We start from the raw sequence: 94,310 nt of genomic DNA, 5'->3' as shown, positions 1-94,310 counted from the left end.
CGCAACGCCCGCATGAGCGCGCTGCTGGCCGCCGCCCGCGTGCGGCGCCAGCTGCGCCTGCAGCCGCCCGTGGCACCGGCCGCCGCGCCGTCGGCCACGGTGGTGCGCATCGACGCATGGAAAGGAGGCCCGGATGCACTGGATCGCCTTGCAGTGGTCGTCTGAAACCGAGGATGCCGACGCCCCCGACATGCCCCCGCCCGAGGCCCTGGGCTGGTGGGCGCTGCAGTTCACGCCGCACGTCGCCTGGCAGGACGAGGCGCTGATGCTCGAGGTCTCGGCCTGCGAACGCCTGTGGGGCGGGCGCGCGCCGCTGATGCGCCAGCTGCTGGCCCTCAACCCCGCACCCGACGCGCGCATGCGCGGCGCGCAGGGCGCCACCAGCCTGATCGCGCTGGCGCGGCTGCGCCTGTTCGCGCGCAACGAGCACCGGCCCGCCGAGGTGCCGGCCGGCCTGCCGCTGGACACGCTGACGGCCGCGCAGGGCCACCTCGACCTGCTCGCGCGCCTGGGCTGCCGCACCTGGGGCGAGGTGGCGGCGCTGCCGCGCGGCGGCCTGGCGCGGCGCTTCGGCGCCGGGCTGCGCGAGGCGCTCGACATCGCCTGGGGCCTGCGCCCCGAAAGCCACGCCTGGCTCACGCTGCCCGACGTGTTCGAGCAGAAGCTCGAACTGCCCGCGCTGGCCGAGACCGGGCCCGAACTCATGTGGTCGGCCAACCGCCTGCTCTCGGCACTGCAGATCTGGCTGCGCGCCCGCCAGCGTGGCGCGCGTGCGCTCGAGCTGCAGTGGACGCTCGATTTGCGGCGCCTCAACGGCGTGACCCTGCCGCCGCACCAGCAGCTCACCGTGCGCACGGCAGAGCCCACGCAGGACATGGCGCACCTGCGCCGCCTGCTGTCCGAAAAACTCGCGCTCACCACGCTGGCCGCGCCCGCGAGCTGGCTGAAGCTGCGCACGCTCGAAACCGATCCGCTGGCCGGCGCCAGTACCAGCTTCCTGCCGGAAGACAACCGCAAGGGCGACAAGCTGCACGAGATGGTCGAACGGCTCAGCGTGCGGCTCGGCGCCGACCAGGTGGTGGTGCCGCTCGCGCAGGCCGACCACCGGCCCGAGCGCCAGCAGCGGTGGCGGCCCGCGCTGCAGAAAGAGAAAACCCCGGCGCCCGACAAGGCCCGCAAGGACGCCGCCTCGCAGCCCGATGCGATCTACCCGCCCTGGCTGCTGCCCGAGCCCTTGCGGCTCGAGATGGACGGCGAGCGCCCGTGCTACTGCGGGCCGCTGCGCAAGCTGGTCGGGCCGCAGCGCGTCGAGGCCGGCTGGTGGGGCGGCGAAGAAGACGGCGGCCAGCCCGCGATGCGCGACTACTACGTGGCCGAAAGCCCCGAGGCCGGCCTGGTGTGGGTCTTTCGCGAGCGGCCCGCCACGCGCTTTTCGTCGGGCGAGGTGCGCTGGTACCTGCAAGGCTTCTATGCCTGACCTGAGCGGCAAGGAAGAGCGCAAGCGCCAGCCCGCCAAGGTGCATGTGCTGCCGCAGCGGCTGCGCCCGGGGCCGGGCCTGCCCGGCTATGCCGAGCTGCACTGCCTCACGAACTTCAGCTTCCAGCGCGGCGCGTCGACGCCCGAGGAGGTGGTCGAGCGCGCCTACCACCTCGGCTATGCGGCGCTGGCCATCACCGACGAGTGCTCGGTGGCCGGCATCGTGCGCGCGCATGTCGCGTTGCGCGACCTGCCCGCCAAGCTGGACACCTACGAGCGCGAGCACCCGGACGAGCCGCCGATCCCGCGCCACCCCGAATTCCGCCTGCTGTTCGGCAGCGAGTTCCGCTTCGAGCGTTTCAAGCTCGTGGTGATCGCGAACGACACCGAGGGCTGGGGCAACCTCTGCGAGTTCATCACCGCCGCGCGCAACACCGAGCTGCCCAAGGGCGAGTACCGCGTCGATTGGGACACGAGCGACGTCGCCTCGCTGCAGCGCTGCCAGGTCCTCTTCGTGCCGCACCGCCCCCCGGGCGGCATGCCGGATGCGGCCACCGTGCAGGAGGACCTGGCGGCGGCCAGGGCGCTGTACGGCGACAACCTCTGGCTGACCGTGGAGCTGTTCAACGAACTCGACGACGACCTCTGGCTCGTCACGCTGATGCAGGCGGGCGAGCAGGCCGGCGTGCCGCTGGTCGCGGCCGGCGACGTGCACATGCACGCGCGCGGGCGCAAGCCGCTGCACGACGTGCTCACGGCCGTGCGCGAAGGCCGCACGGTGGCCGAGTGCGGCTTTGCGCTGCAGTCGAACGCCGAGCGGCACCTGCGCCAGCGGGTGCGGCTGGCCGAGCTGTACCTGCCCGCGATGCTGGCGAACACGCTGGAGGTGGCGCAGCGGTGCCGCTTCGATCCCGAGGTGATCCGCGAGACCTACAAGTACCCGCTGGAGACCGTGGGCAGCAGCGAGACGGCGGCGCAGACGCTAGTGCGCAAGACGTGGGAGGGCGCGCGGGTGCGCTACCCCGACGGCATTCCCGAGAAGGTGCGTGCACAGGTCCAGAAAGAACTCGACCTGATCACCGAGCTGGAGTACGAGATGTTCTTCCTCACGGTGGAAGACATCGTGCGCTTCGCTCGCTCTCAAGACATCCTCTGCCAGGGCCGCGGCTCGTCGGCCAACTCGGCGGTCTGTTACTGCCTCGGCATCACCGCGATCAACCCCGAAAAAGGCCACCTGCTGTTCGAGCGCTTCCTGAGCCGCCATCGCAAGGAACCGCCCGACATCGACGTCGACTTCGAGCACCAGCGGCGCGAAGAAGTCATCCAGTACATCTACGAAAAGTACGGCCGTGAGCGCGCTGCCATCGCCGCCGTCGTCATCTGCTACCGCTCGCGCAGCGCCTTGCGCGATGTCGGCAAGGCCATCGGCATCGACGAGCGGCTGGTCGACGAGTTCGCCAAGGACCACTACTGGTTCGACGACACCGCGCTCGGCGAGCAGCTCGACAAGGCCGCCGCGCGCGTCGGCGTGAAGGAAGACCGGCTCAAGCTGATGCAGTGGATTGAGCACACGCAAAAGCTCAAGGGCTTTCCGCGCCACCTGAGTCAGCACGTCGGCGGCTTCGTGCTCACGCACACCAGGCTCACGCGGCTGGTGCCGGTCGAGAAGGCGTCGATGAAAGACCGCTCCGTCATCCAGTGGGAAAAGGACGACCTCGAAGCCATGGGCATGCTCAAGGTCGACGTGCTCGCGCTGGGCATGCTCAGCGCCATCCGCCGCGGGCTCGACCACATGAACCGCTGGCGGGGCTCGATGATGGAGATGCACCACATCCCCAACGACGACCAGAACGTGTTCGACATGATCTGCGACGCTGACACCATCGGCGTGTTCCAGATCGAGAGCCGCGCGCAGATGTCGATGCTGCCGCGCCTGAAGCCGCGCACTTATGAAGACCTGGTGATCGAGGTGGCGATCGTGCGGCCGGGGCCCATCCAGGGCGGCATGGTGCATCCGTACCTCAAGCAGCGCGAGCGGGTGCGCAAGGGCTTGCCGATCCTCTACGAAAAAGAGGAACTGAAGCCGGCGCTGGAACGCACGCTGGGCATTCCGATCTTCCAGGAGCAGGTGATGCAGATCGCCATGATCGCGGCGAAGTTCAGCGCAGACGAAGCCGATCAGTTGCGTCGTGCCATGGCCGCGTGGAAGCGCAAGGGCGGCCTCGACAAGTTTCACGCGAAGCTCGTGGATGGGATGGTGGACAACAAGTACCCGAAGGAGTTCGCCGAAGCCATCTTCAAGCAGATCCTCGGCTTCGGCGACTACGGCTTCCCCGAAAGCCACGCCGCGAGCTTCGCGCTGCTGGTCACCGTGAGCAGCTGGCTCAAGAACTACGAACCCGCCTGCTTCCTCGCCGCACTGCTCGACTCGCAGCCGATGGGCTTCTACAGCCCCTCGCAGCTGGTGCAGGACGCGCGCCGCCATGGGGTCGAGGTGCGGCCGGTCGACGTCACGTGCAGCGAGATCGACACCACGCTCGAGGCCCGCGCGCCCGATGCGCCGCGCATGCCGCCAGGCACCGACACGCGCTACGCCGAGCGCCTGGGCAACGAGAACCAGCCGGCGGTGCGGCTGGGCCTGAACCGGGTCCTGGGCCTCAGCGAAGCCGGCGCCAGGCGTTTGCTCGCAGCGCGCGCACAAGCGCCTTTCACCAGCACCGAAGACCTGGCCCTGCGCGCCGAACTCGAAGGCAAGGACATGGCCGCGCTCGCCGCGGCCGATGCGCTGATGTCGCTCTCGGGCCATCGGCGCCAGCAGGTGTGGGATGCCACGGCGCAGCATCGCTCGTCGGCCCTGCTCAAGGGCGTGCCGATCCACGAACAGGCCTTGCTCCTGCCGGCCGCGCCCGAGGGCGAGGAAATCGTCGGCGACTACGCGGCGCTGGGCCTCACGCTGCGCCGCCATCCGCTCGCGCTGCTGCGCCCGCGTCTGGCGCGCATGCGGCTCCTGAGCGCGGTGGAGTTGCGCGCCGCGCGCAGTGGCCAGACCGTGCGCGCCTGCGGCATCGTCAAGGGTCGGCAGCGGCCCGGCACCGCCAACGGCACCATCTTCGTCACGCTGGAGGACGAGACCGGCAACGTCAACGTGATCGTGTGGAGCCACGTCATCGAGGCCTGGCGCGAGCCGCTGCTCAAGTCGCACCTGCTCGCGGTGCAGGGCACCTGGCAGCGCGACGACGACAGCGGCGGCAAGGTGCAGCACCTGATCGCCACCGGCTTCAAGGACCTCACGCCGCTGCTGGGCCGGCTGGCGCAGAGCAACACCAGCCGCGACTTCCACTGAGGCATTGCGAATGCAACCGATCGTTCCATGCCTCGCGCCGCCCCTCACTTTTCGCTAACCTGTTCCTCCCATGTCCGCACTCGCCGCAACCGCCGGATTTGCCCTTGCCGATGAGGTCGTCGCCACGCCGATCGGCCCGCCGCCGCCCGCGCCCGATGTGCCCATGCCGCCACCGCCGCCGCCCGTGCCGCCGCCCGAAGGCGATCCGCCGCCCACGGTGCCCCCGGTGACGGACCCCGGTTTTCCGCCGCCGGTGAGCGACCCGCCGCCCCTGCAGACGGCCGTGCCCTTCGGCAAGCCGCACGCACGGCGGCTGCGCGAGATCTACCGCTCGGCCGGCTGGCCCTGCTGCGACACCATCGAGGTCGAACTGCTCGCGGGCGGTTTTCTCGAACGCGTGCGCAGCGCGCTGGGCCACGAGACGCTGCGCGTGACCGACGCGGGCATTGCGCGCATCGCCACCACGCTCACCGTCAACCGCGCGGCGCTGTCGCCGCACGAGGCGCTGGTGGAGCGCGTGGCGCGCGAGATGACGCGTGGCGGTCGCATCGCCTGGCGCGGCCTGGGCCTGCGCGCCCGCCTGCCGCCGCTGGAAGAGGGCGGCAAGCCGCGCTGGTGCATGGCGCGGCCCGACGTCTTCTCGATCCGCAACACCAGCGTCGAGGCCTATGCGCACCCGATCGTGCACGAGGTGAAGGTCAGCCGCGCCGACCTGCTGGGCGACCTGCGCAAGCCCGACAAGCGCGCGGCTTATCTGGACCTGGGCGGCGAGTGCTGGTACGTGCTGGGCAACGACGCCAAGGGCCGCTGCATCGCGTCGCCCGACGAGATCCCGGCCGAATGCGGCGTGATGGTGCTCGAGGGCGAGCGCCTCGTGGTGGCGCGCGCCGCGGTGCACCGCGCCTTCGAGCGCATTCCTTTTTCGGTGTGGCTGGCGCTGGCCAAGGCACAGCCTGTGGCGGGCTTCGAGGACGACGCGCAAGACCTGCTGATCTGACCCGCGCCCTTCAGGTGCTTCAGGTGATGGCGTCGTAGTCGCGGTGCGCGACGGCGACCACGTTGCCCGGATCGAACTGGCTCGCCATCTGGCGCAGGCCTTCCTCGCGGTCTTCGCGGCTGGCCTGCGGGTCGAACATCTGGTCGCAGAACTCGAGCAGGTCGCGCACGATGCGTTCGTGGCGGTAGTAGGCGAGGGCGAGCGTGTCGACCGCCTCCTTCGTGCCGTAGCCCTGGAAGAACAGCGCTTCTTCGCGCGGCTGGTTCCACACGCCGCCGACCCCGCCGCCGATGAACATCAGGTCGCGCTCCTTCGGCGCGAGGATGAGCGTGTCCCAATCGACGATGCACAGGCGGTCGCCGTCGCCCAGCAGCACGTTGCCCGCGTGCAGGTCGGCATGGCACAGCACCTGCGGCAGCGACTTCTCGAGCAGGATCGAGGCGAGCTGTTCGCTGCGGTAGACGATCGAATCGATCTCTTCGTCGTGCGCGTCCCAGAAGGCGAGGAAGCGCTTGACCAGATCGTCGCCGGCCACGCCGTTGATGAAGCGGCGCTGGTAGCGGCGCACGCCTTCGCGCCAGTGGTGCGAATAGCTTTCGCGCGGCAGGCCCGCCCGCAGCGATTCGGGCAGCTCGGTGCGGTGGATGGCGTTCAGCGTGGTGCCGAGCAAGGTCCATTGCCGGTCCGTCGGCGTGCGCGTGAAGCCGTCGACGCCGTCGAAGAAGGGGTAGAGCGCCCAGTCGAACCCATGGTCCTGCACGCTGAGCCGCCGCGTGCGCGTGAGCAGCGGGGCCATCACGGCGTCGATGTCAAAGGTGTGATGCAGCACGGCCGGCACGTCGACCACGGCGGGCGTGAAGCCGCCGCGGCGCAGCTTCAGGAAGTAGGCGCGGCCGTCCGATGCCTCGATGCGGAATGCGGCCGAATCGACGTCGGCGCCCAGCGGCAGGAATTCGGTGCGTGTCGCCTGGAGGCCGTAGGTTTCGGCGAGGCGCGCTTGAACGGCGTCGGGGGCGATATCGGGTGGTGTCAGCATGCGGCGGGCGTGGCGTGGGTTCGATGGGCGCCGAAAATTGTCTCACCCGATAAGGCCACGAAAGCCGGCCGGCCGTTGTCAGACGGCGTCTTCTTTGTCTTCTTCGTCGGCCTCGTAGGTGGCCAGCACCTTGTGCTCGACGGGATGCGAAGTGAAGGAGCGCACGAGCAGGAATTTCCTCACGCGCCACGGGATCGGCGGCAGGCGCATCGGGTAGGCCGCGCCCTCGGTGCGGCGGGCGATGGTGATGTGCGGTGTGAACGTCGGCGTTTCCGTGACGATGCCCGCCTTCTGGACCGCACGGCCGATGTCCGCATGCAGGGTGCGCAAGGCGCCGTGCTCGGCGGGCTGCAGCACCGCGATGTCGTTGCGCCATGTGCGCGAGCTGTCCAGCACGAGGCTCATGGGCCGCACCCGAACCTGGGCGAGCGCTTCACGCAGGCGTTTCTCGACATCCTTGGGCTGGTCACCGAAGCAGTGGAGCGTCAGGTGCAGTCGCGGGCTGCGAGGAAAGTAGTGGCCCTTGGGCCAGATCCATTCCTTGCGGTGCGCTTCGATCGCCGCTTGCACGTCGGGCTCGGGAAACAGCGCGATGAGAAGGTGGCGTTGCCTCTCGAAAGCGGGGGAATCCCAGTCGGGTTCGGGCCCGTTCGCAAACGCATCGCCACGGTGGAAGTCGTCCATTGCAGTTCTCCGGGGGAAGAAGGATGAAAAGGCGGTTCAGGGCTCCGGAGGCCACCAATGCGCGGCCGTCGTCCGGATGACGCGCGCCGCCTGAACGCGGATGTCATCCTGTTCGTTGCTGTCGTCGTGGCCGTGCTCCCGGGTCACGCGGAAGGGCCAGTTCGAAATCCGGCCTGTCTTGCCGGTCGTGCGCGAACGCGACTGCAACGGATGCTGTCGCGAGGAGAAAAAAAGCACCTGCGCCGAGGGCGCAGGCGGGTTGGCGGTGGTCATGGCGTCGCCTCGAATGTTGTTCTTGGAGACGATCCATTCTAGAGAAAAGACTGTATTTATGTACAGTATATTTGCAGTCTATCGAAGATCGTTGCCCAGCAGGGCGTCGAGGTCGATGGCCGCCGCCATCGCCCGGTAGCCGGCGTCGCCGGGATGCAGGTGGTCGCCCGAATCCATGGCGGCTTTCAGCCGTGTCGGCCGGGCCGGGTCGCGCAGCAGCGCATCGACATCGACCACCGCGTCGAAGGCGCCGCCTTCGCGAATCCAGCGGTTGACGGCCTGGCGCACGGTGTCTTTCTCGGGCGAGTGGTGGCCGGCCAGCGGCGTGCCTTCGAGCGCGCGCTCGTTCGGCGGAATGGTGGCGCCCACGATGCGCACGTTGTGGGCGTGGGCCATCTCGATCAGCTGGCGAAAGCCCTGGATCACGGCCTCGGCGCGCACCGCGGGTTCCTGCGGCGCGAAGGGGCCGCCGGGCCAGCCGATGTCGTTGGTGCCCAGCAGCACGACCATCGCGCGCACGCCGGGCTGCGCGAACACGTCGCGGCCCGCGCGTTCGAGCGCCGCGCGGCCCATGCCGTCCTTCAGCAGCCGGCCGCCCGAGATGCCGGCGTTGAGCACGCCCACGCCGCGCGGCGCGAGCCGTTCGGCCAGCGCGTCGGGCCAGCGCGTGTGGGCGCCGGGCGTCGAGCCGTTGCCGTCGGTGATCGAGTCGCCCAGCGCGACGACGGTGACGGGCGCTTGCGGCGTCTCGACGATCAGGCCGCTCACGTAGACGCGCGTGCTCCACGGTGTGGCGGCGGCCGGCAGTCGCGCCGCGGCGCTCAGGTCGCCGTCGGCGATGTACAGCGTCTGCCGCGCGTCGAAGTGAAAGCCCGCGGGCTGGCTGGATTCCGGCAGGTAGAGCGACACGGCCACCTCGCTCAGCGCGGGCAGCGGCAGGTCGACCGGGTCGCTCACGAGGCGCGCACCGGGCGGCAGCGTCACGTCGCTGCGGCCGCCGAAGCGCAGCACGCGGTCGCTGCCTTCGACGATGGCCGAGCCGCTCGCATGGCGGGCCACGCGCGCGGCGCCGATGTGCAGCGGCGCGCTGCCGCCTTCGTTGCTGATCACCACGCGCAGCCGCGTGCCGCCGATGCTCAGGCGCGCTACCTGGCGCAGCGTCTGCCGCTCGAAGCGGGCGGGAATGCCCAGGGGCAGCACGAAGCTTTCGTCCCACAGCGGCTGGGTGGCGGCCATCCAGCTGGGGCTCCAGTGAGTGGGCGCGGCCATGGAAGCGGTGGCAGCGCCCGCGAGGGAAAGGGCGAGCGCGCCCTGGCGCAGGAGGGTGGTGAGTCGTGAAGCGGTCATGTGAATGTCCTCAGGTGAAAGAAGTGTCGATGGGCGAACTTTCTTCCATTCGAATCGCGAGGGGTAGAAGGCAGAATGGCATGCATCGCATTCCTGATTCGAATGACCCCATGGACACCCTTCGCGCACTTTCCGCCTTCGTGCACAGCGTCGAACTCGGCAGCCTCTCGGGCGCGGCCCGTGCGCTCGACACCACGCAGCCCACCGTGAGCAAGCTGGTCGCCGGGCTGGAGCGATCGCTCGGCGTGCGGCTGCTGCGGCGCGCGGCCACGGGCCTGAGCCTCACGGAGGAGGGCCAGCGCTTTCACGAACGCGCACGCCGCATGCTCGAGGACTACGGCGACGCCGTGGCCGATGCGCGCGCGCAGGTGCAGCAGCCGCGCGGCCTGCTGCGCCTGAGTGCGCCGGTCACGCTGGGGCAGCGGCACCTCAACGCGATGGCGGTCGAGTTCCTGCGGCTGTACCCCGACATCGAACTGGAGCTGGTGCTCGACGACCGCTTCGTCGATCCGCGCGAAGAACGCATCGACGTCTCGCTGCGCGTCGGCGGCGCGCTGCCGCCCGACCTCGTCGCGCGCCACCTCGGCAGCTGGCCGCGCGTGCTCGTCGCCTCGCCGGACTACATGGCCGCACGCGGCAAGCCGCGCACGCCGCACGATCTGCTGGCGCACGACTACCTGCGCTATGCGGCGGGCGACGACGGCGTGCTGCTCACGGGCCCCGACGGCGCGGTGGCCGTGCCGCTGCGCAGCCGCTACCGCGTCAACAACGCCGTGGCGCTGCTCGACAGCGTGCTGGCGGGCGCGGGCGTGTCGTTGCAACCCACGTGGATGGTCGCGGACCTGCTGGCGCAGGGGCGGCTGGTGCGCGTGCTCGCGCGGCACACGGGGCCGGCGCAGGAGCTGCACCTGCTCTATGCGCCGCGTCGGCAGTTGCCGCTGCGGGTGCAGGTGCTGGTCGACTTCCTGGCGCAGCGCGTGGCGGCGCTGCCGGGTGCGGCGAAGGCGCCGCGGCGTTAAGCCTAAGCCGCCTTGCGGGCCACGCTCTTCGCGCGTTTGGCCGCAGCAGGCTTGTGCGCGGTCTTGCGTGCAGAAGCCGTCGACTTCGCCGCACGCTTCTTCGCCGCAGGCGGCGTGCGCTTGCCGCTGCGCAGGCTGCGCGCGAGCAGCTCGGTCAGGTCGATCACCTCGGCGCCGCCCTCAGGCGCTTCTTCTTCCGGCTGCACCACCGTCTCCGTATCGCCCGCCTTGACCTTCTTCTCGACGATCTTCATCACGGCGTGCTTGAACTCGTCCTTGAACTCGTCGGGGTTCCACGGGCCCGACATGTCGCCGACCAGCTGCTCGGCCATCTTCATCTCGGCGGCTGACAGCTTCGCGCCCTTGATGCCGGCGGCCGGCAGGTCGAGCCCATCGGCATCCTTGATCTCGTCGCCCCAGCGCAGCAGGTTGAGCACCAGCACCTTGCCGAAGGGAATCAGCAGTGCCAGGTGCTGCTTGGTCGCGATCACCACCTTGGCCAGCCCGACCTTGCCGGTCTTCACCAGCACCTCGCGCAGCAGCGCGTAGACCTTCTGGCCCTTGTTGATCGGCGCGAGGTAGTAGGGGCGCTCCAGGTACACGAAGGGAATCTCGCCCACGTCGAGAAAGCGCTGGATCTCGATGGTCTGCGTGGTGCGCGGGTAGACGGCCTCGATCTCCTTGGGCGAGATCACGACGTACTTGCCGTCTTCGTACTCGAAGCCCTTCACGATCTGCTCGCGCGCGATCTCCTTGCCCGTGCGCTTGTTGATGCGCTTGTAGCCCACGGGGTCCATGCTGCGCTTGTCGAGCCAGTCGAAGTCGATGCCCTGTTCGGTGCTGGCGGTGTGCAGGCCCACGGGGATGTGGACCAGCCCGAAGGTGATGGCGCCTTTCCAGAGGGTTCTCGTGGCCATGGTGTGCTTCCTTCCTTGTGCGTGGGTTCGTGGCTATCGCTTGAAGCCGAGCCGCTTCATCGCCTCGCCCAGCGGCTGGCGCGTGGTCCAGTAGTCGGCCCAGGGGTCTTCGGACTGGAACGACAGGTGTTCGCGCGCGGTGGAAATGGTCCAGTGGGCGCCGCTCTTGAGGCCGGCGAGGTCGTCCCAGCGCACCGGCATCGACACGCCCATGCCGGGCCGCGCCCGCGCCGAGTAGGCCGCCACCGTGGTCGCGCCCACGCCGTTGCGCAGGTAGTCGGCAAAGAGCTTGCCGACGCGGTTCGAGGGCCCGCTCTTGGCCACGAACTTCGACGGGATCACCTGGGCCATGTGCTGCACGATGGCGCGCGAGAAGGCCTTCACCGTGTCGTTGTCGTAGTGCATGCGCAGCGGCACGACCACGTGCAGGCCCTTGCCACCGCTGGTCTTGAGCCATGACGCCAGTCCCAGTTCGGTGAGCAGCGTGCGCATCAGCAACGCGGCTTCCTGCACATGCGCCCACGGCGTGCCTTCGCCCGGGTCGAGGTCGAAGATCATGCGGTTGGGCCGGTCGAAGTGCGTCGAGGTCGCGTTCGAGGTGTGGAACTCGATCACGTTGAACTGCGCAGCGTTCAGCAAGGCCTCGTGGGTGCCGACTTCGAGCATCGACGGGTGGCCGGGCCACAGGGCCGGGTCGAGCTGCTTCACGCCGGCGATGTGGACCTTCTCGGCATGCTTCTGGAAGAAGATCTCGCCGCCCACGCCTTGCGGCCCACGCACCAGCGCGCAGGGGCGGCCCTTCAGGTGCGGCAGCATGTCGTCGGCCACCGATTCGTAGTAGCGCACGAGGTCGAGCTTGGTGCGGCCCGAGGCCGCATCGATCACGCGCTCGCCGTGGCTCACGGCGACGCCGCCGACGGTGGAGGCGGATTTCTTCGATGAGGTCTTCATGGCCTTCGTGCCTTTATCGCGAGGGGCGGGTGCGATGTCGCGGGGTTCTTCATGCACGATCTCCGACGCCGGCTTGTCGTCGCGCATCGCCACGAAGGACGCGTGGCGGACCTGCCCGTCCGGCGTCCATGCGGCGAAGCGCACCTCGGCCACGAGCCTGGGCTTCACCCAGTGCCGCGTGCCGCCCGGCCGTCGCCGGCCGGGCTTGGCCTCGCCGCCGGTGAACGGCGCGTGGTCGGTGTCCAGCGCGGCGAGCTGGCGGCGGATGTCGCGCGCCTCGCGGTCGTTCCAGCCGGTGCCGACGCCGCCGACCGACACCAGCTCGCCGTTCTTCGCGTGCACGCCCAGCATCAGGCTGCCGATGCGCGTCGGGCTGTCGATGCGCAGCGTGTAGCCGCACACCACGAACTCCTGGCGCCGGATGCACTTGAGCTTGAGCCAGGTGTCGCTGCGGCGCGAGACATACGGCGCGTCGGCGCGCTTGGCGATCACGCCCTCGAGGTTCATGCGGCAGGCCGATTGCAGGATCGAATCGACATCGGCCTCGAAGTCGCTGCTGAAGCGCAGGCGGCGGGTGGCGCGCGCGTCCATCAGCTGCCTGAGCAGGCGGCGGCGTTCGGCGAGCGGCGTGTGGCGCAGGTCGAAGCCCTCGAAGAAGGGCACGTCGAACAGGAACATCACGATGGGATCGGCGCGTTCGCGGTCGAGTGCGTTCTGCAGCGCGTTGAAGTCGGGCGTGCCGCCCTTGTCGGGCACGACGATCTCGCCGTCGAGCCAGGCGTTGCCGATGCCCAGGCGCTCCAGCTCGGCCACCAGCTTCGGCAGCTTCGCGCTCCAGTCGTGGCCGCCGCGCGTGAGCAGCCGTGCCTTGCCGTTGCCGATGCGCGCCATGAGGCGGTAGCCGTCGAACTTGATCTCGAAGATCCAGTCGCCGGGTGCGCCTTCGGGCACGCCGGTGGCGAGCGTCGCGAGCTGCGGCGAAAGCCTGGCGGGCAGGCGTGCCTTCACCGCGCCCGTTGCGGGCAAGGCGGGCAGGGCTTTGGCCTTGGCCTTGGCGGTCTTGCGCGCCCCGGCCACGCTGTCGGGCAGCGCGGACACCACGTCGTACTCGGCATGCGAGCGCGCGAAGGCATCGCGTTTCTTGAACAGCAGCCAGGGCTTCTGCCGCTCGCCGCCCTTGGCGATCCTGACGAGTTCCCACAGCCCTTCGAGCTTCTGGCCATACAGCCGGAACGCGAGCTTGCCCGCGGCCAGGCCCTTGCGCGGATCGCCCACGGGCTCCCAGCTGCCGTGGTCCCACACGATGACGTCGCCCGCGCCGTAGTGGCCTTCGGGAATCGTGCCCTCGAAGCCGGCGTACGACAGCGGGTGGTCTTCCACATGCACGGCCATGCGCTTGTGCGCGGGGTCGAGGCTCGGCCCCTTGGGCACGGCCCACGACACCAGCACGCCGTCGAGTTCGAGCCGGAAGTCGTAGTGCAGCCGCCGCGCCGCGTGCTTCTGGATCACGAACGCGGGCGCGTGCGGCCGGGCCTTGCCGCCTTCGGCGGGCTCGTCGGTGACGGCGAAGTCGCGCTTCGCCTGGTAGGTTGCAAGGGGCGTGTCGGAACGGGCCATGCCCTCTGGTGTGCCCGCATTCGGGCCGCGCCGCATCGGCCAGGTGTCCGGTCTTCGTGTGGGCCAAGGCCGCACGCGCGCGAGGGCGGGACAACGGCCAGGCGGGTGCCAGACGGGTCCCACGCGCAGGCGCTGTGCCCTCCGACCGGCGCGCCGCGCGATCCGCAGAACATGGAGGCACTGCAGCCGCCAACCCGGAGGAGGCAGCCATGTGAGCCCGTGTGCATCGCACCAAGGAGACCCCATGACTTCGAAGCAGACCCCCGACCCGAAGCCGGCGAGCCCGGACCAGAACCCGCCGGAGAAGTTTCCGTTTCCCACGTCCGAGAACCACGGCAAGCCACCGGCCGAGGCCGCCAAGCCGACCGAGCAGCCGTCCAGCGAAGAAGCGCTCGACAGCGGCGTGGAAGAGTCCTTTCCGGCGAGCGACCCGGTGTCGGTCACCGTCACGAAGGTCAAGCTGCCATCGGGCGATGCGGACAAGGACAAGAAGGACGAGAACAAGAAGGCCGACGCCTGAGGCCCTGATGGACCTGCGCCTGAACACCGTCATGGCCCCGGAAACCGCCACTGGCCCGGCCACGCGCCGCGTCGTCACCTGGGACGTGCGTCCGCAGGGCTACTGCAGCGAACACGAGCACGCCACGCGCGCCAACGTTGCGCAGCGCCTGGCGGCGCTCCAGGGCTGGGCGTTCGCGGGCGCCTACGACGCCAGCCAACCGGGTCCGGACCCGCTCTACTTCGTGCCGAGCGACACGCTCACCGACCCGCACCAGGCGCGCGCCATGGGCATCGCCGGCGTGGACGACCTCTTCGGTGGCGTGGTACCCCATGCCTTCGTCGCCACCAAGGCGATCAGCCATCCGCTCGTCGGCCCCGACGCCGTGCGGCCCTTGGGCTGGTCGGCGCGCATCGCGGGGGAGATCGGCGATGCCGCCTTGCCCGGCTTCACCTGCTTCAGCCTGGACGAGGCGCGCGTTGCGGGGAGGGCGCTGCTCGACATCGGCCGCGTGCGCCTGAAGCCCGTGACGGCCACCGGTGGGCGCGGGCAGCAGGTGGTCGACGGCATCGATGCGCTCGAGCGCGGTCTCGATGCGATGGACGACCGCGCGATCGCCACCGAAGGCCTCGTGCTCGAAACCAACCTGGAACAACCCCAGACCTACAGCGTCGGGCAGCTGATCGTGGCGCAGCGCATCGTCAGCTACTGCGGCGAGCAGCGCCTCACGCGCGACAACGCCGGGCAGGAGGTCTACGGCGGCTCCGACCTGCTGCTGGTGCGCGGCGACTTCGACGCGCTGCTGGCCCGCGTCGATCCGCCGCCGCCGCTGCGCCGCGCGATCGAGCAGGCGCGGCGCTACCACCGCGCGGTGATCGACTGCTACCCCGACTTCTTCGCCTCGCGCGTGAACTACGACGTGGCGCAAGGGCTCGACGGCCGGGGCGACTGGCGCTCGGGCGTGCTGGAGCAGTCGTGGCGCGTCGGTGGCGCCACGGGCGCGGAGATCGCGGCGCTCGAAGCCTTCCACCAGGACCCGGCGTGCCAGCGCGTGCACGCGTCCTGCTTCGAGGTGTACGGCGAGGCCGCCCGCGTGCCCGCCGGCGCCATCGTGGCCTACCAGGGCAACGACCCCGAGACCGGGCCGCTGTGCAAATACACGGTGATCGAGACCACCGCCACCCCGCATGCCGACACGCCATAGTTCTATCGACATTCCCGTGGACGGCCATCACATCGAGGGCACGCTGTTCGCTGCGTCCAGCATGGTGCCGGGCGTGCTGCTGGTGCACGGCTGGGACGGCAGCCAGGAGCAGTACCTCAAGCGCGCGCAGGAGATCGCCGCGCTCGGCTGCGTTTGCCTGACCTTCGACCTGCGCGGCCATGCGCGCCACGAAGGGCTGCGCCAGCAGGTGACGCGCGAGGACAACCTGCGCGACGTGCTCGCCGCCTACGACGCGCTGGTGGGCCACCCGACCGTCGACCCCGCGGCCGTCGCCATCGTCGGCAGCAGCTACGGCGGCTACCTGGCCGCGCTCGTCAGCGCGATGCGGCCCGTGCGCTGGCTCGCGCTGCGCGCGCCCGCGCTGTACCGCGACGGCGAGTGGGACACGCCCAAGGGCCTGCTGAGCCGCTCCGACCTCGTGGCCTACCGCCGCACGCTCGTCGGGCCCGACGACAACCGCGCGCTCGCGGCCTGCGCGGCCTTCACCGGCGACGTGCTCATCGTCGAATCGGAAGACGACCAGACCGTGCCGCACCCCGTCATCGAGAACTACCTCGCCGCCTTCAAGCGCGTGCGCTCGGCGACCTACCGCACCTTGTCCGGCGCGGACCACGCGCTGTCGCGCCTGGAATCGCGCCAGGCCTATGGCGCGCTGCTCGTGTCGTGGATCACCGAGATGACGCTGGGCGCCAAGGCGACGTCGACGCTCACCAGGCCGGTGTCGAGCGGCTCGGCCTGAGGCACGCGCCGAGGCTGTAGGCCGCTTCCTTCCCGAACATGCGCGCCAGTCCATCACCATGCGCCGCGTCGCGCGCGCCGAATCCTGACCCCATGGTGACGGAGACAAAGAGATGGACTTCGAAGGCATCTACTGCTTCGATACGGCCACGGTGCGTTTCGCCGTGTACCCCGACGGTCCCGACGGCGCGCGCGTGCTGGCGCAGATTTCGCAAGACGTGCTGCACGATGCGCTCGGCGCGAAGGAAATCGGCGAGCACACGCTGCATGCCTGCAAGCGGCATTTCGACGTGATCTCGGCGGCGGCGGTGGCGCGCTTCCGGGCCGATCCGCACAGGCCCATCGTGCTGGCCTGCGGCGATTTCGCACGGATGCGTGCACCGCGCTGAGACGCGGGTAGCGAGGCGCTGTCGGGCGAAAGTTCTCGCACGGCGCTCGCACCGTGCGACCTGTCGATTTGGTTACAAAGGCAACCCATCCGGGCTGCATTTTCGGGGGCGCAACGACCTAGACTGCGCCTCGTTTCCTCAGGAGCCTTCCCATGCCCATGGACTTTCTGGAGCGCATCGAAGACGCGTCGTTCCCGATGGCGGTCCGCGACGAAGCCGACATCCACTGCGCGACGATGCTGGTCGCCGCCCATCTCATCGAAGCCGTGCTGCCACCGGCCGCCAGTGGCACGGGCCCGCGCGTCGCCGTCGTCCTGCTCATCACGCCGCAAGGGCGCGCGGCGCTGCGGTTGCGAAGGGATGCGCTGCAGACCTGAGCGTGCGCCGTGTGCGAGTGAACTGACGTTAGAATCCGCGCCTGCTGCGGGTGTAGTTCAATGGTAGAACGGCAGCTTCCCAAGCTTCATACGAGGGTTCGATTCCCTTCACCCGCTCCAGCCCCCATTCCTCGGCGCCCGGCAGCCTCTCACCCGATGCCGTGCTGCCGCAGCACCTCGGCCTCATCGCCGGTGATCCAGCCGAACACCTTCGCGGTGTCGCCCTCGAGCCGCACCAGATAGACATTGGTGAAGTCGATCACCTTCTGCGCGCCGTCGACCTTGTAGATCGCTCTCCACGCCGGCGGGCGAAGCGGCAATGAAGCACGCGGCGTACAGCGCCGCCACGGCTTCGAGGTCGGCTTCACCGGTCAGCCCCGCATTGAATTCCCGCTCATAGCGGTCGAACAACGCGCGCGTCGCGGATTGGATCGGGTGGGCTTCGGCTCCGTTGAGCATGATGGCGGGCACTCCTTGTCGATGGCGTTTCCGACCGGATGCCCGTCATGTCATGCCCGCATCAAGGTCGAATTTCGGTGACCTTCGCACCCTGCACCGACGCACCCGCCTCCAGGCCCACATTGGTCATCACGAAAGCGACCACGGGCTGCCGGAAGGTGCTGCTGTCGACGACGCCGTTGGCACCGTAGCGTGCCAGCGCCACCGTCGCGTCGACGCCCACCGTCCAGCCCCGGCTCTGGCGGAACTTGTCCAGCGCCTCCCTGGAGGTGAACACGTAGAACACGGCCTTCGACTGCGCACCGGCCTGGAAGCCGATGGAGCCGGCGGTCGTGCTGTAGTAGCTCTGCGTGCGGCCGCCGCTGCGCAGGGCACCGCGGCCATAGTCGGCGCCGATGCCGAAGCTTCCGCCCACCACGGACGGGAAGACCAGCACGCCCTGTGCGCCAGCGACGAGCGCGCGCGAACCGGCGACGGTGTCATAGAGGCGGGCCAGCGATGCATCGACCTGGGCGTCGATGGCCGATGCCGACGAGGCCGGGATGTCGTTCGCCGCGCCGCTGGGGCGGGTGACCGTGCAGCCGGTCACGGCGAGGCTCGCCGCGATGGCTGCGGCTGCGAGCAGGTGGAAAGGTGCGACGTGCATGGCAAGTCCTCCAGGAAGAAAGGGAAGGGGCAGTGAATCGGGGTGAAGGACCTCGCCTGGTCAGACCTTCTCAGGCCTCGACGGGTTGCGAGATGCCGCACAGCGCCTCGGCGGCCGGTTTGACCTTGGGCTCCTTCACCGCGACATCGGCCAGCGCCAGGATGCCCACCAGCCGCTTGTCGCGGTTGACGATGGGCAGGCGCCGGATCTGGTGCTCGGCCATGAGCTGCGCCGCATGATCGACGGCGTCGTCCTCGTAGGCCCAGCGGATGCCGTCCGACATGACGTCGCGCACCTTGGCGTTGCCGTCGTGTCCCTCGGCGATGCCGCGCACGGCAATGTCGCGGTCCGAGATCGCGCCGATCATGCGGTCGTTCTCGCCCACCGGCATCATCCCGAAGTCGCCGTCGCGCATGCGCCTGGCGGCCTCCGCGAGGGTGGCGTCGGGACTGATGACCTCGACATCGCGGGTCATCACAGCGTTGACTTTTCGCATCTGGAATCCTTTGAAGAAAAAGTAAGTTGGGCGGCCGTGGTTCATGGCAGGAAAAGGGGTGCGCACGGCACTGATCCGGCGCAGCTACAGGTCTAGTCTTCTGCGCGGCCCAAGGTGTAGGACAACCGCCGAAAAGCCGGTGGTGCAAAGGAAGAACGCGCGCATGCCGCAGCCTGGGCGTGTCCCCATGTCGCGAAGGGCATAGGGCTCGCCGGGGTTGATGACCGTCGCTGATGCGTACCCGCCACAGCGCTCCCGCGGTGGCTGTGACCAATCGCGGCAATATCGTTACGGCCTGTTGAACGCGACGCCGAAGCCGCGTTCTCGACGCCGCGCGCGCAGCGGGCCGCTTCATCGGACCTTGCCCCGTGCGATGCCCGTGGACCTTCGAGACAAACGCGATCACGCGCTGTTCCGCGTGTGCCGACACGCCCGGCCCGTGTCAACCCCCACCGCCGCAACACCTATGTAGGACTTCGCCCGGTCCGCGGCCGAAAAGTAGATGTGAAGTTCGCACATCTTGTTTCTCCCGGAAGCAGGACGGGCCGCGCTTTGGGCGTACCTTTATTGCACCGCAGCACGACAAATCGAGGCGCGGACCGAGGGGTCGGGAGGTTGATTCGAGTCTCTTTCTTCACCAGACGGCATGCCGTTCGCCGGCATGCCGTCGATGTTTCCAAGAGGTGGTTATGCGAGTGTCCAGACCCATTCCTTTTCCGTCGGAACCGGGCCGACCGCGCGCCCCGGGTGCCGGACGTGCCCGGCGCCAGCGGGGCGCCTTCGTTCCCAAGCTGGCGGCCTATGCGCTGCTGGCCTTCGTGCTGTGGCTGATGGTCGCCACGCTGGTCGAGCCACTCCTCTCCTCGCAGGCCACGCGGGCCGTGTTGCAGGCCCCGGTCGGCATCGTCACCTCGCCGATCAACGGCGTGGTGACGCAGATGGCGGTGCGCACGCGCGATGCGGTGGCGCCCGGCACGCTGGTGGCCACGGTGCGCAACCCGACCGTCAGCCAGGAGATCCTCACCACGCTGACCACGCAGCGCCTGGCCCTGCAGAGCCAGCTGTCGCAGCTGGGCAACCAGTACAAGTCCGACAGCCAGGAGATGCGCTCCATCGGCCAGCAGGCGCAGGTGACCCGCCAGGCCTCGCTGGCGCAGACCTGGGACGCGTGGGAGATCGCGCAGCGCCAGCGCGACGTGGCGCACAGCGTGGTCGCCGAGCAGGAGAACAAGGTGCGCACCAACGAAGCGCTGCTCAAAGAAGGCGCCATCAGCGAACAGGTGATGAACGCGTCCGAGGCCCAGCTGAGCACCGCGCGTGCCAATGCAGCGGTGGCCGAGCAGGCCTTCGCGGGACAGGCGCAGACGGTGGCGAGCGCGGGGCAGGGCGCCTTCGTGGGCACCAGCGGCAACAGCCTGTTCCAGACGCTCGCGAGCCGGCGTGAAGCGCTGCGCAACAGCAGCGACCGCGCGCGCCAGGACGGCACCGCGATCGTCAAGCAGCTCACGCAGATCACGCAGCTCGAGGACGACGAACGCCGCCGCGTCGACAAGCTCGCCGCCTACGAGGTCAAGGCGAGCCAGCCCGGCATGGTGCACACGGTGCTGGCGCCCGAGGGCGCGTATGTCACGGCAGGCTCCTCGCTGGTGCGCGTGACCGACTGCAGCCGGATCGGCGTCGTCGCCGTGTTCCCTGCGCGGCTGGCCAAGCGGCTGAGCGTCGGCTCCAAGCTCGACGTGAAGGTGGCGCAGAACGTCGACGTGCAGGCGCGCGTCGAGCAGCTGCTGCCCGTGGCCTCGGATGCACTGCAGAGCACGTACAGCGTGCCCTTCCCCTTTGCCGAGCAGGGCTCGATCTATGCGGTGGCGCGCATCGAGGCGCCCGAACCGCCGCCCTCGGAAGACGGCAGCCGCCAGACCCTGTGCGTGCCGGGCAAGGTGGTCTCGGCCAGCCTCGCCAAGGCGTGAGAAAGCATGTCGCGCAGCCCACCGAGAACGCCATGTCGATCCCTTTTTCTTTCCGTGCCGTGGCACGGTGCGCCGCCGCATCGATGGCGCTTGCCGGCATCACTGCTGCTGCCGCGCCTCCCTCTTCACCCGGTGCCACGCAGAAGGCCCTTGCGCGCGAGAGCTGCGACGGCCTGCGCCGCGCCGTCGCGCACGACCAGGGCGGCGCCACGTCGGGGCCGTTGTTCCTGAGCAGCTACCGCCCGGCGAACGCACAGGGCGAGCCGCCGTTCGAGCCTGTGCTGGCGGGCGCCGGCTTCACCTACGACAACGCGCTGGCCGGCATCGCGCTGCTGGCGTGCGGCGAGCGCGCCGCCGCCCGGCGCATCGGCGACGCCGTGGTGCGGGCGGTGGCGCACGACCAGACCATGCCCGACGGGCGCGTGCGCAATGCCTACCGCGCGGGCCCGGTCACCGAGGAAAAGCCCGCGCTGCCCGGTCGCTGGGACGGGGGGCGCAAGCAGTGGATCGCCGATGCCTACCAGGTCAGCACCGCCACCGGCAACGTGGCCTGGGCCGCGCTGCTGCTGCTGAACCTGCACCAGGCCGAGCCCACGCCCGCCTACCTGGCGACCGCGCGCCGGCTGTTGGCCTGGACCGAGCAGAACACGCGCGCCCGGAACGGCCCCGACGGCTACAACGGCGGGCGCCACGGCTGGGACAACGCCCAGCGCGCGCAGACCTGGAAGTCGACCGAGCACAACCTGGACATCGCCGTGGCGGCGGCGTGGGCCGCACGCGCGGTGCGCGCCGACGGCCAGCCCGACGCGGCGGAGCAAAGGCAGGCGCGCACCGCGCTCGACTTCGTGGGCCGCATGTGGAACCCGTCGGAGCAGCGCTTTCACATCGGCACCAAGGAAGATGGCGCCACGATCTCCACCGAAGGCTCGGGCCTCGACGCGCAGCTGTGGCCCTTGCTCGCGGCGCCCGAGGGCTCGTGTGCGTGGGTGCGCAGCCTCGACTGGGTGGAGAAGCACCACCGCTCCGGCGCGGGCTACGGCTTCTCGCGCGAGCCCGACGGCATCTGGACCGAAGGCAGCGCGCAGGCGGCCGCCACGCTGGTGGCCCGCAAGGGCGCGGCACCCGAGGCGCTGTGGCAACTGCTGGCCTCGCAGCGCGCCGGCAACGGCCTGTACTACGCCACGCCGAGCGCGCGCATTGCCACCGGCCTGGCCATCGGCCCTGATTCGACCGGTGCCGATTTCTTCTACTACCGCTGGCCGCATCTGGGCGCGACCGCCTGGATCGCCCTGGCCGCCACGGGTTTCAACCCCTTCACCGGCAAGACCGCCGCATCGGAAGTCCCCTCATGTCCAGCCTGATCGCCACACCGGAATTCCAGCTCAACGCCCTGGTCGGGGGGCTCGCCTTGCTCCTCATGACCTGGGCCAGGGTCGAGCGCATCACCCACCGCGTGCTGTTCGGCGCGCTCACCGCGTTGCTGCTGCTGCGCTACGCCGTCTGGCGCGTGGTCGCCACGATGCCGCCCTCGGACCTGGGCTTCGAGACCCTGTTCGCCTGGGTGTTCCTGGGCTTCGAACTGACGGCCATCGTCTACACGCTGATGTCGATCCACATGCTCATGCGGCGCCGCGACAACCGCGCGCAGGCCGACCGGGGCGAGGCCGCGTTGCGCGAACGCCATGCGCGTGGCGAGGAGGTGCCGGCCGTCGATGTCTTCATCTGCACCTACAACGAAGAGCTGGCCGTGCTCGAGAAGACCATCATCGCCGCGCAGGCCATCGACTACCCGCGGCTGAACGTCTGGGTGCTCGACGACACGCGGCGCGACTGGCTGCGTGAGTACTGCGAGCGCCGCGGCGTGCACTATGCGCGGCGGCCCGACAACCGCCACGCCAAGGCCGGCAACCTCAACAACGGCCTGCGCCTGTCCGCCGGCGTGACCGACGCGCCGTTCATCCTCGTGCTCGACGCCGACTTCGCGCCGCAGCGCCAGATCGTCTACCGCATGCTCGGCCTGTTCGAGGACCGCCGCGTGGGGCTGGTGCAGACGCCGCAGTTCTATTACAACGCCGACCCCATCCAGCACAACCTGCGCGCCACCGACAGCTGGGTCGACGAGCAGCGCGTGTTCTTCGACGTGCTGCAGCCTGCCAAGGACGCGGTCGATTCGGCGTTCTGCGTGGGCACTTCGTTCATCGTGCGGCGCGACGCGATCACCGAGGCCGGCGGGTTCCCGGTGGGCAGCGTGTGCGAAGACATCCACACCACCTACCTGCTGCTGCGCCACGGCCGCATCACGCGCTGGCTGGGCGAGCGGCTGTCCAACGGGCTGTCGGCCGAAAGCATCATCGACTACATCAACCAGCGCAGCCGCTGGTGCCTGGGCACGGTGCAGCTCGCGCTGCTGCCCGACGGGCCCTTGCGCGGCCCGGGCTACAGCCTGTCGGCGCGGCTGCACTTCCTGCACGGGTTGCTGCACTGGCTGGGCAAGCCTTTCATGGTGCTGGTGCTGCTGGCGCCGGCGCTGTACTGGTATGCCGGCGTCTCGGCCTTCCATGCCACGCCGCAGGCCTTTGCGGCCTACGGCCTGCCGTCGCTCGTGATGTTCTGGGCCTACAGCTACTGGATCAGCCAGCGGCGCTGCCTGCCCGTGTTCAGCGAGGTGAGCCAGCTGGTGGCGGCGATGGCCGTGAGCGGCACGCTGGCGCGCGCGATGCTGAAGCCCTTCGGCCATCCGTTCAAGGTGACGGCCAAGGGGCTGGACCGCTCGCGCACGGTGGTGCACTGGAAGCTGGTGGCCGTCTTCGGCGGCCTGCTGGTGGCGCTGCAGGGCGCGGCCGCGATGGCGGCCCTGGGCGGCGAGGCGCTGACGCCGGGCGACCAGCTCAACCTCGTGTGGACCGGCATCGCGCTGGTGCTGTGCCTGAGCGCGCTCATGGCCTGCGTCGACCTGCCGCGTCCGCAGCAGGAAGAGCGCTTTCCCTGGCGCGCGCGGGCACGGGTGCGCACGGCCGCGGGCGAGGGCGAGTCGCGCTTCGTCAACATCGCGGCCGACGGCGCGCTGCTCGAAGGCCGGGGGCCGCTCAAGCGCCTGCGCATCGGGCAGCCGCTGGAGGTGCATGTCGAGCCGGTCGGCTGGCTGCCGGCCCACCTCGCCGCGCGCGGCAGGGCGGGTGCCGAGCTGAAGTTCGCTGCCACCGAGGCGCAGCGCGAAGACCTCGTGCGCCATGTCTTCAACGTGCCGCCGAGCCACGTGGCCGTGCAGGTGCGGCCCTGGCAGGCGGCGTCGGCGCTGTTCGCGAGTGCGGGCATGCGCGCGCCGGGCGCGGGCTTCGCGCGCCTGTCGCTGCGCCTGCTCTTCGCGGTGCTGGCGGTGTGCATCGTGCTGGTGACGACCGGGTGCAACCTCACGCCGCCGCTCAAGGACCCCGACCTGTCGGTGCCCTCGCAATGGCCCGCGGGCACGACGGCGCCGGGCGCGCAGCCCGTGGACTGGCGCAGCTTCGTGCAGGACGAGGAGCTGCGCGGCCTGATCGCCACGGCGCTCGAGCAGAACCGCGACCTGCGCGCCTATGCCGCGAAGGCCCGCGAGGCGCGCGCGAACTATGCGGGCAACCGCGCTTCGCTGTTCCCGGCGCTGGGCCTGTCGGCGCATGCCCAGCGCGCGCAGACCACGCCGCAGGGCTCGCTCAGCCCGGTCGGCAACCTGCCGTCGGACGGGCGCGTGTCCAACAGCTTCGACGTGCAGGCGGGCGTGATGTCGTACGAGCTGGACTTCTTCGGCCGGCAGCAGAGCACCGCGCAACAAAGCGGCGCGCTCGCCGAGGCCGGCGACAAGGACCACGCGGCCGCGCGCATGAACCTCGTGGGCGAGGTGTCGAACGCCTACCTCACGCTGCGCGCCGACCGTGCCCTGCTCGCGCTGGCCGAGTCCAACGAGGCCGCGCTGAACGCCAATGCCGACACGATCGGTCGCGCTCGTGCGGTCGGCGGCGCCGCGCAGCTCGACGTGTACCGGGTGCAGTCGCTGCTGCAGACCGCGCGCGTGCGGCAGGAGGAATACCGCATGCGTGTCGCGCAGGACCTGCAGTGGCTCAACGTGCTGGTCGGGCGCCCCGTGCCGCCCGAGACGGGCAGCGCGCGGCCCTGGCCCGAGCGCTCCACCGCGCAGGTCGCGGCCGGCCTGCCGTCGAGCCTGCTGCAGCGGCGGCCCGACCTGCTCGCGGCCTACGCGCGCGTCGAGGCCGCCAACGCCGGCGTGGGCGCGGCCAAGGCCGCGATGCTGCCGACCATTTCGCTCACGGCGTTGGCCGGCGGTGTCAGCAAGGAGCTGTCGACCTTGCTCAGCAGCGGCAACAGCAGCTGGGCCGGCGTGCTGGGCGTGTCGCTGCCGATCTTCGACTGGGGCCGCCGGTCGGCCAACGTGAGCGCCAGCGAAGAGCGGCTGGCCGCCGCGATGGCCGGCTACGAATCGGCGGCGCAGGTCGCCTTTCGCGAGGTGGCCCACGCGCTGATCGCCAGCGACCACCTGCAGCCGCAGCTGGAGGCGCAACAGGCGCGCGTGCAGGTGCTCGAGAAAGTGGCCGGCATTTCGCGCACGCGCTTTCGCAGCGGCATGGAAGACTACTTCTCCAGCCAGGACGCGCAGCGCGAGCTGTACACCGGTCAGCAGCAGCTGATCGAACTGCAGCTCAAGGCGGCGGTGAACACCGTGAACCTGTACAAGGCCCTGGGCGGAGGCTGGGGCAGCGCGTAGCGCGGGGCGTCGGCGAAGAGCGGCGATTCAGTTCACTGCACCTCGTCGCACCACACCCTGAACCCAACCAGTTCGTTGGGCCCGAAGGTGTTGGACAGCGCGACGTCGCTGGCGTCGCGCCCTTGCGCGATCAGCACGCGGCCGATGCGGGGCACATTGTTGCGCGCGTCGAAGGTGTACCAGCGGTCGCCCAGGAAGGCCTCGAACCAGCCCGCGAAGTCCATCGTGCCGTGCGGCGGCGGGGTGCCGACATCGCCGAGGTAGCCGCTGCAATAGCGGGCCGGGATGTTCAGGCAGCGGCACAGCGTGATGGCCAGGTGTGCGTAGTCGCGGCACACGCCTTGCCCTTCCTTGAAGGCTTCGAACGCCGAGCGGGTGCGCCGCGCATGCGGGTAGCCGAACTCGATGTGCTGGTGCACGAAGTCGCACACCGCCTGCACGCGGCCCCAGCCGGTCGGGCCGTTGCCGAAACGCTGCCAGGCGAAGTCGGACAGCAGGTCGGTTTCGCAGTACCGGCTGCCCAGCAGGTAGAGCAGGGTGGACTCGGGCAGGAACTCCACCGGCACCTGCGGCGCCGAGGGCACGACGATGTCGGGCGCGCCGCTGTCGTGGACCACGGTGTCCGTGCTCAGCACGAAGCGGCCCGCGGGGGCGACCAGGCGTGTGCACCAGTTCCCGAACAGGTCACGGTACGCGGTGGTGGGAACGGCCGGTTTCGTGAGCAGGTGGTCCGGGCGCAGCAGGTCCGAGGCGCGCGAGTAGTGAATGCTGAGGGCCAGGATCATCGGCGTCGGCCGGGGAAACTGGTAGGCGATCTCGAAACCGAGCTGGATGTTCATCGGCCCATGATGCGCCTTCATTCGCCAGCGCGCGGGAATTCGCGGTGCGATGCCAGCGCGCGGCGGCTTTCACGGGGCGTCGGCGGGCCTGGACGTGGCGTGGCGCTGCTCGGCGTAGGCCTTCAGCGACCGCATGGTCCGGGGCAGCCCATGTCGAACCTGCTTGGCGACGCCCGGCCCGAACAGGAAGGCCAGGGCGCCGGTGAACCATACGCGGTGCACCACGTCCGAGCCACTGTCTGTTGCAGACACCGTGTGCTTGAAGTGCATGCGGAACAGGGGGATGTAGCCCTGCGCGGTGAACGACTGGCCCTCGGAGCGCTCGGTGACGACCATCGGAACGCCCATGCCTTTTTGCGGAACGATCCGGCCCTTGGTGCCCACGGCGAAGGGGCCGTCGAGCCGGGCTTGCTTGGTGTCCGGGTCCCACAGATGCCATCGGTCGACCTCGCTCCAGATGCGGTCGATGACCCGGGGCGGGACGGCGATGTGGATGCGTTCTTCGATGTGCATGGGAGGAGGGGTTGAAGGGATCGTGGAGCCTAACGCATGCCTTGCGCCTCCAGTCGTCAGCGCTCCTTGCGCAGGATGGCTTCCAGCGCCTCCATCGCTTGCGATGCCGAGGGGCTGAGGTAGCCGCCGGCGCGCCGCACGATGCCCACGCGGCGGGTCGATCGCCATCCGCCGACGGGGCTGACCGGCACGAACTGCGCCGCGACCGGCGGCTCTTTCAGGACCGAACGCGGCACGGGCATCAAGGCGCCCAGCGAGCGCACCAACGCCAGCTCGCGCTGGGATGAACGCGAGGTGCCCACCGGCTCGGGCGGGTCGAGCCGGTGCGCGCGGAAGTTCGCTTCGAACTCGGTGTGCGTCGACGTGCCGGGCGCCATGACGATCCACCGCGCCTGCGCGAGCTGGTCCCAGCCCACCTCGCGCCGGGTGCGTGCCAGCGGATGGCCGATCGGCGCCATGGGCAGCAGGGGGTCGTCCCGCAGGCCTTCCCATGCCAGCGCGGCCGCCGGTTTCTTGTGCAGGCCGGTCAGGGCGAACTCCAGCTCGCCCATGGCGACGGCCCGCGTGAGCGAGTCGGAGTTGCCACCCGACAGGTCCACGCGGATCCCGCGCTCGATCAGCGCGGCCACCACCGGCAGCACCCAGCGGTCGGGAATGCCGTCGCCGACACCGCAGCGCAGCACGCCGGCGCGCGCCTGCCGCAGGTCGCGCAGTTCCGCATGCAGGTCGGCGGCGTCCAGGTCGATGCGCTGCGCCCGCTTCAGGAAGGCCTGGCCCAGCTCGGTGGGGCGCATGCCCCGGGCCAGCCGTTCGAACAGCTTGACCTTGGTGGCGCGCTCGAGCCGCGTCACGGCCTTGCTCAGGGTGCCCGGTGAAATGCCGAGGCAGGCCGAGGCATGGCTCAGCCCGCCTTCGCGCGCGATCACCACGGCCAGATGGAGGTCGTTCAAGTTCATGGTTTTCCAAAGTGGAAAAGGTCGCCACGGAATGTAGGTTGCTGCGCGCCGGGCGGCAACCTATCGTTCAGCCCGGACACCACCAGGAGACACACCCCTCATGCTTCGCAGTTCTTTCTTCCTGGGCGCCCTGTGCGCCTTCTCGGCCCTGGGGACTGCCTCGGCCTGCGCGCAGGCGGCCTATCCTTCGCGCCCCATCACGCTGGTGGTTCCGTTCGCCGCGGGCAGCGGCACCGACATCGGCGCGCGCGTGCTGGCCAAGGACCTGACGGACATCCTGAAGACGCCCGTCATCGTCGACAACAAGCAGGGCGCGAACGGCGCGCTGGGAACGGCGGCCGCAGCACGCGCGAAGCCCGACGGGTACACGCTGCTGATCGGCTCGGCCACGACCAACGCCGTCAATTTCTCGTTCTTCCCGGCCAGGCTCGGCTATGAACCCGGGTCGTTCGAGATGGTGGCGGGCCTGGGCAGCAGCCCGATCTCGCTGTACGTCGCGGCCAACGCCAAGTGGCGCAACCTGGCCGACCTGATGGCCTACGGCAAGGCCCATCCGAACGCGCTCAGGTGCGGCAGCGGCAACGCGGTGACACAGGTGGCCTGCGAGATCTTTCGCAAGTCGGCGGGCATCGACGCCGTCACGGTTCCCTACAAGTCGAACCCGCAATCGCTGGCGGACCTGGCTGGCGGGCACATCGACTTCGCGTTTTCCGACGCGTCGGTGGCCAAGGTCTTCATCGACGGGAACAAGCTGAAGCCGCTGGCCGTGGCCGCCGCGCGGCGCTATCCGGCCACGCCGGACGTCGGCACGTTCCGCGAACAAGGCATTGCCGATTTCGAGATCACCGGATGGACCGCCGTGTTCGTGCCCGCGGGCACCCCCGCGCCCATCGTCGAGACGCTGCATGCGGCCATCCGCAAGTCGTCGGCGTTGCCGGAGTCGGTGCAACTGCGCGCCAGCAGCGGAACGCAGCCGCTGGCGTTCAATCTGGAAGAGGGCCGCCGCTTCGCCAGGGAAGAGATCGCCCGCTGGGCGCGCTACGTGAAGAACAGTGGCGTCAAGCCGGAGTGACGCGATGACATCGACCCCCACACCCCTGGCCGGCTTGCGCGTCATCGACTGGACCCACGTGCTGGCTGGCCCTTTCGCCGGCTACCAGCTCGGCCTGCTCGGCGCCGAGGTGATCCGCATCGAGCGCGCCGATGGCGACGACATGATTCGCGCCAAGGGCCTGGACGCCGAACTGACCGCGCTCGGACTGGGCGAGACCTTCGTGACGCAGGGCGCGGGCAAGCGCTCGCTGGCCATCGATGCGCGCGACCCGCGGGCCAAACAGGCGCTGGCCGAACTGATCGGCAGCGCGGACGTGCTGCTGGAGAACTTCCGGCCCGGCAAGCTGGCGGCGCTCGGCTTCGATCCGCAGCAACTGATCGCGCGCCATCCGCAGCTGGTCGTCTGCTCGATCACCGGCTTCGGCCCCGCATCGGACCGGCGCGCCTACGACCACGTGATCCAGGCCGCGAGCGGGCTCATGGCGGCCAACGCCGACCGCGACGGCAAGCCGCAGCGCGTGGGTTTCCCGCTCGTCGACTACGCCGTGGGCCAGCAGGCGGCGCTGGCGGTGATGAGCGCGCTCTACCGGCGCGACCGACCGAACGGCGAGGCGCGCGTGCGCGGCGAATGGCTCCAGGTGTCGATGATGGGCGCGGCGCTCACGCTGATGGCGCCCACCTACGCGGGGCCGCTGGTCAGCGGCATGGAGATGCCGCGCAGCGCATCGACCGCGTTTTCAGGCAGCCCGCTGTCGGGCACCTTCGAGGTGGCCGACGGCCAGCTGGCCATCGTCTGCAATGCGGCCGACCAGGGGAAGGGGCTGCTGAACGCGCTGCGCGAAACCGGCACGGACGCCTCGCTGCTGTCGTCACTGCACGAGGCCGCCGAGCAGCGTGATGTGCCGCGCGCGCAGGCGCTGCTGAGCCAGGCGCTGGGCGGACGGAGCACGACCGAATGGGATGCGCTGCTGACCCGCCACGGCGTGCCCGCCACGCCGGTGATGCGCCCCGCACAGGCGGCGGCACAGATGGCGCGCGACTGGCCGCACGTGGAACTGCCGTTGCCGAAGGGCGCGCGGCGGGTGCCGGTGCCGGGCATCGGCTTCACGTCCAGCGAGCCGCTGACACCTTCGCTGCGCGCGCCCGTGCGTCGTGGCGCGGACACGCGCCGTCTCCTGGCCGAAGCGGGGCTGGAGGCGCCGACCATCGCGGCCATGCTCGCCGACGGCGCGGCGAGCGAGCCCTCGGACTGAGCGCCGCGGTGGTCCCGCCGGGGCTGCGGCGCGTCCCGATTCGGCGCGGAAAGTGTGGCAAAAACGCCGAGAAAAATATTTCTCCAGGTTTTTCAGCGTCGCTGCCTGTTTCGCAGGCACCGTGTTGCAGGCCCCGCCGGGCAAGGGTTTCGCGCGCTGCGCACACGGTTTTCCACAACATTGTCCCCATCGGGATTGGAAAACCCGTCACTTCGATGTGCTAGGGCGCGAACCGGGCAGGGGCAGCCGCAGCCAGACGGTGGTGCCGGCACCGGGCGCGCTGTCCGCGCCCAGGGTGCCGTTGTGTTTCTGGACCACCGCGCGCACGACGGAAAAGCCCAGGCCCATGCGCCGTGTGCCCGTGCCCTTCGCCTCGCCGGGGGCGGCTTCCGGCGCGGTGGGCGCGCGCCGGCCGCGCGGCGCGTGGAGCAGGGCGTCGAGCTGTCCGGGCGTCATGCCCGAGCCCTGGTCGCTGACGGAGATCCGCACGCTGGCCGCGTCCGCGCCGTTGGCGCCGGGTTCGATGGCCATGCCCAATTCCACGCGGCGGCCGGACGGGCTGTGGCGGATGGCGTTGTTCAGCAGGTTGACGATGGCGCGGGTCAGCAAGGCCCCGTCGGCGCGCAGGATCGTGTCGCCGGCGGCGTCGTCGATACGCGCTTCGACGCGCACGCCATGGGACTGCGCGTAGTGCCACACCTGGTCCCTGGCATCGAGCAGCACGGCGCCGACGTGCGTGTCCGCAAAGCGGTAGTCGTCCGATTCGGCCAGCGCGAAATCCATGAAGCCCTCGGCCATCGCGAGGGTGCGCTCGGCTTCGCGGCCGATGGCCGAACGCATGTCGGCATCGGCCGTGGGGTGCATCGACAGGATGCTGAGGATCGTGACCTGCGGGCTGCGCAGGTCGTGCGACAGGAACTGGCGCCATTCGTCGCGCTGGCGCTGCGCTTCGCGCTCGGCCGTGAGCTCGGGCAGCATCACGACCCAGCCGCGGTCTTCGGGCGCGTCGCCGCTGAAGGCCGCGGCCTCCAGGCGGAACACGCGCGCGTCGGGGGTCGCGTATTCGCCGTGCAGCCGGTCGGTCCAATGGGCGGCGTCCGTGCGGGCCGGCGCGCCGCTGGCGGGCGGCACGGCCAGCGGCGCGATCAGCTCGGGCAGGCGCACGCCGCGCAGCGCGGGCGGTGCAATGCCATCGTCGTCGTGCGACGGCATGGCATCGCCGCCCAGCAGCCGGAAGGCCGCCGCGTTGCCGGACCCGATGTGCCCCTCTTCGTCGCAGATCAACATGGCCACGGGCATTGCCTGCATGGCCTTGTCCATGAGCTGCTGCATGCGCCGCAGGCGTGCAATGGCGCGGTCGAGCGCCTGCTTGGGATGCTCCGCCGGATCGGCGGGCGCCGGCGAGCGGGCCGGCATGACTTCGAAGGTGCCGCCGGGCAGGGCGTCGAGCACCTGTGCGCGCTTGCGCAGGTAGACGAACTGCGATTCGAGACGGCGCCAGCTCCACAGCAGGTAGAGGATGGCCAGGCCGAGCATCGGCGCCACAGGCGGCAGCCAGTGGTGCCACGCCAGCATGGCGACGCTGCTGATCAGCAGGCACGCGCTCGCGAGGCCGGCGGCGATCGGCAGTGCGTGCCGGCCCCGACGGACCAGCAGCCACAGCGCGAGCCACAGCGGCACCACGGTCCAGGCCGCGTGCCACAGCGGGGGCGACACGCTCACGTTGCGCCCGTGCATCAGGTTGTCGATGGCATTGGCATGCACTTCCACGCCGGGCAGCACGCCGCGGATGCCGGCGTTGGGCGTGAGCGTCTGGTCGCCGAGGCCGGGCGCGGTGGCGCCCACGAGCAGCAGCTTGTCGCGCAGCAGTTCGGGGGGCACTTCGCCGCGCAGCACGCTCACGTAGGGCACGGTGCGGTAGCTGCCGCGCGGGCCGGCGAACAGCAGGCGCAGCGGGCTCTGGCGCAACCAGTCGACCGGCGTCGCCTCGGGGTCGACCACGGCCGGCGGGACGCGCCGCGCCATCAGCGCGCCCACGTAGGGCTGCAGCTGGTTCGGATAGCCCTCGAGCAGGTACAGCGTGCGCGCCACGCCGTCGGTGTCGGGCGCGAGGCCGGCATGCCCCACGCCGCGGGCCTGGGCGGCAAAGTCCGGCAGCGGCGGCAGGAAGCCCGGCCATTCGTGGCTCGTGAAGGCCAGGGGGCTCGCATGCAGCAGCGGCAGGTACACGGGCAGCAGGCCCATGGCCTGCGCCAGGTGCGCGTCTTCGCGCGGGTCGGCGCTCGGCTCGGTCAGGAAAAGATCGAGCAGCACCGCGCGCGGCGCCGCCGGCGCGAGCCGTTCGAGCAGGCGCGCGTGGGTCGCGCGGCTCCAGGGCCAGCGCCCGAGTTCGCGCAGGCTGTGCTCGTCGATGGCGATGATCAGGATGTCGGCCGACGCCCGGTGCGAGGCCAGGATCAGCAGGCGGTCGTGGATGTACGCATCCATCTGCAGCAGGCCCGGGCGGTGCGCCAGGCCGAGCATGGCCAGCGGCAGCAGCAGCGCCATCAGCAGGCGTTCGACGACGAGGCGCATGCGCGTGGCCCCGCTTCAGCGCGCCGGAATGTCGAAGCTTCCGCCGAAACCGGTGGCTGCGGACGCAGCACCGTCGGGGGTGGCCTGGCGCGCGCGCCAGTGGTAGCGCCCGCCGAGCGCGAAGGGGCCGACCGTCATGCCGGTGGCATAGACCGCGGGCTCGTTCACCAGCAACACGGCGAAGTCGGGGCTGCGCGCGAGTTCGAAGGTGTAGCGCTGGCCCGCGATGCCCGGCCAGCGGACCTCCACGCGTCCGTCGGGCAGTGCGGTCGACGTGCTCTGGCCGCTCGCGCCGCCTTCGACCGTGGGCAGGTAGACCGTGCCGTCGCCCGGCAGCCCTTCGAGCCGGGCGGCATCGAAGGCCGTGAGGCGCAGCTGGTAGAGGCCCGACGGCAGTTCCGCCGGCACCGTGAAGGAAGGCCCTGGGCCGCGTTGTTCGTACACCGGCAGCAGGAAGCGCTCGTCGCGCGCCAATTGCAGGCGGTAGGTTTGCGCGCCCGCAACGGGCGTGAAGCGGAACGTGCGGTCGTTGCGCGCCGTCGTTTCGGGCACCAGTTGGGGCGCCGGCAGCAGGCCCTGCGCTTGCGACGGGCCGCTCTCCAGCAGCACCGCGCCGCGGCCTTCGCGCAGCACGAGCGGCGGTTCGGCCTGCGCGGTGCGCTGCACCACCACTTCGCCCGAAATCACTTCGCCGGTCAGCACGCCGTCTTCGTCGCGCACGCGGAAGTGGGTGCCGCGCACGCCCAGGCCCATCGACCGCGCGCGGATCTCGAACTGCTGGTTCGGCTGCTGCTTGTGCACCTGCGATTCGACGCGGCCTTCGATGAGCCGCAGCCGCACCGTATTGGCGTCGATGGCCAGCACCTCCAGCGCGCTGCGCGAGGGCAGCACGACGCGGCTCCCACCGGCCACGCCCAAGGTCACGAAGGCATCGGTGCCGGTGATGAGCGTGTCGCCGGCCTGGATCGGCAGGCCGGGCGTGAGGACCTGTTCAGGCACACCCGCGCGCTTGCGCGAGGCCCGCCCTTCGACCGCGGTGACCACCGCCGCGCCCTCGGGTACGAGCCGGCCGTCGGCAAAGTACAGCACCGTGCCCGGTTGCAACAGGCGCGGCTCGCCCACCTGGTTGCGCTGCTGCACTTCGGGCCAGCGCAGCGGCGTGTCCAGCTGCTGGCCCGAGATGCCCCACAAGGTTTCACCGGGCTTCACCACATGCGGCGACTGCGCGCCCGCCGCCGTGGCGACGAGCAGCGCGGCGCAGGCCAGGAGGCGGTGCAGGCGGAACGGGGTTTGGTGCGTCGTCGCCATCAGGAATCCGCCTGCGGTGCGTGTTGCGTGGCCTCGAGCCGGTAGCCGCGGCCGTACACCGTGCGCAGGCTCAGTCCGCTTTCGGCTTCGAGGCCGAGCTTGCTGCGCAGCCGGTAGATGTGGCTGTCCAGCGTGCGCGAAGGCAGTTCTTCGTTGCTGTAGCCGGCGCTTTCGAGCAGATGCGCGCGCGATACGGTGTCGCCCATGTGCTGGAACAGCGTCAGCGCGAGCTTGAACTCGCGGTCGGTGAGGGCATGCCGCTGCGGCGCGGCGTCGTCGCCCGGGGCCGGGTGGATCAGGACGCTTTGCGACACCCGTTCGAACTCCCAGCGGCCGAAGCGCTCGCCGTCGGACGGCGCGAGCGGCACGCGCCGGGCCATCAGGCGCTGCACGCGGGCGCGCAGTTCGAGCGGTCGGAAGGGTTTGACGATGTAGTCGTCGGCGCCGAGGTTCAGTGCCTGCACCACGTCGTGCTCGGAAGCGCGCGAACTCAGCATGAGCACCGGCACCTTGTCGGTCTGCCACTTGCGCAGCCACTGCAGCAATTCGACGCCGGCGAGGCCGGGCACGTTCCAGTCGAGCACCAGCAGATCGAAGCTTTCGCGCCGCAGTGCCTGTTGCAAGGTCGACCCGTTCGAAAACGTGATGCAGGTCACATTCGTCTCGCCAATTGTTAACAGCTGCTCGAGTGTCCGCACGAGATGCGAGAGCTGGTTCGGGTCGTCTTCAAGGATGGCGATGCGCATGGACTCCAGGGGTGGCGGCGGCAATTTTGACAGTGAATCCACACCCGAAATCTGACGAATTCCGTAGCGTGAACGTTAGCAACATTGTTGGCGATGGTTATGAAGTAGTAAAGAAATTCACAAATGCAGCCTAAAGCTGGCTGCAAATCTGACCAAACCTCACGCCGGCCCTTCGGCCCTCGAAGGCCCTCGACATCATCCGCCCCCTGTAGCGCCACCCGGCGCTCCGATCACTCCACATCTCCGGTCATCTCCGCTCGCCATGTCGCGATCCTGCGGAGTAAGGCCGGCTTGCATCCGAGGAACAGGGGAAATGAACAAGTCTTATCGATCCATCTGGAATGAGGCGCTGGGCGCTTGGGTTGCCGCGTCGGAAATTGCTTCGACCCGAGGCAAGAGCTCCCGCAGCAAGAAGGTGCTCGCTGCTGTCTCGTTGGTCCTGGCCGGCATGTCGGGGGGCGCTCTGGCGGAGTTTTCGCAGGGACTCGAGGGACAGTTCTGCAGCCGCCCTGTCAGGGGCTCCGGCACATGGACTTGCAATGTGCCCAACGCTACCGGCGGCTTTGCCACGGTGAGCGGTGTTCCCGACCTGGGGCCCAACCCCGATTTCACCGCCCTGACGGCCTGGGTGTCGGCCAACCTGGGTGCGAACGCCATTGCGCTCGGCTCGCAGGGGACGAAAGCCAGCGGCGCCAATGCCATCGCCATCGGTACCGACGCCGTTGCGACGGGCGACGGATCGACCGCGATCGGCTATGGCAGCAGCGCCAAGTATGCGAATGACGTTGCGGTCGGTCGCGCCAATGTGGCGGTCGGAAATTCCATGAATACCGTCAGGCCGGCCGTTGCGATGGGTTTCAACAACAAGGCGCTCCAGACAGATGCCGTGGCGCTCGGCTCGGGGAACAACGCCTGGGGAGAGAGCGGTGTGGCGGTAGGCCACAGCAACGCGGCGGGCAATGCCGGCTCGGCCTTCGGGTATGGAAATGAAGCGACAGGTGACTTGACGCTTGCCATGGGCGTGTTTTCCCGCGCGACGAACCTTTATTCCATGGCGGCCGGGGCGCAAAGCGTTGCGGAAGGCGTCTACGCGACCGCACTCGGCGGCGCCAACGTGGCTCGCGGCGACAACGCGACCGCGGTAGGTACAGGCAATGCCGCCGACGGCGAGTCAAGCACCGCCGTGGGCAAATGGAACACTGCCAATTCAAGCAGCGTGGACTCCACCGCCATCGGCTCCGGCAACACGCTGGGCTTGTGGAACGGCGGCGGCACGCTGCCCGAAGGCGGTGAACGCTCCACTGCCGTCGGCTATGGAAACACCGTGAAGGCCAATGAGGCCGTCGCCCTCGGCGCGAACAACACCATCGACCAAGGTGCGGACCGGGCGGCGGTACTGGGGTCGAGCGCAACGGCCAAGGTGGCCGACGGCGTGGCACTGGGCTCGAGCGCGGTGGCCGACACCAAGTCCTTCACCGACGATGCGACCCGCGCGGGTTACGTGCCCGCTGGCGCAACTGCGGCTCAGAAGACAGCCATCAATGCGACCAACAGCACGCTGGCGGCGGTGAGCGTGGGTGACGCAGCCAACGGAAAGTACCGCCAGATCACCGGGGTGGCAGCCGGCACCGAGAACGGCGATGCGGTGAACGTGGCGCAGTTGAAGGCAGCACAGGCAGCCGCGACCACCCACTACTACAGCGTGAACGACAACGGCACGCAGGGCGGCAACTACGCCAACGACGGCGCCACCGGCACTAACGCCATGGCTGCGGGCGTGAACGCCGCGGCCAACGGAGCCAACACAGTCGCTGTCGGCGTGGGCGCCCAGGCCAATGGCCTCAACTCGCTCAGCGTGGGACCGAATGCCGGGCAGGGCTCGAGCGGTGCCTTCAACGCCGCGTTCGGGAGTCAGGCGGGAAGGAACGTGACCGGAACTAGCAACGTCGCTCTAGGTGGCAACGCGGGCAACCGCGTCACCGGTGACTTCAATCTCGGCGTGGGAGAAGGCGCGGGTGGGGACGTGCAAGGTGCCTATAACACCGCACAGGGCTACTACGCTGGTGTTGGCGTCGAGGGCCAGATGAACCTCGCTTCCGGCTTGTTTGCGGGCGCGTTTACCAAGGGCGACAGCAATGTGGCGCTGGGCTCCGTGGCGGGCCTCGGTGTCGAAGCCAACGACACGGTGAGCATCGGCAGCGCCGCGGTGGCCGGCGCCGAACGCGGCATCGCCATTGGCAAGGAGGCGCTGGCCGGTGCCCAGGGCAAGTTCGACTCGATCGCTATCGGCACCAGCGCCGTCAGTGGCAACGATGCCATAGCCATTGGCGGCGGAGCGACGGCTTCCAATGACCGGGCGATCGCCATCGGCATGAATGCAGGCCAAGGCGCAGGTGCTGGAGTCAACCAGCTTTTCATCGGCTTGAACGCAGGAGCGAATTCGTCAGGCGATGAGATCGTTGCGATCGGGCAGGGCGCAGCGACAGATGCCGTTGGCTCTCAAAATGTTTCGGTTGGTTCGCAGGCCGGGACGCGGATGAAGGGCAAGGACAACGTCAACGTTGGCATCAATGCAGGGGTTGGATTAACGGGCGACGAGAACGTCAATACAGGCGTCCTCTCGGGTTATGGCGCCACAGGGAGCGGCAATGCCTATGTCGGGTGGGAGGCCGGGCGGTCAGCCAAGGGCGACGACAACGCAGCGGTCGGCCGTCAAGCCGGCTATGGTGTCCGGGGAGACGCCAACGCCGCCAGCGGTTACGGGGCGATGTACGCGGTGCAGGGCAACCAGAATGCCGCTTCGGGTGCGATCGCAGGAGCCTACAGCGTAGGCAACAACAATGTAGCCTCCGGCAGTGCAGCGGGGGTTGCGATTGCTGGCAACAACAATGTGACGATTGGACAGTCGGCGGGGACCGGCTATGTTGTTGACACCACGGCTCGGACGTTCACTGATCGCAATGGCAATGCCGTCACGGCTACGCCGAGCACTCTGGCGCTCAACGATGTCGTGGCCATTGGCAACAGGGCCATCACCGACGCCGATCGCACAATCGCAGTGGGTAGAGGTTCGACGGCCAGTGCTGTGGATGCCATCGCCATTGGCAGTGGCGCCAAGGCTGTCGGTGCTCAGTCGATCAGCATCGGCACGGGCAACGTCGTCAACGGCAACAACAGCGGCGCCATCGGTGACCCGAGCGTCATCGACGGTGCCAACAGCTATAGCGTGGGCAACAACAACACGCTGGGCGCAGCGGCGAGCAACACCTTCGTGCTGGGCAACAACGTCAACGTGAACGTGGCCAACGCGACGGCGCTGGGTGATTCGACCAGCGTGACGGTGGCTGATGGCGTGGCGCTGGGCAGCAAGTCGGTGGCGAGCACGGACAAGGGCGTGGCGGGCTTCGACCCGGCCACGGGCCTGGCCTCGACGGACACCTCGGCCACGTGGAAGAGCACGCTGGGCGCGGTGAGCGTCGGCGGCAATGGCCAGACGCGCCAGATCACGAACGTGGCAGCGGGCACGCAAGCCACCGATGCGGTGAACGTCGCGCAGCTCAAGGCGGGCCAGACGCACTACTACAGCGTGAACGACAACGGCGTGCAGGGCGGCAACTACGCCAACGACGGCGCCACCGGCATCAATGCACTGGCGGCGGGCGTGGACGCCTCGGCCGGCGGCAAGTCGAGTGTGGCCGTCGGAAAGAGCGCCAAGGCCGCCGGCCAGGGCGCCGTGGCGGTTGGCGGTGGAAGCACCGCGATCGGCGATGGGGGGACCGCCCTGGGACTCGGCGCGGTCGCCGGCGCCACAGCTGCCGATACTAGCGTCGTTGCCGTGGGTGCTGCGGCCGGAGCTTCCCAGGCCGGAAATACGGGCAGTGTCTACGTCGGGGGGGGCGCTGGTGTGTCGGGCTCGGGCACATTCAATGCGTTCGTTGGGTCCAGTTCCGGCACCGGTACCCATGGCGACGGCAATGTCGGACTGGGCGCCGCGACTTCACAGACAGTGAACGGGACAGGGAACACTGCCGTCGGCGGGTTCTCGGGCAGCAACGTGGAGGGGAACTACAACCTCGCGCTGGGCAGCACGTCCGGCGGACAGGTCACCGGTAGCAGCAACGCCTCAATCGGCACCGGCGCCGGCCAGGGAACGAAGGGCGACCGCAATTTCGCCTCTGGGCTGTCGGCCGGCGTCGTCACCGAGGGCAGCGACAACATCGCTTCGGGCACTTTCGCAGGAGCGTCCACCCAGGGCTCCCGCAACGTTTCGACGGGGGCACAAGCAGGCATGGGCACGGTGGGCAGCGACAACGTCGCCATCGGCACGGGCGCCGGTAGCGGACTCACCTTCGATCCAGCCACCGGCGAAGTCAGAGATCGCAATGGCAACGTGGTCAGTGATCCTCCGCCCCCGCCGTCCCACAGCAACGCGATCGCCATCGGTAATGTTGCTTCCGTGGCTTCCGACAACAGCATCGCGCTGGGCCGGCGAGCACTGGCTGGTGCCGATGGCCAGGCCAACGCGATCGCCATCGGCAACGGTGCGGAGGCCACGGGTGCCTCCTCGATCAGCATCGGCACGGGCAACATCGTCAGGGGCGCGCGCTCGGGTGCCATCGGCGACCCCAACACCGTCAATGGCAACGACAGCTACGCCCTGGGCAACAACAACACGATCGAGGCCGACAAGGCGTTTGCCGTCGGTAACAACATCACCATCGCCAAGGGGCTCGACCGGGCGGTGGGCATTGGCGACGGCAGCCAGGTGGCGGCTTCTACGGTGGCCTCGTATGCGCCCAACGGCACCCCGGTGGCTGGCACGGCCACCGGCAGCAACGTGGTGAGCATCGGCGCGCCGGGCGCGGAGCGGCGCGTCACCAACGTGGCGGCCGGCGGTGCCGACACCGACGCGGTCAATGTGAGCCAGCTCAAGGCCGCGCAGACGCACTACTACAGCGTGAACGACAACGGCACGCAGGGCGGCAACTACGCCAACGACGGCGCCACCGGCATCAACGCACTGGCGGCGGGCGTGGGCGCGCAGGCGAACGGCGAGCGCAGCGTGTCCATCGGCTATCTGGCCGGCGTGGGCGCCAGCGCCGGCCTGGCCGGCCAGAACAACGTGGGCATCGGCACCGAAGCGGGTGGCGGTGTCGTGGGGTCCAGCAACACTGCGGTGGGTTCCGCTGCGGGCAAGGACGTGGCGGGCAGCTCGAACGCGGCATTCGGCATTGCGGCGGGGCAGAGTGTCCAGGGCGACTACAACCTGGCGGTGGGTGCTTACAGCGGCATGGGGACCAAGGGCACCTACAACACTGCGGTTGGCGGCAGTGCGGGTCAGTCCGTGACCGGCAACGACAACATCGCCATGGGCGACTTGTCGGGTGCCTCCGTCGTCGGCGATGCGAACATCGGCATCGGTGCTCTGGCTGGTGCTGGAACAACAGGCAGCAGCAACATCGCCATCGGCAGCCTCGCAGGCATCGTCGACACCGCGACGTTTGCCGGCATCACTGCCAACAACACGGTGAGCATCGGCAACAGCGCCGTGGCCAGCAAGGACGACGGCGTTGCCGTCGGCCATGGCGCGCAGGCTGCCGCCGTCAACAGCGTGGCGCTGGGCGCGGATTCGAAGGCGACGCAGGACGCAGCCGCGCTGGCGCTCAAGAACGCCTATGTGCCGGCAGGCGCGACGGCCGTGGCCGGCACCGCGCCGGTGGGCGAGGTGTCGGTGGGCAGCGCGGGCAAGGAGCGGCGCATCACCAACGTGGCAGCGGGCTCGGACGATACCGATGCGGTGAACGTGAGCCAGCTCAAGGGCGCGCAGACGCACTACTACAGCGTGAACGACAACGGCACGCAGGGCGGCAACTACGACAACAAGGGCGCGACCGGCATCAATGCGATCGCGGCAGGCGTGGATGCCGTGGCCGCGGGTGTGGGCACCGTGGCGGTCGGCAACATGGCCGGCTCGGGCAGCACGGCGGCTGGCAACTCGCACAACACCTTCGTCGGGTACGCCGCGGGCCGGCAGGTGGCGGGAGCGGACAACACGGCCGTCGGCAACAGCGCCGGTGTGTCGGTGACGGGCGGGAACAACACCGCGCTCGGGTTGAGCGCGGGCGCCCGCGTCACCGGGGACTCCAACATCGGCATCGGCGTGAACGGCGGGGCAGTCACGACCGGTTTCTCCAACGTGGGCATCGGAAGTTCCGCGGGGCAGGGCACCAACGGCGCCTTCAACGTGGCGCTGGGCGGTCTTTCCGGCGGCGGGGTCCAGGGCAGCGCCAACGTCGCGATCGGCTTGAACGCGGGCGAGAGCATCAGCGCCAGCAACACCGTCGCCATCGGCAACCGTGCCAAGGCCACGGGCGACAGCGGCGTCAGCATCGGCACCGATGCCAGCGCCACCTACGCGAACGCGGTGGCGCTCGGTGCCAACAGCACCACGGCCGCGGACCTGGCGACGCTGAACGCGAACGCGGCCTACGTGCCGGCGGGCGCAGCCTCGGTCGCCGGCGCGACGCCGGTGGGCGAAGTGTCGGTGGGCGGCGTGGGTGCCGAGCGGCGCATCACCAACGTGGCGGCAGGCGCGGTCGATACGGATGCGGTGAACGTGAGCCAACTCAAGGCCGTTGATGCGGCCGCTAACGCGGGCTGGAACGTGGCAGCAAACGGTGAGGCCACGGGCGGCAATGTCGCACCGGGCGCCAAGGTCGACTTCAGCAATTCGGACAGCAACGTCACGATCACGCGCACCGGCACGAACCTCGACTTCAAGCTCGCTGACGATGTGAAGGTCAACAACAGTGTGACGGTGGGCCAGAGCGTGCTGAACACCACGGGCCTGACGGTGAACGATGGAACGACCACCACGGCCGTTGCGGCCGGTGGCGTGACCAGCGGGACGGTCAAGCTGAGCGGGGTGACGAACGACATCCAGGGGCTGAGCAACAAGACGCTGACCGATCCGAGCTTCGCGACGGTGGGCCGTGCAGCGACTGAAGAGCAGCTCAAGATCGTCAATGACACGGCCAGCGCAGGTTGGAACGTGGCGGCCAACGGCGAGGCCACGGGCGGCAATGTCGCGCCTGGCGGCAAGGTGGACTTCAGCAACTCCGACAGCAACGTCACGATCACCCGCAGCGGTACGAACCTTGACTTCAAGCTCGCTGACGACGTGAAGGTCAACAACAGCGTGACGGTGGGGCAGAGCGTGCTCAACACCACGGGCCTGACGGTGAACAACGGAACGACCACCACCGCAGTCGCGGCAGGTGGCGTGACCAGTGGCTCGGTCAACCTGAGTGGCGTGACCAACGACATCCAAGGTTTGAGCAACAAGACGTTGACTGATCCAAGCTTCGCGACTGTGGGCCGTGGGGCTACGGAAGAACAGCTCAAGATCGTCAATGACACGGCCAGCGCAGGCTGGAACGTGGCAGCGAACGGCGAGGCCACGGGGGGCAATGTGGCGCCTGGCGGCAAGGTCGACTTCAGCAACTCCGACAGCAACGTCACGATCACCCGCAGCGGTACGAACCTCGACTTCAAGCTGGCGGATGACGTGAAGGTCAACAACAGCGTGACCGTGGGCCAGAGCGTGCTGAACACCACCGGTCTGACGGTCAACAACGGAACGACCACCACCGCGGTCGCGGCAGGCGGCGTGACCAGTGGCTCGGTCAACCTGAGCGGCGTGACGAACGACATTCAGGGTCTGAGCAACAAGACGCTGACCGACCCGAGCTTTGCGACCGTGGGCCGTGGGGCCACGGAAGAACAGCTCAAGATCGTCAATGACACGGCCAGCGCAGGCTGGAACGTGGCGGCGAACGGCGAAGCCACGGGAGGCAACGTCGCACCGGGCGGCAAGGTCGACTTCAGCAATTCGGACAGCAACGTCACGATCACGCGAAGCGGTACGAACCTCGACTTTAAACTGGCCGACGACGTCAAGGTCAACAACAGCGTGACCGTGGGCCAGAGCGTGCTCAACACGACGGGCCTGACGGTGAACGACGGCGCGGGCAACGTCACGACGACGTCGGCGACGGGCACCACCGTGACCAACGGCACGACCACGACGGCGATGGCTGCCGGCGGCGTGACCAGTGGAACGGTCAACCTGAGTGGCGTGACGAACGACATCCAGGGCTTGAGCAACAAGACGTTGACCGACCCGAGCTTCGCGACGGTGGGCCGCGCAGCGACTGAAGAGCAGCTCAAGATCGTCAACGACACGGCCAGCGCAGGCTGGAACGTGGCAGCGAACGGTGAGGCCATGGGCGGCAATGTGGCTCCTGGCGGCAAGGTCGACTTCAGCAACTCCGACAGCAACATCGCGATCACGCGCAACGGCACGAATCTCGATTTCAAGCTGGCGGACGACGTCAAGGTCAACAACAGCGTGACGGTGGGCCAGAGCGTGCTGAACACCACGGGCCTGACGGTGAACAACGGCACCACGACCACTGCGGTGGCCGCAGGCGGCGTGACCAGCGGCAGCGTGAACCTCAGCGGTGTCACCAACGACATTCAGGGCCTCAGCAACACGACGTTGACCGACCCGAGCTTTGCAACCGTGGGGCGCGCGGCCACTGAAGAGCAACTGAAGAAGGTCAACGACACCGCCGGCGCAGGCTGGAATGTCGCGGCCAACGGCGAAGCCACGGGCGGCAATGTCGCTCCAGGCGGCAAGGTCGACTTCAGCAACTCGGACGGCAACATCGCGATCACGCGGACCGGCACCAACCTCGACTTCAAGCTGGCTGACAACGTCAAGGTCAACAACAGCGTGACTGTGGGTCAGAGCGTGCTCAACACCACCGGCCTGACGGTCAACAACGGCACGACCACCACGGCGGTTGCGGCCGGCGGCGTGACCAGCGGAACGGTCAACCTGAGCGGCGTGACGAACGACATCCAGGGCTTGAGCAACAAGACGTTGACCGATCCGAGCTTCGCGACGGTGGGCCGTGGGGCTACGGAAGAGCAGCTCAAGATCGTCAATGACACCGCCAGCGCAGGCTGGAATGTCGCGGCCAACGGTGAAGCCACGGGAGGCAACGTCGCACCGGGCGGCAAGGTCGACTTCAGCAACTCGGACAGCAACATCGCGATCACGCGCACCGGCACGAACCTCGACTTCAAGCTCGCTGACGACGTCAAGGTCAACAACAGCGTGACAGTCGGCCAGAGCGTGCTCAACACCACTGGCCTGACGGTCAACAACGGTACGACCACCACCGCAGTCGCAGCCGGCGGCGTCACCAGCGGCACCGTCAAGCTCAGCGGCGTCAGCAACGATATTCAGGGCCTGAGCAACAAGACGCTGACCGACCCGAGCTTCGCAACCGTGGGCCGCGCGGCGACCGAAGAGCAGCTCAAGCTGGTCGACGCCACGGCCAGCAAGGGCTGGAACCTGAGCGCGAACGGCGAGGCAACCCCGCAGAACATCGCCCCGGGCGGCACGGCCAACTTCGCCAACGGAGACAACATGGTGGTCACGCGCAACGGCAACACGCTGACCGTGGCCACGGCCAAGGACGTGAAGTTCGACAGCGTGACCACCGGCGACACGGTGATGAACAACGCCGGTGTGACCGTCGGCCCGAACGTCACCCTCGGCGCCACCGGCCTGACCATCGTCGGCGGTCCGAGCGTGACCACGGCGGGCGTCGACGCGGGCGGCAAGGTGATCACCAACGTGGCGCCCGGCGTGGCCGGCACCGACGCGGTGAACGTCAGCCAGCTCAAGGACACGGTCGCCGAGAGCAAGACCAAGTACTACAGCGTGAACTCGACCGGCGGCGGCAACGAGAACAACGACGGTGCCACGGGCGCCGACGCGATCGCCGCGGGCAAGGACGCGCAGGCGACGGCCGTCAACGCGGTGGCCATGGGCACCGCGGCGCAGGCCGCGGGCATCAGCGCCACGTCGATCGGCAATGCCGCCTGGGCGATGGGCGACCGCAGCACGGCGGTGGGTTACTTCTCGACCGCCGACGGCATCGACAGTGCGGCCTTTGGCGCCTGGGCGCGGGCTGCGGGCAACGGCAGCGTGGCCGCGGGCGCGGCCTCGAACGCCTCGGGCGTGGCAAGCGTCGCGATGGGCGCGGCGAGCGCCGCTGTCGGCGATGTGAGCGTGGCGGTGGGTGCAGGCAGCACGGCCACAGCGACGGGTGGTGCGGCATTGGGCGCAGGCGCGGTGGCCGACCGCGCGGCCGGCGTGAAGGGCTATGTGCCGCCAGAGGCCACCACCGCGCAGGCGGATGCCATCGCCGCCACCACCAGCACCACGGGTGCGGTGGGCGTGGGTGACGCGGCCCACGGCGTGTTCCGCCAGATCACCGGCGTGGCCGCCGGCAGTGCGCCGAGCGACGCCGTGAACGTGGCGCAGCTGCAGGCGGTGGCCAGCCAGGCCGCGGCGGCGGGCAGCAAGTGGATCACCGGGTCGCCGACGACCTACGTGGCGCCCACGTCCACGGGCACCGACAGCACGGCGGTGGGTTCGGGCGCGGCCGTCAAGGCCGACCAGGGCGTGGCCATCGGCACCGGCGCCGTGGTCACCACGAAGAACAGCGTCGCGCTGGGCAACGACTCGACCACGGCGGAGGCCAAGCCCACCGAAGAGGTCACGCTCCAGGGCACGACCTACCAGTTCGCCGGCACCAAGCCGGTGGGCGTGGTCAGCGTCGGTTCGAAGGATGCCGAGCGCCAGATCACCAACGTCGCGGCCGGCGAGATCAGCGCCACCAGCACCGACGCGGTGAACGGCAGCCAGCTCAACGCGACCAACCAGGCGATCAACAACATGACCACGGGTGGTGGCGGTATCAAGTACTTCCACGCGAACTCGAAGGCGGCCGATTCGGACGCCAAGGGCGCGGAGAGTGTGGCGATCGGACCGAAGGCCGTTGCGACCGGCAACAACGCCATCGCCACCGGCAACAACGCGCAGGCCAAGGCGGCCGGCAGCATCGCGCTGGGTGCCAACAGCACGGCCAGCACGGCCAACAGCGTGGCGCTGGGCGACGGCGCGGTGGCCAATCGCGCCGGCATGAACGGGCAGCGCGAGATGTTCTCGAACACCGTGGTGCAGTCGGCGCAGGGCGCGGTGTCGGTCGGCTCGACCGGCAACGAACGCCAGATCACCAACGTGGCCGGCGGCACGCAGGCCACCGACGCGGTGAACGTGCGCCAGCTGCAGGCCGTGCAGCAAAGCGCGGTGCGCTACGACACGAACGTGGACGGCAGCGTCAACTACAACAGCGTGACCATGGGCAACGGGGCCTCCACCGGCCCGGTCACGGTGCAGAACGTGGCGCCGGGCGTGGCACCCACCGATGCGGTCAACGTGCAGCAGCTGAACCAGGCCGGCGCCGCCGGCATGGCCTACACCGACGCGCGCACCAACGCGCTGGGCAACGAGCTGCGCAACACCGCCAAGAACGCGTATGCCGGCGTGGCCGCCGCCATGGCCGTGCAGATGCCGGGCACCTCGGTGCCGGGCAAGACGGTGATGCGCGTGGGCTACGGCACGTTCAAGGGCGAGAGCGCGGTGGGCATCAGCTTCCGCCGCACGGCCGAGAACAACGGCTGGAGCGTGACCGGCGGCGTGGGCATGAGCCGCGCCGGCGCCGCGGCCACGGTCGGCGCCGAGTGGGTCTTCAATTGAAGCGGGAGAGAAAAAGAATGAAGCAGATGAACCGAACCCTGTCCGCCGTCGCACTGGCGGCCTTGCTTGCGGCCCTGCAGGGCTGCGCCTCACCCGGCGCCGCCATCGACAAGGACGCGCAGGCGCGCGCCGCGGCCGAGAAGCCCGCGGCGCCCAGGCCCGAGGAGTTTCCGGCGCTGGACAGCGCCAAGTGGAAGCAGGGCGCCTTTCCGGGCACCGAGAAGTTCCAGCGCGTGCGCCCCGGCATGGGCAAGGACCAGCTGCGCGAGCTGCTGGGCTGGCCGCACTTCAGCGAAGGCCTGTGGGGCGTGCGCGAGTGGAACTACATCTTTCACTTCTACACGGGCAAGGGCAGTGAGCACGTCACCTGCCAGTACATGGTGCGTTTCAACGGCAGCGAGCTGATGACCGGCGGTTGGTGGAAGAACCCCGACTGCGCCTTGCTCGCGCAGCCGCCGGCGGCCACGCCGATCCCGGCCAGCACCAAGCTGGCGCCGCCGCAGAAGGTCACGCTCAATGCAGACGGCCTGTTCCGCTTCGACGGCGCCTCGCTCACCGACCTGCAGCCCGCCGGCCGCGCGCGGCTGGAGCACCTGGCCGTCGAGCTGCGCAACAACTTCCGCTCGCTGCACTACATCGTGGTGACCGGCCACACCGACCGGCTGGGCGGCGACGCCTACAACGAGGCGCTGTCGCTGGAGCGCGCCAACACCGTGCGCGACCTGCTGGTGCAGCAGGGGCTGGACCGCAAGCTGATCCGCACCGCGGGCATGGGCAAGCGCCAGCCGGTGGTGTCCGACTGCGAAGGCAGCCGCAGCACGCCGGCGCTGCTGCAGTGCCTGCAGCCCAACCGGCGCGTCGAGCTCGACATCGCAGGGGAGCAGTGACGATGAACGCGCCTGCTCCCTCGGGGTACCGGATCGCGCTGGTCGATTCCGACGCCTTGCAGCGCGCCTGCACCGGCAACTCGCTGACGGCACTGGGGGCCGACTTCATCCCCTTCGTGCGCATCGCCGATCTGATCCAGGCGCTGGAGGTGGGGCAGCGCTTCGACGGGGTGATCGTGGGGCTGCACGCCGACGCGCAGAAGACGGTGGCGCGCGTGCCCGCGATGCACCAGGCGGCCGACTGGATGCTGCCGCTGCTGTACCTCACGCACCGCTCGGAGCTGGAGAGCGTGGAGTCGGTGCCGGTCGCGGTGCGCGCGCAGCGTTCCTTCGAGCTGCTGCTGACGCCCGTGTCGAACGAGGACCTGGGCGCCTGGCTGGCGTCGCTGGACGGTCGGCTGAAGCCGGCGCGGCTGATTCGCGTGGGGGCGGACGCCTGACGCGCGCCCGGGGCCCGGCCCGCTGCGGGGCCGGGCCTGTCAGCAATTCACGGCAAGGGCGGCATGGCGTGGCCGGCCTCTTCGCGTGAACTCCCTCTCCTTGACGGGTTCGCGCCCGGGCAACACCGACACCAGCCGGTAGCCCTGCTTGTAAACCGCGCGCAGCTCGTAGCCGTTCGCGGCGCACAGGTCCAGGCGCTTGCGGATGTTGGCCGCGCACACGTCCAGCACGCGCGTGCCTTCATACGGCGTGGTCTTGTCCCAGATCGACTGCCACAGCCACTCGCGCGTGATCACCTGCCCGGCGTTGCGGAACAGCGTGACGGCAAAGGCGTACTGGCGCGGCTGCAGGCGGATGCGCCGCTCGTGCAGCAGCACCGTGTGGGCCATGTCGAGAAAGCGGTAGGGGCCCCAGCTCGCCGCGCCGAGGCTGGCGGTCTGCGCGGCCTGCCGGGCGCGCAGCAGCAGGGTGCGCATGCGCCAGGCCAGCTCGTTGATGGCGTCGTCGATGCCGGCGCCGTGCAGCTCGATGAAGTCGTCCCAGCCCGGCGCGTCGCGCCAGGGCATGAGCTGCTCCCAGCGCCTGTCGCGCACGATGAGCAGCGTCGGAATGTTCAGCGCCCGGCAGGCGGCGAAGAGGCTGCGCGAAGCCAGCTCGTTCTCGACCACCAGCAGCAGCAGGTCGATCGGCTGGCCGCTGTCCAGCAATGCAAAGAAGTCGCCCGCACTCGAGAAGCGCAGGGTGTCGTAGCCCAGGCGGGGCAGGCTGTGCAGCAGCTGGGGTCCGGTGGTGCCTTGCGGGTCGAGCAGGGCCACGCGCGTGGTCACCGGCATGGCTCAGGACGCCTTCTTGCCGTCCCGGACCGCCAGCACCACGATGCCCACGGCGCACGCCGCGAACAGCACGCCCGTCGGCACGGCGCCCAGGGTGCCCATCAGCCAGCCGTACAGGTCGGTCAGCATGGCGATGAGCCGGTTGCCGCGGGTCTGGCGGCTCAGGTCGTTGGCGATGAATGCGTTGAACGACAGCACTGAGAAAACCAGCGCCACAAAGCCAGCCACGATCCACTTCACGATGTTTTGCTCCCTTGGGTCCCCGGCGCGGCGCAGGCTGGCCGCCCGGGTCGTTCGATGCTAGCGGGGGCTTCGGGATGGGAGTCTGATGAATTCTTTCAGCGCCGTTCGGGGCGGCGGTGGACCGGTCTCGGAGGGGAAAACGGGCGGGAAAAATATTTTTCCGGGTTTTTTACCTTCGCTGCCTCTTTCGCAGGCACCGCGTTGCAGGCCCCGCCAGGCAAGGGTTTCGCGCGCTGCACACACGGTTTTCCACAACATTGTCCCCACCGGATTGGGAAAACCCGTCATGGCGATGTGGTAGGACGACGGGTGGCCCGGCGGCGGGCAAAAAAATACCCGCCGGAGCGGGTATCTCGAGGGGCCCCCGAAGGGGCGCGCTCTAAGGCAAACAGAGAGCTCTTCTTTTGCGGCCCTGTTGCGTGACAGCAAGTGCATCCTCGGCGAGGACGCGCGCCCAGCATGTCAGCTGAAAAATGTCGTAACCGTAGGACAAGTTAAAAAGTGTGAAGAATTTGGCACTTTTTCGAGCTTCGGGGGATACCCGCGGTCCGCACGATCGTGCAGAACTGTCGGTGTTGTCCGACAAGCCGGGGGCGGCCCGGGCCCTAAATTTTGCGGACTCGCTTCAAGTGCGGGTTCTCTGTGCGTGACAGCAATCCAGAGATTCAGCCCAGCATCGTGCTGGGTTTTTTTTGCGCGTTTTCCGGCGTTTTCTGGGGTTTGGGTCCCGTCAGCGCAGGAAGACATGCTCCATGAACTGCCGGATCGGGTACTGGATCACCGTCTGCACCCGGGCCGGCAGCTCCAGCGGGCGCATCAGCATCTTCAGCGTGGCGGCGGGGCTCAGGTGGGTGCGGATGGTGCGGTTCATGTGCGCGCTCAGCTGCTGCACGTAGGCTGCGTCGCCGGCGCGGTGCGGGGCGCGGGCCTGCAGCACGTGGCGGACGGCGCAGTCGGCGTCCTCGCTTTTCAGCTCCAGCGTGCGCCGGCCGATGGTGCCCATCACGCGGAAGCGGTTCAGCTGCTCCTGCGCGCGGTAGCGGCGAAAGAACCGGTAGAAGTGCTTGTAGTGGTTGACCTCGTCGGTCGCGATGCGCGTGGCCAGGTCGCGCAGCACCGGCTCGGTGGTGCTGCGGGCCATGGCCCGGTAATAGGTGGCGGTGCCGGTCTCGACCACGCAGCGGGCCGTCATTTCCAGGGCGCGGGTCGGGGCCAGCAGCTCGACCTTGCAATACGTGGCGTACTCGTCGAGGAAGCCGCGGTAGGCGGTTTCCCAGGGAAATTCGGGCCAGACGTGGTCCACGTAGGCGCGCAGGGCCCGGCCGTGCTGCAGCTCTTCCTGCTCCCAGTGGTTCGACAGCCACTCGGTGACCTCGTCGTCGCCCCGGAAAAAGTCGACCAGGTTCTGCGTGTACAGGTCGGAGCCGCTCTCGATGAAGGAGGCCGATGCCACCAGGTAGAAGAGGTTCTCGTCCGTGCGCACCTGCTCGCGTGCGATGCGGGAGAAATCGAGGTCTTCGATCTTCCAGTGTTCCGACGCCTGACCCGCCATGCGTGCTCCTTGATTCATGTTGCCGATGAAAACAGGGAAGAAACAGGCTGCAGCCGGGGAGGGCGCGCACCGCTTCAGCCGTCCATATTAGCCCCGGCTCCCGGATCGCGCGTGCGCAAGGCCCGCGGCGGGCCCGGGCACCATGCGCAAACCTATAATCGATTGTTCAAGCAAATCAAGCAGTTAGGCCGGTTCAACGCAGTGGTTTCGACGCAGGGTCGCCATCGCCAGGCCGCCCCCGACAGCAGACGAAATCCAAAGATGAGCCAGCCCACATTCACGGTCGCGGACATCCGCAAGACCTTTCTCGATTTCTTCGCCTCCAAGGGCCACACGGTGGTGCCTTCGAGCTCGCTGGTGCCGGGCAACGACCCGACGCTCATGTTCACGAACTCGGGCATGGTCCAGTTCAAGGACGTGTTCCTCGGCGAAGACAAGCGCCCCTACGTGCGCGCCGCCTCGGTGCAGGCCTGCCTGCGTGCCGGCGGCAAGCACAACGACCTCGAGAACGTGGGCTACACCGCGCGCCACCACACCTTCTTCGAGATGCTGGGCAACTGGAGCTTCGGCGACTACTTCAAGCGCGACTCGCTGAAGTGGGCCTTCGAGCTGCTGACCCAGGTCTACAAGCTGCCGGCCGAAAAGCTCTGGGCCACCGTCTACATCGAGGACGACGAGGCCTACGACATCTGGACCAAGGAAATCGGCCTGCCGCCCGAGCGCGTCGTGCGCATCGGCGACAACAAGGGCGGCCGCTACATGTCCGACAACTTCTGGATGATGGCCGACACGGGCCCCTGCGGTCCGTGCTCCGAGATCTTCTACGACCACGGCCCCGAGATCCCCGGCGGCCCGCCCGGCTCGCCCGATGAAGACGGCGACCGCTACATCGAGATCTGGAACAACGTGTTCATGCAGTTCGACATGCAGCCCGACGGCTCGGTCAAGAAACTGCCCGCACCCTGCGTCGACACCGGCATGGGCCTGGAGCGCCTGGCGGCGATCCTGCAGCACGTGCACAGCAACTACGAAATCGACATCTTCGACGCGCTCATCAAGGCCGCCGGCCGCGAAACCGGCACGCAAGACCTGTCGAACAACTCGCTGCGCGTGATCGCCGATCACATCCGCGCCACCTCCTTCCTGGTGGCCGACGGCGTCATTCCGTCGAACGAAGGCCGCGGCTACGTGCAGCGGCGCATCGTGCGCCGCGCGATCCGCCACGGCTACAAGCTGGGCCAGAAGAAGCCCTTCTTCCACAAGCTGGTGCCCGACCTCGTGAAGCTCATGGGCGACGCGTACCCCAAGCTGGTGGCCGACGAGAAGCGCATCATCGATACGCTGAAGGCCGAAGAAGAACGCTTCTTCGAAACGCTGGCCAACGGCATGGAAATCCTCGACGCGGCGCTGGCCGGCGACGCCAAGGTGCTGCCGGGCGATGTCGCCTTCAAGCTGCACGACACCTACGGCTTTCCGCTCGACCTGTCGGCCGACGTCTGCCGCGAACGCGGCCTGAGCGTCGACGAAGCGGGCTTTCACGCCGCGATGGAAAAGCAGAAGGCCGCGGGCCGTGCCGCCGGCAAGTTCAAGATGGACCGCAACGTCGAGTACGCCGGCGCGGGCAACACCTTCACCGGCTACGACCACCTGGAAGCAAACGCCAAGGTCGTCGCGCTGTACCTAGAAGGCGTGGCCGTCAACGAGCTGAAAGAAGGCCAGGGCGGCATCGTGGTGCTCGACACCACGCCGTTCTATTCGGAAAGCGGCGGCCAGGTCGGCGACCAGGGCGTGCTCGTGGCCGAAGGCGTGCAGTTCGGTGTCGACGACACGCAGAAGATCAAGGCCGACGTGTTCGGCCACCATGGCACGCAGACGCAGGGCACGCTGAAGGTCGGCGACACGGTCAAGGCCGCGGTCGACACCGCGCGCCGCGCCGCCACCATGCGCAACCACTCGGTCACCCACCTGATGCACAAGGCCCTGCGCGAAGTGCTGGGCGACCACGTGCAACAGAAGGGCTCGCTGGTCGATGCCGACAAGACGCGCTTCGACTTCGCGCACAACGCCCCCGTCACGCGCGAGCAGATTCTCGAGATCGAGAAGCGCGTCAACGCCGAGATCCTGGACAACGCGCCCACGCAGGCCCGCGTGATGGACCTCGAGTCGGCCCAGAAGACCGGCGCCATGATGCTGTTCGGCGAGAAGTACGGCGAGACCGTGCGCGTGCTCGACATCGGCACCAGCCGCGAACTGTGCGGCGGCACCCACGTGGGCCGCACGGGCGACATCGGCCTGTTCAAGATCGTCAGCGAAGGCGGCGTGGCCGCCGGCGTGCGCCGCATCGAAGCCGTCACCGGTGCCAATGCGCTGTCGTACCTGCAGGACCTCGAATCGACCGTGCACAGCGTGGCCGCCACGCTCAAGTCGCCGGCCGCCGAGCTGCAGGGCCGTCTCTCGCAGGTGCTCGAGCAGGTCAAGACGCTCGAACGCGAAGTGGGCGCGCTCAAGGGCAAGCTCGCGTCGTCCAAGGGCGACGAGCTCATCGCGCAGGCGGTGGACGTCAACGGCATCAAGGTGCTCGCGGCCAAGCTCGACGGCGCCGATGCCAAGACGCTGCGCGACACCATGGACAAGCTCAAGGACAAGCTGAAGACCGCCGCCATCGTGCTGGCCGCCGTGGACGGCGACAAGGTGCAGATCGCCGCCGGCGTCACGGCCGACAGCATCGCCAAGGTCAAGGCTGGCGAGCTGGTCAACTTCGTGGCCCAGCAGGTCGGAGGCAAGGGCGGCGGCAAGCCCGACATGGCCATGGCTGGCGGCACCGACGCCGCGGGCCTGCCGGCCGCGCTGCAATCGGTGCAGGCCTGGGTCGCCCAACGGACCTGAGGTCCTTTCCGCTCACTACCCACACAGCACTTCATGTCCGACGCGATCCCCGGTGAAGTGCTCGTGATGGGGGCGGGCACCATCGGCTGTTTCATCGGCGGCAGCCTCGCGGCGGCCGGCGTGCCCGTCACCTTCGTCGGCCGTCCGCGCGTGCTCGACAAGCTTGCGCGCCACGGCCTCACGCTCACCGACCTCGACGGCGCCCGGCACAAGCTGGCGGCGCCCACGCTGCGCCTGTGCGAGCAGGTCCCGGTGGGCGCGCGGCCCGCGCTGGTGCTGCTGTGCGTGAAGAGCGGCGCCACGGCCGAGGCGGCGCGCGAACTGGCCTTTGCCTTGCCGGCCGGCACCACGGTGGTTTCGCTGCAGAACGGCATCTCGAACTGCGCCGCCGCGGGGCAGGCCGGCCCTTCGCTCAACATCCGCGCCGGCATGGTGCCGTACAACGTGGCGGAGATCGACGACGGCGCCTTCCATCGCGGCACCCCCGGCCGGCTGGCCGCGGAAGACGACCCCGCGCTGCGCGACTGGCTGCCCGTGTTCGAGCGCGCCGGCGTGCCGCTCGACCTGCATGCCGACCTGCTGCCGGTGCAGTGGGGCAAGCTGCTGCTCAACCTCAACAACCCGGTCAATGCGCTGTCGGGCCTGCCGCTGCGTGACGAGCTCATGCAGCGCGGCTACCGCCGCTGCTTCGCGGCGCTCATCGACGAGACGCTGGGCGTGCTGCGCACGGGCGGCATCGTGCCCGCGCAGGTGGCGGCCGTGCCGGCGCGGCGCTTGCCGGGCCTGCTGCGGTTGCCCGACTGGCTGTTTCGCATCGTCGCGGCGCGCATGCTGCGCATCGACGCCAAGGCGCGCTCCAGCATGGCCGACGACCTCGCATTGGGGCGTCGCACCGAGATCGACGCGCTCAGCGGCGAGGTCGTGAGGCTCGCGCAGGAGCATGGCCTGAGCGCGCCGCGCAACGCGCGCATGGTCGCGCTGCTCGAGGCCTGGCCGCAACAGCCGAAGCGCTGGACGGCGCGCGAACTGCAGGACTCGCTGGGTCTCTGAGCGCCAAGCCTGTACCCTCAGGCCATGGCGGCTTTCAAGAGGGAGGGGTTGTCATGCAGGTCCTGATTCTCGGCAGCGGTGTCATCGGCACCTCGGTGGCGTACTACCTGGCGCGCGCCGGGCACGCGGTGACGGTGCTGGAGCGCCAGCCGGCGCCCGCGCTCGAAACCAGCTTCGGCAACGCCGGCGAAGTCTCGCCCGGCTATTCGGCGCCCTGGGCCGGGCCTGGCGTGCCGGTCAAGGCGATCAAGTGGATGCTCATGCAGCACAGCCCGCTGGTCATCAAGCCGATGCTCGATCCGGCCATGTGGCGCTGGGGCCTGTCGATGCTGCGCAACTGCACGCAGGCGCGCTACGAACTCAACAAGGGCCGCATGGTGCGGCTGGCCGAATACAGCCGCGACTGCCTGAAGGCGCTGCGCGCCGACACCGGCATCCGCTACGACGAGCGCATGCAGGGCACGCTGCAGCTCTTTCGCACGCAGGCACAGCTCGACGGCACCGCGAAGGACGTCGAGGTGCTGAAGGCGTCGGGCGTGCCCTACCAGGTGCTCGACCGCGACGGCTGTGTGCTGCATGAGCCCGCGCTCGGCGCCGTGAAGGACAAGTTCGTCGGCGGCCTGCGCCTGCCGGGCGACGAGACCGGCGACTGCTTCAAGTTCACGCAGGCGCTGGCCAAGCTGGCCGAAGCCGAGGGCGTGCAATTCAGATTCGGCGTGAACATCCAGGCCCTCGAACACGAAGCGGGGAGGGGTGTGACCGCGGTGCGCACCGACCAGGGCAGTTTCACCGCCGACCGCTACGTGGTCGCGCTCGGCAGCTACTCGCCTGCGCTGGTGCGCCCGCTGGGCATCGACCTGCCGGTGTACCCGGTCAAGGGCTTCTCGATCACGGTGCCCGTCACCGACGCGAGCGGCGCGCCCGAATCCACCGTGATGGACGAGACCTTCAAGGTCGCCGTCACGCGCCTGGGCGATCGCATCCGCGTGGGCGGCACGGCGCAGCTCTCGGGCTTCGACCTGGCGCTCGATGCGCGGCGGCGCGACACGCTCGAGCACGTCGTGACCGACCTGTTCCCGCGCGGCGGCCCGGTGCGCGACGCCTCCTTCTGGACCGGCCTGCGCCCCATGACGCCCGACGGCACGCCGGTGATCGGCGCCACCCGCGTGCCCAACCTGCTGCTGAGCACCGGCCACGGCACGCTCGGCTGGACCATGGCGGCCGGGACCGGCCGCGTGATGGCCGACCTGGTCGCGGGCAGGGCGCCCGAGATCGACATGGAAGGCCTGACCGTCGCGCGCTACGGCGGGTAGCCCAACCCCGCTCCCACCCTCGAAGGGCGGCCCGAAACGGCCGCCCTTTTTCGTGGGCCGCGCACCCCGGCGTCACCTCAACTAGGGTTTTTACCTAGTCATGAAGTTGTCTTCGTCGGTATTCTCGCGGTGTTCCATTAATAAATCGTTGTTTCTTTGGTGAAACAAACCACCGATTCCACGGACCCCCGATGACACACACTCGCCGCCTCGCCATCGCCGCCGCCGTCTCCCTGGCCGCCGCTTGCGCTTCCGGACTCGCCTGGGCAGACACCTACCCCAGCAAGCCGATCACGCTGGTCGTTGCCTATCCGGCGGGTGGCGACACCGACGCCCTGGCGCGCCTGTACGCCGAGAAGCTCTCGGCCCGCGTCGGCCAGCCCGTGGTGGTCGACAACCGTCCCGGCGCCAGCGGCATCATCGGCAGCGCCTTCGTCTCGAAGGCTGCGCCCGACGGCTACACGCTGCTGCTCGCGCCCAGCACCTTCTCGATCGCGCAGCTGGTGCTCAAGACCGGCAGCACCTCGGGCTACGACGTGCTCAACGGCTTCACGCCGATCGTGCAGACCGGCAATCTGCCGCTCTTCCTCGTGGCCAGCGGCGCCAAGGGCTACACCGGCCTGAAGGACGCGGTGGCCGCGGCCAAGGGCGGCAAGTCGCTGAGCTACGCCAGCCCCGGCAGCGGCTCGCCGATGCACATCCTGGGCGAAATGTTCGCCCGCGCCTCGGGCACCAGCCTGGCGCACGTGCCGTACAAGGGCGTGGCGCCCGCCGTCAACGACGTGCTCGGCGGCCACGTGCCGGTGACCTTCATCACGCTCGGCCCCGTGGCGCCCTACATGCCCAACGGCAAGATGGTCCCGCTGGCCGTGGCTTCGCGCGAGCGCTCGCCGCTGGCGCCCAAGGTGCCGACCTTCGCCGAGCTGGGCTACAAGGACGTCGAACTCACCGCCTGGAACGGCCTGTGGGGCCCGCGCAACCTGCCGCCCGAAATCGTGAAGACGCTCAACGGCCACTTCAACGAGATCCTGAAGATGCCCGACATCGTCGCGCGCATGGCCGTGCTGGGCACCACGCCCGTGGGCGGCGACGCCGACGTGCTGGCCAAGACCAACGCCGCCGACTTCGCGCGCTTCGGCAAGGTCATCAAGGAACTCGGCATCCAGGCCGACTGAACTTCACGGAGACGCCCGCCATGACCGACCTCAAAGCCATCGCCGATCCCTCCAGCCTGCAGGCCCTGCTGGCCGAGATGCCCGCCAACCTGCTGGCCGGCCGCCGCGTGCTCGTGACCGGTGGTGCGCGCGGCCTGGGCCTGGCGTTCGCGCAGTGCGTGGCCGCGGCGGGTGCGAGCGTGGTGCTGGCCGACATCCTCGGCGAGCTGGCCGAGACCGAGGCGAAGGCGCTGCGCGATGCCGGCCGCACGGCGCACGCGCTGGCGATCGACCTGTCGGACCCGGCCTCCATCGAGGCGGGCGCGGCCGAGGCGGTGCGCCTGCTGGGCGGGCTGGACGGCCTCGTCAACAACGCCGCCATCACCAACTCGGGCGGTCGCGACGCGCACCAGCTCGAGATCGACATGTGGGACCGCGTGATGAACGTCAACGTGCGCGGCAGCTGGCTCATGGGCCGCGCCTGCCGCCCCGCGCTGGCAGCCAGCGGCCGTGGCGCCATCGTCAACCTCGCGTCGGACACGGCGCTGTGGGGCGCGCCCAACCTGCTGGCTTATGCCTCGAGCAAGGGCGCTGTCATTTCCATGACGCGCTCGCTGGCGCGCGAATGGGGCGGCGACAACATCACGGTGAACGCCGTGGCGCCCGGCCTCACGCTGGTCGAGGCCACCGAGTACGTGCCGATGGCGCGCCACCAGAAGTACCTCGAAGGCCGCGCCATCCCGCGCGAGCAGCAGGCGGCCGACGTCTGCGGCGCGACCGTGTTCCTGCTGTCCGGCCTGGCGCGCTTCGTCACCGGCCAGCTGCTCGCCGTCAACGGCGGCTTCGCGATGCACTGAACCCGTCCCCACCGACCGAATTTCCCGACCAAGGAGTACACCCATGAGCGATTTGTCCGAACAGCAGAAGATCAACAACAGCGCCGCCAACACCCTGGCGCAGCCCGAGGGCAGCAGCCTGGCCGAGTGGATGAACACCCGCATCGCCCGCTACGAAACCCGCAAGTACGACTGGGACGCGCTGAAGTTCCAGGCCGACTTCGACCCCAAGTTCCGCCGCGCGCAGATGCGCTATGTGGGCACCGGCGGCACCGGTGTCGCGGCCGACACCAACACCGTGCCCTCGGAGCACTTCACCTTCTCGACCATGGTGATCCCGGCCGGCCACGAAGGCCCGCCGCACATCCACACCGACGTGGAAGAGGTGTTCTTCCTGATCCGCGGCAAGCTCAAGGTCGTGATCGAGAAGGACGGCGAGCGCTTCGAAACCATCATGACCGACCGCGACCTGATCTCGGTGCCGCCCGGCGTGTACCGCGAAGAGATCAACATCGGTGACGAAGACGCGCTGATGTGCGTGATGCTCGGCGCCAAGAAGCCGGTCACGCCGACGTACCCCGCCGACCACCCGCTGGCCAAGATCAAGCGCTGAGCGAGCGAGCGAGCGAACAGGCCATGAGCACCATCGACATCTCCGCGCAGACCCTGCCGGCTTCCGAGCTGGCGCGGCTCGATGCACGCTTTCCGGCTCGCGACGTCGCGGTCGGCGGCGGCGCGGTGGTGTCGGTGCGCGAATGCGGGCAGGGCCCCGTGATCGTGTGCCTGCACGGCATCGGCTCGGGCGCGGCCTCGTGGCTCGACACCGCGGCGCTGCTGGCGCCGCAGGCCTGCCTCATCGCGTGGGACGCACCGGGCTACGGCCGCTCGACGCCGCTGGCCTTGGCCGCGCCGACCGCCGCCGACTACGCCGCACGCCTTGAAGAAATGCTCGATGCGCTGTCGATCCGCTCCTGCGTGCTCGTCGGCCATTCGCTGGGCGCCATCGTCGCTGCGTCGGCTGCGCGCAGCGATGCAAGCGCCAGTGCCCGCATCCGCCGCCTCGTGCTCGTGAGCCCCGCCATCGGCTACGGCGCCGCCGCGCGCATCGACGCCCGCGCCAAGGTGCGCGCCGAACGCCTGGCCACGCTCGACGACCTCGGCATTGCCGGCATGGCCGCCAAGCGCGCGGGCCGGCTCGTGTCCGACGGTGCCTCCGAGCACGCCCGCCAGTGGGTGCGCTGGAACATGGCGCGCCTGAACGACCACGGCTACCGCCAGGCCGTCGAGCTGCTGTGCAACGCCGACCTGCTGGCCGATCTGCCGCCGCCGATGCCCGTGCGCGTGGCCTGCGGCGCGCTCGACGTCGTCACGCCGCCCGCCGCCTGCGAAGAAGTCGCGCGCCGCTGCGGCGTGCCCCTCGAATTGGTGGACGATGCGGGTCACGCCGGCTATGTGGAGCAACCGCAGGCCGTCGCCGCCTTGCTGCGCGAATCGCTCGCCGGCTGACCCGACACGAACAAGACAACCGAGAGGAATTCCAAGATGGCCACCGACAACGAAGTGATGGAAGAGGGCGCGGACCGCTACAACGTGCCCGCGCTGGAGCGCGGCCTGCGCGTGCTGTGCGAGTTCAGCCGCGAGAGCCGCACGCTCTCCGCGCCCGAGCTGGCGCGCCGCTTCGACCTGCCGCGCTCGACCGTCTTCCGCCTGCTCACCACGCTGGAGAACATGGGCTTCCTCGAGCGCGCCGAGGGCGGCCGCGACTACCGCCTGGGCCTGGCCGTGCTGCGCCTGGGCTTCGAATACCTGGCCTCGCTGGAACTCACGCAGCTGGGCACGCCGCTGCTCAACCGCCTGTGCGACGAGCTGCGCACGCCCTGCAACCTGGTGGTGCGCGACGGTCGTTCGATCGTCTACGTCGCCAAGGTGGCACCGGCCACGCCCTTCGCCAGCTCGGTCACGGTGGGCACGCGCCTGCCGGCCCACGCCACGGTGCTGGGCCGCATCCTGCTGGAAGACCTCACGCTGCCGCAGCTGCGCGCGCTGTACCCCGAAGACAAGCTCGAGACCTTCTCGCCGAGCACGCCCAAGACCGTGAACGAACTGTTCGACATGGTGCAGGCCGACCGCCAGCGTGGCTATGTGCTGGGCGAGGGCTTCTTCGAATCGAACATCTCGACCATCGCCGCGCCGGTGCGCGACCACAGCGGCCACATCGTGGCGGCGCTGGGCGCCACCATCACCTCGGGCCACATCGACGAGAACCGCATGGACGAGATGGTGCAGCGCGTGCGCGGCACCGCCGACGAGATCTCGGGCCTGCTCAATTACTCGCCCGCACGCACCAGCAAGGTGGTGCCGCTGCGCAGCGCCTGACGACTGATTTCAGATCGACCATGACGACCTTCGCCCCTTCCTCCTCTTTCTTCGCCGCCGACGCACTGGCCGGCCGCGTGGCCGTGGTCACGGGCGGGTCGTCGGGCATCGGCCTGGCCACCGTCGAGCTGCTGCTGGGCTGCGGCGCCGCCGTGGCGCTGTGCGGTCGCAATGCCGAACGGCTCGATGCCGCCGTGGCCGGCCTGCGTGCCCAGTACCCCGACGCCAAGCTGTTCGCGCAGACCTGCGACGTGCTCGACGCCGCCTCGGTGCGCGCCTTCGCCGCCGCCAGCGAGGCCGCACTCGGCCCGGCCTCGATGCTGGTCAACAACGCAGGGCAGGGGCGTGTCTCCACCTTCGCCGACACCGACGACGCGGCCTGGATGCAAGAGCTGAACCTGAAGTTCTTCTCGGTCATCCACCCGACGCGCGCTTTCCTGCCGCAGCTCACGGCGCAGCGCGCGGTGCTGGGCGATGCCGCCATCGTCTGCGCCAACTCGCTGCTGGCACGCCAGCCCGAGCCGCACATGGTCGCCACCTCGGCCGCGCGCGCGGGCCTGTTGAACCTCGTGCGCTCCATGGCCACCGAGTTCGCGCCGCAGGGCGTGCGCGTCAACGGCATCCTGATCGGCCTGGTCGAGTCGGGCCAGTGGCGCCGCCGCTTCGAGGCGCGCGAAGACAAGTCGCAGGACTGGGCCGCCTGGAGCCGCCAGCTCGCCACCACCAAACACATCCCGCTGGGTCGCCTGGGGCTTCCGACCGAAGCCGCGCGCGCGATCCTTTTCCTTGCTTCACCGCTCGCGTCGTACACGACCGGCAGCCACATCGACATCTCCGGAGGCCATTCCCGCCATGCATAACCCCAACAACACCGTCACGGTCGGCGCCGTCGTCGCCGCGTTCCTCGAGCAGTGCGGCGTCAAGGCAGCCTTTGGCGTGATCTCGATCCACAACATGCCGATCCTCGATGCCTTCGCGCAGCGCGGCACGGTGCGCTTCATCTCGGCGCGCGGCGAAGCCGGCGCGGGCAACATGGCCGACGCCTATGCGCGCTCCACCGCCAGCCTGGGCGTGTGCATCACCAGCACCGGCCCGGCCGCGGGCAACATCGCCGGCAGCATGGTCGAGGCGCTGACGGCCGGTGCGCCGCTGTTGCACATCACGGGCCAGATCGAGACGCCGTACCTGGACAAGGGTATGTCGTACATCCACGAAGCGCCCGACCAGCTCACCATGCTCAAGGCGGTGTCGAAAGCCGCGCTGCGCGTGCGCAGCGTCGAGACGGTGCTGGGCACGCTCAAGCGCGCGGTGCAACTCGCCATGACCGCGCCGACCGGCCCGGTGAGCGTGGAGATTCCGATCGACATCCAGTCGGCGCTCACGACCATGCCGGCCGACCTGTCGCCGCTGCCCATCGAGCGCCCCGTGCCTTCGGCCGCCGGCCTCGATGCACTGGCCGCGCGCCTGGCCACGGCCAAGCGCCCGCTGCTGTGGGTCGGTGGCGGTGCCCGCCATGCGCGCAGCGCGATCCAGCGCCTGCAGAAGCTGGGCTTCGGCGTGGTCACGACCACGCAGGGCCGCGGCACGGTGCCTGAGGACGATGCCGGCTCGCTCGGCGCCTACAACATCCAGAAGCCGGTCGAGGCCTTCTACCAGACCTGCGACGCGATGCTCGTGGTCGGTTCGCGCCTGCGCGGCAACGAGACGCTCAAGTACGAACTGAAGCTGCCGCGCCCGCTGTACCGCATCGACGCCGATGCCGCCGCCGAAGGCCGCTGCTATGCGTCCGAAGCCTTTGTCTGCGGCGACTCCGCGCTGGCCCTCGACGGCCTGGCCGACCGCCTCGAAGCCGCGAAGTACCAGGCCGACCCGCAGCTGCTGGTCGACCTGCGCGCCGCGCACGACCAGGCCGTGGCCACGCTGCGCGACGACCTCGGCCCGTACGCCGAACTCGTGCGCCAGCTGCAGTCGGTGGCCGGCCGCAAGTTCAACTGGGTGCGCGACGTCACGGTGTCCAACAGCACCTGGGGCAACCGCGAGCTGCGCGTGTTCGAGCCCAGCGCCGGCGTGCACGCCACGGGCGGCGGCATCGGCCAGGGCATGCCCATGGCCATCGGCGCGGCCATCGGCGCGGCGGTGACGGGCTCGGGCCGCAAGACCTTCTGCCTGGCCGGCGACGGCGGCTTCATCCTGAACCTGGGCGAGCTGGCCTGCATGGTGCAGGAGAAGGCGCCCATGATCATCGTGCTCATGAACGACAAGAGCTACGGCGTGATCAAGAACATCCAGGACGCGCAGTACGGCGGCCGCCAGTGCTACGCCGAGCTGCACACGCCCGACTACGACCTGCTGTGCAAGTCGATCGCGCTGCCGCATGCCCGCGTGAAAGACCTGGCCGACCTGCCGGCGCAGCTGGACCAGGCGCTGGCCGCCAACGGCCCGTTCCTGCTGGAGATCGACATGCTGTCGATCGGCGGTTTCAAGACCAGCTTCGCCGGCCCGCCGACCAACACGGTCACGCAGATTCCCGCGCTCGGCGCGGCCAAGTGAGCGAACGCGGAGCCCCACGCATGACCACTGCCATCACGCGCATCGCCCTCGTCGGCTGCGGAGCCATCGGCACCTCGGTGCTCGAACTGCTGCGCGGCGATCCCGCCCTGAAGGTGGTGGCCATCGTCGTGCCGGCCGAAGGCATCGCCGCCGCGCAGAAGGTCGCGCCCGACGCGCAGGTGGGCAGCGCCGTGCCCGCCGACGGCATCGACCTCGTGGTCGAGACCGCCGGCCATGCCGCCATCGAGGAGCACGTGCTGCCCGCGCTGGCACGCGGCACGCCCTGTGTGGTGGCGTCGGTGGGCGCGCTGTCGGCCACGGGCTTCGCCGAGAAGCTCGAAGCCGCTGCCGTTGCCGGCCGCACGCAGGTGCAGCTGATTCCCGGCGCCATCGGCGGCATCGACGCGCTCGCGGCGGCCCGCATCGGCGGCCTGGACAGCGTGCGCTACACCGGCCGCAAGCCGCCGCAGGCCTGGAAGGGCACGCCGGCCGAGCAGGGCCGCAACCTGGACACGCTGGCGCACGAAACCGTGATCTTCGAAGGCAGCGCGCGCGAAGCGGCCTTGCTCTATCCGAAGAACGCCAACGTGGCGGCCACCGTGTCGCTCGCGGGCCTGGGCCTGGACCAGACGCTGGTGCGCCTCATTGCCGATCCGGCCACCACCGAGAACGTGCACACCGTCGAAGCCGAAGGCGCCTTCGGCAGCTTCGCGCTGACCATGCGCAACAAGCCGCTCGCGGCCAACCCCAAGACCTCGGCCCTGACCGTGTACAGCGCCGTGCGCGCGCTGCGCAACCGCGTCGCGCCGCTTGCTATCTGACCTTCCGAGTCACCCCATGATCTCCACCGAACTCCTTCCGATCTGCATCGCCGGCGAATGGCGCCTGGGCGGCGGCGACGTCTACGAAAGCCTGTACCCGGCCACCGGCGAGCCCATCGCGCGCCTGAAGGCCGCAAGCCTGGCCGACGTCGAAGAAGCCATCACGCGCGCCGACCACGCCTTTCGCACCAGCGGCTGGGCCCAGCGCCTGCCGCACGAGCGCGCCGCCGTGCTGCACCGCGTGGCGCAGCTGATCCGCGAAGAGGGCGAGTCGCTGGCGCAGAAGCAGCGCCTGGACAACGGCAAGCCGATCAGCGAAACGCGCAACCTCGTGGCCAGCGCCGCGGGCACCTTCCAGTTCTTCGCCGCCGCATTGGAGACGCTCGAAGAAACCATCACCCCCTCGCGCGGCGCCTTCGTCACGATGAGCGTGCACGAGCCCATGGGCGTGGTCGCGGCCATCACGCCGTGGAACTCGCCCATCGCCAGCGAAGCGCAGAAGCTGGCGCCCGCGCTGGCCGCCGGCAACGCGGTGGTCGTGAAGCCCGCCGAAGTCACGCCGCTCATGGCGCTGGAACTGGCGCGCATCTGCGAGCTGGCCGGCGTGCCCAAGGGCATCGTGAGCGTGCTGCCGGGCAAGGGCTCGGTGATCGGCGACGCCATCACCAAGCATCCGCTGGTCAAGCGCGTGTCGTTCACCGGCGGCACCACCACCGGCAAGCACATCGCCCACATCGCGGCCGACAAGATGATGCCGGTGTCGCTCGAGCTCGGCGGCAAGTCGCCCACCATGGTGCTCGACGACGCCGACCTCGACCATGCGGTGAACGGCGTGCTCTACGGCATCTTCAGTTCGTCGGGCGAGTCGTGCATCGCAGGCTCGCGCCTGTTCGTGGCGCGCGGCATCTACGACGAGTTCCTCACGCGGCTGGCCGAAGGCGCCAACGCACTGCGCGTGGGCGACCCGGCCTCGGAGCGCACGCAGATGGGCCCACTCATCACGGCGAAGCACCGCGAAGGCATCGAGCGTTACGTGGACCTGGGCGTGTCCGAAGGCGGGCGCATCCGCACGGGCGGCGTGCGCCCGCACGGCGCCGACTACGACAAGGGCTACTTCTACCAGCCGACGATCCTCGAAGGCCTGACCAACAACGCTCGCATCAGCCAGGAAGAAATCTTCGGCCCGGTGCTGGTCGCGATGCCCTTCGACAACGAGGAAGAACTGATCGCACAGGCCAACGACAGCGTCTACGCGCTGGCCGCCGGCGTGTGGAGCCGCGACTTCAAGCGCGCCTGGAAGCTGGGCCGCGCGGTGCAGGCCGGCACGGTCTGGGTCAACACCTACAAGCAGTTCTCGGTCTCGACGCCGTTCGGCGGCTGGCGCGACAGCGGCCTGGGCCGCGAGAAGGGCCGCGAAGGCATCTTCCAGTACATGGAGCAAAAGAGCATGTACTGGGGCACCAACGAACAACCGCTCCCGTGGGCGAACTGAACAGGAGCACACGATGAGCGTACTTGGCATCGACCAGATCACCTACGGCGCGGACGACCTGCCCGCCTGCCGCCAGTTCTTCCAGGACTGGGGCCTTTCACTCGTGTCCGAAGCCGCCGACGAACTCGTCTTCGAGTGCCTCAACGGCTGCAAGGTGGTCGTTGCGGCGTGGGACAAGCCCGGCCTGCCGCCCGCGATGGAAGAGGGCCCGACGCTGCGTGAAGTGGTGTGGGGCGTGGAAAGCGACGCCGACCTGGACCGCTACGCCGCCGCCATCGCGCAAGACCCGGCCTTCGTCGACACCACGGTCGACGGCGCGCGCCGCATCGGCTGCACCGACCCCAACGGCCTGGCCGTGCGCCTGCAGGTCAGCCGCAAGCGCGCGGTCGAGGTCGACTGCGGCGCCATGAACACCTGGAACGCCAAGCCGCGCGTGAACCTGCCCGCACCGATCTACGAACGCGCCACGCCGATCGAGGTCGGCCACGTCGTGTTCTTCGTGAGCGACGTGAAGGGCACGAGCGCGTTCTATGCGCAGCGCTTCGGCTTCGTGTCGTCCGACGGCTATCCGAACCGCGGCGCCTTCATGCGCTGCGCGCCCGAGGGCGGCCACCATGACCTGTTCCTGCTGCAGATTCCCTCGGGCAAGCGCGGGCTCAACCACGTGGCCTTCACCGTGCGCGACATCCACGAGGTGTTCGGCGGTGGCCTGCATTTCTCGCGCTGCGGCTGGGACACCCAATTGGGCCCGGGCCGCCACCCGGTGTCGTCGGCGTACTTCTGGTACTTCAAGAACCCGGCCGGCGGCCTCATCGAGTACTACGCCGACGAAGACCAGCTCACCGCCGACTGGCAGCCGCGCGAGTTCGAACCCGGCCCGACCGTGTTCGCCGAATGGGCGGTCGATGGCGGCCTCGATGGCCACACCCGCCGCCAGAAGAACGCGGAAGGCCCGAAAGGTGCTTTCCTGACGGAAAAGAAGTGAACCCGGTGACCCTCATGCAACGACGCTTTTCTTTCTCCCTGCTGGCCGCTGCGGCGCTGGCCATCGCCTTGCCCGCGCATGCGCAGAGCGACGCGCACAAGCAGCTGTCGAGCGACCGCTTCACCATCGTCTCGCCGTTCCCGCCCGGCGGCCCGGTCGACACGCTGGCCCGCATCCTGTCGGACGGCCTGGCCAAGCGCTACGGCCAGGCGGCGGTGGTCGAGAACATGGTGGGCGCGGCCGGCAACATCGGCATCGACAAGGTCAAGCGTGCGAAGGGCGACGGCCACACGCTGCTCGTGGTGCCGGCCGGCAACCTCACGATCAACCCGACGCTGATGCCGAACTTCCCGTTCAACATCGAGAAGGACTTCGTGCCCGTCACCATGCTCGCCAAGGCGCCCAACGTGCTGGTGGCGTCGCCGGCCTCGGGCATCAAGAGCGCGAAGGAACTCGTGGCCATGGCCAAGGCCAAGCCCAACACGCTGTCGTACGCCTCGCCCGGCGTGGGCAGCGGCCTGCACCTGGCGGGCGAGCTGTTCAAGCAGCAGGCCGGCATCGACCTGCTGCACGTGCCCTACAAGGGCACGGCGCCCGCGCTCAACGACGTGCTCGGTGGCTCGGTGCCGCTGATGTTCAGCAACCTGCCCGCGACCATGCCCTTCATCAAGAACGGGAAGCTCGTCGCGCTGGGCGTGACCGAAGCCAAGCGCAGCGCCGCCGCGCCCGACATCCCCACGCTGGCGGAGCAGGGCATCCAGGGCGTGGCCGTGACCTCGTGGTATGGCCTCTTGGCCCCCAAGGGCACGCCGCCCGCGGTGGTCGAGCAGCTCGCCAAGGACGCGGCCGAGATGCTGGCCCAGCCCGACGTGCGCGAACGCCTGAAGGCGCAGGGCATGACCGATGCGGCCATGAAGCCCGCCGAGTTCGCTGCCCACATCCGCGATGAGACGGCCGTCTGGGCCCGGATCATCAAGGCCCGCAACATCGTGGCCGAGTGAGCCACCCCCAAGAACAAAGAGAGACAGAGACCATGCAGACAAGTGAATCCACCATCGGCATCGTCGGTGCCGGTATCGGCGGCCTGGTCGCCGCCATCGCACTGCGCCGCGCAGGGCACGACGTGGTCGTGTTCGAGCAGGCGAAGCAGTTCGCTCGCGTCGGCGCCGACATCAACCTCACGCCGAACGCCGTGCGCGCACTCGACGGCCTGGGCGTGGGCGACGCCGCCCGCGTGACGGCGGCCCGCCCGTCGCACCGCATCAGCCGCACCTACGACAGCGGCGAGGAAACCTCGCGCCTCGAGATGGCCGACTCGGCCGAACAGCGCTACGGCGCGCCGCAGCTCACCATTCACCGCGCCGACCTGCTGGCCGCGCTGGCCGACATGTTCCCGGCCGAGCGCGTGGCGCTGGGCAAGCGCGCCGAGACCATCGCGGCCGACGGCCAGGGCGTGACCCTGTCGTTCAGCGACGGCACCAGCGCCCGCGTGGGTGCACTCATCGGTGCCGACGGCATCCACTCGGGCGTGCGCACCGCGATGTTCGGCGCCGAGAGCCCGCGCTTCACGGGCATCGTCGCCTACCGCGCCGTGGTACCCGCCGAGCGCGTGGCCGGCGTGCCCAACCTGGGCGCCTTCACCAAGTGGTGGGGCCCGAACCCGCAGAGCCAGATCGTCACCTTCCCGCTGAACCGCGGCAAGGACATCTTCATCTTCGCGACCACGCCGCAGGACACCTGGCACCTCGAGTCGTGGACCGCGCCGGGCAGCGTCGACGAGCTGCGCGAGCAGTACGTGGCCTACCACCCCGAGGCGCGCGCGTTGCTCGACGCCTGCGACACCGTGCTGAAGACCGCGCTGTACGAGCGCGACCCCATGCCCGCCTGGGCGCAGGGCCGCCTGGCGCTGCTGGGCGATGCCGCGCACCCGATGCTGCCCTTCATGGCGCAGGGCGCCGGCATGGCCATCGAAGACGCCGTGGTGCTGTCGCGCCACCTCGACGGCGTGGCCATGGCCGGCATTCCCGCCGCGCTGCAGGCCTACCAGACGGCGCGTATCGAGCGCGCCAGCCAGGTGCAGCTCGGCTCGCGCGGCAACAACTGGCTGCGCGAAGGCGGCAACGCCGACTGGGTGTACGCCTACGACGCCTGGGCCGTGCCGCTGGGCGTGCCGGCGCAGGGCGCTGTCGCTGCCACCGCCTGAAATTTTTCCCCTCGCTTACGGAGGCTCACGATGCAACAAGACCGCTTTCTCCAACCGCACCAGGCGCGCCAGCGCCCCGCGACCACCTATGAAGACCTGCTGGGCGACGTGATCGAACGCGCCTACGCCGACGGCATCCATGACCTGCCGGGCCTGGTGCAGCGCCTGAACGACAGCGGCCTGGCCACGCCGGGCGGCCTCGCATGGACCGAGGCGCTGTACCGCAAGGAAATGGCCACGCTGGCCGCCTGAGGAGAACCACCATGACCATCGCCATCCATCCCGTTCCCGCCGATCCGGTCGACCACCTGCTCGAGATCGGCCTGAAGGACCTCTGGTACCCGATCTGCCCCTCGCACTTCATCAAGGAGAACCCCATCTCCCTGCGCCGCCTCGGCCGCAAGATCGCGCTGTGGCGCGACGGCGAAGGCGTGCTGCATGCGCTGGAAGACCGCTGCCCGCACCGCGGCGCGCCGCTGTCGCAGGGCGTGGTGCTGGGCGACCGGCTCTCGTGCCCGTACCACGGCGTCGAAGTGCGCCACGACGGCGTGGTCACGCGCGTGCCCGGCAGCCCGGGCTGCAAGCTCGAAGGCTCGCGCGCCACGCGCCACTTCCACGTGCAGGAACGCGCGGGCGCCGTGTTTCTCTACAACTCGAAGGAGCCGGTCGACGTGCCGCCGCCGCTGGTGCTGCCCGAGCAGCTGACCGACGAGGCCGAGTACTCCAACTTCCTGTGCTACACGGAATGGAAGGGCGACTACCGCTACGTGCTGGACAACGTGATGGACCCGATGCACGGCACCTACCTGCACAAGCAGTCGCACTCGATGGCCGAGGGCGACTCGAGCGCCAAGTTCGGCGTGCGCCCGACCGACATCGGCTTCGTGTTCGAGAAGGAAGGCCAGCGCAACGTCAACTTCGACTGGACCGAGTGGGCCGACACCGGCATCCACTGGATGCGCCTGGAGATTCCGTACCCGAAGACCGGCGGCCCCGGCGGCAACTTCATCATCATCGGCGCCTTCTCGCCCATGGCCAACGGCATGACCGCCACCTTCTTCTGGCGCGCCCGCAAGCTGGCGCCGGGCTGGGAGCGCGACACCTGGCGCTTCCTCTACAAGAACCGCCTCGAGGCGCGCCACTGGCACGTGCTGGAACAAGACCGCGTGATGCTCGAAGAGATGGAAGCCGACGCCAACCAGCACGAGAACCTGTACCAGCACGACCTGGGCATCGTCCGCCTGCGTCGCCACATGCGCAATCTGGCCCAGGCGCAGCTGGCCGAAGCCGAGGCCGCCACGGCCTGAACTGCAAGCAAGCGAGCATCGCCATGTCTTCTCCCACGCTGAACGCCCTCGTGCACACCATGCGCTACGAGGCCGACGGCATCGTCAGCGTCGAGTTCCGGCCGGCCACGCCGGCGGTGGACTTTCCCGCCTTCGAGGCCGGCTCCCACATCGACCTGCACCTGCCCAACGGGCTGGTGCGCAGCTACTCGCTGTGCAACCCCTCGAGCGACCGCCAGCGCTACGTGGTGGGCGTGCTCAACGACCGCAAGAGCCGCGGCGGCTCGCGCTACGTGCACCAGCAGTTGCGCGTGGGCATGACGCTGCCCATCTCGGCACCGCGCAACAACTTCAAGCTCGAAGAGGGCGCCGAACGCTCGGTGCTCGTGGCCGGCGGCATCGGCGTGACGCCCATCTGGTGCATGCTGCAGCGGCTCATCGCCATCGGCAAGCCGGTGGAGTTCGTGTACTGCGCGCGCACCCGCAAGGAAGCCGCCTTCTGCGACGCCATCGAGGCGCTGGCCTCCGAAAAATCGGTGCAGCTCACCTGGCACTTCGACGACGAGAAGGGCGCACCGCCCGACCTCGCATCGATGCTGGCCGGCAAGGGCGCCACCAGCCACTACTACTGCTGCGGCCCCACGCCGATGCTCGACGCCTTCGAAAAGAGCTGCGAGCAACTGGGCTACGCCAACGCCCACATCGAACGCTTCGCCGCCGTGCATGTGGAGGCGCCCAGCGCCACGCAGACCTGCGTGGTGCAGTGCGCCAAGAGCGGCAAGAGCGTCGAGGTGCCTCCGGGCAAGTCGATTCTCGACAGCCTGATCGACGCTGGCCTCAACCCCGACCACAGCTGCAAGGAAGGCGTCTGCGGCGCCTGCGAAACGGCAGTGCTCGAGGGCGAAGTCGATCATCACGACGGCATCCTCACCAAGATCGAACGTGCGTCCAACAAGACCATGATGATCTGCGTCTCTCGCTGCAAAGGCGAGCGGCTGGTGCTGGACATCTGAACGAGAAGGCCACAACCCACAAGACGGCCAAGAGAAAAACCAACCGAGACATTCAATGAAAAAGTACTTGATCGCGATGGCTGCGGCCACCGCGGCTGGCGGAGCGCTGGCCCAATCTTCCGTGACGCTGTTCGGCGTCGTCGACGCCTCCGTGGTCTACACGCGCGGCAGCGGCAACGGATCGGCCCACAAGACGCAGCTGGGCAACAGCGGCAACATGTTCAGCCGCCTCGGTTTTCGCGGCACCGAAGACCTCGGCGGCGGCTACTCGGCCAACTTCTGGCTCGAGATGGGCCTGCAGAACGACAGCGGCACGGGCTTTCCTTCGAACTCCAACAACCAGGCCAGCGGCAACGGCACGCCCGGCGTGCTGAGCTTCAACCGCCGCTCGACCGTGAGCCTGGCCGGCCCCTTCGGCGAAGTGCGCCTGGGCCGCGACTACGTGCCCGCCTTCTGGAACACCGCGATCTTCGACCCCTTTGGCACCGGCGGCGGCATCGGCGCCAACCAGATCTACTTCTCGGGCCTGGGCGGCCTGGTGGCACCCACCGGCACGCGCGCCTCGAACAGCATCGGCTACTTCCTGCCGGCCAACCTGGGCGGTTTCTACGGCCAGGTGATGTACGCGATGGGCGAGAACGATTCGAACTCGGTGCTGCCCGGCACCCGGGTGTCGAACAAGCGCGACGGCCAGCACACCGGCGCGCGCTTCGGCTACCAGAGCGGCGGCCTCAACGTGGCCATTGCCACCGGCCGCACGCGCTACGCCGCCGGCGACCTGCGCGTGACCAACCTGGGCGCGTCCTACACCTTCGATGCTGCGCTCATGAACCTCAAGCTCACGAGCGAGCTGTACAAGGAATCGAAGGGCAGCACCGACGCCAAGGGCGTGCTGGTCGGCTTCCAGTTGCCCATCGGGCCGGGCGAGATCAAGGCCTCGTACGCGCGCTACAAGCTGGAGCCCGCCAACGCGGTGCGCGAGCCCACGTCGTCGAAGCTGGCCATCGGCTACGTGCACAACCTGTCCAAGCGCACGGCGGTGTACGGCACCATCGCGCGCATCAGCAACAAGAACGGTGCGACGCAGGCCCTGGCCGGCGCCATCACCATGCCCAACCGTGCCTCCAGCGGCGTCGAGTTCGGCATGCGCCATATGTTCTAGGCGCGGCAAGACAGCGCGCACCACCCCCGCAAGAGAGAGCCCCGGTCATGCAGAGCAAGAACTTCCGTTGGTACGGCGTCATCACGCTGTTCGTGATCGTGGCGATCTCTTACGTCGACCGCATCAACATCGCGGTGCTGATCACCGATGCGGCCTTTCTGAAGCACGTGGGCATCGACGCTTCTGATCGCGTGAGCCAGGGCCTCTTGGCCACGGCCTTCATGCTCGGCTACGGCATCTCGGCCTTCGTGCTCACGCCGTTCTGCTCGGCGCTGTTCGGCGTGCGGCGCAGCCTGATCTACGGCCTCGTGCTGTGGGGCGTGGTGACCTGGGCCTCGCCGATGTTCAACAGCTACGGCCTGCTGCTGGCCTCGCGCGTGCTGCTGGGCGTGTCGGAAGGGCCGCTGTTCTCGCTGGCTTCGTCGTACATCAAGGCGCACTTCAAGAGCGACGAGAACGGCAAGCCCAACGCGCTGGTGAACATGGGCACGGGCCTGGGGCTGGCGGTGGGCTACCCGCTGGTGGGCTACCTGCTCACGCAGTTCGAGTGGGACAGCTCGTTCCACGTGCTGGGCGTGCTCAACATCGTGCTGGGCATTCCGCTGGTGCTGGCCTTCGTGCGCATGCCTGCGGGGCACGGCGACGGCATCAAGCCTTCGTCGCTGGGCGATGCGATGGCTCGCGTGGCCGGCATCGTGAAGGGCGCGCTGCACACGCGGCACCTGTTCCTCATCACGCTGCTGACGTCGGCGGCGCTGGCCTACCTCTGGGGCAGCAGCAACTGGCTGCCGACCTACCTGCGCGAGGCGCGCGGCTTCTCGCTGCGCGAGATGGGCTGGATCGCCTCGCTGCCGCAGTACGCCACCGTGCTCGCGGTGTTCACGGGCGGCGTGCTCATCGACAAGCTGGGGCGTGACCGCGTGCCCTTCATCTTCATGGGCGCGAGCGCGGGCGTGGCACTGTCGGTGCTGCTGGCCATCAATGCGCGCGACCCGTACATGGCCGCGACCTGCCTCGTGGCGGCGAACTTCTTCTGGGGCCTGCAAAGCCCCGCCATTCCAAGCACCGTGCAGCACTGCTCGCGGCCCGAGCACACGGCCAGTGCCTTCGGCGTGACCAACGGCGTGGGCAGCCTCGTGGCGGGCTTCATGCCGGCGCTGATGGGCGGCGTGATCAGCGCGGTGTCGCATGGCTCGGGCGCGGCGAACACGGCGGTCACTGCGGCCTCGTCGGCGGCGGGTTTCTTCGCGGGCTTTGCACTGCTCATCGGCACGCAGCTCGTGGTGTTCGCATGCGGCTTTCTGCTGTGGTGGCGCGAGCGCGCGCAACGCACTGCTGCAGTCTCTGGTTCACAGCTTTCGTAGCCTTCGCCGCGGCTTGAACCTTCGTACTGTGGCCGCTTCGTCACAGTGAAGGCCCCGTGTTTTTGTCATCTGCGTGAGCAGGTGTTTCGGCCGCAGAACCATCTTCGTATCGCATGGCATGAGTCGCGTGCCATGACGCCATTCGGCCTATCGCGCGCGAACAATTGGAGAGAGAAAAGTTCCGCGGATCGTTGAGCTCATTGCATCGATCAGCTACAACTGCGTGCACTTCAACGGACGAGGGAATGCGCGTGAAATCAACCACAAGAGCCGCAGCCAGTCTTGCCGTCGCCATCGCTTTCGCCATGGCCCCGGCCGTTCACCTGACGGGTGAACGCATCGCGTCGATGCACGGGCACTGAGCCCGGCCCGCGACACCCCACCGCGTTCACACGCTCCCCCCAACACCCCGCGTCCTGACGGGAATGGCGCCGCTCGCCCCGCGCATTCTGGGACCACCGCAGCACATGCGGTGCGGTCCGGCCTGAGCCTGCGTTCCTGACGAACGGTTTGTTCGCCGGGAGGGCACTGTGCTGCCCGCATTTTCTGTTGATCTGTCGTTCCACTCATTCCGCGCGCGTCACGTGCATCACCGGCTATCCGCCGGTGCCTGCGGTGCGGCGCATGTTCCTTACCAAGAGTACCCAGAGGCGATCATGAAATCACTGAATACACCTGTCGTTCATTGCCTGGCCCTTACGGCCGTGACCCTCGCCGCGCTGACGGCCTGCGGCGGCGGCGGAGACAGCGGCGGTGGCGCATCCTTCGGCGGCTCCGGCCTGAACGCGCCGTCGCTGGCCAACGCGCCCGCGGCCGACAGCGGCGACACCACCAAGAAGACCCCCGACGATGGCGTGCCCGCCGCACCCGAATCGGCAGTGGCCGCGGTCGATCGTTCGGCCCGGCCGATGGAGTTGCCCGACACGGTCTGGCCCGTGAACTACAAGCTGTGGTTCCGCCCCGATGCGGCGCTCAAGACTTTCGTGGGCCGCGCCGACGTGGAGATCGACGTGCTCAAGCCGGTCGACGCCATCGTCGTCGCCGCGCACGACCTCAACTTCGCGCGCGGGCGCACCACGCTGCGCAAGGTGTCCAAGCCGGGCGAGGCGATCCCGCTGATTCCCACGCCGCAGACGCGCGGCGACTTCGTGCAGCTGCGCCTGAACGACGGCCAGATCGCCAAGGGCAAGTACCTGCTGCACATGGAGTGGGACGGCAAGATCCAGTTCTCCGACGCCGAGTACTGCACGCCGGAAGTGATGGCGAAGAACCCGTTGTGCTCGGCCGCGTCGGGCATCTTCAAGGTGGGCCTTTCCACGCCCGAGGGCGTGAGCAGCGACGCCATCGTGACGCAGGGCGAAACCAACTTCGCACGCCAGTGGTTCCCGGGCTGGGACGAGCCGGCCTTCCGCCACACCTTCGAGATCTCGGCCGAGGTGCCGGGCGACTGGAAGACCGTGTCCAACGGCGCGCAGACCGAGGCCGTGAAACTGCCCGACGGCTACCAGCGCGTGGCCTTCGAGAAGACGCCCTCGATGCCGATGTACCTGGCCTTCTTCGGCGGCGGCAAGTTCGACATCCTGGCCGACACCTTCAAGAACCCGCTCGACGGCAGCGACATGGCGCTGCGCTGGTTCACGCCGCCGGGCCGCTCCGACTGGGCCAAGTTCGCGATGGAGTGGACCAAGGTGTCGATGGACTACTACTACAAGTACACCGGCATCTCGCTGCCCTTCAAGAAGTTCGACACCGTGGCCGCCAACGACAGCTACGACAACAAGCCCAACACCGGTTTCGGCGGCATGGAGAACTGGGGCGCGATCTTCGAGTTTGCCGATGCGGTGCTCACCAAGCCCGGCGACAAGCCCACGCTGTACTCGGTGACCGTGGTCACGCACGAGGTCGCGCACCAGTGGTTCGGCGACCTCGTCACGCTCGACTGGTGGGACAACGTGTGGCTCAACGAGTCGTTTGCGCGCTGGTTCGAACGGCGCACCACGATCAAGTTCCACCCCGAGTACTACAGCTTCTCCGACTACGTGCTGGACAAGCACAACGTGATCGTGGCCGACCTGAAGCCCTCCGCCGTGCCGGTGCAGCGCAACCTGAACGATGCAGGCTCCTTCGGCTTCATCAGCCCGGCGATCTTTGTCTACAACAAGGGCAGCCACGTGCTGGAGATGGTGCAGAACTACATCGGCGAAGAGGCGATGCAGAAGGGCCTGCAGATCTACCTGAAGGACTACGCGTTCGGCAACGTCACGCCCACGCGGCTGTGGACCTCGCTGGAGAAGGCGGCCGGTGGCAAGAAGGTGAGCGAGATCGGCGACAGCTTCATCCGCCAGACTGGCATTCCGCTGCTCACGGTCGATGCGCAATGCGCCGGTGACCGCACCTACGTCAACATCACGCAGGAGTCGTTCCCCAACCAGAACCAGTTCCCGGCCTCGACGTGGACCATTCCCGTCACGCTGGCGTACGGCGACGCGATGGAAAAGCGCGAGACCTTCGTGATGTCGAACAACGCCACGCAGGTCGAGCTGTCGGGCTGCACCGCGGTGCTCGCCGGGCCGACGGGGCAGGACTACTACGTGAGCAACTACAGCGCGCCCTCGTGGAGCAACCTGCTGGCCAAGGTGCAGAACTTCGCGGGCAACAAGCCGCTGCTGCTGAACATCGAGCGCGATGCCTTCCGCCTGCTGGGGGTGGGGCGCATCACGCAGGCGCAGTACGACCAGATCAAGGGCGTGCTCAACCTGCCGGCGCCGCTGCTCGCCAAGACGCAGCTGAGCCAGCAGAAGATGGCGGCGGTGGAGGCGGGCGGCAAGGAAGAGTACCCGCACGCACTGCGCTTCCAGGGCAAGCTGCCGCTGCGCGAGAACCAGAAGCGTTGAGTTGAACTGAACTCACTTTCGTGAACCCTCGCATGTGCCGCTCGGCGGCGCATGCGTCACTTCATTCGAATTCCATGAAAACTCTTCTGAACTCTTTGCTGGCAGTGGCCTGCGTGTCACTGCTTTCGGCCTGCGGCGCGCGCGGCGGGCCCGAGACCGAACTGGTCGGCGTCTACGCCGTCGAACGCAACGGCGTGCTCAAGGAGGTCGTCAAGATCGAGCGCGACGGCGATCGCTACATCATGCGCGACAAGGTGCGCACCCCCGAATGGAGCGAACCCAAGATGCAGCTGCAGCCGGTGACGCGCGAACGCTGGAGCCGCATCACCACCGACACGGAGAACACGTCCTTCGTCGGCATCTCGAGCGACCAGCTCGGCATCTTCAAGGTGCCGCCCGGGTGGCAGAAGAACGGCTTCAAGACGCAGACGGGCTACTTCCTGTTCTATTCGCAGGGACCGGTGGAAGCGCACAAGCTCTGATCGGCCACCAGCACCACGACGGCGCCCAGCGGGCACAGGACACCGGGTGCTTCCCGCAGCGAAATCAAGGAGGAGGCCGAAGGCCGGGGGACATTCGCGGAGGGAAGTACCCGGTGGCCTGTGCACGCGCCCTGAACGAGCGCGCGCGATCAAGGCGCAACGATCGCGCCTTCGATGCGATGGCGCTTCAACGCATCGGCCACAAAGCCCGAAGCCTTCATCTCTTCGACAAAGGAAGAGAGCAGCGCCTGCGCCTCGGCCCCCCGGCTGGCCGGCGTGCCCATGGCTTGCTGGATCACCATGAAGCGCCCCGGCAGCACACGCACACCCGGCGCACGGGCCGCTTCGCCTTCGAGCAGCTGGCGAATGCCCGCCGCCACCTCGACCTGGCCCGCGCGCAATGCAGCGAGCGCAGGCCCCGCGCCCTGAAGGCGAACGATCTCGGCCGCCTTGATCTCGCGCGTGAGGAACAGGTCGTAGGCGCTCCCAGAGCCGACCGAGATGCGGTGACCTTCAGCATCGACCTGCGCGTTGTCGGTCAGCGCAGAAGATTCGGGCACGAGGTAGCTGCCCTCGATGAGCACATAAGGTGCCGTGAAGCGCAGCCCTTCGCCGCGCGCCGGATCGACCGCGAAGAAACCGATGTCGGCCTTCTCGTTCTTCACCGCGTCCACCGAGGCTGCGGCCTTCTCGAACACCACCAGCTCAATGCCCACGCCAAGCCGCCGCGCGAACTCGCGGGCCAGGTCGATCGACACGCCGACCGGCTCGCCCGTGCTGGCGTCCTTGTTGGCGAGGATCGGGTTGCCCAGGTTGATCGAGGCGCGCAGCGTGCCGCTGGGCGCGAAGGCGGTCACGAGGGCGGAAGAGGGCGATGTGGTCATGGCGTCCGTTCGTCGGGAAGGCGGAAGGAGGGGATGAAGGGCGCCAGTTTACGGGCCGTGGGGCGCCGGATCAGCGTGCCGACAGGGGTTCCAGCCCCGTCTTCGCGATCGTCGGCGCCGCGGCCGGCGCGTTGAGGTAGCGGATCAGCTGGCGCGCCGCCTCGGGCTGCTTGGAGGCCGTGGCCACGCCGGCCGAGAACACCGTCACGCGCTGCACTTCGGCGGGCAGCGGGCCGATGTAGTCGATGCCCTCGATGGGCAGCAGCTCGCTCACCTGCTGCAGGCCGAGGGCCGCGTCGCCGCGCGCCACCACCGTGCCCACGCGCTCGCTGAGGATGCGCTTGCTCTTGGGCTTCACCTGGTCCTCGATGCCCAGCGTCTTGAGCAGCTCGGTCTCGTAGTAGGTGCCGCTCGCGCTCGCCGAGTAGGCGATCGACGGCGCCGCGAGCAGCGTGCGCTTGAGCGCATCGACCGTGCCGATGTCCGGCTTGGGCGCGCCCTTGCGCACCGCGAAGCCGATCGACGAGCGCACCAGGTCGACCTGGCTGCCCGCCACCACCTTGCCCTGCGCCACCAGCGCATCGAGCGCGGGGCGGGCCAGGATCACCACGTCGGCGGGTTCATTGCGGCCGAGGCGGCTGGGAATCGAGTCGCTGGCGTTGCCCATCGACGCGCCGTAGGCCGTCTTCACGCTGCGGCCGGTGCTGCGCTCGAAGCCGGGGCGCAGCTCGTTGTAGGCGGCGGTGAAGCCGCCGGAGGTCATGACGTGGATGTCGCCTGTGGCGGCGGGTGGTGTGCTGACGCAACCGGCGAGCGCGAAGGAGGCGGCCAGCGCCAGCGCGGCGCGGCGGGTCAGGGCGGAACGGGGGAAGGCGAAGGCTGTCACGGCGTGTGTCTCCTGAAGATCGTGCCGTGCCATCGTAGGGGCCGAGGCTGTCAATCGGCCTTCAGGAAATTCGGGGTTACTACTAGCGCGAGGGCTTGGGCGGGTCCGCGTCCTTGGCGGGCGCAGCCGCCCCCGGCAGGCGCCCCCGCTTCGCCAGCCCTTCGCGCAGCAGGAACTCGACCTGCGCGTTCGCGCTGCGCAGCTCCTGGGCCGCCAGCCGCTCGATCTCGGCCCACAAGGCCGGATCGATGCGCAGCGGGTAGGACTTCTTACCGGGACTGGCCATCAGGGAACAACGACTTGGCGGCGGTGAACAGGTGCCGTGGATGCATCAGGTGTAGAGCGTGCCCGTGTTGACCACGGGCTGGGTTTCGCGGTCCGAGCACAGTACCACCAGCAGGTTCGACACCATCGAGGCCTTGCGCTCGTCGTCCAGCACGACGAGGTTGCGCTCCGACAGGCCCTTGAGGGCGGCCTCGACCATGCCGACCGCGCCCGCCACGATCTGGTGCCGCGCGCTCACGATGGCCACCGCCTGCTGGCGCCGCAGCATCACCTGGGCGATCTCGGGCGCGTAGGCCAGGTGGGTGAGCTTGGCATCGAGCACCTCGACGCCGGCGCTGGCAAAGCGCTGGTTCAGCTCGGCCTTGAGGGCGTCGGCCACCACGTCCAGGCCGGCGCGCAGCGTGACCTCGTCGCTTTGCAGGTCGTCGCCGCTGTCGTACGCGTAGAGGGTGGCCAGGTGGCGGATGGCGGCTTCGGACTGGATGGCGACGAACTTGTTGTAGTCGTCGATCTCGAACACGGCCTGCGCCGTGTCGTGCACGCGCCAGACCACGGCCGCGCCGATCTCCACCGGGTTGCCGCGCTTGTCGTTCACCTTGAGCGGCGGCGTGTTCAGGTTGCGCGCGCGCAGCGAGATCTTCTGGCCGGCCTGAAACGGGTTGGTCCAGCGCAGGCCCTCGGTGCGGTCGGTGCCCTGGTACTCGCCGAACAGCGTGAGGATGATGCCCTCGTTGGGCTGCAGCATGTACAGCCCCGGCAGCAGCGCCACGCCCGCGACGATCAGCAAGACGTTCATGGGCAGCGGCATCATCCGCTGCACGAGGGCCCAGGCGCCGAGCCCGATCAGCACGAGCGACACGGCCACGAGGCCGTAGCCGTTGACGGACCGGTAGGGGCGCTCCTTGCGGACCTTGCGCGGTGGGGTGGGGGTCGTGTCTTGCATGGGGCCTCCGTTAAAAGTGATATCACTTTAATATCTTTTCGGAGGCCGTCAAGCGGTTTTCGGCGCCGGGCAGGGCCGGGCCGATGCAGCTGCAAGCGATCAGGGGATCAGGTCGAAGCAGCAGCCCGCGTAGTAAGGCTTGTCCCCGCCATCGACGAAGGGCACCTCGATCGGCTTGCCCTCGTTGCGCCACACGTCGCGCTTGCGATAGCCGGCGCGTGCCAGGTCGGCCAGCAGTTCGTCGTGGTGCTGGATGCGGTAGGCGCACACGGCCACGCCGATGCTGTTGAGCGTGTAGATCGTGCGCTCGGGGTGCACGGCCGTGGTGTTCATGACGATGCGCCGGGGCTTCACGGCGAGCGCGGAAAGAATCGCGTCCATGCGCATCGGCAGGTACTGCAGGCTGCCCGACACGTACAGCACGTCGCAGCCGCTCGCATCGCGGTAGTCGGTGGTGAAGCCGAGCTGCGCGGTCGCCTCGCGCTTGACGGCCATCGCGCGGCCGCTCTCGACCACGCCGGGCACGTCGCACACCGTCCAGCGCAGGGTGTCGGGGTAGCTCAGCACGCGCCGGAAGGCGTAGTACTTGATGCCGACGTGCCCGCCCAGGTCGAACACGCGCGTCAGGCCTGCATCGATGGAGCGGCCCAGCCAGAAGAGGCCGGGATAGTCGTAGAAATAGATCTGCGGGCTGTAGAGCTCGCCCGCGTCGGCATTGGCGTAGCCGACGGCCTTGGAGGGCGGCGCGCCGGCCTCGGCCGCCTCGAAGCTCTCGAACGACCCCATGAAGAGGTTCTCGTCCGTGTTGTTCAGGAACTTGCGCCGGTAGGCGCTCTCGCGGGGCGGGAAGGTCAGCAGGCTTGAAAGCATGTCTCTCTCCTGTGGCTTTCGCATTCTGAGCGCAACCGGCGCCTTTGGGGCGATAGCCCAGCGCCGCGGGGGCGGTTACCCCGTGGGGCTTTACATGCCGCTCGCCAGTGCCGCAGCCGCCGCGCGGGTTTCCACGCCCAGCTTCTCGAAGATGTGCTCCAGGTGCTTGTTCACCGTGCGCGGGCTGGTGCCCAGGATCTCGCCGATGTCGCGGTTGGTCTTGCCCTTGGCGAGCCAGGACAGCACCTCGGTCTCGCGCGGCGTGAGGGCCGCGTCGGCCAGGCGCGCGGCCGGGCCTTCACGCTGGATGGCGAACAGCAGCATGGTCTCGCCGAGTGCCGCCGCGCCCAGGTTGCGCACCGACAGGCGCATGCCCGTGGCGGTGCCGATGGCGATCGACGCACCCGGCGCCAGCGCAGGCTCCACCGACGCGGGCAGGCGCCCCGGCGCCACCGGGTCTTCGAGCGCGTGCAGCCACAGCGCGGCCTGCGGCGAGCGCCAGGCGATGCGCCCGCGCGTGTCGACGAACACCACGCCCATGCCCGCCACGTCGACCGCGTCGCGCGCCATGCGCGTGATGCGGGCGTTGCGCGTGTGGGTGTGCAGGCGCGCCAGCACCTCCTGCGCGCGGATCGGCTTCACCACGTAGTCGACGCCGCCGCACTCGAAGCCCTCGACCACGTGCGCGGTTTCCGACAGGCCCGTCATGAACAGCACCGGAATGTGCGCCAGCGCCGCGTTGGCCTTGATGCGCCGGCAGGTCTCGAAGCCCGAGAGGCCGGGCATGAGGCCGTCGAGCAATATCGCGTCGGGCACCACCAGCTCGAGCCGCTGCAGCGCGGCCTCGCCGTCGGCCGCCACCAGCACGGTGTAGCCGCTGGCCTCGAGCGTGTCGCACAGCATGCCCAGGCTGCTGGGGGCGTCGTCCACCACCAGCACGACGGGGCGTTCGGATTCATGACCGGGCAAGGGGAGTGTCTGCATCTTCTGCCAGTGCGTTGCGGAGGTTGTCGAGTTCGAAGCGCGCGACCATGCCGCGCAGCCAGGTGCAGGTGGCCGCCGCGGCGGGCGAGGCCGCGGCCAGCCGGTCGAGCGCGGTGTGCAGGCCGCGCACATGGCCCATCTGCACCAGGCGCATGAGGTCGGCGCGGTCGTCTTCGCCGAGCGCGAGCAGGGGCGGGCGCGGCGGCGCCAGGTCGGGGTCGGCGGGCGGCGGCAGTGCGTCGCCGATGGCCAGCCATTCGAGGCCCAGGTGCCGCTCCAGCGTGGCGATGAGTTCCGACTCGATCACCGGCTTGCCCACGAAGGCCTGGCAGCCCGCGGCGCGCAGCCGGTCGGCCTGGTTCTCGAACATGTTGGCCGAGACGATGATGATCGGCAGCTCGGCGAAGCCCGAGGCCCGCACCGAGCGCGCGGTCTGCCAGCCGTCCATGTCGTCCATCGTCAGGTCCAAGAGGATGGCCGAGGGCAGCTCTTCGCGCAGGCTGTCGAGGCACTCGGTGCCGCTGGCGGCCTCGCGCACCGTGAAGCCCAGCGGCGCAAGCATGCCGGCCAGCATCTGGCGCTGCACCGGCTGGTCGTCCACCACCAGCAGCGTGCGGCGCTCGCCCAGGTAGCCCGACACCGGCTCGCGTGAGCCCGCTTGCGGGCCGGGGTCCGCCACCTCACGCAGGTACACGCGCACGCTGAAGGTGCTGCCCGCCGACGAGGTCGACGCCAGCTTGAGCTCGCCGCCCATGAGCGAGGTGAGCAGCCCGGTGATGGTCAGACCCAGCCCCGTGCCCGGCTCGCCGCGCCGGCGGCCCGCGGCGCCGCGCTCGAAGGGCAAAAAGATGCGCTGGCGGTCCTGCGGTGCCACGCCGATGCCGGTGTCGACCACGTCGAAGCGCAGCACCTCGCGCCGCGCGTCCACATGCAGCGTGACGGTGCCGCTGTCGGTGAAGCGCACGGCGTTGGTCAGCAGGTTGATGAGAATCTGGCGCAGCCACTTCACGTCGGCATGCACCCACGGCGGTAGCCGGCCCGCATGCGTGTAGACGAACGCCAGGCCCTTGGCCTCGGCCTGCGGGCGCACCATCTGCACCACCTGGTCGAGAAAGGCCGGCAGCGCCAGCGGCGAGGGCTCCAGCTGCAGCCGGCCGGCCTCGATGCGCGCCAGGTCGAGCAGCCCGTCGATGAGGCCCAGCATGTGCTCGCCGCTGCGGTGGATGGTCTGCAATGCCTCGCGCGGCGGCAAGGCCGCGTCGCTGCCCTTGAGCAGGATCTGCGAGTAGCCCAGGATGCTGTTGAGCGGCGTGCGCAGCTCGTGCGTCATGCCGGCCACGTAGCGGGTCTTGGCCTGGTTGGCGGCCTCGGCGGCCTCCTTGGCGGTCTGCAGCGCGGCGTCGGTGCGGCGGTGCGCTTCGATCTCGAGCGCGAGCAGGTTGTTGTGGCGGTTCGATTCTTCCTGCGCCATCTGCCGGCTCTCGCTGCCCAGCACCACCCACCACGCGGCCACGGCGGCGATCACCGAGAGCAGCGCGAACACTTTGAGAAAGGCCGTCGCCATCGCCGAATCGATGGTGCCCGCAATGGCCTCCTGCGCGTAGACCACGCCCACCACCGTGGCCAGCAACGCGATGAGCGAGGTGGCGACCAGCAGGTAGTGCGCGACGCGGAAGTTGAGCCGCGCCGACAGGGCAGGCGGCAGCAGCGCCTGCAGCCAGCCGCTCATCTGCTCGGCGGCGCGCGAGTCGGTCTTGCAGCGGTCGTGGCAGCGCGATTCGAGCGTGCAGCACAGCGAGCAGATCGGTGCGCTGTAGGCCGGGCAATGCGCCATGTCTTCCGACTCGAAGCTGTTGTCGCACACCGAGCACTTCACGCTCTGGCCTGGCGTCCAGCGGTCGATGTCGGTGCGCGCCAGGTAGTAGCGCCCGCGTGTCTGCCACGCCAGCAGCGGCGACACGGCCATGGCCGTGGCCAGCGCGATGAAGGGCGAGAAGGCCCGCGCCCACTGGCCCAGCGCGCCCGAGTAGGCCAGCATCGCGAGCGCCGCCGCCACCAGCATCGCGACCAGGCCCACGGGGTTGATGTCGTACAGGTGCGCGCGCTTGAACTCGATGGTCTTCGGGCTCCAGCCCAGCGGCTTGTTGATGACCAGGTCGGCCACCAGCGCGCCGACCCAGGCGATGGCGATGTTGCTGTAGAAGCCCAGCACGTGCTCCAGCGCGGCGAACACGCCCAGCGCCATCAGCAGGATCGCGATGGCCACGTTGAACACCAGCCACACCACGCGGCCCGGGTGGCTGTGCGTGAGCCGCGCGAAGAAGTTCGACCATGCGAGCGACCCCGCATAGGCGTTGGTCAGGTTGATCTTCATCTGCGAGACCACCACGAACAGCACCGTGATGCCCAGCACCCAGGCCGGGTCGCGCAGCACGTACGAGAAGCCCGTGAGGTACATCTGCGTCGGCTCGATCGCGTGGTTGGCCGGTATCTCGTGCTGCAGCGCCAGGAAGGCGAGGAACGCGCCGCCCATCATCTTGAGCATGCCCGGCACGATCCAGCCCGGGCCGGCGACCAGCACGGCGGTCCACCAGCGCCCGCGGTTGGCGGCGGTCTTCTCGGGCAGAAAGCGCAGGTAGTCGACCTGCTCGCCGATCTGCACCACGAGCGAGAAAGCCACCGTGGCCGCCGCGCCGAACATCAACGGATCGAAGCCGCTGCTGTCCGAGGTGCGGCCCACGAGGCCGGTGAAGTCGGCATACAGCTCGGGCTTCTTCACCATCACCGCGATGAAGGGGCAGACGAACAGCACGATCCAGATCGGCTGCGTCCACAGCTGCAGTCCCGAGATGAGCGTGATGCCGCGCGCCACCAGCGGAATGATCACGATCGACGACACCAGGTACAGCAGCCACAGCGGCCAGTCCAGGTACATCTGCAGCGCCAGCGCGAGGATGGCCGCCTCGAGCGCGAAGAAGATGAAAGTGAAGCTCGCGTAGATCAGCGAGGTGAGCGTGGAGCCCAGGTAGCCGAAGCCCGCGCCGCGCGTGAGCAGGTCCATGTCGACGCCGTGGCGCGCCGCATAGTACGAAATGGGCAGGCCCGTGAGGAAGGTGATGAGCCCCACCACCAGGATCGCCCACAGCGCGTTCGAGAAGCCGTAGCTCAGCGCGATCGCGCCGCCGATGGCCTCCAGCGCCAGGAACGAGGTGGCGCCGAAGGCCGCGTTGGCCACGCGGAATTCCGACCATTTGCGGAAGCTGCGCGGCGTGTAGCGCAGCGCGTAGTCCTCCAGCGTTTCGTTCGCGACCCAGGCGTTGTAGTCGCGGCGGATGCGAAAGATCTTCTGTCCGGAGACGGATGTCATGGCGGGTTCTCGCGGCGGCGGCAACGGTGGCATGCGGCAGGTACAGCAAGAAGCGCTCCCTGCTGTCCCGTGCCTTGTCTGCTCGCGAGTCTGCGGCCCGGGCAGGGGCCCCTCGCTACGTTGAATGACGTATTCGCGCAGAGGCAAGTGATTTCTAAAGTACCAGCCATGGTGCTCGCAGCACCGTCCGATGCACTGCGATGGTGCGCGGCTCACTCTTCTTTCAACCTGCCTGGAGTTCCTGATGTCGCGTGATTCCGATCCTTCTTCCCTCGATGCCATGGCACTGCGCCGCCGCCGCCTGCTGCAGGGCGCCGCCGCGCTGCCCGTGATGGGCCTGAGCGGCCTGAGCTTCGGCCAGGGTCAGTTCCCCACGGCCAAGGTCAACACCACCAAGCTCGCGGTGACCGACACCGAAGTCACGGTGGGCCAGCTGCATTCGTCCACCGGCACCATGGCCATCTCGGAGACCGGCTCCATCCAGGCCGAGCAGCTCGCCATCGACCAGATCAACGCGATGGGCGGCATCCTGGGCCGCAAGATCAAGGTCATCAAGGAAGACGGTGCCTCCGACTGGCCCACCTTCGCCGAGAAGTCGAAGAAGCTGCTGGTCAACGACAAGGTCGCGGCCGTGTTTGGCTGCTGGACCAGCGCCTCGCGCAAGGCCGTGCTGCCGGTGTTCGAAAAAGAGAACGGCCTGCTGTACTACCCGACCTTCTACGAAGGCTTGGAGCAGAGCAAGAACGTGATCTACACGGGCCAGGAGGCCACGCAGCAGATCATCTGGGGCCTCGACTGGGGCGCGAAGGAGAAGAAGGCCAAGACCTTCTTCCTCGTGGGCTCCGACTACATCTGGCCGCGCACCTCGATGAAGATCGCGCGCAAGCACATCGAGAACTTCCAGAAGGGCTCGGTCAAGGGCGAGGAGTACTACCCGCTGGGCCACACCAACTTCAACTCGCTGATCAACAAGATCAAGGTGGCCAAGCCCGACTGCATCTTCGCGGCCGTGGTGGGCGGCTCGAACGTGGCCTTCTACAAGCAGCTCAAGGCCGCGGGCATCACGGGCGACAAGCAGTTCCTGCTGACGCTGGCCGTGACCGAAGACGAAATGACCGGCGTGGGCGGCGAGAACTTCGCGGGCTTCTATTCGTCGATGAAGTACTTCCAGACGCTGGACAACGAGAACAACAAGAAGTTCGTGGCGGCGTTCAAGGCCAAGTACGGCAAGGACGCGGTGATCGGCGACGTGACGCAGGCGGGCTACCTGGGACCGTGGCTGTGGAAGGCGGCGGTGGAGAAGGCGGGCAGCTTCGACATCGACAAGGTGGTGGCGGCGTCGCCGGGCATCGAGCTGAAGACGGCGCCGGAGGGCTACGTGAAGCTGGATGCGAACCACCACTTGTGGAGCAAGGCGCGCATCGGGCAGGGGCAGCTCGACGGCAGCTTCAAGGTGGTTGCGGAGTCGGGCGAGTTGATCAAGCCCGATCCGTTCCCCAAGGGCTACCAGTAAGCCGGCCGCCGGCCTTCACCCCAACCCTCTCCCGCATTCGGGAGAGGGCGCAACCCCAACACTCCGGAACTTCCGCCATGACGCTGTCGGACATGATGAACATCGGCCTGATGCAGGGCTTCGCGGGGCTGAGCCTCTTCGCGGTGCTGCTGCTCATGGGCCTCGGGCTCGCGATCATCTTCGGGCAGATGGGCGTGATCAACATGGCGCATGGCGAGTTCATGACCATCGGCGCCTATTCGATCTTCCTGGCCGCGCAGGTGACCGAGCGCATGGCGCCTTCGCTCATGCCGTACTACTTTCCGATCGCGATCGGGCTGGCCTTCGTGTTCGCCTTCATCGCCGGCTGGCTCGTGGAGTGGGCGCTGATCCGCCACCTGTACAAGCGGCCACTCGACACGCTGCTGGCCACCTGGGGCGTGAGCCTGGGGCTGCAGCAGATCTTTCGCACCTTCATCGGCCCGAAGGAAGTGAGCCCCACGCTGCCCGAGTGGCTCATGGGCTCGTGGACGCCGCACGAAGGCCTGGACATTCCGATCAACGGCCTCTTTGTGCTGGCGCTCACGGCGCTGGTCACGGGCGGCGTGCTCATTGCCTTGCACAAGAGCCGCTGGGGCCTGCGGGTGCGTGCCACCGTGGCCAACCGCACGATGGCCAACGCCACCGGCATCGACACCAAGAAGACCGACCGCCTCACCTTCGCCATCGGCTGCGGCATTGCCGGCGTGGCGGGCGCGGCCTTCACCACCATCGGCTCGACCGGGCCGACCTCGGGGTCGCTGTACATCGTCGACGCCTTCCTGGTCGTCACCTTCGGCGGCGCGGCCAGCCTGCTGGGCACCGTGGTCTCGGCCTTCGGGATTGCGCAGACGCAGTCGATCTCGGAGTTCTTCATGACCGGCTCGATGGCCAAGGTGCTGACGCTGTCGCTGATCGTGCTCATTCTGATGATGCGCCCCCAAGGCTTGTTCGCAGTCAAGGTGCGTCGCTGAACCCGATTCCTTCCCGGAGAACCTCCCGATGAATTTCCTCAAGGCCTCGATCCGGCGCTACCAGCTCGGCAGCCTCCTGCTGCTGGTGCTGCTGCTCGCGGTGGTGCTGCCGCTGTCGCTCGACATCTTCCGCCTCAACCTCGTGGGCAAGTACCTCAGCTACGCCTTCGTGGCCGTGGGCCTCGTCATGGTGTGGGGCTACGGCGGCGTGCTGAGCCTGGGGCAGGGCGTGTTTTTCGGCATCGGCGGCTACGCGATGGCGATGTTCCTCAAGCTCGAAGCGTCCGACCCGATCACCACCAAGATCCAGTCGACGCCCGGCATTCCGGACTTCATGGACTGGAACCAGATCACCGAGCTGCCTGCGCTGTGGCTGCCGTTCAAGAGCCTGCCGCTGAGCCTGGCGCTGGTGGTGCTGGCGCCGATGGCACTGGCCTGGCTCGTGAGCTTCGCGATGTTCAAGCGCCGCGTGGGCGGCGTGTACTTCGCGATCATCACGCAGGCGGTGGCGCTCATCTGCACCGTGCTCATCATCGGCCAGCAGGGGTATACGGGCGGGGTCAATGGGATGACGGACCTGAAGACGCTGCTGGGTTGGGACACGCGCACCGACAGCGCCAAGTACATCCTCTACTACGTCTGCGTGGGCCTGCTGGTGCTGAGCATCCTGCTGTGCCGCTGGGTGCAGACCAGCAAGCTGGGCACGCTGCTGCTGGCCATGCGCGACAAGGAAGACCGCGTGCGCTTCTCGGGCTACGACGTGTCGAACTTCAAGGTCTTCACCTTCTGCCTGGCGGCCGGGCTCTCGGGCATCGGCGGTGCGATGTTCGCGCTGCAGGTGGGCTTCATGTCACCGAGCTTCGTGGGTATCGTGCCCTCGATCGAGATGGTGATCTTCTGTGCCGTCGGTGGCCGCATGAGCCTGGTGGGCGCGGTGTACGGCGCGCTGCTGGTCAACGCGGGCAAGACGCTGTTCTCCGAGAGCTTTCCCGACCTGTGGCTGTTCCTGATGGCCGCGCTCTTCATCGGCGTGACCATGGCCTTCCCGATGGGCCTGGCGGGTCTGTGGGAAGACACGATCAAGCCGTGGTGGGCCTCGCGCCGCCAGGCCCTGCGCGACGCCGCGACGAAGCCACCGCCCGCCGCCGTGTCGGCCCCTTCACCCGTCGCCGCGCCGCAGGCCGAGCCCGTGCTGCCCGAAGGCATCGGCCGCCAGCGCGCCTGACCGACACCGGAGCCCCTCCTCATGAGCAACACCGACTTCGCACTCGCCGTGGAAGACCTCAGCGTCTCCTTCGACGGCTTCAAGGCCATCGACGACCTGACGCTGTACATCGACCGCAACGAGCTGCGCGTGATCATCGGCCCCAACGGCGCCGGCAAGACCACGCTGCTCGACCTGATCTGCGGCAAGACGCGCGCCAGCGCCGGCAGCATCAAGTTCAAGAACACCGAGCTCACGAAGATGGCCGAGCACAAGCGCGTGCGGCTGGGCATCGGCCGTAAGTTCCAGACGCCGTCGATCTACGAGAACCTCAGCGTGTTCCAGAACCTGGAGGTGTCCTTTCCGAAGGGCCGCTCGGTGTTCGGCGCGCTGGCCTTCCAGTGCGACGACGAGGTCAAGGGCAAGGTGCAGGCGATTGCCACGGAGATCGGTCTGGCCGACAAGCTCGGCACCGAAGCGGGCCTCCTGAGCCACGGCCAGAAGCAGTGGCTGGAGATCGGCATGCTGCTGATGCAGGAGCCCGAACTGCTGATGCTCGACGAGCCCATCGCCGGCATGAGCGCGCGCGAACGCGAGCTCACGGCCGACCTGCTCCAGCGCATCTGCCGCAACCGCGCCGTGATCGTCATCGAGCACGACATGGCTTTCGTCAAGCAGATCGCGCACAAGGTCACCGTGATGCACCAGGGAAAGATCCTCGCCGAAGGGCCGATGGAGAAGGTGCAGGCCGACCCGAAGGTCATCGACGTCTACCTGGGCCACTGAACCATGAGCACCATCATGCTGAAGGTCGACGACCTGCACACCGCCTACGGCCAGAGCGAGGCGCTGCACGGCATCTCGTTCGTGGGCCATGCCAACGAGACCATCGCCATCATGGGCCGCAATGGCATGGGCAAGACCACGCTGTTCAAGAGCCTCATGGGCGTGCTGCCGATCAAGAGCGGGCGCATCGAAGTGGCGGGGCAGGACGTGTCGCGCGACGAGAGCTTTCGCCGCGTGGCCAAGGGCATCGCCTACGTGCCGCAGGGCCGCATGATCTTCCCGACGCTGACGGTGGAAGAGAACATCCAGACCGGCCTGGAGAACTCGAAGACCCGCCGCATCCCCGAAGAAATCTACGCGCTCTTCCCCGTGCTGTGGGACATGAAAAGCCGCAAGGGCGGCAACCTCTCCGGCGGCCAGCAGCAGCAGCTCGCCATTGCGCGCGCGCTCGTCACCGACCCCAAGGTGCTGCTGCTCGACGAGCCCACCGAGGGCATCCAGCCTTCGATCATCAAGGACATCGCCAAGGCGCTCAACGAGATCCGCAAGCTGCGCGGCATCACCATCGTCGTGTCCGAGCAGGTGCTGAGCTTCGCGATGGACGTGGCCGACCGGCTGTTCGTCATCGAAGGCGGCCGGCTCGTGCACGAGACCGCGCGCGACAAGACCGATGTGGAACACATCAAAGCCTATCTCTCTGTCTAACCACAACCCCAGGAGCCACTGCACATGACGGACACGCTGATCAAGGTCGACCTGACCAAGCCGCCCACGGAGAACGAAAACATCCACAACCGCTGGCACCCGGACATTCCGATGGCCTGCTGGGTCAACCCGGGCGACGACTTCATTCTCGAAACCTTCGACTGGACCGGCGGTTTCATCAAGAACAATGACAGCGCCGACGACGTGCGCGACATCGACCTGAGCACGGTGCACTACCTCTCGGGCCCGGTGGGCGTGAAGGGCGCCGAGCCCGGCGACCTGCTGGTGGTCGACCTGCTGGACATCGGCGCCAAACAGGACAGCCTGTGGGGCTTCAACGGTTTCTTCTCGAAGAAGAACGGCGGCGGGTTCCTCACCGATCACTTTCCCGAAGCGCAGAAGTCGATCTGGGACTTCAAGGGCATGTTCACGAGCTCGCGCCACATTCCGGGCGTGAACTTCGCGGGCCTCATCCACCCCGGCCTGATCGGCTGCCTGCCCGACAAGCCCATGCTCGACATGTGGAACGAACGCGAAGGCAAGCTCATCGCCACCGACCCGGACCGCGTGCCCGGCCTCGCGAACCCACCGTTCGCCGGCACCGCCCACATGGGCAAGATGACCGGTGAGGCGAGGGCGAAGGCCGCCGCCGAGGGCGCGCGCACCGTGCCGCCGCGCGAACACGGCGGCAACTGCGACATCAAGGACCTGTCGCGCGGCTCGAAGGTGTTCTTCCCGGTGTATGTCGACGGCGCGGGCCTGAGCGTGGGCGACCTGCACTTCAGCCAGGGCGACGGCGAAATCACTTTCTGCGGTGCCATCGAGATGGCCGGCTGGGTGCACATGAAGGTCACGCTCATCAAGGGCGGCATGGCCAAGTACGGCATCAAGAACCCGATCTTCAAGCCCAGCCCCATCACGCCGCAGTACAACGACTATCTGATCTTCGAAGGCATCTCGGTCGACGAGAGCGGCAAGCAGCACTACCTCGACGTGAACGTGGCCTACCGCCAGGCCTGCCTGAACGCCATCGAGTACCTGAAGAAGTTCGGCTACTCGGGCGCGCAGGCCTATTCGATCCTGGGCACGGCGCCCGTGCAGGGCCACATCAGCGGCGTGGTCGACGTGCCCAATTCGTGCGCCACGCTGTGGCTGCCCACGGGCATCTTCGACTTCGACATCAACCCGAACGCCTCGGGGCCTGTGAAGTTCATCGACGGCAGCATCGACATGCCGCTGTCGCACGACCTGCGTTGAAGCCATGCCGACCTACGACTACGCCTGCGGGCAGTGCGGCGGCTTCGAATCGCTGCGGCCTTCAGGCCAGCGCGACGAGCCCGCCGCCTGCCCCGATTGCGGCAGCGCCTCGCCGCGCGTGTTCACGGCCGCGCCGCGCCTGGCGCTGATGGCCGCCGACACGCGCCACGCGATGGCCACCAACGAACGCGCGCGCCACGAGCCCGTGAGCTCGCGCGACTATGCGCGGCTGCGGCATCCCTCGGGCTGCGGTTGCTGCTCGGGATCGTCGCGGCGCAGTGCCACGCAGACCGCGCCGAACGGTGCGAAATCGGCCCCGTCGCGGCGGCCCTGGATGATCTCGCACTGAGGGTTCGGCGTGCATTCCTTGCATGCGCTAGGCGCATGCAAGGGGTTCCGGCAGTGAGAAATTTCTCGTGCGTTCCCTCTGGAGGAGAGGGTTCCGGCCGCCGCATCGCATGCGTGGGCGGCGCGCGATTGTTTCAATCCCGTGAACGCCGCGATTCCTTTTACTGCCGTTTTTTGGGGCGCTTCAGGCTCAAACTTCATCCCATCGACACACCACCTGAAGGAGATTGAAATGAATGCCTCGAAGACCCTCGCCGCCGTTGCGCTCTCGCTCCTGGCTGTTGCCGGTGCCCACGCCGAAACCTATGACGGCGTGCACACCGTGAACTCGACCCTCTCGCGTTCGGAAGTCGCGTCGCAAGCCGTGGCCGCCGCCCGTGCCGGCAACGAGTACAGCGACGGCGCCACCGCCGGCGCACAGACCTTCACCTCGACCGCCGACCGCTCGACGATCCGCGCTGAAGCCGTCGCCAAGGCCCACGACCCGCTGGCCAGCCTCGACCGCCGCGCGTTCTACCGCGACGAAGTGCCGGCTGCTTACAAGAAGCCCAGCGTGTCGTTCACGCGCCAGGCTGGCCTGTAATCAGGCGACTGTGGCAAGCCGGTGCCTGCATCGGCTGCCTGAAGAACGAACGGGCCCTTGCGGCCCGTTTTTTCGTTGGGACGTCGCGCGTCAGGTTGCGTGCGCAAGGACGTTGACGAGCTTCCCGAACGGATCGCGGACATAGAAACGGCGTACACCCCAGGGTTCGTCGACCGGGCCGTATTCGATGGCAAAGCCGGCAGCCCGCATGCGCGCAAGCGCCGTGTCGACATCGTCGACTTCGATGGAAAGGTCAGGCACCGGCGTGCCCGAACCGCCTTCAGACGCAAAGCTGACCTGCACGCTCATCTCGGCCTGCGAACCGTAGGTGCGTATCCAGCCGTGGTCCATCAGCAGATCGAGGCCGAGCACGTCGGCGTAGAAGACCTGTGCGCGCGCCACATCCTGCGTCGCGAAGTTGGCGACCAGTCGTTTGACTTTCATTGTTTGGAACTCTCTTCGGCGATTTCGGGTGCGATGCGGAAAGCCTTGGGCTTGCCGCCGGATTCGGCATGGAGCAGGTCACCTTCGATGCGGATGCGGGTCCACGTGTCGATGATGCCGTCGGCGCCGATCAGCTCAATGCTGTCGCCAGAAAGCACCCGGTAGCGAAACGACGGCGCGCACTGCGGGCCATCGTGCGTGCCCAGCACCGCGCGAAGGAATCCGTTCGATGCGAACCAGTAGATCTCGACCTGGGTGTCGGAGATGAGTTGCAGCCGGCGGTCGATGGGGAGGGCGGTGGTCATGAGAGATGAGGGGGCGGGTGTCACCACAAGGCAGCCAATTCCGAATGAGGAACGGCCGAATATAGAAGACCCAGCATGTGCCTGGCCAGCCGCGTGCGTGAAACCGCCATCGAGGGCGGGTAAGCTCGCGGCCCATGAAGCGCAACAGCACTCCCCGCACGTCCAAGTCCACCGGCGGCAAGGCTGCCGCGGCGCCCGCCGCCGAGGCATCCGACGTTCCGGTGTCCGCCGTGCTGGCGCGCATCGAAACCCTGTGGTCGTCGCTCGGCCCCGTGGGCCAGCGCATCGCCGACTTCATCGTGAAGAACCCGCGCGAGGTGGTCCACATGTCGGTGAGCGAGGTGGCGGAGCGCACCGGCTCCAGCGAAGGCAGCATCGTCGGCCTGTGCAAGAACCTGGGCGCCACGGGCTTCCAGCAGATCAAGATCGCGCTGGCGCAGGAGATCGTGCGACCGGTGCAGTTCATCCACGAAGACCTCGACCCGCAGGACAAGGCCGACGCGGTCATCCGCAAGATCTTCCAGAGCAACGTGCAGACGCTGCACGACACGCAGTCGATGCTCGACGCGAAGGCGATGGAGCGCGCGGTGCAGCTGTTTCGCAAGGCCGAGCGCATCGAGATCTACGGCATCGGCAGCTCGGCCACCATCGCCGAGGACGCGCACTACCGCATGCTGCGCATCGGCCTCAATGCCAAGGTGGTGGTCGATTCGCACGTGCAGGCCATCAGCGCCTCGCTCACGAATGCGAAGACGGCGGTGCTGACGATTTCGCATTCGGGCAGCACGCACGAGACGGTGACGGCCACGCGGCTCGCGAAGGAGGCCGGCGCGGCCACGGTGTGCATCACCAACTTCGGCAAGTCGCCGATCCAGGCTTTTGCCGACGTGCTGCTGTTCACCATGGCGCGCGAAACCAACTTCCGCACCGAGGCGATGACGAGCCGGCTGGCGCAGCTGGCGATCATCGACGTGCTGATCGCCTGCCTGGCGCTGTCGGACTACGACACCTCGGTACGCACGCTGCGCCAGACCTTCGACGTGCTCTCGCTCAAGCGGTACTGAGGCGCGGGTTCCACTGCTTCTGAGACGGGCGGCACGAGCAGCCCGGCCACCGTGGGCGCCACCGCCCCCGGCGATTCACCCACCAGCACGCAGGCCAGGCCGAGCCGCGCGGCGCCTTCGCCGTCGGTCAGCGGGTTGTCGCCGACCACCACCGTGCGCCCGGCGTGCGCGCCGAGGCGGCGCAGGCCTTCCTCGAACAGCAGCGGCGCGGGCTTGCCGACCACGCACCACGGCTGCACGCCGCTGGCCGCGACCACGGCCGCGAGCAACGCGCCGGTCTCGGGCACCACGCGCCCGTGCGGGCCCGGGTGCGTGGCGTCGGCGTTGGTCACCATCAGCCTGGCGCCGCGGCGCAGCGCGTTCGCGATGACCGACAGGCGCGCGTGGCTGAAGTGCATGTCGAGCGCGAGCAGCACGACGTCGGCCTCGGCCTCTGTTGACACCAGCCGGCAGCCCTGTGCGCGCGCGTAACGCTGCAGGGCAGGGCTGGCGGCCAGCAGCACGCGCGCCTGCGGATGCTGTTGCGCCAGCTGGCGGACCGCGAGTTCGCCGGCCAGCACGATGCGCTCGGGCGGCACGCGCAGGCCCAGCTTGCGCAGCCGCACCGACAGGCCCTGTGCCGTGTGCGTGGAGTTGTTGGACACGATGGCGTAGCGGTCGTGAAAGTGCGCCAGCAGGCGGGCCGCGCCGTCGATGGCTTCCTGCTGGCGCACCAGCGTGCCGTCGAGGTCGACCAGCAGGTGGCGGGCCTGTGCCAGCGCCTGGATGCCGCTGCCGTTCATGGTCCCTGTTGTCGTGTGATGCGTGCTCATGGATCTCAGGTGGTGGGGCCGTCCGGAGGGCTCGGCCGTGGCGGCGGATTCTATTGAATATTTCTCAGTGATATTTGAATTTTGAAATGAGCTTATTTCATTTCCCTGTCATCTGCG

The 94,310-nt window shown here is 68.7% G+C and carries 76 protein-coding genes, 1 tRNA gene and 1 pseudogene; 50 read left to right on the top strand and 28 right to left on the bottom strand.

From position 1 onward, the window contains the following. Positions 1-133 precede the first annotated feature (133 nt). From AC07OX_RS21245 to AC07OX_RS21235, 3 genes are all read left to right on the top strand, one after another. A complete protein-coding gene (locus AC07OX_RS21245; protein WP_495261781.1) occupies positions 134-1,477 on the top strand; it encodes a Y-family DNA polymerase in 1,344 nt (447 codons plus the stop codon). After that, the gene (locus AC07OX_RS21240; RefSeq protein WP_495261780.1) at positions 1,470-4,820 is read left to right on the top strand and encodes an error-prone DNA polymerase; all 3,351 of its coding nucleotides are present in this window, start codon (positions 1,470-1,472) and stop codon (positions 4,818-4,820) included. Before AC07OX_RS21245 ends, AC07OX_RS21240 begins: the two co-directional genes overlap by 8 nt. A gap of 70 nt (positions 4,821-4,890) precedes the next feature. Beyond that, the gene (locus AC07OX_RS21235; protein ID WP_495261779.1) at positions 4,891-5,817 is read left to right on the top strand and encodes a hypothetical protein; all 927 of its coding nucleotides are present in this window, start codon (positions 4,891-4,893) and stop codon (positions 5,815-5,817) included. Between the two features lie 19 nt (positions 5,818-5,836). On the opposite strand, the gene AC07OX_RS21230 is transcribed toward AC07OX_RS21235, so the two are convergent. The 4 genes from AC07OX_RS21230 to AC07OX_RS21215 form a co-directional block, all read right to left on the bottom strand. Beyond that, positions 5,837-6,853, bottom strand: a complete 1,017-nt coding sequence (locus AC07OX_RS21230) for a phosphotransferase enzyme family protein (RefSeq protein ID WP_495261778.1) — start codon at positions 6,851-6,853, stop codon at positions 5,837-5,839. A 78-nt stretch (positions 6,854-6,931) separates the two neighbouring features. Continuing rightward, positions 6,932-7,537 (bottom strand): RNA 2',3'-cyclic phosphodiesterase, encoded by a 606-nt coding sequence (gene thpR, locus AC07OX_RS21225; protein ID WP_495261777.1) that lies wholly within the window; start codon positions 7,535-7,537, stop codon positions 6,932-6,934. A 36-nt stretch (positions 7,538-7,573) separates the two neighbouring features. Next, positions 7,574-7,810, bottom strand: a complete 237-nt coding sequence (locus AC07OX_RS21220) for a hypothetical protein (RefSeq protein ID WP_070059288.1) — start codon at positions 7,808-7,810, stop codon at positions 7,574-7,576. Between the two features lie 78 nt (positions 7,811-7,888). Beyond that, positions 7,889-9,157: an SGNH/GDSL hydrolase family protein gene (locus AC07OX_RS21215; protein ID WP_495261776.1), complete on the bottom strand. Its 1,269-nt coding sequence runs from the start codon at positions 9,155-9,157 to the stop codon at positions 7,889-7,891. 110 nt (positions 9,158-9,267) lie between these two features. Here AC07OX_RS21215 and AC07OX_RS21210 point away from each other — a divergent pair, with 110 nt between their 5' ends. Beyond that, positions 9,268-10,176: a LysR family transcriptional regulator gene (locus AC07OX_RS21210; RefSeq protein WP_495261775.1), complete on the top strand. Its 909-nt coding sequence runs from the start codon at positions 9,268-9,270 to the stop codon at positions 10,174-10,176. Between the two features lie 2 nt (positions 10,177-10,178). Here AC07OX_RS21210 and ku read toward each other — a convergent pair whose 3' ends face one another. Both ku and ligD read right to left on the bottom strand, forming a co-directional pair. Beyond that, positions 10,179-11,093 (bottom strand): non-homologous end joining protein Ku, encoded by a 915-nt coding sequence (gene ku, locus AC07OX_RS21205; RefSeq protein ID WP_095947520.1) that lies wholly within the window; start codon positions 11,091-11,093, stop codon positions 10,179-10,181. Positions 11,094-11,126: 33 nt separating this feature from the next. Further along, on the bottom strand, positions 11,127-13,661 hold the full coding sequence (gene ligD / locus AC07OX_RS21200; RefSeq protein ID WP_495261774.1) for a DNA ligase D: 2,535 nt from the start codon (positions 13,659-13,661) through the stop codon (positions 11,127-11,129). Positions 13,662-13,905: 244 nt separating this feature from the next. Between ligD and AC07OX_RS21195 the strand changes: the two genes are divergently transcribed. From AC07OX_RS21195 to AC07OX_RS21170, 6 genes are all read left to right on the top strand, one after another. Beyond that, on the top strand, positions 13,906-14,181 hold the full coding sequence (locus AC07OX_RS21195; RefSeq protein WP_495261773.1) for a hypothetical protein: 276 nt from the start codon (positions 13,906-13,908) through the stop codon (positions 14,179-14,181). 7 nt (positions 14,182-14,188) lie between these two features. Then, positions 14,189-15,364 (top strand): DUF3182 family protein, encoded by a 1,176-nt coding sequence (locus AC07OX_RS21190; RefSeq protein WP_495261772.1) that lies wholly within the window; start codon positions 14,189-14,191, stop codon positions 15,362-15,364. Then, on the top strand, positions 15,348-16,124 hold the full coding sequence (locus AC07OX_RS21185; protein ID WP_354347656.1) for an alpha/beta hydrolase family protein: 777 nt from the start codon (positions 15,348-15,350) through the stop codon (positions 16,122-16,124). The genes AC07OX_RS21190 and AC07OX_RS21185 overlap by 17 nt, the downstream gene beginning before the upstream one ends. A 112-nt stretch (positions 16,125-16,236) precedes the next feature. Further along, positions 16,237-16,512: a hypothetical protein gene (locus tag AC07OX_RS21180; protein WP_495261771.1), complete on the top strand. Its 276-nt coding sequence runs from the start codon at positions 16,237-16,239 to the stop codon at positions 16,510-16,512. Between the two features lie 152 nt (positions 16,513-16,664). Continuing rightward, positions 16,665-16,889 carry a hypothetical protein gene (locus AC07OX_RS21175; RefSeq protein ID WP_062472399.1) on the top strand — a complete coding sequence of 75 codons (225 nt, stop codon included), beginning with the start codon at positions 16,665-16,667 and terminating at the stop codon, positions 16,887-16,889. 46 nt (positions 16,890-16,935) lie between these two features. After that, positions 16,936-17,009, top strand: a tRNA-Gly gene (locus AC07OX_RS21170). A gap of 29 nt (positions 17,010-17,038) precedes the next feature. Here AC07OX_RS21170 and AC07OX_RS21165 read toward each other — a convergent pair. From AC07OX_RS21165 to AC07OX_RS21155, 3 genes are all read right to left on the bottom strand, one after another. Next, positions 17,039-17,209, bottom strand: a complete 171-nt coding sequence (locus AC07OX_RS21165; RefSeq protein ID WP_495261770.1) for a hypothetical protein — start codon at positions 17,207-17,209, stop codon at positions 17,039-17,041. A 200-nt stretch (positions 17,210-17,409) separates the two neighbouring features. Further along, positions 17,410-17,994, bottom strand: coding sequence for a BPSL1445 family SYLF domain-containing lipoprotein (locus tag AC07OX_RS21160; RefSeq protein ID WP_095744962.1), 585 nt, complete (start codon positions 17,992-17,994; stop codon positions 17,410-17,412). A 70-nt stretch (positions 17,995-18,064) separates the two neighbouring features. Next, a complete protein-coding gene (locus AC07OX_RS21155) occupies positions 18,065-18,490 on the bottom strand; it encodes a CBS domain-containing protein (protein ID WP_062480639.1) in 426 nt (141 codons plus the stop codon). Between the two features lie 689 nt (positions 18,491-19,179). Between AC07OX_RS21155 and AC07OX_RS21150 the strand changes: the two genes are divergently transcribed. From AC07OX_RS21150 to AC07OX_RS21140, 3 genes are read left to right on the top strand one after another with little or no spacing between them, the layout of a single operon-like run. Next, complete coding sequence (locus AC07OX_RS21150) at positions 19,180-20,457, top strand: HlyD family secretion protein (protein WP_495261769.1); 1,278 nt, start codon at positions 19,180-19,182, stop codon at positions 20,455-20,457. A gap of 32 nt (positions 20,458-20,489) precedes the next feature. Next, positions 20,490-21,818, top strand: coding sequence for a hypothetical protein (locus tag AC07OX_RS21145; protein WP_495261768.1), 1,329 nt, complete (start codon positions 20,490-20,492; stop codon positions 21,816-21,818). Next, the gene (locus tag AC07OX_RS21140; protein ID WP_495261767.1) at positions 21,806-25,216 is read left to right on the top strand and encodes an efflux transporter outer membrane subunit; all 3,411 of its coding nucleotides are present in this window, start codon (positions 21,806-21,808) and stop codon (positions 25,214-25,216) included. Before AC07OX_RS21145 ends, AC07OX_RS21140 begins: the two co-directional genes overlap by 13 nt. 32 nt (positions 25,217-25,248) lie before the next feature. Here the strand turns inward: AC07OX_RS21140 and AC07OX_RS21135 are convergent, their stop codons facing one another. The 3 genes from AC07OX_RS21135 to AC07OX_RS21125 form a co-directional block, all read right to left on the bottom strand. Continuing rightward, positions 25,249-26,055, bottom strand: coding sequence for a transglutaminase-like domain-containing protein (locus AC07OX_RS21135; protein WP_495261766.1), 807 nt, complete (start codon positions 26,053-26,055; stop codon positions 25,249-25,251). A 69-nt stretch (positions 26,056-26,124) separates the two neighbouring features. After that, positions 26,125-26,568, bottom strand: a complete 444-nt coding sequence (locus AC07OX_RS21130) for an SRPBCC family protein (RefSeq protein ID WP_495261765.1) — start codon at positions 26,566-26,568, stop codon at positions 26,125-26,127. Between the two features lie 56 nt (positions 26,569-26,624). Beyond that, positions 26,625-27,524 carry a LysR family transcriptional regulator gene (locus AC07OX_RS21125; RefSeq protein WP_095744966.1) on the bottom strand — a complete coding sequence of 300 codons (900 nt, stop codon included), beginning with the start codon at positions 27,522-27,524 and terminating at the stop codon, positions 26,625-26,627. Between the two features lie 100 nt (positions 27,525-27,624). On the opposite strand from AC07OX_RS21125, the gene AC07OX_RS21120 reads away from it, so the two are divergent. Both AC07OX_RS21120 and AC07OX_RS21115 read left to right on the top strand, forming a co-directional pair. Further along, positions 27,625-28,596, top strand: coding sequence for a Bug family tripartite tricarboxylate transporter substrate binding protein (locus tag AC07OX_RS21120; protein WP_495261764.1), 972 nt, complete (start codon positions 27,625-27,627; stop codon positions 28,594-28,596). A 4-nt stretch (positions 28,597-28,600) separates the two neighbouring features. Beyond that, on the top strand, positions 28,601-29,830 hold the full coding sequence (locus tag AC07OX_RS21115; protein ID WP_495261763.1) for a CaiB/BaiF CoA transferase family protein: 1,230 nt from the start codon (positions 28,601-28,603) through the stop codon (positions 29,828-29,830). A gap of 207 nt (positions 29,831-30,037) precedes the next feature. On the opposite strand, the gene AC07OX_RS21110 is transcribed toward AC07OX_RS21115, so the two are convergent. Genes AC07OX_RS21110 through AC07OX_RS21100 form a run of 3 tightly spaced genes read right to left on the bottom strand, consistent with a single transcriptional unit; the run spans position 30,038 to position 34,458 of the window. Beyond that, a complete protein-coding gene (locus AC07OX_RS21110) occupies positions 30,038-32,404 on the bottom strand; it encodes a CHASE2 domain-containing protein (protein WP_495261762.1) in 2,367 nt (788 codons plus the stop codon). A 15-nt stretch (positions 32,405-32,419) separates the two neighbouring features. Next, complete coding sequence (locus AC07OX_RS21105) at positions 32,420-33,712, bottom strand: FecR family protein (protein ID WP_495261761.1); 1,293 nt, start codon at positions 33,710-33,712, stop codon at positions 32,420-32,422. Further along, positions 33,712-34,458, bottom strand: a complete 747-nt coding sequence (locus AC07OX_RS21100; protein ID WP_062474555.1) for a response regulator transcription factor — start codon at positions 34,456-34,458, stop codon at positions 33,712-33,714. The genes AC07OX_RS21105 and AC07OX_RS21100 overlap by 1 nt, the downstream gene beginning before the upstream one ends. A gap of 262 nt (positions 34,459-34,720) precedes the next feature. On the opposite strand from AC07OX_RS21100, the pseudogene AC07OX_RS21095 reads away from it, so the two are divergent. From AC07OX_RS21095 to AC07OX_RS21080, 4 genes and pseudogenes are all read left to right on the top strand, one after another. Beyond that, positions 34,721-34,891, top strand: a pseudogene (locus AC07OX_RS21095) (ESPR domain-containing protein); the annotation flags it as partial. Between the two features lie 108 nt (positions 34,892-34,999). Beyond that, entirely contained in the window at positions 35,000-46,138 is an 11,139-nt protein-coding gene (locus AC07OX_RS21090; protein ID WP_495261812.1) for a hypothetical protein, read from the top strand. Positions 46,139-46,164: 26 nt separating this feature from the next. Beyond that, a complete protein-coding gene (locus tag AC07OX_RS21085; protein ID WP_139701725.1) occupies positions 46,165-47,025 on the top strand; it encodes an OmpA family protein in 861 nt (286 codons plus the stop codon). A 2-nt stretch (positions 47,026-47,027) separates the two neighbouring features. Continuing rightward, on the top strand, positions 47,028-47,465 hold the full coding sequence (locus AC07OX_RS21080; RefSeq protein ID WP_095744971.1) for a hypothetical protein: 438 nt from the start codon (positions 47,028-47,030) through the stop codon (positions 47,463-47,465). Between the two features lie 39 nt (positions 47,466-47,504). On the opposite strand, the gene AC07OX_RS21075 is transcribed toward AC07OX_RS21080, so the two are convergent. The 3 genes from AC07OX_RS21075 to AC07OX_RS21065 all read right to left on the bottom strand — a co-directional run bounded on the left by AC07OX_RS21075 (position 47,505) and on the right by AC07OX_RS21065 (position 50,094). Beyond that, positions 47,505-48,299, bottom strand: a complete 795-nt coding sequence (locus AC07OX_RS21075) for a winged helix-turn-helix domain-containing protein (RefSeq protein WP_235944108.1) — start codon at positions 48,297-48,299, stop codon at positions 47,505-47,507. A gap of 3 nt (positions 48,300-48,302) precedes the next feature. Then, positions 48,303-48,539, bottom strand: coding sequence for a hypothetical protein (locus AC07OX_RS21070; RefSeq protein WP_095744972.1), 237 nt, complete (start codon positions 48,537-48,539; stop codon positions 48,303-48,305). A 733-nt stretch (positions 48,540-49,272) separates the two neighbouring features. After that, positions 49,273-50,094, bottom strand: coding sequence for a ferritin-like domain-containing protein (locus AC07OX_RS21065; protein ID WP_495261760.1), 822 nt, complete (start codon positions 50,092-50,094; stop codon positions 49,273-49,275). A 261-nt stretch (positions 50,095-50,355) separates the two neighbouring features. On the opposite strand from AC07OX_RS21065, the gene alaS reads away from it, so the two are divergent. From alaS to AC07OX_RS20955, 22 genes are all read left to right on the top strand, one after another. Beyond that, on the top strand, positions 50,356-52,980 hold the full coding sequence (alaS, locus tag AC07OX_RS21060; RefSeq protein WP_495261759.1) for an alanine--tRNA ligase: 2,625 nt from the start codon (positions 50,356-50,358) through the stop codon (positions 52,978-52,980). 33 nt (positions 52,981-53,013) lie between these two features. After that, positions 53,014-54,030 carry a 2-dehydropantoate 2-reductase gene (locus AC07OX_RS21055; protein ID WP_070060324.1) on the top strand — a complete coding sequence of 339 codons (1,017 nt, stop codon included), beginning with the start codon at positions 53,014-53,016 and terminating at the stop codon, positions 54,028-54,030. A 53-nt stretch (positions 54,031-54,083) separates the two neighbouring features. Continuing rightward, positions 54,084-55,343 carry a D-amino acid dehydrogenase gene (locus AC07OX_RS21050; RefSeq protein ID WP_495261758.1) on the top strand — a complete coding sequence of 420 codons (1,260 nt, stop codon included), beginning with the start codon at positions 54,084-54,086 and terminating at the stop codon, positions 55,341-55,343. Between the two features lie 191 nt (positions 55,344-55,534). Continuing rightward, complete coding sequence (locus tag AC07OX_RS21045; protein ID WP_062474573.1) at positions 55,535-56,518, top strand: Bug family tripartite tricarboxylate transporter substrate binding protein; 984 nt, start codon at positions 55,535-55,537, stop codon at positions 56,516-56,518. Between the two features lie 20 nt (positions 56,519-56,538). Further along, positions 56,539-57,354 carry an SDR family oxidoreductase gene (locus AC07OX_RS21040; protein ID WP_370869887.1) on the top strand — a complete coding sequence of 272 codons (816 nt, stop codon included), beginning with the start codon at positions 56,539-56,541 and terminating at the stop codon, positions 57,352-57,354. Positions 57,355-57,397: 43 nt separating this feature from the next. After that, positions 57,398-57,946, top strand: coding sequence for a cupin domain-containing protein (locus AC07OX_RS21035; RefSeq protein WP_095947543.1), 549 nt, complete (start codon positions 57,398-57,400; stop codon positions 57,944-57,946). Between the two features lie 23 nt (positions 57,947-57,969). After that, positions 57,970-58,839 (top strand): alpha/beta fold hydrolase, encoded by an 870-nt coding sequence (locus AC07OX_RS21030; protein WP_495261757.1) that lies wholly within the window; start codon positions 57,970-57,972, stop codon positions 58,837-58,839. 36 nt (positions 58,840-58,875) lie between these two features. After that, positions 58,876-59,709: an IclR family transcriptional regulator gene (locus tag AC07OX_RS21025; RefSeq protein ID WP_070060330.1), complete on the top strand. Its 834-nt coding sequence runs from the start codon at positions 58,876-58,878 to the stop codon at positions 59,707-59,709. A 20-nt stretch (positions 59,710-59,729) separates the two neighbouring features. After that, a complete protein-coding gene (locus AC07OX_RS21020; RefSeq protein WP_495261756.1) occupies positions 59,730-60,569 on the top strand; it encodes an SDR family oxidoreductase in 840 nt (279 codons plus the stop codon). Then, positions 60,562-62,259: a thiamine pyrophosphate-binding protein gene (locus AC07OX_RS21015; protein WP_495261755.1), complete on the top strand. Its 1,698-nt coding sequence runs from the start codon at positions 60,562-60,564 to the stop codon at positions 62,257-62,259. The genes AC07OX_RS21020 and AC07OX_RS21015 overlap by 8 nt, the downstream gene beginning before the upstream one ends. A 20-nt stretch (positions 62,260-62,279) precedes the next feature. Continuing rightward, the gene (locus tag AC07OX_RS21010) at positions 62,280-63,080 is read left to right on the top strand and encodes an aspartate dehydrogenase (protein WP_139701716.1); all 801 of its coding nucleotides are present in this window, start codon (positions 62,280-62,282) and stop codon (positions 63,078-63,080) included. Positions 63,081-63,096: 16 nt separating this feature from the next. Then, entirely contained in the window at positions 63,097-64,572 is a 1,476-nt protein-coding gene (locus AC07OX_RS21005; protein WP_062474590.1) for an aldehyde dehydrogenase, read from the top strand. Between the two features lie 13 nt (positions 64,573-64,585). Next, entirely contained in the window at positions 64,586-65,557 is a 972-nt protein-coding gene (locus AC07OX_RS21000) for a VOC family protein (RefSeq protein WP_495261754.1), read from the top strand. Between the two features lie 14 nt (positions 65,558-65,571). After that, a complete protein-coding gene (locus AC07OX_RS20995; protein WP_307693878.1) occupies positions 65,572-66,558 on the top strand; it encodes a Bug family tripartite tricarboxylate transporter substrate binding protein in 987 nt (328 codons plus the stop codon). Between the two features lie 32 nt (positions 66,559-66,590). After that, positions 66,591-67,760 (top strand): FAD-dependent monooxygenase, encoded by a 1,170-nt coding sequence (locus AC07OX_RS20990; protein ID WP_495261753.1) that lies wholly within the window; start codon positions 66,591-66,593, stop codon positions 67,758-67,760. A gap of 30 nt (positions 67,761-67,790) precedes the next feature. Continuing rightward, complete coding sequence (locus tag AC07OX_RS20985; RefSeq protein ID WP_062474598.1) at positions 67,791-68,012, top strand: recombinase-like helix-turn-helix domain-containing protein; 222 nt, start codon at positions 67,791-67,793, stop codon at positions 68,010-68,012. An 11-nt stretch (positions 68,013-68,023) separates the two neighbouring features. Continuing rightward, entirely contained in the window at positions 68,024-69,067 is a 1,044-nt protein-coding gene (locus tag AC07OX_RS20980) for a Rieske 2Fe-2S domain-containing protein (protein ID WP_495261752.1), read from the top strand. A gap of 23 nt (positions 69,068-69,090) precedes the next feature. Continuing rightward, positions 69,091-70,059 (top strand): PDR/VanB family oxidoreductase, encoded by a 969-nt coding sequence (locus AC07OX_RS20975; protein WP_495261751.1) that lies wholly within the window; start codon positions 69,091-69,093, stop codon positions 70,057-70,059. A 55-nt stretch (positions 70,060-70,114) separates the two neighbouring features. After that, a complete protein-coding gene (locus tag AC07OX_RS20970) occupies positions 70,115-71,221 on the top strand; it encodes a porin (protein ID WP_495261750.1) in 1,107 nt (368 codons plus the stop codon). Between the two features lie 47 nt (positions 71,222-71,268). Further along, on the top strand, positions 71,269-72,585 hold the full coding sequence (locus tag AC07OX_RS20965) for an MFS transporter (RefSeq protein WP_495261749.1): 1,317 nt from the start codon (positions 71,269-71,271) through the stop codon (positions 72,583-72,585). Between the two features lie 656 nt (positions 72,586-73,241). After that, positions 73,242-75,479, top strand: a complete 2,238-nt coding sequence (locus tag AC07OX_RS20960) for a M1 family metallopeptidase (protein ID WP_495261748.1) — start codon at positions 73,242-73,244, stop codon at positions 75,477-75,479. A gap of 74 nt (positions 75,480-75,553) precedes the next feature. Next, positions 75,554-75,961, top strand: coding sequence for a lipoprotein (locus tag AC07OX_RS20955; protein WP_095947556.1), 408 nt, complete (start codon positions 75,554-75,556; stop codon positions 75,959-75,961). Between the two features lie 149 nt (positions 75,962-76,110). On the opposite strand, the gene AC07OX_RS20950 is transcribed toward AC07OX_RS20955, so the two are convergent. The 7 genes from AC07OX_RS20950 to AC07OX_RS20920 form a co-directional block, all read right to left on the bottom strand. After that, positions 76,111-76,845: a transporter substrate-binding domain-containing protein gene (locus AC07OX_RS20950; protein WP_495261747.1), complete on the bottom strand. Its 735-nt coding sequence runs from the start codon at positions 76,843-76,845 to the stop codon at positions 76,111-76,113. A 70-nt stretch (positions 76,846-76,915) separates the two neighbouring features. After that, on the bottom strand, positions 76,916-77,764 hold the full coding sequence (locus AC07OX_RS20945) for a substrate-binding domain-containing protein (RefSeq protein ID WP_495261746.1): 849 nt from the start codon (positions 77,762-77,764) through the stop codon (positions 76,916-76,918). A 49-nt stretch (positions 77,765-77,813) separates the two neighbouring features. Further along, complete coding sequence (locus tag AC07OX_RS20940) at positions 77,814-78,017, bottom strand: type II toxin-antitoxin system antitoxin (RefSeq protein ID WP_095744990.1); 204 nt, start codon at positions 78,015-78,017, stop codon at positions 77,814-77,816. A 45-nt stretch (positions 78,018-78,062) separates the two neighbouring features. Then, on the bottom strand, positions 78,063-78,959 hold the full coding sequence (locus AC07OX_RS20935; protein ID WP_492685444.1) for an SPFH domain-containing protein: 897 nt from the start codon (positions 78,957-78,959) through the stop codon (positions 78,063-78,065). A gap of 99 nt (positions 78,960-79,058) precedes the next feature. Next, positions 79,059-79,829 (bottom strand): TIGR04325 family methyltransferase, encoded by a 771-nt coding sequence (locus AC07OX_RS20930; protein WP_495261745.1) that lies wholly within the window; start codon positions 79,827-79,829, stop codon positions 79,059-79,061. 90 nt (positions 79,830-79,919) lie between these two features. After that, on the bottom strand, positions 79,920-80,813 hold the full coding sequence (locus tag AC07OX_RS20925) for a response regulator (RefSeq protein WP_447743601.1): 894 nt from the start codon (positions 80,811-80,813) through the stop codon (positions 79,920-79,922). Continuing rightward, on the bottom strand, positions 80,785-84,180 hold the full coding sequence (locus AC07OX_RS20920; protein WP_495261744.1) for a hybrid sensor histidine kinase/response regulator: 3,396 nt from the start codon (positions 84,178-84,180) through the stop codon (positions 80,785-80,787). The genes AC07OX_RS20925 and AC07OX_RS20920 overlap by 29 nt, the downstream gene beginning before the upstream one ends. 244 nt (positions 84,181-84,424) lie before the next feature. Between AC07OX_RS20920 and urtA the strand changes: the two genes are divergently transcribed. From urtA to AC07OX_RS20880, 8 genes are all read left to right on the top strand, one after another. Beyond that, positions 84,425-85,693 (top strand): urea ABC transporter substrate-binding protein, encoded by a 1,269-nt coding sequence (urtA, locus tag AC07OX_RS20915; RefSeq protein WP_062478305.1) that lies wholly within the window; start codon positions 84,425-84,427, stop codon positions 85,691-85,693. Positions 85,694-85,770: 77 nt separating this feature from the next. Continuing rightward, the gene (urtB, locus tag AC07OX_RS20910; protein ID WP_354343384.1) at positions 85,771-86,685 is read left to right on the top strand and encodes an urea ABC transporter permease subunit UrtB; all 915 of its coding nucleotides are present in this window, start codon (positions 85,771-85,773) and stop codon (positions 86,683-86,685) included. A 28-nt stretch (positions 86,686-86,713) separates the two neighbouring features. Next, the gene (gene urtC, locus AC07OX_RS20905) at positions 86,714-87,910 is read left to right on the top strand and encodes an urea ABC transporter permease subunit UrtC (RefSeq protein WP_495261743.1); all 1,197 of its coding nucleotides are present in this window, start codon (positions 86,714-86,716) and stop codon (positions 87,908-87,910) included. 21 nt (positions 87,911-87,931) lie between these two features. Then, positions 87,932-88,675 (top strand): urea ABC transporter ATP-binding protein UrtD, encoded by a 744-nt coding sequence (gene urtD, locus AC07OX_RS20900; RefSeq protein ID WP_095744996.1) that lies wholly within the window; start codon positions 87,932-87,934, stop codon positions 88,673-88,675. 15 nt (positions 88,676-88,690) lie between these two features. Then, positions 88,691-89,380 (top strand): urea ABC transporter ATP-binding subunit UrtE, encoded by a 690-nt coding sequence (gene urtE / locus AC07OX_RS20895; RefSeq protein WP_062478384.1) that lies wholly within the window; start codon positions 88,691-88,693, stop codon positions 89,378-89,380. A gap of 24 nt (positions 89,381-89,404) precedes the next feature. Then, positions 89,405-90,637: a formamidase gene (gene fmdA, locus AC07OX_RS20890; protein ID WP_307693859.1), complete on the top strand. Its 1,233-nt coding sequence runs from the start codon at positions 89,405-89,407 to the stop codon at positions 90,635-90,637. Positions 90,638-90,641: 4 nt separating this feature from the next. Continuing rightward, entirely contained in the window at positions 90,642-90,986 is a 345-nt protein-coding gene (locus AC07OX_RS20885) for a zinc ribbon domain-containing protein (RefSeq protein ID WP_495261742.1), read from the top strand. Between the two features lie 231 nt (positions 90,987-91,217). Next, positions 91,218-91,568 carry a hypothetical protein gene (locus tag AC07OX_RS20880; protein WP_056582144.1) on the top strand — a complete coding sequence of 117 codons (351 nt, stop codon included), beginning with the start codon at positions 91,218-91,220 and terminating at the stop codon, positions 91,566-91,568. A 90-nt stretch (positions 91,569-91,658) separates the two neighbouring features. On the opposite strand, the gene AC07OX_RS20875 is transcribed toward AC07OX_RS20880, so the two are convergent. After that, on the bottom strand, positions 91,659-92,012 hold the full coding sequence (locus tag AC07OX_RS20875) for a VOC family protein (RefSeq protein ID WP_493192533.1): 354 nt from the start codon (positions 92,010-92,012) through the stop codon (positions 91,659-91,661). Then, entirely contained in the window at positions 92,009-92,317 is a 309-nt protein-coding gene (locus AC07OX_RS20870) for a hypothetical protein (RefSeq protein ID WP_495261741.1), read from the bottom strand. Before AC07OX_RS20870 ends, AC07OX_RS20875 begins: the two co-directional genes overlap by 4 nt. A 134-nt stretch (positions 92,318-92,451) precedes the next feature. On the opposite strand from AC07OX_RS20870, the gene AC07OX_RS20865 reads away from it, so the two are divergent. Further along, positions 92,452-93,381, top strand: a complete 930-nt coding sequence (locus tag AC07OX_RS20865; RefSeq protein WP_223301301.1) for a MurR/RpiR family transcriptional regulator — start codon at positions 92,452-92,454, stop codon at positions 93,379-93,381. Here the strand turns inward: AC07OX_RS20865 and AC07OX_RS20860 are convergent. Continuing rightward, entirely contained in the window at positions 93,318-94,193 is an 876-nt protein-coding gene (locus tag AC07OX_RS20860; RefSeq protein WP_495261740.1) for an HAD-IIA family hydrolase, read from the bottom strand. The genes AC07OX_RS20865 and AC07OX_RS20860 overlap by 64 nt on opposite strands. Positions 94,194-94,310: the final 117 nt, after the last annotated feature.

This window comes from Variovorax sp. GW821-FHT09D07 (assembly GCF_059416345.1).
The sequence above is the reverse complement of the archived record's forward strand: the minus strand, read 5'-3'. Positions and strand labels throughout refer to the sequence as shown.

What these genes read in the sequence shown, in the direction of transcription:
- AC07OX_RS20990 (WP_495261753.1), top strand. Translation starts at nt 66,591, where the DNA reads ATGCAGACAAGTGAATCCACCATCGGCATCGTCGGTGCCGGTATCGGC.
- ku (WP_095947520.1), bottom strand. Translation starts at nt 11,093, where the DNA reads ATGGCCACGAGAACCCTCTGGAAAGGCGCCATCACCTTCGGGCTGGTC.
- AC07OX_RS20955 (WP_095947556.1), top strand. Translation starts at nt 75,554, where the DNA reads ATGAAAACTCTTCTGAACTCTTTGCTGGCAGTGGCCTGCGTGTCACTG.
- AC07OX_RS21195 (WP_495261773.1), top strand. Translation starts at nt 13,906, where the DNA reads ATGACTTCGAAGCAGACCCCCGACCCGAAGCCGGCGAGCCCGGACCAG.
- AC07OX_RS21050 (WP_495261758.1), top strand. Translation starts at nt 54,084, where the DNA reads ATGCAGGTCCTGATTCTCGGCAGCGGTGTCATCGGCACCTCGGTGGCG.
- AC07OX_RS21130 (WP_495261765.1), bottom strand. Translation starts at nt 26,568, where the DNA reads ATGCACATCGAAGAACGCATCCACATCGCCGTCCCGCCCCGGGTCATC.
- AC07OX_RS20935 (WP_492685444.1), bottom strand. Translation starts at nt 78,959, where the DNA reads ATGCAAGACACGACCCCCACCCCACCGCGCAAGGTCCGCAAGGAGCGC.
- AC07OX_RS21120 (WP_495261764.1), top strand. Translation starts at nt 27,625, where the DNA reads ATGCTTCGCAGTTCTTTCTTCCTGGGCGCCCTGTGCGCCTTCTCGGCC.
- AC07OX_RS21140 (WP_495261767.1), top strand. Translation starts at nt 21,806, where the DNA reads ATGTCCAGCCTGATCGCCACACCGGAATTCCAGCTCAACGCCCTGGTC.
- AC07OX_RS21045 (WP_062474573.1), top strand. Translation starts at nt 55,535, where the DNA reads ATGACACACACTCGCCGCCTCGCCATCGCCGCCGCCGTCTCCCTGGCC.
- AC07OX_RS20940 (WP_095744990.1), bottom strand. Translation starts at nt 78,017, where the DNA reads ATGGCCAGTCCCGGTAAGAAGTCCTACCCGCTGCGCATCGATCCGGCC.
- AC07OX_RS20920 (WP_495261744.1), bottom strand. Translation starts at nt 84,180, where the DNA reads ATGACATCCGTCTCCGGACAGAAGATCTTTCGCATCCGCCGCGACTAC.
- fmdA (WP_307693859.1), top strand. Translation starts at nt 89,405, where the DNA reads ATGACGGACACGCTGATCAAGGTCGACCTGACCAAGCCGCCCACGGAG.
- AC07OX_RS21020 (WP_495261756.1), top strand. Translation starts at nt 59,730, where the DNA reads ATGACGACCTTCGCCCCTTCCTCCTCTTTCTTCGCCGCCGACGCACTG.
- AC07OX_RS21065 (WP_495261760.1), bottom strand. Translation starts at nt 50,094, where the DNA reads ATGGCGGGTCAGGCGTCGGAACACTGGAAGATCGAAGACCTCGATTTC.
- AC07OX_RS21025 (WP_070060330.1), top strand. Translation starts at nt 58,876, where the DNA reads ATGGCCACCGACAACGAAGTGATGGAAGAGGGCGCGGACCGCTACAAC.
- AC07OX_RS21185 (WP_354347656.1), top strand. Translation starts at nt 15,348, where the DNA reads ATGCCGACACGCCATAGTTCTATCGACATTCCCGTGGACGGCCATCAC.
- AC07OX_RS20985 (WP_062474598.1), top strand. Translation starts at nt 67,791, where the DNA reads ATGCAACAAGACCGCTTTCTCCAACCGCACCAGGCGCGCCAGCGCCCC.
- AC07OX_RS20865 (WP_223301301.1), top strand. Translation starts at nt 92,452, where the DNA reads ATGAAGCGCAACAGCACTCCCCGCACGTCCAAGTCCACCGGCGGCAAG.
- AC07OX_RS21080 (WP_095744971.1), top strand. Translation starts at nt 47,028, where the DNA reads ATGAACGCGCCTGCTCCCTCGGGGTACCGGATCGCGCTGGTCGATTCC.
- urtD (WP_095744996.1), top strand. Translation starts at nt 87,932, where the DNA reads ATGAGCAACACCGACTTCGCACTCGCCGTGGAAGACCTCAGCGTCTCC.
- AC07OX_RS21160 (WP_095744962.1), bottom strand. Translation starts at nt 17,994, where the DNA reads ATGCACGTCGCACCTTTCCACCTGCTCGCAGCCGCAGCCATCGCGGCG.
- AC07OX_RS21245 (WP_495261781.1), top strand. Translation starts at nt 134, where the DNA reads ATGCACTGGATCGCCTTGCAGTGGTCGTCTGAAACCGAGGATGCCGAC.
- ligD (WP_495261774.1), bottom strand. Translation starts at nt 13,661, where the DNA reads ATGGCCCGTTCCGACACGCCCCTTGCAACCTACCAGGCGAAGCGCGAC.
- AC07OX_RS20980 (WP_495261752.1), top strand. Translation starts at nt 68,024, where the DNA reads ATGACCATCGCCATCCATCCCGTTCCCGCCGATCCGGTCGACCACCTG.
- AC07OX_RS21235 (WP_495261779.1), top strand. Translation starts at nt 4,891, where the DNA reads ATGTCCGCACTCGCCGCAACCGCCGGATTTGCCCTTGCCGATGAGGTC.
- AC07OX_RS21210 (WP_495261775.1), top strand. Translation starts at nt 9,268, where the DNA reads ATGGACACCCTTCGCGCACTTTCCGCCTTCGTGCACAGCGTCGAACTC.
- AC07OX_RS20880 (WP_056582144.1), top strand. Translation starts at nt 91,218, where the DNA reads ATGAATGCCTCGAAGACCCTCGCCGCCGTTGCGCTCTCGCTCCTGGCT.
- AC07OX_RS21055 (WP_070060324.1), top strand. Translation starts at nt 53,014, where the DNA reads ATGTCCGACGCGATCCCCGGTGAAGTGCTCGTGATGGGGGCGGGCACC.
- AC07OX_RS21135 (WP_495261766.1), bottom strand. Translation starts at nt 26,055, where the DNA reads ATGAACATCCAGCTCGGTTTCGAGATCGCCTACCAGTTTCCCCGGCCG.
- urtC (WP_495261743.1), top strand. Translation starts at nt 86,714, where the DNA reads ATGAATTTCCTCAAGGCCTCGATCCGGCGCTACCAGCTCGGCAGCCTC.
- AC07OX_RS20965 (WP_495261749.1), top strand. Translation starts at nt 71,269, where the DNA reads ATGCAGAGCAAGAACTTCCGTTGGTACGGCGTCATCACGCTGTTCGTG.
- AC07OX_RS21220 (WP_070059288.1), bottom strand. Translation starts at nt 7,810, where the DNA reads ATGACCACCGCCAACCCGCCTGCGCCCTCGGCGCAGGTGCTTTTTTTC.
- AC07OX_RS21125 (WP_095744966.1), bottom strand. Translation starts at nt 27,524, where the DNA reads ATGAACTTGAACGACCTCCATCTGGCCGTGGTGATCGCGCGCGAAGGC.
- urtE (WP_062478384.1), top strand. Translation starts at nt 88,691, where the DNA reads ATGCTGAAGGTCGACGACCTGCACACCGCCTACGGCCAGAGCGAGGCG.
- AC07OX_RS20960 (WP_495261748.1), top strand. Translation starts at nt 73,242, where the DNA reads ATGAAATCACTGAATACACCTGTCGTTCATTGCCTGGCCCTTACGGCC.
- AC07OX_RS21215 (WP_495261776.1), bottom strand. Translation starts at nt 9,157, where the DNA reads ATGACCGCTTCACGACTCACCACCCTCCTGCGCCAGGGCGCGCTCGCC.
- AC07OX_RS20870 (WP_495261741.1), bottom strand. Translation starts at nt 92,317, where the DNA reads ATGACCACCGCCCTCCCCATCGACCGCCGGCTGCAACTCATCTCCGAC.
- AC07OX_RS20970 (WP_495261750.1), top strand. Translation starts at nt 70,115, where the DNA reads ATGAAAAAGTACTTGATCGCGATGGCTGCGGCCACCGCGGCTGGCGGA.
- AC07OX_RS21240 (WP_495261780.1), top strand. Translation starts at nt 1,470, where the DNA reads ATGCCTGACCTGAGCGGCAAGGAAGAGCGCAAGCGCCAGCCCGCCAAG.
- AC07OX_RS20885 (WP_495261742.1), top strand. Translation starts at nt 90,642, where the DNA reads ATGCCGACCTACGACTACGCCTGCGGGCAGTGCGGCGGCTTCGAATCG.
- AC07OX_RS21030 (WP_495261757.1), top strand. Translation starts at nt 57,970, where the DNA reads ATGAGCACCATCGACATCTCCGCGCAGACCCTGCCGGCTTCCGAGCTG.
- AC07OX_RS21145 (WP_495261768.1), top strand. Translation starts at nt 20,490, where the DNA reads ATGTCGATCCCTTTTTCTTTCCGTGCCGTGGCACGGTGCGCCGCCGCA.
- AC07OX_RS21000 (WP_495261754.1), top strand. Translation starts at nt 64,586, where the DNA reads ATGAGCGTACTTGGCATCGACCAGATCACCTACGGCGCGGACGACCTG.
- AC07OX_RS20995 (WP_307693878.1), top strand. Translation starts at nt 65,572, where the DNA reads ATGCAACGACGCTTTTCTTTCTCCCTGCTGGCCGCTGCGGCGCTGGCC.
- AC07OX_RS21035 (WP_095947543.1), top strand. Translation starts at nt 57,398, where the DNA reads ATGAGCGATTTGTCCGAACAGCAGAAGATCAACAACAGCGCCGCCAAC.
- AC07OX_RS21105 (WP_495261761.1), bottom strand. Translation starts at nt 33,712, where the DNA reads ATGGCGACGACGCACCAAACCCCGTTCCGCCTGCACCGCCTCCTGGCC.
- AC07OX_RS21010 (WP_139701716.1), top strand. Translation starts at nt 62,280, where the DNA reads ATGACCACTGCCATCACGCGCATCGCCCTCGTCGGCTGCGGAGCCATC.
- AC07OX_RS21230 (WP_495261778.1), bottom strand. Translation starts at nt 6,853, where the DNA reads ATGCTGACACCACCCGATATCGCCCCCGACGCCGTTCAAGCGCGCCTC.
- AC07OX_RS20875 (WP_493192533.1), bottom strand. Translation starts at nt 92,012, where the DNA reads ATGAAAGTCAAACGACTGGTCGCCAACTTCGCGACGCAGGATGTGGCG.
- AC07OX_RS20930 (WP_495261745.1), bottom strand. Translation starts at nt 79,829, where the DNA reads ATGCTTTCAAGCCTGCTGACCTTCCCGCCCCGCGAGAGCGCCTACCGG.
- AC07OX_RS21115 (WP_495261763.1), top strand. Translation starts at nt 28,601, where the DNA reads ATGACATCGACCCCCACACCCCTGGCCGGCTTGCGCGTCATCGACTGG.
- AC07OX_RS21110 (WP_495261762.1), bottom strand. Translation starts at nt 32,404, where the DNA reads ATGCGCCTCGTCGTCGAACGCCTGCTGATGGCGCTGCTGCTGCCGCTG.
- AC07OX_RS21150 (WP_495261769.1), top strand. Translation starts at nt 19,180, where the DNA reads ATGCGAGTGTCCAGACCCATTCCTTTTCCGTCGGAACCGGGCCGACCG.
- AC07OX_RS21180 (WP_495261771.1), top strand. Translation starts at nt 16,237, where the DNA reads ATGGACTTCGAAGGCATCTACTGCTTCGATACGGCCACGGTGCGTTTC.
- AC07OX_RS20975 (WP_495261751.1), top strand. Translation starts at nt 69,091, where the DNA reads ATGTCTTCTCCCACGCTGAACGCCCTCGTGCACACCATGCGCTACGAG.
- AC07OX_RS21190 (WP_495261772.1), top strand. Translation starts at nt 14,189, where the DNA reads ATGGACCTGCGCCTGAACACCGTCATGGCCCCGGAAACCGCCACTGGC.
- alaS (WP_495261759.1), top strand. Translation starts at nt 50,356, where the DNA reads ATGAGCCAGCCCACATTCACGGTCGCGGACATCCGCAAGACCTTTCTC.
- AC07OX_RS21175 (WP_062472399.1), top strand. Translation starts at nt 16,665, where the DNA reads ATGCCCATGGACTTTCTGGAGCGCATCGAAGACGCGTCGTTCCCGATG.
- AC07OX_RS20860 (WP_495261740.1), bottom strand. Translation starts at nt 94,193, where the DNA reads ATGAGCACGCATCACACGACAACAGGGACCATGAACGGCAGCGGCATC.
- AC07OX_RS21005 (WP_062474590.1), top strand. Translation starts at nt 63,097, where the DNA reads ATGATCTCCACCGAACTCCTTCCGATCTGCATCGCCGGCGAATGGCGC.
- AC07OX_RS21085 (WP_139701725.1), top strand. Translation starts at nt 46,165, where the DNA reads ATGAACCGAACCCTGTCCGCCGTCGCACTGGCGGCCTTGCTTGCGGCC.
- thpR (WP_495261777.1), bottom strand. Translation starts at nt 7,537, where the DNA reads ATGGACGACTTCCACCGTGGCGATGCGTTTGCGAACGGGCCCGAACCC.
- urtB (WP_354343384.1), top strand. Translation starts at nt 85,771, where the DNA reads ATGACGCTGTCGGACATGATGAACATCGGCCTGATGCAGGGCTTCGCG.
- AC07OX_RS21015 (WP_495261755.1), top strand. Translation starts at nt 60,562, where the DNA reads ATGCATAACCCCAACAACACCGTCACGGTCGGCGCCGTCGTCGCCGCG.
- AC07OX_RS20925 (WP_447743601.1), bottom strand. Translation starts at nt 80,813, where the DNA reads ATGCAGACACTCCCCTTGCCCGGTCATGAATCCGAACGCCCCGTCGTG.
- AC07OX_RS21100 (WP_062474555.1), bottom strand. Translation starts at nt 34,458, where the DNA reads ATGCGCATCGCCATCCTTGAAGACGACCCGAACCAGCTCTCGCATCTC.
- urtA (WP_062478305.1), top strand. Translation starts at nt 84,425, where the DNA reads ATGTCGCGTGATTCCGATCCTTCTTCCCTCGATGCCATGGCACTGCGC.
- AC07OX_RS20945 (WP_495261746.1), bottom strand. Translation starts at nt 77,764, where the DNA reads ATGGCACGGCACGATCTTCAGGAGACACACGCCGTGACAGCCTTCGCC.
- AC07OX_RS20950 (WP_495261747.1), bottom strand. Translation starts at nt 76,845, where the DNA reads ATGACCACATCGCCCTCTTCCGCCCTCGTGACCGCCTTCGCGCCCAGC.
- AC07OX_RS21040 (WP_370869887.1), top strand. Translation starts at nt 56,539, where the DNA reads ATGACCGACCTCAAAGCCATCGCCGATCCCTCCAGCCTGCAGGCCCTG.
- AC07OX_RS21075 (WP_235944108.1), bottom strand. Translation starts at nt 48,299, where the DNA reads ATGCCGGTGACCACGCGCGTGGCCCTGCTCGACCCGCAAGGCACCACC.
- AC07OX_RS21155 (WP_062480639.1), bottom strand. Translation starts at nt 18,490, where the DNA reads ATGCGAAAAGTCAACGCTGTGATGACCCGCGATGTCGAGGTCATCAGT.